This is a genomic window from Enterococcus sp. MSG3290, assembly GCF_050555565.1.
GTDB lineage: Bacteria > Bacillota > Bacilli > Lactobacillales > Enterococcaceae > Enterococcus_B > Enterococcus_B faecium.
In genome coordinates this window covers 2,527,501-2,642,843 of the sequence record NZ_CP187862.1, presented here as the reverse complement: position 1 = coordinate 2,642,843, position 115,343 = coordinate 2,527,501, and the positions used below count along the sequence as shown (strand labels likewise).

At 39.4% G+C, this 115,343-nt stretch carries 103 protein-coding genes, 1 tRNA gene, 2 rRNA genes, 1 pseudogene, 1 riboswitch and 1 other annotated feature (1 of these 109 running past the window's edge); of the genes and pseudogenes, 89 read left to right on the top strand and 18 right to left on the bottom strand.

Annotated features, from left to right (window positions below):
• The first annotated feature begins 303 nt into the window (after positions 1-303).
• The 11 genes from IGL31_RS12795 to IGL31_RS12745 all read left to right on the top strand — a co-directional run bounded on the left by IGL31_RS12795 (position 304) and on the right by IGL31_RS12745 (position 10,994).
• The gene (locus IGL31_RS12795) at positions 304-588 is read left to right on the top strand and encodes a hypothetical protein (RefSeq protein ID WP_086299969.1); all 285 of its coding nucleotides are present in this window, start codon (positions 304-306) and stop codon (positions 586-588) included.
• 2 nt (positions 589-590) lie between these two features.
• Positions 591-1,508 carry an ATP-binding cassette domain-containing protein gene (locus tag IGL31_RS12790; protein WP_002315832.1) on the top strand — a complete coding sequence of 306 codons (918 nt, stop codon included), beginning with the start codon at positions 591-593 and terminating at the stop codon, positions 1,506-1,508.
• Positions 1,501-2,283 carry an ABC transporter permease subunit gene (locus IGL31_RS12785; RefSeq protein ID WP_086299970.1) on the top strand — a complete coding sequence of 261 codons (783 nt, stop codon included), beginning with the start codon at positions 1,501-1,503 and terminating at the stop codon, positions 2,281-2,283. The genes IGL31_RS12790 and IGL31_RS12785 overlap by 8 nt, the downstream gene beginning before the upstream one ends.
• Complete coding sequence (locus tag IGL31_RS12780; RefSeq protein ID WP_002303698.1) at positions 2,284-2,964, top strand: response regulator transcription factor; 681 nt, start codon at positions 2,284-2,286, stop codon at positions 2,962-2,964.
• Entirely contained in the window at positions 2,957-3,853 is an 897-nt protein-coding gene (locus IGL31_RS12775) for a sensor histidine kinase (protein ID WP_002328795.1), read from the top strand. Before IGL31_RS12780 ends, IGL31_RS12775 begins: the two co-directional genes overlap by 8 nt.
• A 194-nt stretch (positions 3,854-4,047) precedes the next feature.
• Positions 4,048-5,697 carry a MutS-related protein gene (locus IGL31_RS12770; protein WP_086299971.1) on the top strand — a complete coding sequence of 550 codons (1,650 nt, stop codon included), beginning with the start codon at positions 4,048-4,050 and terminating at the stop codon, positions 5,695-5,697.
• Positions 5,690-5,845: a hypothetical protein gene (locus IGL31_RS12765; RefSeq protein WP_179189374.1), complete on the top strand. Its 156-nt coding sequence runs from the start codon at positions 5,690-5,692 to the stop codon at positions 5,843-5,845. The genes IGL31_RS12770 and IGL31_RS12765 overlap by 8 nt, the downstream gene beginning before the upstream one ends.
• Before the next feature lie 446 nt (positions 5,846-6,291).
• Entirely contained in the window at positions 6,292-7,227 is a 936-nt protein-coding gene (locus tag IGL31_RS12760; protein ID WP_002287494.1) for an ABC transporter ATP-binding protein, read from the top strand.
• Positions 7,220-7,990 carry an ABC transporter permease gene (locus IGL31_RS12755; RefSeq protein WP_002287492.1) on the top strand — a complete coding sequence of 257 codons (771 nt, stop codon included), beginning with the start codon at positions 7,220-7,222 and terminating at the stop codon, positions 7,988-7,990. The genes IGL31_RS12760 and IGL31_RS12755 overlap by 8 nt, the downstream gene beginning before the upstream one ends.
• Positions 7,991-8,402: 412 nt before the next feature.
• On the top strand, positions 8,403-9,386 hold the full coding sequence (locus IGL31_RS12750) for a tRNA dihydrouridine synthase (RefSeq protein WP_010829493.1): 984 nt from the start codon (positions 8,403-8,405) through the stop codon (positions 9,384-9,386).
• 570 nt (positions 9,387-9,956) lie between these two features.
• Positions 9,957-10,994, top strand: a complete 1,038-nt coding sequence (locus tag IGL31_RS12745; protein WP_010727393.1) for a zinc-binding alcohol dehydrogenase family protein — start codon at positions 9,957-9,959, stop codon at positions 10,992-10,994.
• 86 nt (positions 10,995-11,080) lie between these two features.
• On the opposite strand, the gene IGL31_RS12740 is transcribed toward IGL31_RS12745, so the two are convergent.
• The 3 genes from IGL31_RS12740 to IGL31_RS12730 all read right to left on the bottom strand — a co-directional run bounded on the left by IGL31_RS12740 (position 11,081) and on the right by IGL31_RS12730 (position 13,821).
• Complete coding sequence (locus IGL31_RS12740) at positions 11,081-11,404, bottom strand: AzlD domain-containing protein (protein ID WP_002287484.1); 324 nt, start codon at positions 11,402-11,404, stop codon at positions 11,081-11,083.
• Entirely contained in the window at positions 11,391-12,098 is a 708-nt protein-coding gene (locus IGL31_RS12735; RefSeq protein ID WP_002287482.1) for an AzlC family ABC transporter permease, read from the bottom strand. Before IGL31_RS12735 ends, IGL31_RS12740 begins: the two co-directional genes overlap by 14 nt.
• 298 nt (positions 12,099-12,396) lie before the next feature.
• A complete protein-coding gene (locus tag IGL31_RS12730; RefSeq protein ID WP_002302703.1) occupies positions 12,397-13,821 on the bottom strand; it encodes a glycoside hydrolase family 1 protein in 1,425 nt (474 codons plus the stop codon).
• 174 nt (positions 13,822-13,995) lie between these two features.
• Between IGL31_RS12730 and IGL31_RS12725 the strand changes: the two genes are divergently transcribed.
• From IGL31_RS12725 to IGL31_RS12715, 3 genes and pseudogenes are all read left to right on the top strand, one after another.
• Entirely contained in the window at positions 13,996-14,709 is a 714-nt protein-coding gene (locus IGL31_RS12725) for a GntR family transcriptional regulator (protein ID WP_002302701.1), read from the top strand.
• Between the two features lie 150 nt (positions 14,710-14,859).
• Positions 14,860-16,191: a PTS sugar transporter subunit IIC gene (locus IGL31_RS12720; protein WP_002302699.1), complete on the top strand. Its 1,332-nt coding sequence runs from the start codon at positions 14,860-14,862 to the stop codon at positions 16,189-16,191.
• A gap of 261 nt (positions 16,192-16,452) precedes the next feature.
• A pseudogene (locus tag IGL31_RS12715) lies at positions 16,453-16,611 on the top strand (FGGY-family carbohydrate kinase); the annotation flags it as partial.
• A gap of 170 nt (positions 16,612-16,781) precedes the next feature.
• Here the strand turns inward: IGL31_RS12715 and IGL31_RS12710 are convergent.
• Positions 16,782-17,630, bottom strand: a complete 849-nt coding sequence (locus IGL31_RS12710) for an SWIM zinc finger family protein (RefSeq protein ID WP_002331280.1) — start codon at positions 17,628-17,630, stop codon at positions 16,782-16,784.
• A 597-nt stretch (positions 17,631-18,227) separates the two neighbouring features.
• On the opposite strand from IGL31_RS12710, the gene IGL31_RS12705 reads away from it, so the two are divergent.
• A complete protein-coding gene (locus tag IGL31_RS12705; RefSeq protein ID WP_086299972.1) occupies positions 18,228-19,091 on the top strand; it encodes an AraC family transcriptional regulator in 864 nt (287 codons plus the stop codon).
• Positions 19,092-19,190: 99 nt separating this feature from the next.
• The gene (locus IGL31_RS12700; protein WP_086299973.1) at positions 19,191-19,673 is read left to right on the top strand and encodes a GyrI-like domain-containing protein; all 483 of its coding nucleotides are present in this window, start codon (positions 19,191-19,193) and stop codon (positions 19,671-19,673) included.
• 262 nt (positions 19,674-19,935) lie between these two features.
• Here the strand turns inward: IGL31_RS12700 and IGL31_RS12695 are convergent, their stop codons facing one another.
• Positions 19,936-20,403 carry an Rrf2 family transcriptional regulator gene (locus tag IGL31_RS12695; protein WP_002287477.1) on the bottom strand — a complete coding sequence of 156 codons (468 nt, stop codon included), beginning with the start codon at positions 20,401-20,403 and terminating at the stop codon, positions 19,936-19,938.
• Between the two features lie 122 nt (positions 20,404-20,525).
• Here IGL31_RS12695 and IGL31_RS12690 point away from each other — a divergent pair, with 122 nt between their 5' ends.
• Positions 20,526-21,377 (top strand): SDR family oxidoreductase, encoded by an 852-nt coding sequence (locus tag IGL31_RS12690; protein ID WP_086299974.1) that lies wholly within the window; start codon positions 20,526-20,528, stop codon positions 21,375-21,377.
• Between the two features lie 250 nt (positions 21,378-21,627).
• On the opposite strand, the gene nagE is transcribed toward IGL31_RS12690, so the two are convergent.
• The 3 genes from nagE to IGL31_RS12675 form a co-directional block, all read right to left on the bottom strand.
• The gene (gene nagE, locus IGL31_RS12685) at positions 21,628-23,586 is read right to left on the bottom strand and encodes an N-acetylglucosamine-specific PTS transporter subunit IIBC (protein ID WP_086299975.1); all 1,959 of its coding nucleotides are present in this window, start codon (positions 23,584-23,586) and stop codon (positions 21,628-21,630) included.
• A complete protein-coding gene (locus IGL31_RS12680; protein WP_002287471.1) occupies positions 23,583-24,455 on the bottom strand; it encodes a PRD domain-containing protein in 873 nt (290 codons plus the stop codon). Before IGL31_RS12680 ends, nagE begins: the two co-directional genes overlap by 4 nt.
• A 341-nt stretch (positions 24,456-24,796) precedes the next feature.
• Complete coding sequence (locus tag IGL31_RS12675) at positions 24,797-25,669, bottom strand: LysR family transcriptional regulator (RefSeq protein ID WP_086299976.1); 873 nt, start codon at positions 25,667-25,669, stop codon at positions 24,797-24,799.
• 126 nt (positions 25,670-25,795) lie between these two features.
• Here IGL31_RS12675 and IGL31_RS12670 point away from each other — a divergent pair, with 126 nt between their 5' ends.
• The 7 genes from IGL31_RS12670 to IGL31_RS12640 all read left to right on the top strand — a co-directional run bounded on the left by IGL31_RS12670 (position 25,796) and on the right by IGL31_RS12640 (position 32,740).
• Positions 25,796-26,365 (top strand): DapH/DapD/GlmU-related protein, encoded by a 570-nt coding sequence (locus tag IGL31_RS12670; RefSeq protein WP_002325512.1) that lies wholly within the window; start codon positions 25,796-25,798, stop codon positions 26,363-26,365.
• 66 nt (positions 26,366-26,431) lie between these two features.
• Positions 26,432-27,169, top strand: coding sequence for an SDR family oxidoreductase (locus tag IGL31_RS12665; protein ID WP_002287466.1), 738 nt, complete (start codon positions 26,432-26,434; stop codon positions 27,167-27,169).
• Between the two features lie 230 nt (positions 27,170-27,399).
• Complete coding sequence (locus IGL31_RS12660; RefSeq protein ID WP_002287463.1) at positions 27,400-28,668, top strand: glycoside hydrolase family 73 protein; 1,269 nt, start codon at positions 27,400-27,402, stop codon at positions 28,666-28,668.
• A gap of 669 nt (positions 28,669-29,337) precedes the next feature.
• Positions 29,338-29,802, top strand: coding sequence for a MarR family winged helix-turn-helix transcriptional regulator (locus IGL31_RS12655; RefSeq protein ID WP_002287461.1), 465 nt, complete (start codon positions 29,338-29,340; stop codon positions 29,800-29,802).
• On the top strand, positions 29,786-30,415 hold the full coding sequence (locus tag IGL31_RS12650; protein WP_086299977.1) for a nitroreductase family protein: 630 nt from the start codon (positions 29,786-29,788) through the stop codon (positions 30,413-30,415). The genes IGL31_RS12655 and IGL31_RS12650 overlap by 17 nt, the downstream gene beginning before the upstream one ends.
• Before the next feature lie 353 nt (positions 30,416-30,768).
• Complete coding sequence (gene msr(C), locus IGL31_RS12645) at positions 30,769-32,247, top strand: ABC-F type ribosomal protection protein Msr(C) (RefSeq protein ID WP_086299978.1); 1,479 nt, start codon at positions 30,769-30,771, stop codon at positions 32,245-32,247.
• A gap of 46 nt (positions 32,248-32,293) precedes the next feature.
• On the top strand, positions 32,294-32,740 hold the full coding sequence (locus tag IGL31_RS12640) for a DUF2798 domain-containing protein (protein WP_002287457.1): 447 nt from the start codon (positions 32,294-32,296) through the stop codon (positions 32,738-32,740).
• Between the two features lie 198 nt (positions 32,741-32,938).
• Here IGL31_RS12640 and IGL31_RS12635 read toward each other — a convergent pair whose 3' ends face one another.
• Positions 32,939-33,454 carry a PadR family transcriptional regulator gene (locus tag IGL31_RS12635; RefSeq protein WP_002287456.1) on the bottom strand — a complete coding sequence of 172 codons (516 nt, stop codon included), beginning with the start codon at positions 33,452-33,454 and terminating at the stop codon, positions 32,939-32,941.
• 116 nt (positions 33,455-33,570) lie between these two features.
• Here IGL31_RS12635 and IGL31_RS12630 point away from each other — a divergent pair, with 116 nt between their 5' ends.
• Together IGL31_RS12630 and IGL31_RS12625 are read left to right on the top strand one after the other, a co-directional pair.
• The gene (locus IGL31_RS12630; RefSeq protein WP_002296013.1) at positions 33,571-34,773 is read left to right on the top strand and encodes an MFS transporter; all 1,203 of its coding nucleotides are present in this window, start codon (positions 33,571-33,573) and stop codon (positions 34,771-34,773) included.
• Between the two features lie 493 nt (positions 34,774-35,266).
• Positions 35,267-35,593, top strand: a complete 327-nt coding sequence (locus IGL31_RS12625; protein ID WP_002287453.1) for a hypothetical protein — start codon at positions 35,267-35,269, stop codon at positions 35,591-35,593.
• A gap of 254 nt (positions 35,594-35,847) precedes the next feature.
• Here the strand turns inward: IGL31_RS12625 and IGL31_RS12620 are convergent, their stop codons facing one another.
• The 3 genes from IGL31_RS12620 to proB all read right to left on the bottom strand — a co-directional run bounded on the left by IGL31_RS12620 (position 35,848) and on the right by proB (position 38,318).
• Positions 35,848-36,192 carry a hypothetical protein gene (locus IGL31_RS12620; protein ID WP_002307733.1) on the bottom strand — a complete coding sequence of 115 codons (345 nt, stop codon included), beginning with the start codon at positions 36,190-36,192 and terminating at the stop codon, positions 35,848-35,850.
• A 75-nt stretch (positions 36,193-36,267) separates the two neighbouring features.
• On the bottom strand, positions 36,268-37,515 hold the full coding sequence (locus IGL31_RS12615) for a glutamate-5-semialdehyde dehydrogenase (protein WP_002298218.1): 1,248 nt from the start codon (positions 37,513-37,515) through the stop codon (positions 36,268-36,270).
• The gene (gene proB, locus IGL31_RS12610) at positions 37,512-38,318 is read right to left on the bottom strand and encodes a glutamate 5-kinase (protein ID WP_002287451.1); all 807 of its coding nucleotides are present in this window, start codon (positions 38,316-38,318) and stop codon (positions 37,512-37,514) included. The genes IGL31_RS12615 and proB overlap by 4 nt, the downstream gene beginning before the upstream one ends.
• Before the next feature lie 229 nt (positions 38,319-38,547).
• Between proB and IGL31_RS12605 the strand changes: the two genes are divergently transcribed.
• The 12 genes from IGL31_RS12605 to IGL31_RS12550 all read left to right on the top strand — a co-directional run bounded on the left by IGL31_RS12605 (position 38,548) and on the right by IGL31_RS12550 (position 48,929).
• On the top strand, positions 38,548-39,075 hold the full coding sequence (locus IGL31_RS12605) for a dUTP diphosphatase (protein WP_086299980.1): 528 nt from the start codon (positions 38,548-38,550) through the stop codon (positions 39,073-39,075).
• A gap of 62 nt (positions 39,076-39,137) precedes the next feature.
• Positions 39,138-40,508 carry a DNA repair protein RadA gene (radA, locus tag IGL31_RS12600; protein WP_002287449.1) on the top strand — a complete coding sequence of 457 codons (1,371 nt, stop codon included), beginning with the start codon at positions 39,138-39,140 and terminating at the stop codon, positions 40,506-40,508.
• Positions 40,509-40,541: 33 nt separating this feature from the next.
• Complete coding sequence (locus IGL31_RS12595) at positions 40,542-41,699, top strand: PIN/TRAM domain-containing protein (RefSeq protein WP_086299981.1); 1,158 nt, start codon at positions 40,542-40,544, stop codon at positions 41,697-41,699.
• Positions 41,700-41,868: 169 nt separating this feature from the next.
• On the top strand, positions 41,869-43,329 hold the full coding sequence (gene gltX, locus IGL31_RS12590; protein WP_002293095.1) for a glutamate--tRNA ligase: 1,461 nt from the start codon (positions 41,869-41,871) through the stop codon (positions 43,327-43,329).
• Positions 43,326-43,565 (top strand) — a binding site (T-box leader). Its footprint overlaps the gene before it by 4 nt.
• Positions 43,566-43,650: 85 nt before the next feature.
• Positions 43,651-44,187, top strand: coding sequence for a serine O-acetyltransferase EpsC (gene epsC / locus IGL31_RS12585; RefSeq protein ID WP_002287446.1), 537 nt, complete (start codon positions 43,651-43,653; stop codon positions 44,185-44,187).
• The gene (gene cysS / locus IGL31_RS12580) at positions 44,184-45,596 is read left to right on the top strand and encodes a cysteine--tRNA ligase (protein WP_002322772.1); all 1,413 of its coding nucleotides are present in this window, start codon (positions 44,184-44,186) and stop codon (positions 45,594-45,596) included. Before epsC ends, cysS begins: the two co-directional genes overlap by 4 nt.
• Positions 45,593-45,988, top strand: coding sequence for a Mini-ribonuclease 3 (locus IGL31_RS12575; RefSeq protein ID WP_002293091.1), 396 nt, complete (start codon positions 45,593-45,595; stop codon positions 45,986-45,988). The genes cysS and IGL31_RS12575 overlap by 4 nt, the downstream gene beginning before the upstream one ends.
• Positions 45,981-46,841, top strand: coding sequence for a 23S rRNA (guanosine(2251)-2'-O)-methyltransferase RlmB (gene rlmB, locus IGL31_RS12570; protein WP_002318842.1), 861 nt, complete (start codon positions 45,981-45,983; stop codon positions 46,839-46,841). The genes IGL31_RS12575 and rlmB overlap by 8 nt, the downstream gene beginning before the upstream one ends.
• A gap of 3 nt (positions 46,842-46,844) precedes the next feature.
• Positions 46,845-47,375, top strand: a complete 531-nt coding sequence (locus IGL31_RS12565) for an NYN domain-containing protein (RefSeq protein WP_002318843.1) — start codon at positions 46,845-46,847, stop codon at positions 47,373-47,375.
• Positions 47,376-47,451: 76 nt separating this feature from the next.
• Positions 47,452-48,030, top strand: a complete 579-nt coding sequence (locus IGL31_RS12560) for a sigma-70 family RNA polymerase sigma factor (protein WP_002287436.1) — start codon at positions 47,452-47,454, stop codon at positions 48,028-48,030.
• Between the two features lie 114 nt (positions 48,031-48,144).
• On the top strand, positions 48,145-48,390 hold the full coding sequence (locus IGL31_RS12555; RefSeq protein WP_002287434.1) for a Veg family protein: 246 nt from the start codon (positions 48,145-48,147) through the stop codon (positions 48,388-48,390).
• Between the two features lie 92 nt (positions 48,391-48,482).
• Complete coding sequence (locus tag IGL31_RS12550) at positions 48,483-48,929, top strand: GNAT family N-acetyltransferase (RefSeq protein ID WP_002297374.1); 447 nt, start codon at positions 48,483-48,485, stop codon at positions 48,927-48,929.
• A gap of 59 nt (positions 48,930-48,988) precedes the next feature.
• Here the strand turns inward: IGL31_RS12550 and mscL are convergent, their stop codons facing one another.
• The gene (mscL, locus tag IGL31_RS12545; RefSeq protein ID WP_002287431.1) at positions 48,989-49,450 is read right to left on the bottom strand and encodes a large conductance mechanosensitive channel protein MscL; all 462 of its coding nucleotides are present in this window, start codon (positions 49,448-49,450) and stop codon (positions 48,989-48,991) included.
• Positions 49,451-49,701: 251 nt separating this feature from the next.
• On the opposite strand from mscL, the gene yfmF reads away from it, so the two are divergent.
• The 7 genes from yfmF (at position 49,702) to rny (ending at position 59,304) form a co-directional block, all read left to right on the top strand.
• Positions 49,702-50,970 (top strand): EF-P 5-aminopentanol modification-associated protein YfmF, encoded by a 1,269-nt coding sequence (yfmF, locus tag IGL31_RS12540; protein ID WP_002287428.1) that lies wholly within the window; start codon positions 49,702-49,704, stop codon positions 50,968-50,970.
• Positions 50,963-52,249, top strand: coding sequence for an EF-P 5-aminopentanol modification-associated protein YfmH (yfmH, locus tag IGL31_RS12535; RefSeq protein ID WP_002287425.1), 1,287 nt, complete (start codon positions 50,963-50,965; stop codon positions 52,247-52,249). The genes yfmF and yfmH overlap by 8 nt, the downstream gene beginning before the upstream one ends.
• 738 nt (positions 52,250-52,987) lie before the next feature.
• Positions 52,988-53,911, top strand: a complete 924-nt coding sequence (locus tag IGL31_RS12530) for a RodZ domain-containing protein (protein ID WP_002287423.1) — start codon at positions 52,988-52,990, stop codon at positions 53,909-53,911.
• A gap of 208 nt (positions 53,912-54,119) precedes the next feature.
• Positions 54,120-54,698, top strand: coding sequence for a CDP-diacylglycerol--glycerol-3-phosphate 3-phosphatidyltransferase (gene pgsA, locus IGL31_RS12525; protein ID WP_002298210.1), 579 nt, complete (start codon positions 54,120-54,122; stop codon positions 54,696-54,698).
• Positions 54,699-54,937: 239 nt separating this feature from the next.
• Positions 54,938-56,179 carry a competence/damage-inducible protein A gene (locus IGL31_RS12520; protein ID WP_002337397.1) on the top strand — a complete coding sequence of 414 codons (1,242 nt, stop codon included), beginning with the start codon at positions 54,938-54,940 and terminating at the stop codon, positions 56,177-56,179.
• 108 nt (positions 56,180-56,287) lie between these two features.
• The gene (gene recA, locus IGL31_RS12515; RefSeq protein ID WP_002307721.1) at positions 56,288-57,337 is read left to right on the top strand and encodes a recombinase RecA; all 1,050 of its coding nucleotides are present in this window, start codon (positions 56,288-56,290) and stop codon (positions 57,335-57,337) included.
• A 410-nt stretch (positions 57,338-57,747) separates the two neighbouring features.
• Positions 57,748-59,304, top strand: coding sequence for a ribonuclease Y (gene rny, locus IGL31_RS12510; protein WP_002287336.1), 1,557 nt, complete (start codon positions 57,748-57,750; stop codon positions 59,302-59,304).
• A gap of 78 nt (positions 59,305-59,382) precedes the next feature.
• Here the strand turns inward: rny and proC are convergent, their stop codons facing one another.
• Positions 59,383-60,189: a pyrroline-5-carboxylate reductase gene (gene proC, locus IGL31_RS12505; protein WP_002296027.1), complete on the bottom strand. Its 807-nt coding sequence runs from the start codon at positions 60,187-60,189 to the stop codon at positions 59,383-59,385.
• Positions 60,190-60,329: 140 nt separating this feature from the next.
• Between proC and mprF the strand changes: the two genes are divergently transcribed.
• The 9 genes from mprF (at position 60,330) to thiT (ending at position 71,260) form a co-directional block, all read left to right on the top strand.
• Positions 60,330-62,903, top strand: coding sequence for a bifunctional lysylphosphatidylglycerol flippase/synthetase MprF (gene mprF, locus IGL31_RS12500; RefSeq protein WP_002287340.1), 2,574 nt, complete (start codon positions 60,330-60,332; stop codon positions 62,901-62,903).
• 153 nt (positions 62,904-63,056) lie between these two features.
• Positions 63,057-63,908 carry a 4-(cytidine 5'-diphospho)-2-C-methyl-D-erythritol kinase gene (ispE, locus tag IGL31_RS12495; protein ID WP_002296028.1) on the top strand — a complete coding sequence of 284 codons (852 nt, stop codon included), beginning with the start codon at positions 63,057-63,059 and terminating at the stop codon, positions 63,906-63,908.
• A 244-nt stretch (positions 63,909-64,152) separates the two neighbouring features.
• Positions 64,153-65,091, top strand: a complete 939-nt coding sequence (locus IGL31_RS12490) for a metal ABC transporter substrate-binding protein (protein WP_010727405.1) — start codon at positions 64,153-64,155, stop codon at positions 65,089-65,091.
• 22 nt (positions 65,092-65,113) lie between these two features.
• Positions 65,114-65,794 (top strand): metal ABC transporter ATP-binding protein, encoded by a 681-nt coding sequence (locus IGL31_RS12485; protein WP_002287343.1) that lies wholly within the window; start codon positions 65,114-65,116, stop codon positions 65,792-65,794.
• Positions 65,767-66,591, top strand: a complete 825-nt coding sequence (locus tag IGL31_RS12480) for a metal ABC transporter permease (RefSeq protein ID WP_002287344.1) — start codon at positions 65,767-65,769, stop codon at positions 66,589-66,591. The genes IGL31_RS12485 and IGL31_RS12480 overlap by 28 nt, the downstream gene beginning before the upstream one ends.
• A gap of 166 nt (positions 66,592-66,757) precedes the next feature.
• On the top strand, positions 66,758-67,576 hold the full coding sequence (gene purR, locus IGL31_RS12475) for a pur operon repressor (RefSeq protein WP_002287345.1): 819 nt from the start codon (positions 66,758-66,760) through the stop codon (positions 67,574-67,576).
• Between the two features lie 502 nt (positions 67,577-68,078).
• On the top strand, positions 68,079-69,452 hold the full coding sequence (gene glmU, locus IGL31_RS12470) for a bifunctional UDP-N-acetylglucosamine diphosphorylase/glucosamine-1-phosphate N-acetyltransferase GlmU (protein ID WP_086299982.1): 1,374 nt from the start codon (positions 68,079-68,081) through the stop codon (positions 69,450-69,452).
• A 93-nt stretch (positions 69,453-69,545) separates the two neighbouring features.
• Entirely contained in the window at positions 69,546-70,517 is a 972-nt protein-coding gene (locus tag IGL31_RS12465; protein ID WP_002287347.1) for a ribose-phosphate diphosphokinase, read from the top strand.
• A gap of 5 nt (positions 70,518-70,522) precedes the next feature.
• A riboswitch (TPP riboswitch) is annotated at positions 70,523-70,625 on the top strand.
• Between the two features lie 65 nt (positions 70,626-70,690).
• Positions 70,691-71,260 (top strand): energy-coupled thiamine transporter ThiT, encoded by a 570-nt coding sequence (thiT, locus tag IGL31_RS12460; protein ID WP_086299983.1) that lies wholly within the window; start codon positions 70,691-70,693, stop codon positions 71,258-71,260.
• Between the two features lie 80 nt (positions 71,261-71,340).
• Here thiT and IGL31_RS12455 read toward each other — a convergent pair whose 3' ends face one another.
• On the bottom strand, positions 71,341-72,114 hold the full coding sequence (locus IGL31_RS12455; protein ID WP_002298196.1) for a hypothetical protein: 774 nt from the start codon (positions 72,112-72,114) through the stop codon (positions 71,341-71,343).
• Positions 72,115-72,379: 265 nt separating this feature from the next.
• Between IGL31_RS12455 and IGL31_RS12450 the strand changes: the two genes are divergently transcribed.
• From IGL31_RS12450 to IGL31_RS12365, 18 genes are all read left to right on the top strand, one after another.
• Entirely contained in the window at positions 72,380-74,080 is a 1,701-nt protein-coding gene (locus tag IGL31_RS12450; protein WP_086299984.1) for a patatin-like phospholipase family protein, read from the top strand.
• Entirely contained in the window at positions 74,050-74,268 is a 219-nt protein-coding gene (locus IGL31_RS12445; protein WP_002287352.1) for a YdbC family protein, read from the top strand. Before IGL31_RS12450 ends, IGL31_RS12445 begins: the two co-directional genes overlap by 31 nt.
• A 19-nt stretch (positions 74,269-74,287) precedes the next feature.
• Positions 74,288-75,178 carry a YicC/YloC family endoribonuclease gene (locus IGL31_RS12440; RefSeq protein WP_002301205.1) on the top strand — a complete coding sequence of 297 codons (891 nt, stop codon included), beginning with the start codon at positions 74,288-74,290 and terminating at the stop codon, positions 75,176-75,178.
• 17 nt (positions 75,179-75,195) lie between these two features.
• Positions 75,196-75,480, top strand: coding sequence for a hypothetical protein (locus tag IGL31_RS12435; RefSeq protein WP_002287356.1), 285 nt, complete (start codon positions 75,196-75,198; stop codon positions 75,478-75,480).
• Between the two features lie 486 nt (positions 75,481-75,966).
• Positions 75,967-76,581, top strand: a complete 615-nt coding sequence (gene gmk, locus IGL31_RS12430) for a guanylate kinase (protein WP_002287358.1) — start codon at positions 75,967-75,969, stop codon at positions 76,579-76,581.
• 4 nt (positions 76,582-76,585) lie between these two features.
• On the top strand, positions 76,586-76,891 hold the full coding sequence (rpoZ, locus tag IGL31_RS12425; RefSeq protein ID WP_002287365.1) for a DNA-directed RNA polymerase subunit omega: 306 nt from the start codon (positions 76,586-76,588) through the stop codon (positions 76,889-76,891).
• 252 nt (positions 76,892-77,143) lie between these two features.
• Positions 77,144-79,552, top strand: a complete 2,409-nt coding sequence (gene priA, locus IGL31_RS12420; RefSeq protein ID WP_002287367.1) for a primosomal protein N' — start codon at positions 77,144-77,146, stop codon at positions 79,550-79,552.
• 14 nt (positions 79,553-79,566) lie between these two features.
• Positions 79,567-80,058 (top strand): peptide deformylase, encoded by a 492-nt coding sequence (def, locus tag IGL31_RS12415; RefSeq protein ID WP_002287369.1) that lies wholly within the window; start codon positions 79,567-79,569, stop codon positions 80,056-80,058.
• A complete protein-coding gene (gene fmt / locus IGL31_RS12410) occupies positions 80,051-80,989 on the top strand; it encodes a methionyl-tRNA formyltransferase (RefSeq protein WP_002301208.1) in 939 nt (312 codons plus the stop codon). The genes def and fmt overlap by 8 nt, the downstream gene beginning before the upstream one ends.
• Complete coding sequence (gene rsmB, locus IGL31_RS12405; RefSeq protein WP_002298188.1) at positions 80,989-82,347, top strand: 16S rRNA (cytosine(967)-C(5))-methyltransferase RsmB; 1,359 nt, start codon at positions 80,989-80,991, stop codon at positions 82,345-82,347. The genes fmt and rsmB overlap by 1 nt, the downstream gene beginning before the upstream one ends.
• A gap of 12 nt (positions 82,348-82,359) precedes the next feature.
• Positions 82,360-83,100, top strand: a complete 741-nt coding sequence (locus IGL31_RS12400) for a Stp1/IreP family PP2C-type Ser/Thr phosphatase (protein WP_002287376.1) — start codon at positions 82,360-82,362, stop codon at positions 83,098-83,100.
• Positions 83,097-85,166: a Stk1 family PASTA domain-containing Ser/Thr kinase gene (gene pknB, locus IGL31_RS12395; RefSeq protein ID WP_002287377.1), complete on the top strand. Its 2,070-nt coding sequence runs from the start codon at positions 83,097-83,099 to the stop codon at positions 85,164-85,166. The genes IGL31_RS12400 and pknB overlap by 4 nt, the downstream gene beginning before the upstream one ends.
• 164 nt (positions 85,167-85,330) lie before the next feature.
• Positions 85,331-86,230, top strand: coding sequence for a ribosome small subunit-dependent GTPase A (gene rsgA / locus IGL31_RS12390; protein WP_002287379.1), 900 nt, complete (start codon positions 85,331-85,333; stop codon positions 86,228-86,230).
• Positions 86,231-86,242: 12 nt separating this feature from the next.
• The gene (gene rpe / locus IGL31_RS12385; RefSeq protein ID WP_002287380.1) at positions 86,243-86,893 is read left to right on the top strand and encodes a ribulose-phosphate 3-epimerase; all 651 of its coding nucleotides are present in this window, start codon (positions 86,243-86,245) and stop codon (positions 86,891-86,893) included.
• On the top strand, positions 86,894-87,532 hold the full coding sequence (locus IGL31_RS12380) for a thiamine diphosphokinase (RefSeq protein WP_002287382.1): 639 nt from the start codon (positions 86,894-86,896) through the stop codon (positions 87,530-87,532).
• Between the two features lie 154 nt (positions 87,533-87,686).
• Positions 87,687-88,541 carry a rod shape-determining protein MreC gene (gene mreC / locus IGL31_RS12375; RefSeq protein WP_086299985.1) on the top strand — a complete coding sequence of 285 codons (855 nt, stop codon included), beginning with the start codon at positions 87,687-87,689 and terminating at the stop codon, positions 88,539-88,541.
• Between the two features lie 3 nt (positions 88,542-88,544).
• Positions 88,545-89,054 (top strand): rod shape-determining protein MreD, encoded by a 510-nt coding sequence (gene mreD, locus IGL31_RS12370; RefSeq protein ID WP_002287385.1) that lies wholly within the window; start codon positions 88,545-88,547, stop codon positions 89,052-89,054.
• Positions 89,055-89,308: 254 nt separating this feature from the next.
• Entirely contained in the window at positions 89,309-90,880 is a 1,572-nt protein-coding gene (locus tag IGL31_RS12365; RefSeq protein ID WP_086299986.1) for a PcsB-like coiled-coil domain-containing protein, read from the top strand.
• A gap of 67 nt (positions 90,881-90,947) precedes the next feature.
• Here IGL31_RS12365 and IGL31_RS12360 read toward each other — a convergent pair whose 3' ends face one another.
• Positions 90,948-92,747: a M3 family oligoendopeptidase gene (locus IGL31_RS12360; protein WP_002328221.1), complete on the bottom strand. Its 1,800-nt coding sequence runs from the start codon at positions 92,745-92,747 to the stop codon at positions 90,948-90,950.
• Between the two features lie 122 nt (positions 92,748-92,869).
• Between IGL31_RS12360 and IGL31_RS12355 the strand changes: the two genes are divergently transcribed.
• Both IGL31_RS12355 and IGL31_RS12350 read left to right on the top strand, forming a co-directional pair.
• Positions 92,870-93,376, top strand: coding sequence for a VanZ family protein (locus IGL31_RS12355; RefSeq protein ID WP_086299987.1), 507 nt, complete (start codon positions 92,870-92,872; stop codon positions 93,374-93,376).
• A gap of 78 nt (positions 93,377-93,454) precedes the next feature.
• On the top strand, positions 93,455-94,177 hold the full coding sequence (locus tag IGL31_RS12350; protein ID WP_002287391.1) for a YebC/PmpR family DNA-binding transcriptional regulator: 723 nt from the start codon (positions 93,455-93,457) through the stop codon (positions 94,175-94,177).
• A gap of 77 nt (positions 94,178-94,254) precedes the next feature.
• On the opposite strand, the gene IGL31_RS12345 is transcribed toward IGL31_RS12350, so the two are convergent.
• Together IGL31_RS12345 and IGL31_RS12340 are read right to left on the bottom strand one after the other, a co-directional pair.
• Positions 94,255-95,655, bottom strand: a complete 1,401-nt coding sequence (locus IGL31_RS12345) for a L,D-transpeptidase family protein (protein ID WP_002298179.1) — start codon at positions 95,653-95,655, stop codon at positions 94,255-94,257.
• Positions 95,656-95,824: 169 nt separating this feature from the next.
• Positions 95,825-96,799, bottom strand: a complete 975-nt coding sequence (locus IGL31_RS12340) for an L-lactate dehydrogenase (RefSeq protein WP_002287399.1) — start codon at positions 96,797-96,799, stop codon at positions 95,825-95,827.
• 352 nt (positions 96,800-97,151) lie between these two features.
• Between IGL31_RS12340 and pth the strand changes: the two genes are divergently transcribed.
• From pth to IGL31_RS12265, 15 genes are all read left to right on the top strand, one after another.
• A complete protein-coding gene (pth, locus tag IGL31_RS12335) occupies positions 97,152-97,712 on the top strand; it encodes an aminoacyl-tRNA hydrolase (RefSeq protein WP_002287401.1) in 561 nt (186 codons plus the stop codon).
• A gap of 16 nt (positions 97,713-97,728) precedes the next feature.
• The gene (gene mfd / locus IGL31_RS12330) at positions 97,729-101,250 is read left to right on the top strand and encodes a transcription-repair coupling factor (protein ID WP_002287403.1); all 3,522 of its coding nucleotides are present in this window, start codon (positions 97,729-97,731) and stop codon (positions 101,248-101,250) included.
• Between the two features lie 14 nt (positions 101,251-101,264).
• Positions 101,265-102,860 carry a putative polysaccharide biosynthesis protein gene (locus tag IGL31_RS12325; RefSeq protein WP_086299988.1) on the top strand — a complete coding sequence of 532 codons (1,596 nt, stop codon included), beginning with the start codon at positions 101,265-101,267 and terminating at the stop codon, positions 102,858-102,860.
• A 10-nt stretch (positions 102,861-102,870) separates the two neighbouring features.
• A complete protein-coding gene (locus IGL31_RS12320) occupies positions 102,871-103,140 on the top strand; it encodes an RNA-binding S4 domain-containing protein (RefSeq protein ID WP_002287407.1) in 270 nt (89 codons plus the stop codon).
• Between the two features lie 66 nt (positions 103,141-103,206).
• Positions 103,207-103,632, top strand: a complete 426-nt coding sequence (locus IGL31_RS12315; protein ID WP_002287409.1) for an FtsB family cell division protein — start codon at positions 103,207-103,209, stop codon at positions 103,630-103,632.
• A gap of 45 nt (positions 103,633-103,677) precedes the next feature.
• The gene (locus tag IGL31_RS12310; RefSeq protein WP_002287412.1) at positions 103,678-104,148 is read left to right on the top strand and encodes a S1 domain-containing RNA-binding protein; all 471 of its coding nucleotides are present in this window, start codon (positions 103,678-103,680) and stop codon (positions 104,146-104,148) included.
• A 119-nt stretch (positions 104,149-104,267) separates the two neighbouring features.
• Positions 104,268-105,713, top strand: a complete 1,446-nt coding sequence (gene tilS / locus IGL31_RS12305; RefSeq protein ID WP_086300004.1) for a tRNA lysidine(34) synthetase TilS — start codon at positions 104,268-104,270, stop codon at positions 105,711-105,713.
• On the top strand, positions 105,713-106,258 hold the full coding sequence (hpt, locus tag IGL31_RS12300) for a hypoxanthine phosphoribosyltransferase (protein WP_002287415.1): 546 nt from the start codon (positions 105,713-105,715) through the stop codon (positions 106,256-106,258). Before tilS ends, hpt begins: the two co-directional genes overlap by 1 nt.
• 89 nt (positions 106,259-106,347) lie before the next feature.
• Positions 106,348-108,459 carry an ATP-dependent zinc metalloprotease FtsH gene (ftsH, locus tag IGL31_RS12295; protein ID WP_002287418.1) on the top strand — a complete coding sequence of 704 codons (2,112 nt, stop codon included), beginning with the start codon at positions 106,348-106,350 and terminating at the stop codon, positions 108,457-108,459.
• A gap of 216 nt (positions 108,460-108,675) precedes the next feature.
• Positions 108,676-109,563 carry an Hsp33 family molecular chaperone HslO gene (hslO, locus tag IGL31_RS12290; RefSeq protein ID WP_002298174.1) on the top strand — a complete coding sequence of 296 codons (888 nt, stop codon included), beginning with the start codon at positions 108,676-108,678 and terminating at the stop codon, positions 109,561-109,563.
• The gene (dusB, locus tag IGL31_RS12285) at positions 109,564-110,568 is read left to right on the top strand and encodes a tRNA dihydrouridine synthase DusB (RefSeq protein ID WP_002307694.1); all 1,005 of its coding nucleotides are present in this window, start codon (positions 109,564-109,566) and stop codon (positions 110,566-110,568) included.
• A gap of 110 nt (positions 110,569-110,678) precedes the next feature.
• Positions 110,679-112,175 carry a lysine--tRNA ligase gene (gene lysS / locus IGL31_RS12280; protein WP_086299989.1) on the top strand — a complete coding sequence of 499 codons (1,497 nt, stop codon included), beginning with the start codon at positions 110,679-110,681 and terminating at the stop codon, positions 112,173-112,175.
• Between the two features lie 680 nt (positions 112,176-112,855).
• Positions 112,856-114,416: ribosomal RNA gene (locus IGL31_RS12275) — 16S ribosomal RNA — on the top strand.
• 76 nt (positions 114,417-114,492) lie between these two features.
• Positions 114,493-114,565, top strand: a tRNA-Ala gene (locus IGL31_RS12270).
• A gap of 292 nt (positions 114,566-114,857) precedes the next feature.
• Positions 114,858-115,343 (top strand): 23S ribosomal RNA (locus tag IGL31_RS12265) (it continues 2,429 nt past the right edge of the window).
• Together the 16S and 23S rRNA genes with 1 tRNA gene alongside form the textbook arrangement of a ribosomal RNA operon.

The following is a 115,343-nucleotide window of genomic DNA, read 5'->3' as shown; positions in this document are numbered from 1 at the left end:
CTATAATATCATTCGATCTATAAACAAACGGGAAAAAGATAAAGTATCATCAAACAATATTATTTATCCGCTTCTGAGGTTGTGACAGAAGTGGTCAGCTTCAAGAAATAAGAAGGAATTTACAAAAATTGCTTCTCATGTTTGATAAATATTGTGACTTGTGACCGAGGAGTTGGCAGGAGAACACCGTTTATTCGGAAGAAGGGATTGTGAAAAGTCTTTTGTCATAACCTCTTATTTGGTAGCTAATTGTAAATCCCAAACGGCATGTATTATTTTTCATAAGTCCGTTTTTAAGGATTAATGTTTTCTTTTGCTTTTTATATGGTCTGGCTTCAGCGAGAAGTTCCAACGCATATACAAGGACGTCTGATGTCAACGATAACAACGATTACCATGGTGGCCAGTCCACTTGGGTTAGCACTGTTTGGTGCGCTCTTTGTTTGGCAGACAACTCAACCACGTCTGCGAGACAGTCTGATTTTTCTTGAAATTCAATTGGAAAATTTACACTTTCTTTATACATTTCTGGCTGCTTTCTTTATACCCGTCAACTATACTTCACTTATCAATAAGAAAGAAGGATAAGTATGGATTTTGGAAATGAAACGGTCTTGAAAGCAACTGGTATAACCAAAAAATACGGTGCTGCCAAAGCATTAGATAAAGTATCGATCGAAATCAAACGTGGGATGATCTATGGTTTGATTGGGGAGAATGGAGCGGGTAAGTCTACCTTTATGAGAACTATTATGGGTTTGATCTCGATTGATGAAGGTTCGATCGAATTATTTGGAACGACGGATTTGCAGGCAGCAAGACGACGTATGGGTCAATCGATTGAAACCCCTGCTCTTTATCCAGAATTAACTGCAAGAGATAACCTACGTATCCAAGCAGCGAACGGTGGTGTATCGGATAGAGAAATCGAAGACCTGCTGAAAATGATGCGATTGGAAAATACAGGGAAAAAGAAAGCAAAGAATTTCTCTTTAGGTATGCGCCAGCGTTTAGCTATTGCAAATGCACTGATCACGAATCCAGAATTTTTGATTTTGGATGAACCGACGAATGGGATGGATCCAGCAGGGATGGCAGAAATGCGAGAAATCATCCAACGTTTGGTAAAAGAACGGGGAATCACCGTCTTGCTTTCTAGCCACTTGCTAGATGAATTGTCACAGATCGCCACCCACTATGGTATTTTGCATGAAGGACACTTGATCAAAGAATTATCGAAAGAAGAATTGGCACAAGAATCTCGTCAATTTATAAAAATTGACACTTCGGCGACGGAACAAGCAGTAACGGTTCTCGACTCTCTTGGTTATAGGGATTATTTTGTCCAATCTAGCCGTGTTATCCAGCTTTTTGAAGGAATTGACCAAGTAGCAGCCATCAATCAAGCATTGGTAGAGGCAAAAGTTCCTGTGGATGGCATCCACCTAGTTGGGCAAAAACTGGAAGATTATTTCTTACAATTAACTGGAGGCAAGACACATGTTTAATCTATTAACTGCTGAAAAAATAAAAGTATGGAAGAGCCGTAAAATGTGGATCTCACTAGGACTGATGGTCGTACTTCCGCTTTTTTATTCTTGGAACGAATGGTATATGCATACAAAATACGGCAATGAATTAAACCAAGCAACGGATACAGTCATCAACGGTGCAACAGGGATTTTAATGGTGGAAAAAATGGCTGCATGGATTCTTCTGGCTTTCGCAGCATTTGCGTGCTTTTATATTGGGGAAGAATTTCAAAACGGTACGATTCGCAATACGTTATCTTTAGGACGGAATCGAATGACTTATTATGTGTCGAAACTTCTCGTTACGCTTTTGATCACAACACTTGGCGTGGTTTTGATTACGGGGCTAGCCATGATTGCTTACACACTTGCTTTCGGATTTGGTGAAGTTGAGGGAATCAAAAACTATGGAAATTATGTTCTAAAAGTATTTCCTGTATTGCTTCTGCTGATATTAGCGACATTATCTGTTCCAGTGGCTTTGACATTCATCACTAGAAGTACCAGTGTCAGTTTGCTTCTTTCTTTTCTTTATATCATGGGAACGGCCTTCGTTCCCGGTGTTTTCGCAAAAATCAAAGGCTTGGAATTTCTAACGGAGTGGTTTACGGAAACGTGGCTCATGTATACGGACTTTGCGCAACAAGCAACTTATTCGCAAGCACCGAAAATGATTCTGGTCAGTCTAGTAACAATCGTGGTATCATCAGCTCTAGGAATGTTTATTTTCCAAAAATCTGACATTAAGTAGGTGGTCCTGCTGGAAACTATTTTGATTATCGAAGACGATGAAGCTGTTCATTCTTTACTGGAGGAGGTTCTTGAACAGAGATACAAACTTCTTGATGCTTATTCAGGTACGGAAGGAAAATTATTGTTAAGCACATATCCTGTCGATTTGATCCTTCTAGATCTCATGCTTCCAGGGCTTTCAGGTGAAGCATTGTTAGCAGAAATCCGACAGACATCGAATGTTCCGATCATCGTTCTTTCAGCAAAAAGCGATCAAAGAGATAAAGTTTCCTTGTTGGCAGCAGGAGCGGATGACTATGTGACGAAACCATTTGATATCGAAGAACTTTTGTTACGAATCGGCATCCAACTTCGTCATCAGACTTCTGTCCAAGTAAAAGATCTGTCGCAACGCATCTATTACAAGGAAATCTTACTGGACAAAGAGTCGAGGGATGTAAATGTGAATGGTGTGGCTGTCCATTTGACAGGAAGAGAATTCGATCTGCTGAAGCTTTTTTTAGAACATCCGAAAAAAGTATTTTCGCGAGCAAATCTTTATGAAACAGTTTGGCAAGAACCATATTTTGATAGTGAGAAAACAGTGAATATGCATATTTCCAATCTTCGAGGGAAACTAGCAAAGGCACATGCTGTGTATATTCATACGGTGTGGGGAGTGGGGTTTAGATTTGATTAAGTGGCTGTTGCTTCTCGTTGTTATCTTTATGGGAAGTTTTATTTTCTTCCTGCAAAGGGAAATCAAGCGATTAACTAAGAAAATCGCCACTCTTTCTGAACGACAAGAATATGGTGGTCGTCTTTCAGTCGAATTTCGAGAAAAGAATCTAATGGACCTAGTAGATGCACTGAATAGATGGGTGGATGAAAATGAACAAAAAGGACAAGTATTTCAAGAAATGGAAGAAAACATCAGACTATCGATCGTCGGCCTTTCTCATGATCTCAGAACTCCTTTGACTGCTATTAACGGTTATGTACAATTACTGGAACAGGTAGAGGATACGGAGAAACGGGAGAAGTATTTAACGATCATCAAACAATCTGTTGCAAGATTACTCAGTATGACGGATCAGTTTTATGATCTTGCTCGAATAGAGACGAAGCAAAAAGAAATGGATCTCCATACGCTTTCTTTTTCTAAAGAGGTGGAAGAAGTATTTTTCTCTTTTTATGAACAATTTTCTGAGAAAAATATCGAGGTAGCGTTCGCTGAACACTCGATAAATACAACTGTATTAGCAGATCCGCTCATGTTGCTGCGAGTGCTGCAAAATATCATACAGAATTTATTGCGTTATGCAGATGGACAAGCAAAGGTGACATTTTCAAAAGAGGATCCATTCATTCGATTAACAGTGGCCAATCCTATCAAACCAGGAGCGCAAACCTCTGTTGAAAAAGTCTTCCAGCGTTTTTATACCGAAAATACCAGCCGCACAAATACGGAATCTAGCGGAATCGGGCTTTACCTGTCAAAAAAATTGGTGGAAGGAATGGGAGGAGAGATGACCGCTAGATTAGACGGGGGCATCTTCTCCATCTCCGTCAAGTTACGGAGGGTTTAATTGGCTCTAATTTACCTGAAGTGAATGACAAAAAATTGTATCTCGTTTTAAAGACATCTTCTTTTTTGGAAGGTGTTTTTATTTTGGTGTGATTGATACGAATTAGGTAACGAAGATAGTTATTTTTGTACCCCCTTTTCAAATAGCGCAACAGTGCTATACTAAAACTAACAAATCAAGGAACGGAGAGGGATATGGGCCAAAGAGAATTTATCGTTTTAATTATTATTGCAGTTGTTATTTTATTAGTTGTTTTAGACATTTTTTCACGTTTGAAAGTAAAGGAAACAGTTCGTAGTAATTGGGGAAAAATTCCTTATCAACCGAGATTTGATAAAGAAGAAAGTTTGAAGGATGCGTGGCTCACGGAGAAAAAATTCCGTTCATGGGATAGTGAAATCGACGATCTTACTTGGTATGACTTGGATATGTTCGAAGTATTTGAAGGGATCAACAGTACCTATTCTAGTGTAGGTTCAGAAGCGTTGTATCAGCGTTTACGTAGCTTTGATTTTGGAGAAGATTATCAGTTAGAAAAACTAATTGCTTTTTATCAGGAAAATCCTCAACTGAGAGAAAGAATCCAATATCAATTCGCTCGTTTAGGAAAAAAAGATCATAATTTTGCAAAACAATATCTAGCGGATGGAAAAAGTAAAAAGATTGGACGCGTAGGTTTATTTATTTTTCTTGGCTTGCTTCCGCTGGTGGGTGTAGGTTTGCTTCTTTTAGGGCAAGTACTAGGAATCTATCTAGCAATCGGTGGGTTAGTATTCAATACGGTCTATTATCTAGTGAAGAAACAAACACTAGAAACAGAGCTGAATAGCATGAGTTATTTGGTTTCAACGATTTCAGCCGCCAATCAGTTAGCAAAAATGACGACACCACTTCAAGAAGAGCTGAAACAGCAGACTAAACCATTAAGAGACATCCCTAAATTAGGTTTTTCATTTCGCATGAAGAGCGGGAGTGAAGCAGAGTTGATTTTTGAATATGTCAACATCATGTTCATGCTGCCATTTATCTCCTATCATTTCGTTCTCACTAAATTAGAAAAGCATTCAACTGAAGCCATTAAGCTGTGGGAATTGCTGGGAGAATTAGAAGTAGCCGCTGCAATATTGAATTACCGTACTTATATGCCGATCACTTGCCGACCAGAGTTTACTGAGGGCGGTGTGACAGCGAAAGATATCTATCATCCATTGTTAAAAGAAGCGGTAGTGAATCCAGTCAACTGGCAGAAGAATACATTAGTCACGGGTTCCAATGCATCAGGAAAATCTACGTATGTCAAAAGTATAGCCATCAGCTGTATTCTAGCACAGACGATCCAAACAGCGATTGCAGAACAGTTTACCCTGCAACCTGGACATGTGTTGACTTCCATGGCAATCGAAGATGATTTATTTGAAGGCGACAGTTATTTTGTTTCAGAAATCAAATCGATCAAACGTTTGCTGGACCAAGTGGCTTCCAAAGAACGCTGCTACTGCTTCGTAGATGAGATTTTAAAAGGAACAAATACGATCGAACGGATTGCTTCTTCCGCTTCAGTCGTTCGGTGGCTTGCGGAGTATCCATCTTTAGCATTTGTCGCCACACATGATATCGAATTGACAGAGATTTTAAAGAATTATTGTGAGAATGTCCACTTTGAAGAACAAGTAACAGAAGGAAAAGGAATCAGTTTTGATTTCAAATTAAAAGAAGGACCTTCAAGGACCCGAAATGCGATTGCCTTGCTGAAAGTTTTGAATTATCCTGAATCCATAGTTGAACAGGCCCAAAAAGAAAGTTTGTTGTTCGATGAACAGCGGCAGTGGTATCCGTTTGATTAACTTTATCAAACGAAGCATGATGCGTGGGTCCAAAAAGACGATTATCAAAAGAAGTACATTGATGCCAAAAAAAGTGGCAGAATTCAATGGGAACGAGTCTGCTGTCCAGATGATCTTGGAAGATTTAGCAAAAGACGATACAAAATAAACCACGCTGTCTTCCTTCTAGCAGCTTTTATCGAAAAAACTTAGCATCAGCGACGAGACGCACGTTCCATGGCAAAGTTCTCCGTAAAACAAACAGCGAAAACAGAAATTGAAAATAACTATTTCCATTTTATTTATTTCGGTTAAAATAAAAGAAAAAAGCTTTCGATAAAAGGACGGAGGAAAGCTTAACATGAATAAAAAAGACAAGAACCTCAGTTATAAGGATCTTCTATATGTCATCGTAGTAGTTGCTGTCGGTACTTTTATGATTTTAAAAGTTCCAGAGTTGTTTAGATAGTTATTCTATCGAAGATGATCATGAACTAGAAAACACATCTCCTCTTTGTGAGCAGGTGTGTTTTTGTGTGGAAGCCAAGTTGTTTTTTCATCTGCTGTATTCCATGATACAATTAAGAATCATGTCTATAAGGAGATAGGAAATAAATGGCAAATGCGCTTGAAATAAATAATTTGAAAAAGATCTATGGAAGTGGGGTCGAAGCATTGCGGGGAATCGATCTTTCGGTGAAAGAAGGAGATTTCTATGCGCTATTAGGGCCAAATGGAGCTGGGAAGTCTACAACGATCGGGATCATTACTTCTTTAGTCAATAAAACATCTGGAAAAGTGAATGTCTTCGGTTATGATCTGGACAAGGATCTAGTTCGAGCAAAGCAACAGATTGGATTGGTTCCACAAGAGTTCAATTTTAACCCTTTTGAAACGGTCCAGCAAATCGTCGTGAATCAAGCCGGTTACTACGGTGTCTCTCGCAAAGAAGCGATGAAACGCAGTGAAAAATATTTGAAGCAGTCCAATCTTTGGGAAAAGAGAAATGTCCGTGCACGTATGCTTTCCGGGGGAATGAAGCGAAGACTGATGATTGCTAGAGCACTGATGCATGAACCACGTTTGCTGATCTTAGATGAACCAACAGCAGGAGTTGACATCGAGTTGAGACGCGAGATGTGGGAGTTTCTACGAGAATTGAACGAAAATGGTACAACGATCATTTTGACGACGCATTATCTAGAAGAAGCTGAAATGCTTTGTCGCAACATCGGAATCATCCAATCGGGTGAACTGATCGAGAATACAAGTATGAAAGAGCTTCTGTCAAAACTGCAATTTGAAACATTTATCTTTGATTTAGCGCCATATGATACCAAACCTGTGATTGAAGGATATGCTTGTACATTTGAAGATGAGCAGACAATCGCTGTCGAAGTTGAACGAAATCAAGGGGTGAACGGAATCTTCGATCAGCTTACAAGACAAGGAATCAAAGTTCTTTCTATGAGGAATAAGTCGAATCGTTTAGAAGAACTGTTCTTGAAAATCACAGAAGAAAATAATCATACGGAGGAGAAAAATGTTTAATCTTTATTTTACTGCATTAAAAAGTTTAGCTATCAAGGAAACGAACCGCTATTTGCGTATATGGGTCCAAACACTGGTTCCGCCAGTGATCACGACATCCTTGTATTTTGTTATTTTCGGAAAAATGATCGGTGGGCGGATCGGTGACATGGGTGGTTTTTCATATATGGAATTCATCGTTCCTGGTTTGATTATGATGTCTGCTATCACTAGTTCGTATGCCAATGTTTCTTCGTCCTTCTTCTCTCAAAAATTTCAGAAAAATATCGAAGAAATCTTGGTAGCACCTGTTCCTACGCATGTGATTATTTGGGGCTTTGTGATTGGTGGTGTGGGTCGCAGTATTCTCGTCGGCTCTCTCGTAACGATCATTTCCTTGTTCTTTGTACCACTTCATGTGTATTCATGGTTCATGGTCATCATTACATTATTGATGACGGCAATCTTGTTTTCGTTAGCAGGACTGCTCAACGGGATTTTTGCTCAGTCTTATGATGATGTATCGATCGTGCCTACATTTGTCTTGCAGCCGTTAACTTATCTAGGTGGCGTTTTCTATGCCATCTCTATGTTACCGCCCTTTTGGCAAGCTGTTTCGAAAGTCAATCCGATCGTTTATATGATCTCCGGTTTCCGTTACGGATTCCTTGGAACGATCGATGTGCCAGTAGCAACATCGATGATCGTACTTGTGTTATTCATCGTTGTTTTGTACGCCGTTACTTGGTATTTGATCAATAAAGGAAGAGGATTGAGAAGTTAGAAAAGAGGTTGTGAAATCAGCGTTTTGACCTGAGTATTAGAGAAACAAACGGAAAAATAGTTCCTCATATTTTGTTGTTTTTTGAGCGAATATCGAGGGTCAGCTGATTGAACACCGTTTAGTGGAGAGGTTGTGAAAAAGCTGTTCTGCATCAAGTAATAAGAACAGCCAAACAAAAATAGCTTCTCATGTTTGATGAATATTTTGACTTGTGACCGAGGAGTTGGCAGGAGAACACCATTTATTCCGGAAAAGGGACTGTGAAGATTTTTGTCACAGTCCTCTTTTTGTTCAATCAGACAAACCTTCTGAGCTGTTCACTTTGCTTCTTTTTTTGTTTCCTAGTATAATGACAATGTTTTTGAGAAAGATTGCGACTTCACTGCTTGATAGAATGGAGAGTAACAAATAAATGACTACTAATTTTTGGAAAGAGCTGCCAAAGCCTTTTTTTGTTTTAGCACCAATGGAAGATGTAACAGATGTTGTATTTCGCCATGTCGTAAAGCATGCAGCAGCACCGGATGTCTTCTTTACTGAGTTTACAAACTCAGACAGTTTCTGTCATCCAGATGGAAAAGACAGTGTACGAGGAAGATTAACATTTACAGAAGATGAACAGCCGATGGTTGCCCATATTTGGGGAGACAAGCCAGAATTTTTTAGAGAAATGAGCAGTGCTATGGCAGAAATGGGCTTCCAAGGAATCGATATCAACATGGGCTGCCCAGTCCCTAATGTAGCAGAACGTGGAAAAGGCAGTGGCTTGATCCTTCGTCCAGAAGTAGCGGCACAATTGATTGAAGCAGCTAAAGCTGGCGGTTTGCCTGTCAGCGTCAAGACGCGTATCGGCTATACGGAAATGTCTGAGATGGAAGAATGGATCAGTCACCTACTTCATCAAGATATAGCCAATCTTTCTGTCCATTTGCGTACGCGTAAAGAGATGAGTAAAGTAGATGCACATTGGGAAGTCATCCCTAAAATCATTGCTTTACGTGACCAAATCGCTCCACAAACACTAATCACGATCAATGGAGATATCCCCGATCGCCAGACAGGAGAAGAATTGGCCGAGAAATATGGCGTTGATGGCATCATGATTGGCCGAGGGATTTTCAAGAATCCTTATGCATTTGAAAAAGATCCGAGGGAACATACAGAAAAAGAACTGATCGGACTACTTCGTCTGCAACTAGATCTGCAAGATCATTATTCAGAAATCATCCCGCGTTCCATCACAGGACTACATCGTTTCTTTAAAATCTATATCAAAGGATTTCCAGGAGCAAATGACTTGCGAGTTCAGTTGATGAATACGAAATCTACTGATGAAGTACGAGAGATCTTAGAGACCTTTGAAAAAGAACATCCAACGCTTTTCAGTGAACAATGATTTCTTGCTTGAACACCGTGAATTAGAGGTCGTGAAAAAGCTGTCCTGCATCAAGTAATAAGAACAGCCAAACAAAAATAACTCCTAATGTTTTTGAATTGGTTGGACTTATTACCGCAGATGCAAGCTTTTGAACACCGTTTAAGGAAGAGGTTGTGAAATCAGCGTTTTGACTTGAGTATTAGAGAAACAAACGGGAAAATAGCTCTTCATATTTTGTCGTTTTTTGAGCTAATACCGAGGGTCAGTTGATTGAACACCGTTTATATCAGAGGTTGTGAGCTTGCCGTTTAACTCTGAGTCACAAGGAGCAATTTCAAAAAACAGCTTCTCATGTTTGATGAATATTTTGACTTGTGACCGAAGAGTTGGTAGGAGAACACCGTTTATAAGAGGTTGTGACAAAAGTCTTGTCGCAACCTCTTTTTTAACCAAAAAAGTGCAAATAGTTTACTTTAAGTAAGAGAATAATTATGATGAATAAAAAAGGTGGAACAAATAGCATACTATATATATTGAAATGAAAACTGTATGGATGCTCCAACTTGATGAAGCTAAGGAGGAATTCGTATGTCAGAAAAGGAATTAATGAAGGTAGTCGGTTTTTATGAAGGGTTGCCGATCGATGATCCAAAAAGCTTTATTGATGAAAAAGAACAGATACCTGTACCCAGTTCACGGGATCTTCTGGTAAAAGTCAACGCAGTATCTGTTAATCCTGTCGATACGAAACTTCGCCAAGATAACGGGATAAGAAATGCTTTACGTATCTTAGGTTTTGATGGAGTCGGGAAAGTTGTTGCTGTAGGTGACGAAGTGCAAAAATTTTCTGTCGGCGATCGCGTTTTTTACGCAGGTACAACAACAAGAGCAGGAAGCAATCAAGAATACCAACTAGTTGACGAACGTATTGTCGCTCTTGCACCAAAAAATCTTTCAGATGAAGAAGCTGCAGCCTTGCCGTTGACCTCATTGACCGCTTATGAATTGTTATTTGAAAAATTTGGTCTAACTCCAGAAGAAAATGCCAATCGCGGGAAAAAAATCTTAGTGATCAACGGAGCCGGGGGCGTCGGTTCGATTTTGAATCAACTAGCGCATTGGGCTGGCCTAGAAGTCTACGCGACTGCAAGTCCGAAGAATTTTGAATGGCTGAAAAAAACAGGTGTAGACTATCCAATCGATTATCATCAAGACTTAAGTAAAAGTTTTCGTGAATTAGGAATCGATCAAGTAGAGTATGTCGCTGTATTATTCGATATTACCCGCTACTTTGATCAAATCAAGCACCTTGTCCGACCCTTTGGACATGTGGGAACGATCGTAGGGATCAAAGAGCCGTTAGATATAGGTGTTTGGAAAAACCAATCTATCAGCTTCGACTGGGAGTATATGTTCGCTAAAACAGACTATAACTATGAAATCGAAACGCAAGGAGAAGCTTTAGCGCACATTGCTGCTTTAGCAAACGAAGGGATTATCCGCAGTACATTGAGCAAGGTCTATTCAGATGGGATCAATGCGAAGAACTTGAAACAAGCAACCAAAGACGTAGAAACAGGACATATGTTAGGAAAAGTCGTTGTTAGTGGTCCGTTCAACGGATAAGCAGGAATACGCCGATTTTCTTCTTACTTATAAATAAAAAACAAGAGCGCAGGACAGTAATTTGCCATAAGCTCTTGTTTTTTTATTTATAATAAGCGAATCAATGAAAGGGAAAGAATTCCTGCCAAGACGATCACCAATAAGCTTTTTGAAAGAATAGCAGCTAAAAGTGTAGGAACTGAAGCCAAAGCATTTTCGAGATTGATCTGCGGCAGATGTCCGATGTTTTGGGTAAATAGACTGCTGAACCATAAAGCAGACATAATGACGATTGGGACAAAACTTAAATACTCAAGCAACGGTTGCGGTAAATCGAATTTTTTCAGTAAGACAAACGGTAGGACCCTAGAAAGCCAAGTCGCTAGAGTACAACCTAAAATAGTCAGCAATGTAAACTCAAAAGAAGGCATGTTTGATCCACACCCCCAATCCGCATCCGATCAGTGTCACAACTACGATCACTAAGTTGCTTGGGATAAAAATCAGTCCGACATATACCAGAATCAAAGTGAGACCAATCAGGATCAACTGTAATCGTTTAGAGGTGTTTCTATCAGAAATGACTTGAAGATAAAGTAAACCGATAAACATAGCGACGATGGCGAAATCCAAACCAAACTTTTTCGGATCAGTAATAAAATTACCTAAAAGTGCGCCAACAAGAGAAGAACCCACCCACGTCAAATAAGAAATCCAATTAGCTGTATTCATCCAACGAAAGTTTAACTTTTGTCCAGTATAGTTCAATTTATTCATTCCCAGTGCGAAACTTTCATCTGTCAGCAATGTGCCAATCAGCAGATTTTGAAGCAGCCGATTTTTCTTGAAATAAGGGGCGATCGTCATACTCATCAAAATCATTCGGGAATTGACTAGAAAGGTCGAGAAAACGATGGAAAGCAATGGGCTGTGACTAGCAAGCATGCTGACTGTGATAAATTGGGCAGAACCAGCATAGACCAGCAGGGACATCAACGTGACGACTAGTGGATGAAATCCGGCAGCTTTTCCAACGATACCAAATGCAAGTCCAATACCGATATAACCGAAAACGGTAGGTAACGTGTCTTTGATCGCAGTTTTTATATCTAACTTTTCATCCAATAACAAAACTCCTTTAGCACGACATAAATTTTCATAATTGTCGTCAAACTTGTGAATATTCTAAATTTTTAATGAAGACTTGTCAACTTCAATTTTAAACAAATAAAAAAGACTGGACGTAGTTTAAAAAAATCTTCTCAAGTTAGATTTCCAGACCTAACTTCTGAGGATCACTACATTTGTCACAGTCTCTTATACTGACAAGTATAAATGAAGTATGAAGAAAAAGTATTTGTTATTGGTATTTCTCATTATTCTTGTTTTCTAATGTGTTCACTTCAAGTGGAATTTTAGAATATTATTCAACTAACAAGTCTACATCGTATCTAAATCCATTTGTATCACTTAATTGCTTGTAAAATTCGCCACTTTTTTTAATTGTTCTTTTTTGAGTAGTAAGGTCGAGTGAAACCAGCCCATATCGGTTTTTATAGGCGTTGATCCATGACCAGCAATCAATAAATGTCCAAAGATGATACCCCTTAATGTTACATCCTTCATTTATTGCCTTCCATAAGTAAGCAAGATGATCTTTGATATACTCAATCCGATAATCATCAATTATTTGCCCTGTATCATCCATGAAACGTTCTTCATCCGCAACGCCCATTCCGTTCTCGGAGATAAATGCTTCGATGTTTCCATAATGGTTCTTGATATCCATGCACAAATCATAAATTCCTTTTTCGTAAATTTCCCATCCCCGGTATTCGTTCATTCGTCGTCCAGGCATGATATGTGGTTCGAAAAACCACTCTGGTAAAAATGGACTAGATGTATCCACCATAGAAGAACGAGATTTGACGCGACGTGGCTCGTAATAGTTTAGTCCAAGAATTTGAGCGGTATTTTCGTAGATACATACAAGATCTTCTTTCGTATAATCTTCAGGAAGCTGATTATATTCTTGTAATAACAGGATAAGCTTTTTAGAAAAATTCCCTTTAACCATAGGATCTAAAAAGCTCCGCGTATAAAATAAATCAGCGATTTCTGCTGCTTTCACATCAGCAGGATTTTGACTACGAGGAAAAGTAGGACTCAAATTTAGAATAACGCCTATTTTACTAGGAAGAGCTAGTTCTTTAAATACTTGTATTGCTTTTGCGTGTGCAAGTATAGTGAAGAATGCTGCTTGCGCTCCGCGTTTAAAGTCAATGAGGTTTGGATAATGAAAATCTTCAAGATAAGTACCTAAAATAGGCCCAAGTGGTTCATTGAAGGTAAACCAATGACAAACTAAGTCACCAAATTCTTTAAAACAAGTTTCAGCGTAATGAACATAAGCATCAACTACTTCACGTGATTCCCATCCTCCTTTATCTTGAAGAGTAGCAGGCATGTCAAAATGATATAAGTTGGCAAATACTTTGATTCCGTTATTATTCATTTCGGAAAATAATTTTCGATAGAAAGAAATGGCTTTGGGATTTACTTTTCCGGTACCGCCATTTGGAAACATTCGTGCCCAAGAAATAGAAACGCGAAAGGAGTTATGCCCAGTTTTTTTCATTAGTTCTATATCTTCTTTATATTGATGGATGTGATCGGTTGTAATAGAGGAATCGATTCGTTGATAAAACCGGTAAGGTTGTTCTTTGAACCAGCGATCCCAGATAGTCTCTGCTTTTCCTGTTTCCCCTTTTCCTTCTGCTTGCTCAGCTGACCAAGCGGAACCCCACCAAAAATCATCTGGAAAAGTTAGCTTTTTCATAGTTGTCATAATTTTTTTACCTCCTGTTTTCACTTAATGATAACACCGCTTACAACTTAAAGTAAATAGTTTTGTTTAAATATATATATCTTTTTTATTGTGTGTATAATTTTGATGTGGATTTTATCGGTTTATTTATGTTAAAGTATAGATGAAGATATGTTTTTGATTGGAGGGTCACCATTGAAAAAAATTGCGAAGTATATGGAAATTTACTTAGATATAAAGAAAAAAATTGTAAATGGAGAGTATAAAATTGGTGAGAAACTTCCTACAGGAGATGAATTGGCAGTTATTTATCATACAAGCAAGTTAACAGTAAAGAAAGGCGTAGACTTACTTGTTTCCGAAGGAGTTTTGCGAAGTAGAAGTGGGTATGGGACTGAAGTCGTCAGAACACCAATTGATAACTCACGAGTTCTTGGTCCAAACGAAGGTTTGTTTAGCGTGGTTGGTGAAGAACACGTAGATTCAGAAATCCATACTTTCTCAATTGAACTTCCATCGAAAAAAGTAGCTGATAAATTAAGTATCAGTGTAAAAGACTATGTATATAATATTGTACGAAGCCGTTTTATTGATTGTCAACCATACTCGATTGAGCAAACATTCATGCCATTAGCAGTCATACCAGGCTTGGAACCAAAACATTTAAAGAAATCTGTATATGCTTATATCACAAATGAACTGGGTCTGGAAATAAAGACTTCGCACATACGTATCAAAGGAGATACTGCGAATGAATTTGACGCAAAAATATTAAAAATAGATCCAGGTGAATTTATGATTGAGATAGACAAAGTTGTTGCTCTATCGTCTGGTAAACCTTTCGAGTATTCGGTATCGAGACATTTATATCAAGACTTTGTTTTTGAAGCTGTTTTTGTTGAAAAATAAGCTCGGGAAAATTATTTTTTTCAGAGCTTATTTTTTTATACTAAAAAAAGATATATATATTTAATTAAAAGTATTTACTTTTTTTGATAAGTGATGTATTATTTGGGTGGAAAAAGTAATCGATTACAATAAGCATAAAGGAGAAAAAATATGGGCAAAAGTAGCAGGAAGGACATTGTATTTGAAAAATTTGGTATAGTTGCGACTAAGTTGGGGAATCAGATCCATTTAAGAACTTTGCGAGATGCGTTTGCTACATTTATGCCATTTATGATGTTAGCAGGATTTGTGACACTTATTAATTCAGTGATCTTAGAACCAACAGGATTCATGGGTGAAATTGTCGATACTAGTACATTGACCACGTTACAACAAATTGGTACTTCAATTGCCAATGGTACATTAAGCATAACTACATTATTAGTTGTAGCAGCAGTATCTTATCATATGTGTGCAAGCAGAAATTATACAAATCATATTGCAGCGGTATTAGTTGCTATTTCGACATTTGTTGTATTAACACCTATGCAGATGATGTTTACTCCTGAAAATGCGGATAAAGCTGTTGAAGTGACGGGTGTGATACCTATATCCTATACAGGAGCTTCAGGAATGTTTGTAGGTATATTTGTTGGATTAGCGGCTACAGAATTATTTATTAAACTTTCTAATAATAAGAAACTACAGATTCAGCTATCCGGAAATATTCCTCCCGCTGTTTTAAAGTCTTTTAATGTATTAATCCCAATCATTATTACGATTACCTCGTTTGCTTTATTGTCATTTATAATCATTCAATTGTTTAATATGGATATAAATAAGCTAATTACCACGATAGTTACAGAGCCATTAAGTAAAATTACAACTGGTTTACCAGGATTTTTGTTAATTACATCTATTGCTAATCTATTTTTTGGATTTGGTATCCATCAAGCAGTAATATCAGGTTCATTGTTAGATCCGTTTTTGATTCAGAATATGCAAGAAAATATGGCAGCTTATGCAAACAAAGAGCAAATTCCACATATTATCAATATGGCCTTTAAAGATACCTTTGCGGTAATGGGTGGATCGGGAAATACGATTGCTTTATTGATTGCAATATTTATCTTCAGTCGTAGAAAAGATTATAAGGACTTTGCTAAATTATCGGTAACTCCCGCTATATTCAATATAAGCGAACCTATTATTTTTGGATTGCCTATTGTATTTAATATCAGTCTGATTATTCCCTTTGTGCTTGCACCGATTTTTTCTTTGACAGTAGCATATTTTGCAACTGCTGTGGGATTAATTAATCATGTAGTAGTGCAAATTCCTTGGACTACGCCACCAGTTATATCGGGATTTTTAGCAACAGCCGGAGACTGGCGAGCAGCTGTTTTACAAATATTAATTATAGCCGCAAGTGTGTTTATATATTTACCGTTTTTACGAATTGACGAACACGTGACAACTAAATTAAGTGAAAATGAAACATAATTTACTATGAGATAACAAAAATTAACACAAGAAGTCGTTGGAATATAAATAGCCAGTAATTTCAATAAGGATCATATTTTTTGATAAATACGAACATGTAGAAAAACAAACATTTTTTGGTAAGGATAATCATTATTTTTCACAAGACAAACCTATCTGTGTATATACGTCTATTTAGTATATGCAAAGATAGGTTTTTGGTGGTGAAAAATAAAGACTGTTAATATTATTAATCGTTATTTTAATATTTATCTTTAAAGATTAGAGTGGTTCGACACACCTGAAAGCTGTTGTCAGTTTTTTATCCAATATACAGATGCAGTGGAACCTCTCTTACAAAATGTAGAAAAGTATCGTAAAATCTATCAACAATACCGGAAAATCTATCCAGCAACGAAGGAAATTTGTCATGACTTATAAAACAAAACGCGTACCTAATAGTCAAATGACTAATATTGGGTACGCGTTAAGTCTTCTTTACTTCATCCTTTGCATGATTCGTGTTTTTAAAGCAGGGTCTGCTGTATTTCTTGTGGATTTAGGATGGTTGTTATCGTTTACTTGCTATTTTTCATTGAAATCGTCTTTCTTTACCGTTTCTTTAGTTTTTTATCTATTTTTTTCTTTTGGTTAGAAAATTCTTTTTCCCGAAAGTCTTCTTTCAGGATTTTTATGGAGTAGCGTTTTGAATAAGAGGCGTCAGTATGATCGACTTGGCAGACGAACCAAGAGAACATTTGCCTTTTTTCTGCATGAGGTGCTTCTGCTAATAATTCTTTCCATAAATAATAACAGTCCTCTATCAGAAGAAGGGTTCGTTCATCCTCAGGCTCCCAATAGAATGTTTCGAGAGTAGCAATCACTTCATTGATCAATTCGAATGCGGGAAGATAGGCATTTTGCTGAATAAGCGATTCAACTGCTTCTTGGATGAACTTTCGCATCTCCATGATGAACTTCGCTGTTTTCCTGTTTTTGTTTTTCTTGATAATATGATCGTATTTATGGATGATAGTTGTTAATTTATCTGAATAATTTATTGCATGAAATGGCATCTTAACTTTGAAGCGTTCGATAAATTGCGGATGTTCTATAAGAATCTCTGTTAAAAGCTCCCGTACAAGAGAGGAACTAGCGGAGGAAACAAGGGACGAGAGTTCGGAAAGTGAGTAGTTGGATTTTTTTATTGGACGTTCTTCGTAAGCGAATAAGACAGCAGCCATGTGTTTGCATTTTTTTCCTTCTATGGCATATAGACAATCACAAGTCATGTTGGTCTTTTCATCCCAAGTGATCACTACCTTATAATCTTCCGTGCCAGAAACTGTTGCGGATAAGTACTTGCTTGTATAGTTCAAATGACGGACAAAACCGTGCAGATGATAGCTGTAACCGCGTTCCAAAACGTTTTCAGGAAAATACTCAAGCCAATTATTCATCTAGTTCTCCTTTCATGAAACACTTATTTATATTTAGTATAAAGAAACGTTTAAGAAAAAAGTAGCTGATTTTACATATTTGATAATCACTTTTGCTCGAATTGTCAAAAATTCATTCTCCTTTTCTTTTCTTAGAGAATGTGAGAAAAAGTAAAAGAATAGCGTGTTTTAAAGATGGAACTTTTTTTGTTTTTTATTTATCTGACAAAAATGAAGTGATTTTGTTAGAAATAAATAATTGTTCCAATTGATAAAAGAGGTATGATGTATCGCAAAGAAAAATCCAAGCAGCGTTCTGATCAGCAGTTTGAACAACAATTTGCTTTGAACAGTAGGTAGTAAGCGGATTAACTAAGGGAATAAAAGATATTTTTGCCGCTTTGTTTACTTAGAATGTGTCTTCCCCAAAATTTATTTTTCTAAAGGTAAAACATAGATAGGCAGATAATACCAATTATCCGTTACGAAACGCTGCTTGAGAATTTTCTTTAGATCCATACAACATTTTCTACATCTGACTAAATTGGTTCCTGATTCATCAAGTAATTGACTTTCTTTGATAATATGATAAAAAGGCAAGCAAGGAGGAAGATAAATATGCTTAAAGATCTGAACCAATTGATCGATTACATCGAAGAACATTTGACAGAAGGACTTTCCTATAAAATAATAGCCGAAAATACAGGAATCTCTGAATATCAATTAAAACGCATCTTTACGTTTATTGCAGGGATGTCGCTAATGGACTATATCAAAAACCGTAGATTGGCTTTGGCTAATCGCGATCTTCTAGATGGATCAAGAGTGACAGAAACGGCGTTTAGATATGGATATGAAACAGTCGAAGGTTTTTCAAGAGCTTTTCGTGATTGGTCAGGATATCTGCCTTCAGAAATCAGCAGATACGGCATACAAAAATCTTTTCCACGCTTGACATTTTTTATTGATGTCAGAGGAGGAAAATCGATGGAATTTCGTATCGAAAAGAAAGAACAGTTTTATGTGGCAGGTGTGGCGAAAAAAGTTCCTGTCAAATTTGAAGGAGTCAATCAAGAAATACAAAAGTTAGCGCAGACGATCACGGAGACTCAAAGGGAAGAGATGCATAAGTTAGGAGATTTATATCCAAATCAAGTAATCAACGTTTCTTATGGATTTGATGGAGACCGCTTGGAAGAAAAGGGCAGTTTGATGCACATGATTGGCTTTGCTACGACAAAAGAAAATTCGTACGCTGATTTAGAAATGCTTGCTATAGAAGAACACACTTGGGCCATTTTTCCTAATAAAGGGCCATTTCCCCAAACTTTACAAGATACTTGGGGGAAAATCTATGCAGAATGGCTTCCTTCTTCAGATTATGAGTTAGTCGAAGCTCCCGAGATCTCTTTTACAAAATGGGGAGAGGATTTCAGTAATGTTTACAGTGAGATTTGGATTGCAGTGAAAGCAAAAAAATAGTTAAAAAATAAAAATATCCCTAGAAAAAAGAGCGTAATCGTGTCATTTCCCTTTAATTTTATGTAAGATGAACTTAATATAATAGAAAGGGTGGGAGAAATGGCAAAGTATAGGATCGAAGAAAAACCAGATTTTACGGTGACGGGTATTGGTGTGGAATTGAAGAGCAGCAATACGGATTTTGTCGGTTTGGCTGCAGAGAAACAAGCATTTGAGCAAAAAGTTATCGGTAATGGAACAATAGATGCATTGAAACAAGCTGCTGAAAATCATTATTTCTTTACAGTCAACGAACCCTATAACGGGAAAATGATGTACTATGTCGGTGTTCAAACGAGTCAGGATGTTCCAAACACTACGCGAATCATCCCATTTCCAAAAGGAACGTATCTCGTCGTAAGCGCTTCATCGGAGTCGCCTGAAGAACTAAGGAACGATTTGACGAATACGGCCTTTGGACATGTTTTAAGAGAAGTAGAAGATTACGCCTATGTTGGGGGACCGAATGCTGTCGTCGAAATGGGTGTTATCGATGGGAAATACATTGGAGAAATCTGGATACCGGTAGTCAACAAACCATGATAATATAGAGGTCGTGAAAGTAGCGCTTTGACCTGAGCATTAGAGAGGAAAAAGGGGAAATAGCTTTCCATATTTTGCATTTTTCAGAACTAATGCCGAGGGTCAGCTACTTGAACACCGTTTATCAAGACGTCATGACTTCAGCGCTTTGACCTGAGCATTAGAGAGGAAAAAGGGGCATGACAAGGCTTTTGTCCCCCGGAGAATAAAAGAATTTATGTAGACGATTCCGATCAGAAAAATGCAGGCACAGTAGAGAGAATTATAAAAATCTCTCTACGAGGCCTGTGTTTTCTGGTCTTTTTTCTTTTTCCAAAACGGCTATTTTATGTATCAGACTATCAAGTGTGATCTTAGCCATTTCTTCTTCTGCCTTTTTCTGCAGCCGAGCGTAGCTTTCTTCTAAAGCTTCTTGGATATTCGCACCAACGACGCAATTTGGATTTGTTTTTGGATCGACTTGGATAAGCTGTGTATTACCTTCGATGCTGCGATAGACATCTAGTAAAGAAATCTGATCTGGACTTTTGGCAAGGGAAGGCTGCGGTTTTCCGGTTTTTGTAAAGATCAAACCGGATTTTTTGAGCTGACTCATGATTTTACGTACATTTGCTGCATTTGTTTCGATACTACTGGCAATCATCTCACTAGAAAGTGATCGGGTATCTTGAAACATTTCAATATAGGCAAGTACATGGATTGCATCACTAAATTGCAGAGAATACTTCATCAGTTGTCATCCTTTCATTTTTTTTGCTTGACTTATCTTACCACACTCTTTATGATAAAGGTGTAATTTATAAATGTACAGCTGTAAATCTTAACAAATAAAAAGAATAGGGAGTGGCAAATATGCATTATTTAGTAACAGGAGCAACTGGAGGTTTTGGTGGTTATGCGCTGGAATTCTTAAAAAAGATGGTTCCACAAAATGAAATCTATGTTCTAGTACGTAGTGAAGAAAAAGGAGAAGCACTGAAAGAAGCTGGATTTAATATACGTATTGGTGATTATGATGATTTAGACTCAATGAAAGAAGCGTTGAAAGGAATAGATCGATTGCTTTTTGTCTCTGGCGTTCCAGGAAATCGCCAAGCCGAACATGAGAATGTAGTGAAGGCAGCACAAGCAGCTGGGGTATCTTATATCGCTTATACAAGTTTTGCAGATGCCGATCACTCGATCAGTGTATTAGCGCCAGATCACCAATTCACTGAAAAAATGATTAAGGATTCAGGTATTTCCCATACATTTTTACGGAATAATTGGTATGTAGAGAATGAATTACCTATCATTGGGCAGGCTTTAAAAACTGGTCAATTCGTTTATGCTGCAGGAAATGGAAAAACAGGTTGGGCATTGAAACGTGAATATGCAGAAGCTGCAGCAAAAGTACTAGTAGAAAGTGACTCTCCAGAAATCTTAGAATTATCCGGCAATCTAACTGACTATGAAGAATTAGCCAAGGCATTAGAGCGTGCGACAGGTAAAAAGTTAGAAATTATTGAAGCAAGTGATGCAGCGTTTGTCGAAAATCTAAAAGAAGCCGGATTCCCTCAAGAAGCAGCTGACATGTTTTTAGCGATCCAACATGATATTAAAAAGGATCAGTTAGCTATTTCCTCTGATGATTTAGAAAAAGTATTGGGAAAACCATTAACTTCTCTTGAAGCAGCATTAAAAGAAATATTGGATCAGGAATAATGTATAAAGAGGTTGTGAAAAAGCCGATTAGTTTTGAGTATGAAGAAAAATTTTGTGAAAAAGCTGTTCTGCATCAAGTAATAAGAAGAGTCAAATAAAAAATAGCTCTTCATATGTTTCGTTTGGCTGGACTTATTACCGCGGAGTTGGCAGGAGAACGCCGTTTTTATTCGGAAACAGGAGCTGAGACAAGATTTTTGTCTCAGCTCCTGTTTGTTTATCGATAAAAAAGTCTGGGGAAGACGATGGCTCAGGCTTTGTTGGAAACAGAGCCGATTTTATCATTTGCTTTTACATCACGTGCGGGTTCGATTTCTAAGCTTTGGACTTTGTCGCCATTTGTGAATACAACGACCATATCCGTGTTTTTGCCTGCAGATTGAATAGCGGCAAGATCAACTAAAGCAATCAATTGACCTCTTGCGACTTTTTGACCTTCTTCTACATATAAAGTGAATGGTTCACCTTTTAAGTCAACAGTGTTGATGCCCATATGAAGCAAGACTTCGATACCAGCATCTGTTTGGATTCCGACAGCATGTTTCGTTGGGAAAATGTTTGTGATCGTACCAGCGATTGGAGAGAAGATTTCTCCATTTTCTGGTAATACAGCATAGCCGTCACCCATCATTTTTTCCGCGAATACATCATCTGAAACTTCAGTGATTGGAATCAGTTTCCCATTTGCGATAGCGTAAATATCTTGTTCGATCGTTCCACCGGCAAATGTTTCTGTTTTAACCACGGTGTTTGTTTGTGCAGGTCGTGCTGCAGAACCACCATGTAGTTTTGCCATCTCATCTGCAACGAATTGTACTTCTGTACCTACGATGACTTGCGCATTTTTTCCGTCGATGATCTTCATACCAGGTACGCCAGTGGCTTTGATTTTATTTTGATCGATCAGGCCTGTATCTTTGACTTGCAAACGAAGGCGTGTAGTACAGTTATCGATCGAAGTTACATTGTCGGCTCCGCCTAATGCAGCGTAGATTTTGTTTGCTTGTGCCGCATATTTATTGTCTGAATTAGTCGTTGCAGTATCGTCATCTGAAAGATCTGCTTCCTCGCGGCCAGGAGTCATCAGATGGAATTTTTTGATAGCAAAGTTAAAGCCAAAGTAGTAAATCACTGCTGTTACTAATCCTTGGACGATCAACATCAATGGCTGATTCGCAATCGGATTTTTCAAAGATAGGAAGTAATCGACAAATCCGGCACTAAAGGCAAATCCTGCTGTCCAATGGAAGAATGCACTCACTGCTAAAGAAATCCCAGTGAAAATTGCATGCAAGACATATAATGGCCAAGCAACGAACATAAATGAGAATTCAAGTGGTTCTGTTACACCAGTAAAGAATGAAGCAAAAGCTGCTGCTAACATCAAGGAAGCTGTTTTTGCTTTGTTTTCTGGACGTGCATTTCTGTAAATAGCATATGCTCCTGCTGGAAGCCCGAACATCATGATTGGGAAAAATCCAGCTTGATACATTCCTGTTACGCCTTTTGTTCCTTCAGAAGCCAAAAATTTACCAATATCATTGATTCCTGCTACGTCAAACCAGAACACGGAGTTCATTGCTTGATGCAATCCTGTAGGGATCAGTAAACGGTTGAAGAAGCCATAAAGACCTGCACCACCCCAGCCTAAACTCAAAATGAATTTAGCAAAAGAAACTAAAGCAGAGTAAACCGGAGGCCATACGAGCAGTAGCACTGCACTGATCAGCAGCATGACAAAGGCAGCCAAGATTGGCACTAGACGCTTGCCGCTAAAGAAAGATAAAGCCATCGGTAATTTTGCTTCGTGGAAACGATTATAAAGAGCTGCCGCAATCAATCCGGCAATAATACCAATAAATACGTTACTGATCTGAGCAAAAGATGGATCAACTGATTCTGGTTTGATATTCAATAAAGTAGCTACTGAATCAGTTTTTAAAACATTTACTGGAACTTCAAATGCGACCAAACCTGCCAAGGCAGCAGCACCTGATTTGTCCACTGACATCCCTAGTGCTAACCCAACGGCAAACAGCAAAGGTAATTGACCTAAAACTGCGTTACCGCCAGCTTGTAAAAAATGAGCGACAATGTCGTTACTATAAGATGCCCACCAGTTTCCGATCCCTACTAGTAGAGCAGCAGCAGGTAAGACCGCAACTGGAAGTTGAAGGGAACGTCCCATTCGTTGTAGATATGCTTTCAATTTTTTTCCTCCTCATGATTGTTAACATTTGTTTGTACGATTGCGCTTCTTAAACGCTCGATATGGATGGCCAAGTAACCCAGTTCTTCTTTCGTGATCGCGAGCTGGTATTCTTTGGTCAGCAACACACGGATTTTTTTAGAAATCTTATAGCTTTCTGGGTATTTTCGTTTGACCATTTCTACGATTTCCGTGTCTAAAACAGCATATTGTTGCGCATGGGTTCGTTGTAGAAGCAGTCGTAAATGATTCACCAGTCTTGAATAATTCAGTGAAAATGGTTCTGAATGGATATCTGTTTCCAATTCTGATTCCACTAAATGGATGATGTCAGATACAATCGTCACTTCACGGATACTGCGATGGTTATTGTTCCGACCGCTTCGTCCGCTGTGAATATGGATTGCGATATATCCTGCTTCGTCATAAGTATATGGAATCCCAAGCTCTTTTGTCAGATACTCTACTGCCCATTGAGCAATACTGAATTCATCACTGTAAAGCACTTCGATTTCTCTTAAAAGTTTGTTGCGGATGACGATACCGTTATTGATGTTCTCCGCAGAAAAAGCAATGTGGTCGGTCAAAGCGATCAATACATGTTCATTCAACTTTTCCATCAAAACAGTTTCCGCATGATCAATGATCGTTTCTGCTGCAAATAAAAAGCGTTCATCGATCTGATTAAGTAAATTTTGCAACTTGATTTGACCTTCTGGTTCCATGACAAATATCCGTTCGACATCACGATCAAAAATCAAATCATTTCTTTTTCTGTCAAATCCAATCCCTTTTCCAATAGCTACTTTTTCCTGTCCACCGTCATCTACCAATACTGCATTTTGATTAAAGATCTTTTTGATTTTCATGCGCGCACCCTTTTTGAAGATTTGGTTTTCACGTTTGCTAGACCAGTTGATTGCGGCCAAACAAAAATAGACACGAAAAACCTCCTAGGGAAACCATGTTCCTCAGAGATTTTTCATGCCTAGTATGATCTAGTCACATGAAACGAATTACTGTTAACGTAATCAATTTTATATAGACAGTTATGTTTTGTCAATTCTTTTTTTATAATTATAGTAATTTACTGGAATTATCAGAAATAAAAGGAAGGAACAAATTAAGAAACTTATGTTATTTAATCGTTGGATCTTTTGCTTATCTTATTCGTTGTTAAAAAGCTGAAAGCGAAGGAAAAAAACTCTACTTAACTGTATTTCTCCGTTAGGACATCTAAAAATTTACGAGCAGCAGGAGAAAGAGGCTGGTCTTTTTTCCAAATGAGATTCAGTGAAGCTTGTAATGGCGGATCGAGTGGGATAAATATTTTTTCCGTCCCATAAGTATTGATGATCCCATCTAGAGCTAATGCACCAAAAGTCCCGTTATCGGCCATCAAAGAAGCATTGTACAATAAGTTATATGTTCCGACGATCGATAACTGATCTATGCTGAAACCTAGCCATTCAGCTAGTTGACTGTCCACTGACGTTTGCCGGGAAATGATCAAAGGAACAGTTTTCAATTCCTGCGGATGGATGACGGTTTGCTTTGCTAAAGGATGATTCCGATGTATCAAAAGTCCCCAACGATCTTGGGCTGGCAGTCGAAATGACTGGTATTTTTGTTTGTTTGTCGGTTCGATTACGAGTCCAAAATCAAGTAATCCGCTATCCAGTTTGTCTATGATATCATCTGCATTCCCGCTATATAAATGAAACTGGATATCAGGATGCGCCTTGATCAACGAATGAAGGCTATCAGAAATGAAAGAGATTGCTTTAGTTTCGCCTCCGCCAATGTAGATTTCTCCAGAGATGATTGCGTCATTTGTTAAATTGTTCGCCGTTTTTTCTACCAACGACAAGATTTCTTTTCCTTTTGAATAAAGATATCGACCAGAATCCGTCAACTGTATCTCTCGGGAGCCTCGAGTGAAAAGTGTCACACCAAGTTCTTCTTCTAAATCTTTCAGTTGTTTTGAGAGAGTAGGTTGCGTGATATGCAGAGATTTTGCTGCTCGGCTGATATTTTTTTCTCTAGCTACTGCTAAAAAATACGTCAGTATACGAATATCCATTTTTTCCCTCCTGTTTTTAAAAAGCATACCACTAAGTATAGTTAAAAGGAATAGTTAAGTATGTTTTATAAGTATTAGACATCATAAGTCGTCCGTTATAAAGTAAGGATAAAAGGAGGGAGCAAAATGACAAGCCTCATCGAAAAACAAATCGTCAATAAAGAGATTCGAGTAACGGATCCGCTCTTTGAAGTGATCCATCAGATCCAAGCTGAAAACGAAGAGCCTTTAGCAGCGCTGAATACTGGGTACCATGAACCAGCAGATATCCGCAAACGGCTAGAAAATATCATTAGTGACAAAGTAGATGATACGGTGACTGTTCTGCTGCCTTTTTATACAGATTTCGGCAAACATATTAGTATAGGGAAAAATGTCTTTATCAATCGTCAAGCGATGTTCGTTGACTTAGGTGGCATCTGTTTAGAAGATTCAGTATTGATTGGTCCTCGTGTCAACCTCATCACGGTGAACCATCTAACCGATCCAAAAGAACGAAGAGGCTTGTCAGTAAAGCCAATCCACATCAAGAAAAATGCTTGGATCGGAGCAGGAGCAACTATTCTGCCAGGCGTAACGATTGGCGAGAATGCCATTGTTGCAGCGAATGCAACTGTTACGAAAGATGTCCCAGACAATACCATCGTTGCAGGAATCCCTGCCAAAATCGTCAAACCTGTCGAACGGATTATTTGAACAGTAAGATGAAATAAGAGATAGTGAGTATAAGCAAGAGATTTTTCAAAACAGGAGGAGAATAGAATGAATGATTTATCAGAAAAAGTGATTGTCATCATGGGCGCTTCAAGCGGAATCGGTGAAGCAACAACGAAGCTATTAGCAGAAAAAGGGGCTAAACTAGTTATAGCTGCACGCCGAGAAGATCGCCTAAAAGCAATAAAAGAATCTTTACCAGAAGCTGAGCTATATATTCAAACAGCAGATGTAAGAGATTTTGCACAAGTCCAAGCAGTTATCGATTTAGCGATGGAAAAGTTCGGTCGAATCGATGTATTGTACAATAATGCAGGAATCATGCCAACCGCTCCATTAGTTGAAGGTCACCGTGATGAATGGCAAAATATGCTTGATATCAACATCATGGGTGTGTTAAATGGAATTTCCGCCGTACTTCCAATCATGGAAAAACAAAAATCTGGGCATATCATTTCAACTGATTCTGTGGCGGGACATGTTGTTTATCCTGATTCCGCCGTTTATTGCGGAACAAAATTTGCTGTCCGTGCAATTATGGAAGGATTACGTCAAGAGCAACGGCAAAATAACATCAAATCTACGATCATCTCTCCAGGAGCTGTTCAAACTGAATTATATCAAACCATCAGCGACAAAAAGGCTGCTCTTGAACTTCATGAAGCGCAAAAAGAATGGGGATTAACATCTGAAGATATAGCTTCTGCTGTAGCATTTGCGATAGAAACGCCAGACCGGATGTCTGTCAGCAACATGATTATCCGTCCGACGACACAGGAAGTATAATCCATAACGGATAATATCCAGAGAGAATTACTTGTTAAATAGTTATTCAAACGACCATCAATTTAAGGCGTGAATGGAGAAGAATATTCTTCATTTACGTCTTTTTATGCAGAAAAAGCAAATTTATCAAAAAGAAACAAATGTTATTTAAATATGGACATTGACTTGCTTTTACTTTTTTAGTTACACTGTTATTTAGGAAAAGTTTCATAATTCAAAGGAGAAAAAAGATGAAAGCAAAGAATTTATTATTTAGCGTTATTCTTTTAGGAAATCTAGCAGTTGCCAACACAACAGTGCTAGCTGAAGAATCGACAGAAACTGTCGCAACTCAGACATCGAGTTCTTCAGAAACAGGAATTGAAAACGATACAGAGAGTACTTTGCAGTCAGCTACTGTCTCAGAAAATACAATTTCAACCGAAGAACCAACAACTGAAACAACAGAACAAACACAAACCGAAGACAGTACATCAGCAGAAGCTCAGAACAATCCAGAGAATGCAGAAGAAATCACGAACCAATTGACAGATGGGCAAACATTGACACATACCCATCAAGCAGATTTGTCTGAATTCGAAAACTATACTGGCTATGCTTTTTATGCTCGCTCATCTGCTAATTCTCAACAAGCGTTCATTGATAGTATTGCCTCAACTGCACAAAGTTTGGCAAGTGCCAATGACTTATATGCATCAGTCATGATTGCTCAAGCCATCGTTGAAAGTGGCTGGGGGAACAGTACTTTGGCTTCTGCCCCTAATTACAATCTATTTGGGATTAAAGGAAGCTATAATGGCCAATCTGTTACGATGCCTACTTCGGAATATGTGAATGGGCAATGGATTACGGTGAATGCCGCTTTTAGAAAATATCCTTCGTACAAAGAATCATTGCAAGATAACGTAACGGTATTGAAGACGACTTCTTTTCAGCCAGGCGTTTACTACTATTCCGGTGCATGGAAAAGCAATACGAACTCTTACAAAGATGCTACGGCTTGGCTAACAGGTCGTTATGCCACTGCGCCTAATTATGGTTCTACATTGAACAATGTAATCGAAACCTATAATCTGACACAGTATGATACAGCACCAACTTCAACTTCTCCGATGTATCGTCTGTATAACCGTCATACAGGAGAACATTTATATACATTGAATGCCGGAGAAAAAAATTATCTGCCAACTGTAGGCTGGGAATATGAAGGGATTGCTTGGCAAGCACCAAACAGCGGACAACCTGTCTACCGTTTATACAATCCTTACAGTGGAGACCATCATTACACAATGGCACAATCTGAGATCAACTCTTTAACAAAAATCGGTTGGCGTTATGAAGGTCTAAGTTTTTATTCTGGTGGTTCCAAGCCAATTTATCGACTATTTAATCCAAATGAAAAAACTGGTACCCATCACTATACCTTGAGTGCTAAGGAAAGAGATTGGCTAACACCGATGGGCTGGAGATATGAAGGAATAGGATTTTATGGTTATTAAAAAGAGGTTGTGACAGAAGTGGTCAGCTTCAAGAAATAAGAAGGAATTTACGAAATTGCTTTTCAAATTTTTGTGAAATCAGCGTCCTGACCTGAGTATTAGAGAAACAAACGAAAAAATAGTTCTTCATATTTTGCCGTTTTTTGAGCTAATACCGAGGGACAGCTGATTGAACACCGTGTATCAGAGGTTGTGAAAAAGCTGCCCTGCATCAAGTAGTAAGAACAGCCAAACAAAAACAGATTTTCATGTTTTTTGTTTGGTTGAACTTATTACCGCAGATGCAAGTTTTTGAACACCGTTTACTCAAAAAAGGTTGTGACAACATCTTGTCATAACTTTTTTATTACCGTTTAAGCATACTGATCTAATTTCTAATATTCGACGGGATTCTTGCAAAAGGCGATTTCGGAAATTTTTGGCGGTGTAAAATTTTCTACTGCAGAAGAGCTATCTTCTATAGTTTGATAGGAATCAATAATCTTGGTTTTAGCGTTGTGCTTTCTTTATCATTTTTTCCGTTCATTCTACAAAAAATTTCTTTTCTCTATACTTTTCTATTGAGAGCGTTTTTTTTATTACACAGCTGATTCTTTGACTTTTTTCTTTTTTTATTCTATTATTGACAAGTCAATCGTTGACGAGTCAATTATTAGAGAGGAGGAAATTATGTCTTTAGAAGAGATTAGTCACCTTTTATATCAAATCAAATTAGCCGATCAAAAAATCGTCCAGATCTTTGAAGAAAATATCGGTATAAGTCTTACTAGATACGAGATCATGATGAGACTGAAAGAAGAAAATCCATTGCTACAAAGCAGTTTGCAAGAAAAGTTGCAGATTGATCAAGGAGCAGTTACTCGTCATCTGAAGGTATTGGAAGCAAATGGCTATGTTTCGCGTCAGAGAAATCCTCAGAACAACCGGGAAGTGTATGTAGCGCTAACAGAAAAAGCCCAGAAGAAAATCGAGCATTGTGAAATGGACCATAAAGATACAGGTTCTGTGCTATCCCCGGCTTTCAGCGATGTAGAAATGAAACAATTTCTAACACTTTTAGATAAATTGAATACCCAACTTTGCAATATAACAACAGAAACGAAAGAGGTTAATAATAATGGAACAAAAAAATGATTTTTCAACAATTATGACTGGTAGAAGATCCGTTCGCGTATATGATGAAACATACAAAATCTCACACGAAGAAATGCTGGAAATGATCAAAGAAGCGACGACTGCACCTTCTTCTGTCAATATGCAACCATGGCGCTTTGTGGTCGCTGAAAGCGAGGAAGCAAAAGAAATCTTGCGTCCTTTGATCCGTTTCAATACGAGACAAAATGATACTTCTTCTGCAATGGTCATGATTTTTGGCGATATGCAATGTTACGAATATGGCGAAGAAATCTATAACCAAGCTTACGAATCAGGGAAGATGCCAAAAGAAGTCAGAGATCAACAATTAGCTGCGATCATTCCTTATTACAAGAGTTTTTCAAGAGAAGAAATGAACGATGTAGTCAAAGTCGATTCTAGCTTAGCGGCTATGCAATTCATGTTAGTTGCGCGTGATCATGGCTATGAAACAAATCCAATTGGTGGATTCGAAGCAGATCAGTTGGCAGAGGCATTTGGTTTGGATAAAGACCGTTATGTTCCAGTTATTATTTTATCAATAGGAAAAGCGGTAGAAGAAGGTTACGAGTCTGTTCGTTTAGCACCAGAAAAGATCACTACGTTCGAATAAAAGGTTTTCAGTTACTATTCAGTAGCTATTGCTTTTTTTGAATCGTGTGTGGTAACCTAATAAAAAAGGAGGTCGGAAAAATGACTGCATCGATGAAATTACGTTTCGAACTTTTGAATAACAACTAAATAAATTCAAAAGACATGTATAAACAACAATTTCATGGATGGAGTATGTCCATTTTTTCGAACGACAGTAGAATAGGTGAAAGCTATGACAGATTTGGTGATTTAGTCATAGTTATTTCGTTCAGAGTAGGAAAAGATGTGATGCAGTTTTTTTGCAAACAGATTTTTCTGCTCTTTTTTAGTATCGATAATTGTTGTTTTACATGAAATAGGAGTGTAAAACATATGGAAAATTTAGCAGTAAATATAACAAATCTACAAGTCAGCTTTGGCAACCAGCTAGAACTATCTATTGATTCTCTTCGTGTCTATCAGCAAGATCGTATAGGGATCATAGGAGAAAATGGTGTCGGTAAATCGACTTTGCTCAAACTAATAGCCGGTGAACTTTTTCCCGATCATGGGAAAATCCAAACAGAGATCACCTTCAACTACCTGCCTCAATTAACCTATCTCGCTGAAGCAAAGGACCTAAATTTGGAATTAGCCAGTCATTTCCAGTTAAGACTGGAAGAAACTTCAGAGCGGAAATGGAGCGGAGGGGAAGAACGAAAGATCGAGTTGATACGTCTTCTTTCTTCTTATGAACAAGGGATGCTTCTAGACGAGCCAACAACCCATCTAGATAGAAAAAGTATTGAACGACTGATTGAAGAGCTTCGTTATTATTATGGTACGCTGATTTTTGTTAGTCATGATCGCTATTTTCTAGATGAGCTGGCAACGAAAATCTGGGAAGTAAAAGACGGAGAAATCCGAGAGTTTTCGGGGAATTATAGTGCCTATCTCACTCAAAAGGAATTGGAGAAAAAGACTCAGCTACGAGAAGCAGAGTCGATCATGAAAGAGAAAAAACGATTGGAAAAATCGATCCAAGAAAAGAAAAGACAAGCGGAAAAGTTGGAAAAAGTGTCCAGTAAAAAGAAAAAGCAACAAATCAGACCGGATCGGTTGTCTTCCTCTAAACAAAAAGACAGTGTACAAAAAGCCATCCAAAAGAATGCGAAAACGTTAGAGAGAAAACTCCAAAAAATAGGAGAAACAACCAAGCCGCAGCAGATGAAACAAATCCGTTTTCCAGTACCAAAATCTCTTGAACTCCACAGCCGCTATCCCATCATGGGACAAAATGTCCAACTGGAAAGAAGTGGGAGAACATTACTGGTAAATGGTGATTTTCAGTTTTCTTTAGGTAAAAAAATCGCGATTGTCGGTGAAAATGGTTCAGGTAAGACAACCTTATTAGAACATATCCGCAAACAAGGAGAAGGAATCCTTCTCTCTCCGAAAGTAAGCTTTCAAGTATATCAGCAAAAGGGTTATCAAATGACATCTGAAGAATCCATCATTCGTTTTGTCATGAGACAAACAGAGTTTTCAGAATCGCTTGTCCGTAGTTTGCTGAATCACTTAGGGTTTGCTCAGGAAACTCTGACGAAACCGTTATGTACATTAAGTGGGGGAGAAGCGACCCGTCTGACGATTGCTTTGCTTTTTACTAAGCCAAGTAATGTGTTGCTGTTAGATGAACCGACTAATTTTATTGATATGGCAACGATCGAAGCTTTAGAGAAGCTGATACAAATATATCCGGGAACGATTTTGTTTACTTCTCATGATTCTTACTTTGTCGAGCGTACGGCTGATGAAGTTTATGAAATAAAAGGGCAGAAAATAAAAAAAGTACTTACGAGAAATTTTTAAATGTGCTACGATGATTTTCGTGACAAATTTAAAGGAGTGGTACAGATTGCCTACAAATAAAAAAGAAGGAATAATTTTTACAACAATGATGTGTTTTTTGATGGTCTTGGGGATGAGCGCGTATAATTTATGGCTGCATCAAGATCTTCATTTATCAAGTTTGTTGATTGGTCTAGTGCCTGGATTCGTGGTGGCTTTCATTTTGGATGTCTTCATCATCGGTGTGCTGGCGAAAAAAATTGCCTTTAAACTACCAGTAAATCCAGAAAGCAAGGTCCAAATGATCTTAACTATTTCATGCTTGATGGTTTTAGGAATGGTGACATGTATGTCTTTATTCGGTGTGATCATGGAACAAGGAATACCTGATCAATTATTCTCTGCTTATATGAATGCTTGGAAAATGAATGTGATTGCTGCTTTACCGTTGCAGTTGATCATCGTTGGCCCGCTTTCAAGAAGTGTGCTAAAAGCAATTCAAAGTAATGAATGATGGAACACTGTTATTTGAAAAAAGGCCTTGGCATGCTTTTTGTCATAGTCTCTTGAATGCAGTTCTAGAAAAATAGTGATCCGAACGATAGGTTTTGGCCTGTCGTTCGGATCGCTTTTTCTTTTCCAACTGTATTGCTCTTTTATTGAAGATAATTTGCTCTTCAATAGATATTTCTAGAAAGGTTCTGTTTATCCCTTACTCAAAAAACTGCTGCATTTGTTCTCTTACTTGCTGACACCATTGGAGTTCCTGCTGACAAAGCATGATTCGGCGCTGGATTACAACGTAACGTCCAAATTCTTGTTTCTTGTCTAGCGAGAGGTCATTCAATTTTTTTTGATTTTTTTGCATGATTTTGTTCAGCTGTTGTTCTCTAGTGAATAGCAGTCCAGTAGCTGTTGTTTTATCGAGCGTCGAAAAAGCATAGATTTTTGCTAGAAATTCATCTTTTTGCGTAGGAGCGGGAGTTTCCTCTTTGATCCATTCCTCTACAAGAGCACGTCCTTCATCAGTCAAGTGGTAGATCTTTTTTTGAGAGTGCTCGTCTTTGTCCAAAACGGTCACATAACCCTGCTGGTCTAACTTGGCAAGCGTTGTATAGATCTGACTGTGATGGGCTTCCCAAAAAATTGTGATCAGCTGCTTCAATTCATACCCAGAACGTGGTTTGGATAAAAGCACGCATAATAATATATAGGCTAAAGTATTCATAAAAATCCTACCTCTCGTCTTATTTTCTTTATTATATCACAGTAAAGTTTCCACGTTTTACATGTGCATATTGACATGTAAAATAAATCATGTATGATGCTAATAGAGAGAAAGGGATGGAAATATTGGAGAATCAAATAGATATACAAGAACAAACAAATGAAGAAACAAAGGGGAAAAGTTCAGCGCTAGTTGTAGCAGCTACCTGTATGATCGCTTTTATGGGAGTGGGTCTAGTAGACCCAATCTTAAAAACGATTGCTGCACAGTTAAACGCTACGCCAGCTGAAACGACCCTGTTATTTACTAGTTATATGTTAGTCACTGGTGTGGTGATGCTATTTACAGGTTTCTTATCTAGTCGGATCGGTTTGAAAAAAACATTGATGACAGGATTGTTTATCATCGTTGTATTCGCTGGTCTTGGCGGATTATCTGGGAATATCGGAATGCTGATTGGGTTACGTGCCGGCTGGGGTGTCGGGAATGCTTTATTTGTCTCTACTGCTTTAGCAACGATCGTCAGTATTTTAGTTGGTAACACAGAAAAAGCAATCATGATGTATGAAGCAGCACTTGGCTGCGGAATGGCTGTTGGCCCTCTAGTCGGTGGGGTCTTGGGCAGTGGTTCATGGCGTTATCCATTTTTTGGGGTAGCATTTTTGATGTTTTGCGGTTTTATAGCCCTAGCGGTACTTTTACCTGAAACTGAGAAACCAAAGAGAAAAGTAGGCCTTTGGGAAGGTGTCAAAGCGTTAAGCAATCATAAACTTCGTTCAGTTGGACTAATCGCATTGTTATATAATTTCGGATTCTTTACTTTACTTGCGTATGCGCCATTTTTATTGATTGGCTATTCTGAATTAGAAGTCGGTTTTGTATTTTTTGGCTGGGGTGTGCTTCTGGCTATTGCTTCGATTTTCGTTGCACCGGCTCTTGAGCGGAAGTTTACGACTTATCGGACGATTTTAGCTGCATTTGTCTTATTCATTATTTGTTTGCTGTTATTAGGAGCTGGAACTTCTATGCCAGTCCTTGTACCGATCAGCATTGTGTTAGCAGGATTTTTCCAAGGAATTATCAATACACTGTTGACGACGATTGCTATGGAAATACCAGGTCTGCAACGAAATGTTGCTTCTTCCAGCTATAGTTTTGTCCGCTTTTTCGGTGGAGCTTTAGCACCATTTATTGCAGGTGTGATTGGTGAACATATTGGTGAAAGCTATGCGTTTTATTTTGCAGGTGCCATTGTTCTTATCAGTGTATGTTGTATCATTTATCACCGTAATTATTTTGCTACAAATGAAGAAGAATAAGAAATCAGAGGTTGTGAAAAAGCTGTCCTGCATCAAGTCATAAGAACAGCCAAACAAAAATAGCTTCTCATATTTTTCGTTTGGTTGGGCTTATTACCGCAGATGCAAGCTTTTGAACACCGTTTATCAGGAGGTTGTGAAAAAGTCGCTTAGTTTCGAGTATTAAGAAAAATTTTGTGAAAGTGGCTTTCCACATTTTTGCATAAATTTGGCTTAATACCGAGAAACTGGCTTTTGAACACCGTTTATCAGGAGGTTGTAAAATCAGCGTTTTGTCCTGAGTATTAGAGAAACAAACGGAAAAATAGTTCCTCATATTTTGCCGTTTTTTGAGCTAATACCGAAGGACAGCTGATTGAACACCATTTATTCGGAAAAAGGGGATGTGACACGATTTTTGTCACATTCCCTTTTTTTCTCAAAATAATGAAACTGGAAAATTTTCAGTAGGTAAGCTAAAATTCATTTAAGAAAAAGAATGGGGGGATAATAGATGCTGGAAGAATATTTTCAGGAAGTCGGGTTGACACTCGTTGAATTACCCATTGAATTTTCAGATGATCGGTTGATTTATCGTGGCTATATCAAAGAATTGCCAATAATCAATGCGGAAGGCGAAACTAGAAAAGCGATGCAGCAAAAAATAGCTGGTATGTATCAGGTGTATCGGGAACAGCTACTGGCTGAATCAGCGGAAGAAGAAAAAGAAAAAACGATGAACTTGTCCATGGATGAGCTGCTTCGTTATTATGATGGCGAAACATTTGACGGATTTTCGCTTCTTAACGAAGAGGAAACAGATTTACCAGGCAGCTGGTAGGCGAACGCCGTTTATATGGGAAGAGGCTGGGACAGAAGCGTTTAACTCCAAGAAATAAGAAGAAATTCACGAAAATTGCTTTTCAAATTTTTGTGAATTTCAGCTTATTTCCGAAGGAGTTGCTTCTGCTCCCGCCGTTTATACATGTTTAGAGCGTGGGACAAAAGTTTTTCTTTACTTTTGTCCCACGCTCTAAAAAGTCCGGCAGTTTTTTGCCGATCTTCAAGGCACTCTACTTATCGTACGGATATTTTTTAGCGGAAAGTCCGATTCAAGTGGTTTTTATTCAGCTGATATTTATAAGATAAGTGAAAAATCCCAGCAATCAGTAGCGTAATCGTATAAGCGATTGAATGATCGAAAAAAGAATAGTAATTGATTGTCGCTAATAAGCATAATGCAACCATGTAACTAATGTGCAAGCGTGTAACCAGCCCTTTTGGCCCGATTTTGTCAAAATACTGCGACCATTTTTCCCGTTGACTCCCTATGCTTCGTTTTTTGAATTGAAAGAAAAGGGATAAAATACCGACTCCCAGAAAAGCAGCGATATTCAGAGAAATAAGGTAAATAAAAAAAATCATTAAAATTTCAAACATATTGACACCTTTCTAGTTGGATAGAACCTTTACAGAAAAAAGGCAAAAGGCGGGAATAATGTTTCACACGAAACATTATTCGCGGATTTGTCCATCGCCATAAATGATATATTTTGTGGAAGTTAATTCATTTAACCCCATTGGACCACGGGCATGCAATTTTTGAGTAGAGATACCGATCTCTGCACCAAAACCAAATACCGATCCGTCTGTAAAACGAGTGGAGGCATTGACATAGACAGCCGCCGCGTCCACTTCATTTAAGAAACGTTGACTAGCCGCATAACTATCTGTCACGATCGTTTCTGAATGTTTAGTATTATGCCGATTGATATGTGCAATTGCTTCATCCAAAGAATCGACCACTTTGACAGCAAGGATATAATCTAGATATTCAGTATCCCAATCTGTGTCTTCTGCTAAAGCAGCCGTCTCTAGATATTCTAACGCACGAGCATCCGCACGTAAAGAGACCCCGTGTTCTACCAGTTCTTTTTCAATAGCTGGCAAGAAAAAAGGTGCGATCTCAGAATGGATCAGCAATGTTTCTGCCGCGTTACAGACAGATGGACGGGAAGCTTTTGCATTGACGATGATGTTCACTGCCATAGATAACTGTGCTTCTTTATCGATATATACGTGATTATTTCCTGTACCTGTTTCAATGATAGGTACCGTTGCCTGTTCTTTGACTCGTTGGATTAATTTTGCTCCGCCTCGAGGAATCAGCACATCTAAGTATTCTGTCAATCGCATCAACTGTCCTGCAGTTTCATGAGAAGTATCATCGACAAACTGGATGGCATAAGGAGATTCGCCAGCACTGACCAGTACTTGCTGCAATAATTGGACTAATAATTGATTCGAGAAGAATGCTTCTTTGCCACCGCGAAGGATAACGGCATTCCCTGATTTGAATGCTAGACTAGCTGCATCTGTCGTGACATTTGGACGAGATTCGTAAATGATGCCGATCACGCCTAGTGGCACGCGCTTTTTGCCGATTCTCAATCCGTCGGTGTTCGTCCACATCTCATCTACTTTTCCAATAGGATCGTCTAACGAAGCAATTTTTTCGATCTCTGTAGCCATGGCATTGATTCGCTCAGGTGTCAGCTGCAAGCGGTCTTGCATCGTTTCACTGATATTGTTTTCGACTGCTTTTTCTAAGTCTTTATGATTTGCTTCAATGATCGCTTGTTGATTCTTTTTGATGGTTTGTGCCATTTGAACAAGTAGCTCATTTTTGCGGTTTGTAGGCATAAGTGCTAGTTGTTGCGCGCTATCTTTTGCCTGTTGTCCTAATTGCATCAAGTCAGTCATTTCAAGTCCTCCTTAAATAAAGTACCTACTTCTTTTCCGGCAAGAATATCAAAAATAATTGCCGGATTTTTTCCATTTGCTAAAATCATTGCGCTGTTTGCTTCAAATATCCTAGAAGCGGCTTTTAATTTACTCTGCATACCGCCTGTTCCAAATGTGCTACCAGCACCACCTGCTTGTGCCAGAATCTTTTCATCGATTTTATCGATATAGCGATACATCTGAGCCTCGGGATTTGTAGTCGGATTATCTGAATAAAACCCGTCGATATCAGAAAGGACGATCAAAAGGTCTGCCGCGACAAGTTTTGCCATGATGGCTGACAGCTGATCATTATCGCCAAATTTTGTCAGATGATCTAATTCATCCACTGCTACAGTATCGTTTTCGTTCACGATAGGGATCGTGTCCATAATCAAAAGCTGTTCCAATGTATTCCTCACATTTTTACGACTTTCAGGATAATCTACCACGTCTCTTGTCACGAGGATCTGTGCCGTCTGTTGATTATATACACTGAATCTTTGATTATAGATATTCATCAGTTCGGCTTGACCAACAGCCGCCGCAGCTTGCTGTTCAGGAATCAAAGTCGGACGTTCTGACAAATGTAATTTATGCATACCGACGCCTACAGCTCCTGATGAGACTAAGATCACTTCCTTTCCCCGATTTCTAAGATCAGAAAGGACAAAAGCTAACTGATCGATTGCCGCAAGATTGATATTTCCATTGGGATAAATCAATGTACTTGTTCCTACTTTGACAATAATTCGTTTTGCATTTTTAATTTCTTTACGCATGTGACACCTCAATCAAATATCCACTCATTAATTTCGTTCTATTCTACTTGTTTTGACGAGTAAAGTCATGTAAAAAATAGTTTTTTTGTACAACTTGCAGTCGTTTGGAAAAAGAACGAATTAATGGTTTACTTTAAGATAGCAGAATTTCTTGAAGAATTTGTAAAGAAAGTCTTTTACAGCCTCGGATATGTTAGAATAGGAGTAGTTTATTTAGGGAGGAAAACCGGTGAGAAAAAGAGGATTTGAAGTTATTTCTAAATATAAAGGTCAAAATATCAATCTACCGCAGCGCGCTACACATCATGCTGCTGGCTATGATTTTGAAGCAGCAGAAGAGGTCGTGATTCCAAGTATCTGGAAAGCAGGCTGGAAAAAGGGGTTGGAAACAGTCGCAGATGGATTGAAAAAAGATGTATCAGAAAATGAAAAACAATTGAAACCAACCCTCGTGCCTACTGGAATCAAAGCTTACATGGGAGAAGATGAATTTTTGCAGCTTGCTAACCGTTCAAGCAATCCGTTGAAGCGGTTTTTAGTGTTGACAAACGGAGTAGGTGTGATTGACAGTGATTATTACAATAATGAGGCAAATGAAGGCCATATTATGTTCCAATTCACCAACTTTGGTTTCAAGGATGTAGTGATCAAAAAAGGCGAGCGTATCGGCCAAGGGATCTTTTTGCCGTTTTTAAAAGCAGATCAAGATCAAACGACTGCTCAACGTCAAGGCGGATTTGGTTCTTCCAGTAAATAAAACGTTAAAGATACTTAAGCTTGATTTAATGTCTCATGATTAGGATAAAAGGAGGCGGTACAATGGCAAAAAAATCAAAAGTACAATTTGTTTGCCAAAATTGCGGGTATGTGTCGCCTAAGTTCTTGGGACGCTGCCCAAATTGCGGAAAATGGAATACGATGGTCGAAGAAATCGAACAAGATACAACGGACCGCAGAACTCGGACAAGTTTGACAGGAGAAAAAGCAAAACCAACAAAAATCGCAGACGTCGTCCCTAAAAAAGAACCTCGGATCAAAACAAAATTAGAAGAACTGAACCGTGTGTTAGGCGGAGGTGTGGTGCCAGGGTCTATGGTCTTGATTGGTGGCGATCCAGGTATCGGGAAATCCACTTTGCTGTTACAAGTTTCTCAGCAATTAGCAGCCATAGGCGGAAAAGTTTTATATGTATCCGGCGAAGAAAGCGCAGAGCAGATAAAATTACGCGCGGAACGCCTCGGAAGTATCAACACAGAATTTTATCTATACGCTGAAACAGATATGAACGAAATCAGTCGTGCCATCGAACATATCTCCCCTGATTATGTTATCATTGATTCCATCCAAACGATGACGCAGCCAGACATCACAAGTGTGGCAGGAAGTGTCAGCCAAGTAAGAGAAACCACTGCAGAACTACTCAAAATCGCTAAAACAAATGGGATAGCCATTTTTATCGTCGGTCATGTTACCAAAGAAGGCTCGATCGCCGGCCCAAGAATGTTAGAACATATGGTGGATACGGTGTTATATTTTGAAGGTGAACAACATCATAGTTTTCGGATTTTGCGAGCAGTAAAAAACCGATTTGGCTCAACGAATGAGATTGGGATTTTTGAAATGCATGAGCATGGATTGGAAGAAGTCGCTAATCCTTCACAGATTTTCTTAGAAGAACGCCTAGACGGTGCAACTGGCTCTGCTATCGTTGTGGCAATGGAAGGGACACGTCCAATTTTGGTAGAGATCCAAGCATTAGTCACACCTACTATGTTCGGAAATGCCAAACGAACAACAACAGGTCTTGATTTCAATCGGGTATCTCTGATCATGGCAGTGCTGGAAAAAAGAGCTGGGTTGCTTCTTCAGAATCAAGATGCTTACTTAAAAGCTGCAGGTGGGGTAAAATTAAATGAACCAGCGATTGATTTAGCTATCGCTGTCAGTATTGCTTCAAGCTATAAAGAAAAAGGAACACAGCCAACGGAATGTTTCATCGGTGAAATTGGACTGACTGGAGAAATCAGACGTGTCAGTCATATTGAACAACGAGTCAAAGAAGTCCAAAAACTCGGCTTCACAAAAGTATACCTACCTAAAAACAACTTAGGTAACTGGGAAGCGCCAAAAGGAATCGAGATAGTTGGAGTAGCAACTTTGGCTGAAACGTTGAAGCGTGTGTTCCGCTAACTAATAAATGATTGTCGAAACGGAGGAGAAACGATGCAAAAACGTGTCATTACTTTGCTGATGATCATTGTCGGCGCAAGCTTGGGTATTTCATTTTTACCCTCAGCTTGGCAGGCAATCGGTCAACAGTCAAACGGATGGCTGAATAATACATTTACCAACAGCCTGTTAGGCGCACTTATTTTCTTTTTATTATCTTTGCTGTTGGCCAAACATATCTCAGCTATTATCAAACAAGTAGAACAAAAACTAAGTGAGGTCAGCTTGACTTATCTTCTCTTCGGTGCGATCGGTGCGATCATCGGATTGACTTTAGGTGTTGTGATCTCGACCCCTCTTTACAATATGGAAATTCCATTCGTCAATAGTGTATTGCCGATTTTACTGATGATCATCTTAGGCTATCTGGGATTGAGAATGGGAACGACACGAATCGAAGAATGGAAGAAAGTTTTTGGTTCACGAAGCAAAAAAATCGAGCAAGAAACAGCTAGTCAAGTTGAGAGTCAACTGTTAGAACGAAAATCAGGAGAAAATTTCCATAAATATAAAATCTTGGATACAAGCGTGATCATTGACGGTCGGATTTATGATATTACAAAGACTGGATTCTTAGAAGGAACCTTGATGATCCCTAATTTTGTTCTTTACGAACTACAATACATCGCGGACTCAGGGGATAGTTTGAAACGTGTGCGTGGTCGTCGCGGATTAGATATCCTAAATGCCTTGCAAAAAGAAGAGGGTATATCTGTCGAAATGTACGATGGAGACTTTGAAGATATCAGTGAAGTAGACAGCAAATTGATCAAATTGGCTAAGCTTTTAGATGGTGTCATTGTAACCAATGACTATAACTTGAATAAAGTTTCTGAATTCCAAAATGTACCTGTTCTTAATATCAATGCGTTGGCAAATGCCGTAAAACCAGTCGTCATCCCTGGTGAAACGATGAATGTTCTAGTAGTAAAAGCCGGGACAGAACGCCAACAAGGAGTAGCCTACCTAGATGACGGCACGATGGTTGTCGTAGAAGATGGACAGCATTACATGAATGAACGTATCGAAGTCGTTGTAACAAGTGCCCTTCAAACAGCTGCTGGACGCATGATCTTTGCTAAACCTGCACATGCAGGACGAGGAATCGACAATAAAAAAGAGACAGAGAAAAAGGCTAAACAATCAAAATAAAAAAGAAATTCAGCCAACTGGTAAGGAAATTCAACCAGTTGGCTTTACTATTTGCCTTAGAAAAGGTAAAATTTGTGCTGAGTGGCTTTAAATAAATGATATTTGAGAAGCCGTAACTGACGGAATTTTTGCTGTTAGTCAAAGTCTAGTTTGAAAGAAGAGGAAGAAAATGACGAAAGTACGCGTACGCTATGCACCAAGTCCAACTGGGCACCTGCATATTGGAAATGCAAGAACTGCATTATTCAATTATTTGTTTGCCCGCCACAATGATGGAGACTTTATTATTCGTATTGAGGATACTGACCAAAAACGTAATATCGAAGATGGCGAAAAAAGCCAGTTGGAAAACCTTGCTTGGTTGGGAATGGATTGGGATGAATCTCCTGAAAATCCTGGAGAATACGGCCCTTACCGTCAATCTGAACGTAAAGAAATCTATCAACCGCTGATTGATCAGCTGCTTGCTAGCAATCGAGCATACAAATGCTATTGCACAGAAGAAGAATTAGAAGCAGAACGGGAAGCACAACGCGCAAGAGGAGAAATGCCTCATTACGCAGGAACATGTGCGAACTTGACACCTGAAGAACAAGCAGAAAAAGAAGCACAAGGTCTAGAATCTGTTGTACGTTTCCGTGTGCCTCGCAATACAGAATACGCATTTACAGATATGGTGAAAGGCGCTATTTCGTTCGAATCCGATAATATCGGTGGCGACTTTGTCATCCAAAAACGCGATGGTATGCCAACTTATAATTTTGCTGTTGCGGTCGATGATCATTTGATGAAAATCACTCACGTTTTACGTGGAGATGACCATATTGCCAATACACCAAAACAACTGATGATCTATGAAGCATTTGGCTGGACACCACCAACCTTCGGACATATGACATTGATCATCAACAGTGAAACAGGTAAAAAACTAAGCAAACGTGACGAATCAATCTTGCAATTTATCGAACAATATCGCGAATTAGGCTATCTACCAGATGCAATGTTCAACTTTATTGCATTATTGGGCTGGTCACCTGTGGGCGAAGACGAAATCTTCGAACACCAAGAATTGATCAAAATGTTCGATCCAAAACGCCTAAGTAAATCACCCGCAGCTTTCGATGCGAAAAAACTGCAATGGGTAAACAACCATTACATCAAAGCAATGGATCTAGATGCATTTACTGACATGTGTCTGCCTTATCTAATCGCTGATGGACGTGTAGCAGAAAACCCAGATGAAAAGACAATCGAATGGGTGAAGAAGATCGTTAGCCTGTATCAACCTCAAATGAGCTATGCTGCAGAAATCGTTGATCTGTCTACGCTATTTTTCAATGAACATCCTGTATTGAATGAAGCAGCAAAAGAAGTACTTGCTGGTGAAACAGTTCCTACTGTTCTCCACGCATTCAAAGCACAGCTAGAACAAATGGAAGTAGTAGATGCTCCAACTGTCAAAGCTGCCATCAAAGCTGTTCAAAAAGAAACTGGCGTAAAAGGAAAAAATCTTTTCATGCCAATCCGTGTAGCTGTATCAGGACAAATGCATGGTCCAGAATTGCCTGAAACGATCGAATTGCTTGGTCGTGAAAAATCATTAGCACATTTAAATCAAGTACTGAACTAAACACGATGAACAGAAAAAAGTAAGCAGCTGATCATTACAAGAGAGATACCGGGTGGTGCAAGGTATCAATGAATGGTTGCCGAAATGCCTCTGGGAGTGGTCTTGGCGAAACACAGAAAACAGGAAAAACTGTTTTATAGGAAACAAAGTAGCCAAGAACGTATAACAGGCGTTAGCTGTCAGAGATAATCATTGATTATGAAGAAAAGTGGAACCACGCGGAAAGCGTCTTTTGATAAGGAAACTTATTTAAAAGGCGCTTCTTTTCTTTATAAGAAGATGATTTCCTACATAAAATTCTTACGAAAGGAGTGGAAAGTCATGAGTTGGTTTACCCGAGCGATTGATGCAGCAAAGAGAAACGATCCGGCTGCACGTTCGACAGCTGAGATCGTTTTGACATACCCTGGTTTTCATGCCTTGTTTTGGCATCGTTTCTCTCATTTTTTATATCAGCACCGGCTCTTTTTATTGGCGAAGATCAATGCTCAATTCTGGCGTTTCCTAACTGGTGTTGAGATCCATCCAGGAGCAACGATTGGCACTGGCGTGTTCATCGACCATGGAATGGGAATCGTCATTGGCGAAACCGCAGAAATCGAGGACGATGTGATTTTATTCCATGGCGTAACATTAGGCGGTACAGGAAAAGAAACGGGTAAAAGACATCCAACTGTTAAACAAGGAGCCATGCTCTCTGCGAATGCGCAGATATTAGGACCGGTAACGATCGGAAAAAACGCCAAAATCGGTGCAGGTGCCGTTGTGTTGAAAGATGTTCCAGACGACGCTACAGCGGTAGGAGTACCAGCAAAAGTCGTTCGAATCAAAGGAGAAAAAGTGAGGAGATCAGAATGATAAAAATCTACAATACATTGACCAGAAAAAAAGAAGAATTCATCCCTATACAAAAGGGACATGTCGGTATGTATGTCTGCGGACCGACTGTGTATAATTATATCCATATCGGAAATGCTCGTAGCACCATTGCTTTCGATACAATTCGACGCTATTTTGAATATCGAGGCTATAAAGTCGATTTCGTATCGAATTTCACGGATGTAGACGATAAAATCATCCGTACAGCAAACGAATTAGGTATTACAGCACCAGAAGTTGCTGATCGTTTCATCCGAGCATTTGAAGAAGATACGAAAGCGTTGAATGTCGAGCCTGCTACACTGCATCCAAGAGTCATGGATCATATGCCAGATATTTTAGCATTTATTCAAGTGTTGGTTGAAAAAGGCTATGCTTATGAATCTTCAGGTGATGTGTATTACCGTACCCGTAAATTTGAAAATTATGGGAAATTAAGTGACCAATCCATCGATGAACTGGAAGTCGGAGCAAGTCAGCGTACAGGGGAAGAACAGCAGCAAAAAGAAGACCCATTAGATTTCGCTTTATGGAAACAAGCAAAACCTGGCGAGATTTCTTGGGATTCACCATGGGGCAAAGGACGTCCCGGTTGGCATATTGAATGTTCCGTTATGGCAACAAAACATTTAGGAGAAACGATCGATATCCATGGTGGCGGGCAAGATTTAGAATTTCCTCATCATGAAAATGAAATCGCACAAAGTGAAGCGAAAACAGGGAAAAAATTCGCTAATTACTGGATGCACAATGGCTATGTAACGATTGGCGAAGACGATGAAAAAATGAGTAAATCTCTAGGGAATTTCATCACTGTACATGAAATGATCAAAAACGTTGATCCACAAGTCTTGCGTTTCTTCATGGCGACCACACAATACCGTCGTCCGATCCGCTACAGTGAAACGACGATGAAAGAAGCAGCCACCAATTTACAACGACTGAAGAATACGTTTGACAATTTGAAATTCCGCCAAGAAACTGCCTCAGAGAATTTGGCAGATGATGCGGATAAAATCGCTTTGTTAGAAAATTTAGAACAGCGATTCATCGAAGAAATGGACGATGATTTTAATGCAGCAAATGGGATCACAGTGGTCTATGAGCTTGCTAAGTGGCTGAACACTTATCTAGACCAGCCGAAAGTTTCTGCCGCTGTCTTGGCACAAGGAGAAGCTTTATTCTCGCAATGGCTTTCGATCTTCGGTATTTTATTTACAGCAGAAGAGTTATTAGATGAAGAGATTGAACAATTGATCGAAGAACGAAATCAAGCAAGAAGCAATCGTGATTTTGCCCGAAGCGACGAAATTCGTGATTTGTTGAAAGAAAAAGGGATCTTATTAGAAGATACACCGCAAGGAACCCGATGGAGAAGAGAAGCATGAGAGATTACACACAATTGAACGGTTTAGCCTTGGCTTATGTTGGAGATGCGATTTACGAAATCTATGTTCGTGACCACCTGATTGATCAAGGAGAAACAAAACCCAATAAGCTGCATCGTGCGGCAACGAATTATGTTTCTGCGAATGCACAAGCCTTTTTGATTCAGCAAATGCTGGAAGAACATCTTTTGACAGAAGAAGAAGAACTTTATTATCGCAGAGGAAGAAATGCTAAAAGCCATACGAGCGCAAAAAATGCTGATGTTACGACGTATCGGGTCGCAACAGGGTTCGAAGCGCTCATGGGCTATCTGCATTTGACAAAACAAACCGAGCGGATGGAAGAATTGATCCGCTGGTGTATTCAGAAAGTTGGTGAAAAAAATGGGTAAAGAAAGAACAAACAAACATCAATCGAAACGTGGATTTGAAGACAAAAAACAAAATAGATATCCAAATAAAAAGCAAACTGGACGAAATCAGTCAGTTTCTGATCAAAATGAAGAAGCATTAGAAGATAATTTCGTCTTTGGACACCATGCCGCAGTAGAAGCGCTACAACAAGGGCGAGGGAATAAACTCTTTCTTCAAGAAGATTCACGAGGAGAAAAAGTAGAAGAACTGAAAGAAATCGCACGTGAACAAGCTGTGCCAGTCAAATGGGTTCCTAAACAAAAATTAGAAACTTTGAGCGATCACGGCGTGCATCAAGGAGTCGTTCTTGCGATTACACCTTATGAATATTTATCCCTTGACCAACTGATTGAACGAACAAAAGAGAAAAAAGAAGACCCCTTCTTTTTGATTTTGGATAGCATCGAAGATCCACACAATTTTGGGTCGATTTTACGGACAGCAGACGCAAGTGGCGTCGATGGTGTGATCATACCAAAACACCGAGCAGTTGGAATCACACCTATCGTAACAAAGACTTCCACTGGGGCAGTCGAACATGTCCCCGTTGCACGCGTGACGAATTTGGTACAAGCTGTGCAACAGCTCAAAGAAACAGGATTTTGGGTATTTGGCACAGATATGACCGGCACAAACTTCCAAAAATGGAATGCCAAAGGATCAATTGCTTTAGTCATTGGTAATGAAGGCAAAGGAATGAGTCCAGGATTGAAAAAAGAAATGGATGAATTGCTGACGATCCCGATGACCGGGCACGTCCAGAGCTTAAATGCCAGTGTTGCTGCTGGTTTGCTTATGTATCAGGCTTTTTCCCAACGTCAGGGGGAGTAGACCATGAAAAAACAGCTGTTGATTGTAGACGGCTACAACATGATTGGTTCGTGGCCGGAACTTGTCCAGCTTAAAAAGCAGGACAAAATGGCGGATGCAAGAGAAGCTCTTTTACATCGTTTATCAAATTATGCGAAATATGAAGGACTGGAAGTCATCGTTGTCTTCGATGCCCAACTAGTTCCGGGCATCCAACAAAATTATAAGAAATACCAGTTGGATGTTGTTTTTACGAAAGAAGACGAAACGGCTGACAGTTATATCGAGAGAATCGCTGGTCAGCTGAATGACCGTTTGACACAAGTGACAGTGGCGACAAGCGATTTAGCAGAACAGTGGATGATCTTTTCCCAAGGAGCATTACGAACTTCTGCTTATGAATTATATAAGACGATAAAAAAAACGGAAAAAACAATAGCCCAAGAAAATAAAGATATGCATTTTATTGATTTCCGACGTAATTCTCCATGGAATGAAGAGCAGTTAAAAAAATTGTCCCAAAAATTGGACGATTTAATGAGAAAAAATAAATAACATATCGTTCTAATCAGTTCGATGAATCATTGATGATAAGATTCCTCCATAAACGAATTTATGGAGGAATTATTTTATGTCTGAGGAGTTATTGCGCGCTGCACGTAATGGTGACGAAGAAGCATTTGCTGCCCTGTATCAAAAATATTTTCCACTTTTACTACGTTTGAAAAACACCTATTATTTAAGAAATTATGTTTCTGAGGATTGGGAACAAGAAGCAAGGATCGCTTTATATCAGGCATTGAGAACTTACGAAAAAAGCAAAGGTGTTAGCTTTGGAAGTTATTATAAAAGCATTATAAGCAATCAAATCTATTCTCTGTTGAGGAAGCAGAACGCGCTGAAGCGTCGTGATCAAAAAGATGAAGTCTCAATCGACCAAAAAATAGAGACAGAAGGACCAGACTTTTTAGCAGAGATCACATTGCAAGAACCTTTAGCGATTCAGCATCTTTTATTAAAAGAAGCAATCGAAAATTGCGAAATCCAGTTTTCAAAAATAGAAGCTAAAATTTTTCATTATTATATGCAAGGCGTTGATTTTGTAGACATGGCTGAATGTTTAGCAATGGATCACAAGCAAGTAATGAGCGCTTACGGGAGAGTAAAACTCAAAATAAAAAAACACTTGAAATTTTATAATGAGGAATAATTTAGAAAAATCTTAATGAGCTTCTTATTTATTTTTATTGCATTTCTTTTTTTTTTATGGTAAACTTGAAAATTTTAAAAATATGTGGTATAGTTGATAGTAGAGGTGAACTGTATGCCAACAACTTTAGCTTCAATCAAGAAAGATTTAGAAGGTCGTATCGGCAGCCCAATCATGTTGGTTGCTCAGACAGGAAGAAAGCGTCAAACAGAACGCCGCGGCGTTTTAACAGAAACCTATCCTTCAGTATTCGTTGTTGATTTGGATCCTGAAGAAAATTCTTTTGAACGAGTATCTTACAGCTATTCAGATGTACTTACTCGGACAGTTGAGATCGAATTTTTAACTGAAGCAGTTTAAAAAGCAAACGAGCCTGAGATTCGTAAGGTTCGTTTGCTTTTTTGTGTGCGAATCGGTATGCTAAGAATAAAAAAGCAGGGGGCGTTTGCTTAGTGGAATATCAGGTAAAGAAATTTGAAGAATTGTCAACAGCAGAGTTTTACGCGATCGTCAAAGAACGAATCGCAGTTTTTGTTGTGGAACAACAGTGTCCTTATCAAGAAGTTGATGACATTGATGGACAAGCTTGGCATACGTTTTTTCAAGATACTGATGGGAAGATCCTTGCCTACACGCGAGTATATGAAGAAGCGGAGAGTATCCATTTTGGACGTGTCCTTGTTCATCAGGACAACCGTAAAGATGGTTTAGGAAGAAAGATTGTTCAAGAAACGATTAACATGATCCAGAAAAATTTTCCAGAAAAACCAATCGTGATCGGCGCACAAGAATACCTACAAGCTTTTTATGAGTCGTTTGGATTCAAGGCAATCTCAGATGTGTATTTGGAAGATGATATTCCACATATCGACATGAAAAAGGAACAAGTAGCAAGTTAAGAATCTAAAAAAAGAAAGCCGACACTGAAAATCGGCTTTCTTTTTTTTTAGATTCTTTATTATTTAGAAGTATCGGAAAGATTTGTTTGCTCTACTGGATGTGTATTGTCTTCTGCCACTTGTTTGGCAAGAAGATCGCGTATGTCACTAAGATAATCTTCTGCAGTAGGAGTTTCTTCCACTTCCACTTGCTCTTCTTTGGAGCGTAAATTCTTCGCACGGTTTGCCGCTTTGACAACTAAGAATAAGACAAAACCAGTGATCAGAAATGTAATGATAGCACTAATAACGTTACCAAACGCAAATGTGACGCCTTTTGTCGGCGACCAGTCAAGAATTGAAAGTGCTCCTTCTAAATCAGAAGTACCTGTGATCATTGCGACAAACCAACCTATTAGTGGTGTGATCAAGCCTTGCACCACTTGGTTTACGATGCTTGTAAACGCACTACCAATAACAACGCCGACAGCAAGATCCAAGACATCTCCACGCATGATGAACTCTTTGAATTCTTTGATCATGAATGACCCTCCCTTCTTTTATTTGTCTTTAGTATATCGAAAAATAAAAAATAAAAAAACAATATACGCTTTTAGCCGTCTGTTTCTTTTGATAAAAAACATCTATGCTATACTATAAAGTGTAACATCATTTAGAAAAAACGGCGAATTGCCTGAACTTATAAATTTCAAGCAGAGGAATAAGTAAAAAAGGCAGGTTGACCCATTAAAAGAGTAAGCGGGCAATCAGCTGTGAAAAGGAGCATATAAATATGGTGTATCAATTGGCAGAAGGCGTGAATCTTCATGTCTTACCAACAAAACAATACAAAACGATCCGGATTTTTATCCGTTTTACTGCGCGTCTGCAACAAGAAGTCATCACGAAACGTTCACTTCTCAGCAGCATGTTGGAAACAAATAGTTTGAATTATCCGGATCAGACAAAGTTAAGTGCGCAACTTGCAGAGCTTTATGGCGCAAGCTTTGGATTATCAGTTAGAAAAAAAGGAAATTTACATTGGCTAAACGCAGGGATCAGTTTTGTGAATGGTGAATATGTCAATGATCCAAACCTTTTTTCTCAAGCGGTAGATTTTTTAAAAGAGGTTTTATTTTATCCAAATATTAAAAATCATCAGTTTGATCAGTTGACGTTTGACTTGGAAAAGAACAATCTGCGTCTATATTTGGAAAGTTTGAAGGAAGATAAACAAACTTTTGCTTCCTATGCCTTGCAAGAACTTTATTTTGAAAACAGCCCGGAACAAAAGATCCCAGGGTTGGGCGTAGTCGAAGATCTGGACAAGATCACTGCTAGTTCGCTAGCGTCCTACTATCAAGAAATGATGGCAAATGATCAAATCGACATTTTTGTTGTCGGCGATGTTGATCCGGACAAAGCAGCTGAAGCAGTTGGGCAATTACCATTTGAGTCGCGGGAAACAGTTTATCCAGATCTGTTTTATACCCAGCCTCAAGTGAATATCGTGAAGGAACGACAAGTACGTGAACCAATCGTTCAAGCAAAGCTGAACCTAGCTTATCAGACAAATGTGTATTACGATGAACCAGAACGTTTTGCGCTAATGGTCTTTAACGGTTTATTTGGCGGTTTTCCTCACTCTAAACTTTTCATGAATGTCAGAGAGAAAGAAAGTCTAGCTTATTATGCCTCTAGTAGCGTGGATACGTTCCGAGGATTCATGAGTGTCCAAACCGGTATCGATGAAAAGAACCGAAATCAAGTACTTCATCTGATTCACGAGCAATTAGAAAGTTTGCGAAATGGTGAAATAACAGAGTTGGAACTGTCTCAGACAAAAGCAATGCTGAGAAACCAATATCTGCTTTCTCTAGACTCTCCGCAAGCGGCAATCGAAGCTTCTTTTTTGGACAGCTGGCTGCCAGAAACAAAATTATCTGATGAAGAATGGTTGAAACGCATGGAAAGCGTGACAATCAAAGAGATACAACAAGTGGCTGAGCAAATCGAATTGCAGGCAATCTTCTTTTTAGCAGGAGGAAATGCAAATGAATAAAACAGAATATGAGCAAATCAATGAAACACTTTATCATGAAGTACTGCCAAACGGTTTGACCGTGTATTTGTTGCCTAAAAATGACTATCACAAGACATATGGTTTGTTCAGTACGAATTATGGTTCGATCGATAACGAATTTATTCCCTATGGTGAAAAAGAAAAGGTGAAAGTTCCAGATGGAATTGCCCATTTTTTAGAACATAAGTTGTTTGAAAAAGAAGATGGTGATGTCTTTCAATTATTTGGGAAACAAGGAGCTTCCGCCAATGCTTTCACAAGTTTTACGAAAACCAGCTATCTGTTTTCTACGACGGATCAGGTAGAAAAGAATCTGACGACTCTGATCGATTTTGTACAAGCACCTTACTTCACAGAAGAAACTGTAAACAAGGAAAAAGGAATCATCGGTCAGGAAATCCAAATGTATGAAGACGACCCTAACTGGCGGATGTTTTTTGGCATACTAAATAACTTGTATCCTACACACCCATTGCATATCGATATTGCGGGCACGGTTGAAAGTATCGACAAAATCACAGCTCAAGACTTGTATACGTGCTATCGGACGTTTTATCAGCCAAGCAATATGGTTTTATTTGTAGTTGGTAAGATGGAGCCTGAGAAATTGATGAAACTTATTCGGGAAAACCAAGAAGCAAAAAATTTCCCTCCAAAGCAAGAAATTGTACGTTATTTCCCTGAAAACACAAAAGAAATCATCAAACAAAGTGCATTGGAAGCAGCCATTACACGAGATAAATTTGTACTTGGTATTAAAGGATTAGACACATTGCCGCAAGAAGGAACAGAACTGTTACGCTATAAAACAGCAATCAATCTGTTGTTCCAAATGATTTTAGGCAATACTTCTCGAAACTATCTAGCGATGTACAATCAAGGAATTATCGATGACAGCTTTGGTTTTGAATTCAGCTTGGATCGTGAATTTCACTTTGCGGACTTCAGCGGAGATACGGACGAACCAGAGAAAGCAGCAGAAAAAGTCAAAGAAATCATTCTTGGATTCGCTGATGATCCGGAAGTGTCAGAAACAAATCTCGATTTGCTGAAGAAGAAAATGCTTGGACAATATTTCCAATCATTAAATTCGATCGAATATATTGCCAATCAATTTACGCAAAGTTTATTTGGCGATCGAACTTTATTTGATCTTCCTGAAATCATCGATTCGATCCAAATGAAAGACGTACTGGCAGCTGGGGAAGCATTTATAAGTGAAGAGGCCTTCAGCGAGTTTTACATGAGACCAAAATAAACCAGTATTTTATGAGGAAAAGTCTTAAATTTCGTTTTAGACTTGTAGTAGGAACCTCCTCCAAAATCAGCTTTTATGGTATTCTTAGTTGTGTTGGAAAAATTAGTGAGAAAATAAAACAAATCATGCTCTCTTTTAATCAACTTATATTAAAATAAAATCAAACGAAGTAATCAAAGAGGTTGTGACAGAAGTGGTCAGCTTCAAGAAATAAGAAGGAATTTACGAAAATTGCTTCTCAAATTTTTGTGATATTTCGGCTTATTGCCGAAGAAGCTACTTCTGGAACACCGTGTACCAAGAGGTTGTGAAAAAGCTGCCCTGCATCAAGTAATAAGAACAGCCAAGTAAAAACAGCTTCTTAATGTTTTTAACTTGGTTGGACTTATTACCGCAGATGCAAGCTTTTGAACACCGTTTAAGGAAGAGGTTGTGAAATCAGCGTTTTGACCTGAGTATTAGAGAAACATACGGAAAAATATCTCCTTATATTTTGTCGGTTTTTGAGCTAATACCGAGGAACAGCTGATTGAACACCGTTTAAGAAAGAGGTCGTGAACCTGCCGTTTAACTCCGAGTCACAAGGAACAAGTTCAAAAAACAGCTTCTTATATTTATTGGATATTGTGACTTGTGACCGAGGAGTTGGCAGGAGAACAATGTTTATTCGGAAAAAAGGAGCTGTGACATGACTTTTGTCACAGCACCCAAACATAACGTCTTTCGTTGCAACAGCAGATGCTTCGGAGAATCAAACAGACTGGAGAAGATGAACGAGTGGCTTTTGAAACCATCGGAGAAAAATTACGGCAAGCACGCCTGAATAAAAAAATATCTTTAGATGAATTACAGCAGATTACAAAAATTCAAAAACGTTATTTGGAAGCAATCGACAATGATGATTTTGACCAATTGCCTGGTAAATTTTACGTGCGGGCGTTTATTCGGCAATACGCTGAAGCTGTAGGAGAAGATGGAGACCATTTAGTCGATGTTTTTGATGGGAAAAGCAAATTGACAGGATCGGTCCCTGAACGTCCGCAGCCTGAAACAGTAAGTACTTCTAGAAAAGCAATGCATCAGGAAGAATCGCATCCAAGTCGCTTTTGGACAAGTCTTCCTGTCATTTTATTAGGATTGGTTGCTTTGGCGATTGTCGTTGTCGTGGGCTATATGACTTGGCAAGATCGTCAAGCTGATCCAATAATCGGAGACACAGCTTCTTCGCTTAAAGTAGAAGGATCAGTCGAGGAGTCCTCTTCCTCAGAGCAAAGCACGCAGACCAAAGAGTCTTCTACAGTAGAATCAACAACAAAATCAAGTGAAGAAAAGAAAATGGCAATAGCTACAGGAGAAGATTCTGGCAGTGCCATCGCAGTAAATATCACAGACGCTACCAAGCCTGTAACCCTTGAATTTACTGCTGTCAATCGTGTATGGTTAGGTGTGCTAGTAGACAATGCCTATGTTTATCAAGGGACACTGGCAGCAAATGAAACACAGAGTACCGTGTTACCGGAAACAGCAACAAATGCGACCATCACGATTGGTGCAGCAAGCAATGCAACGATCAAAGCGAATGGAGAATCCGTACCAGTTAATCCAGGGGAAAACAATCAGAGTCCAAAAAATGTGAACCTTACTCTTCAATACGCAGAATGATCGTATAAATTAGTTTACGCATCTGTTTACTTGTAGGTATAAAAAAGAAGGATCGTGACAAATCTGTGTCGCGGTCCTTCTTCGTTAATTCAAAAAGATCAATTTCAATAAAAATACTCCTTTGAATAAATTCATTTGGAAAAGTAAATAATATCGGTGGAAACTTCGCTGATAGTCACGTAGAATAGGGAAGAAAGGAGTCGATAGTGTGAATTTACCAAATAAATTAACTGTACTTAGAATTTGTATGATCCCGATTTTCATTTTGGTTGTAGGTTTACCTTTAGATTGGGGACAACTTAACGTAGGAGACACCACACTGGCTGTCACACAGCTAGTAGGTGCAGTTATTTTTGCTTTAGCTAGTATCACAGACTGGTTAGATGGAAAAATTGCCCGTGCGCGAGGCCTTGTCACTAATTTTGGCAAGTTTGCGGACCCGTTGGCAGATAAAATGCTAGTTATGACTGCTTTTATCATGTTGGTTGACCAAGGAAAGGCCCCTGGTTGGGTAGTAGCGATCATTGTCTGTCGTGAATTAGCCGTCACAGGCTTGCGTTTACTACTTGTCGAACATGGAGAAGTCATGGCTGCAGCTTGGCCGGGAAAAGTCAAGACGGCTACACAAATGGTTGCTATTATCTTGCTGTTTATCAATAATATCCCATTCAGCCTGATCGGTATTCCAGTAGATCAAATCATGCTTTATGCTTGTCTGATCTTTACTATCTATTCAGGTGTGGATTACTTCATCAAAAACAGCGGTGTGTTCAAAGGATCAATGTAAGTATCGTTTAGTGGAGAGGTTGTGAGCCTGCCGTCTAACTCTGAGTCACAAGGGATAATTTCAAAAAACAGCTTTTCATGTTTTATGTATATTGTGACTTATGACCGAGGTTTTGGCAGGAGAACACTGTTTATTTGGAACAAGGAGCTGTGACAAGATTTTTGTCACAGCTCCTTGCCCTCTTTTTAAATAAAAAAATATAAAAATACAGCGTATACTATATAAGGGAGCGGGAAGTAATGAAAGCAGAAATAATAGCTGTCGGAACAGAACTTTTACTAGGACAAGTCGTGAATACGAATGCCACTTTCTTGTCAGAACAGCTAGCTGATCTAGGTATCGAAGTTTATTATCAAACAGTTGTAGGAGATAATCAGCAGCGTTTAGAAGAGTTGATTGCTCTAGCTGAAACAAGAAGTGAACTCATACTCTTATGTGGCGGATTAGGACCGACAGAAGATGACCTGACAAAAGAAGCAACTGCGGCTCACCTCGGTAAGTCTCTCATACAAAATACGGAAGGATACAAAAAATTATTGGCATATTTTGAAACAACCCATCGAAAAATGACCAAAAACAATCTGCAACAGTCCCAGATCATCGAAGGCGGGATTCCTCTACCAAATCGTACAGGGCTTGCTTTAGGGACTTTTTATCAAACAGATACACATGCGTATATCCTTCTTCCCGGTCCGCCTAATGAGTTGAAACCAATGTTTGTGGAACAAGTACGTCCTTTACTAGAGGAACGTTTTCCTTCTGAAGAAAAACTAATTTCTAAAGTTTTGCGCTTTTATGGGATTGGTGAATCGCGACTGGTCACTGAGCTAAAAGATCTGATTGAAACACAGATCAATCCAACGATCGCACCATATGCCAAACCAAATGAAGTGACATTACGACTGACAGTGAAAACAAATGATGTTCAGGCAGGGAATCAAGCTCTTTTAGCATTAGAAGAAAAAATCCAAGAACGAGTAGGGGAATATTTTTATGGATACGGCGATGATAATTCGCTAGCAAAAGTCGTAGTGGAACTACTGAAAGAAAACAAGCAGACTGTAACAGCAGCGGAAAGTTTGACAGCCGGCGCCTTCCAAGCCGCATTAGGCGACATTGCTGGTGTATCTGAAGTATTTCCAGGCGGATTCGTTACCTACTCGCTCCAAACAAAAGCTGGTTTTCTGGAGATTGATCCGGAGCTATTAGCAGAATATGGAACAGTCAGCAAAGAATGTGTGGAGCAGATGGCCATTCAAGCACGTGAGATAGCAAGAACAGATTACAGTGTAGCTTTCACCGGAGTGGCTGGACCGGACACGTTAGAAGGTCAATCTGCAGGAACAGTATGGATCGCTATTTCATCTAAAGACGGCGTGGTTTCAGAAAAATATCATTTTGCCAGAGACCGTGCGGCTATCAGATATAATGCGGTTATGCAAGGATTTGATCTTTTGAGAAAACAGCTTTTAAGAAAATGATAAATGCGAATATTTGTTCGGTTTTTTCTTGCTTTTTATTACTAAAAACGATATGATAAGGATAATGAAATGTTGCTCTGATTTGTAAATATAAGGAGGATTATCGTATTGGCAGATGATCGTAAAGCAGCCTTAGATGCTGCACTGAAAAAAATTGAAAAGAGCTATGGGAAAGGCTCTATTATGAAATTGGGCGAAAAAATCGACCAACAAATCTCTACAATTCCAAGTGGCTCTCTTGCGTTAGATGTCGCTTTAGGTGTCGGTGGTTATCCCCGTGGACGTATTATCGAAGTATACGGACCTGAAAGTTCAGGTAAAACAACAGTGGCGCTACATGCTATTGCAGAAGTACAAAAAAATGGCGGAACTGCCGCTTTCATCGATGCTGAGCATGCGTTAGATCCGCAATATGCACAAAAATTAGGTGTGAATATCGATGAACTACTTCTTTCACAGCCTGACACAGGAGAACAAGGTCTAGAGATCGCTGATGCTTTAGTATCAAGTGGGGCTGTAGACATCGTAGTAGTCGATTCAGTTGCCGCTTTAGTTCCACGAGCAGAAATCGACGGCGAAATGGGCGACTCACATGTCGGGTTACAAGCACGTTTGATGTCTCAAGCATTGCGTAAACTCTCTGGTTCGATTAACAAAACAAAAACAATCGCTATTTTCATCAACCAAATCCGTGAAAAAGTAGGCGTGATGTTTGGGAATCCAGAAATCACTCCTGGAGGACGCGCATTGAAATTTTACGCAACGATCCGTTTAGAAGTACGCCGTGCAGAACAATTGAAACAAGGAACAGATATTGTTGGTAATCGTACAAAGATCAAAGTCGTGAAAAACAAAGTAGCTCCTCCTTTCAAAATCGCTGAAGTAGATGTCATGTATGGCTTAGGTATCTCACAAGAAGGAGAACTTCTAGACATGGCAGTAGAAAAAGACATCGTTGATAAAAGTGGTGCTTGGTATTCTTATAAAGAAGATCGGATTGGCCAAGGACGGGAAAACGCTAAAATCTATATGGCTAATCATCCTGAAATGATGGCAGAAGTTTCTGCTCTAGTTAGAGCAGCTTATGGTATTGGCGAAGAAGTCGCTGTCCCAGAAGATGAAAAAGGACAAGAAGAATTGCCTTTAGAAGAAGAATAAAAATCATGATAAACAAAAACGGCTGGTCTGAAGAGTAGGTACTCTCCTTGACCTGCCGTTTTTTTATTGAATAAAGAAATCGTGAGTTATTTAATTATACGAGTGGGTACATAAAATAAAAATATCTGTTCATCTACAAAGAATAATTTAATAGAAAAGTTTCTCAATTTAAAGGTTTACCTATATGAAACTAGTGTCATTTATTTTAAAAACCATCGTTTAATGAATAAGTAGAAAGCCGTTTCTTTGTTTATTTAAAGTTGACACTACGGGGTACAAACATTAGAATAAAGTTGTGCATGTTTTTTGTACACATATATGCGAAGATGCATATTGACAAGTTTAGAATAATTTATCATAGAAGCTGTATAGATGATAAAAATGAAAAAGATAGTATGGAGGTGGATTTTATGGTATTCAACATTCTCCTCGCTATCATCGGTTTAATTGTCGGTCTTGGTTTAGGGTTTATGGTCGCAAAGTCACGTCACGAGAAAGAAATAGCTGGTGCACAATCATCAGCTGCTGGAATCATCGATAGTGCAAAAAAAGAAGCAGAAACTCTAAAAAAAGAAGCATTGTTAGAAGCTAAGGAAGAAAATCAGAAATACCGTTCTGAAGTTGAAAGTGAGCTGAGAGAAAGTAAGTTAGAATTAAAATCTCAAGAGAATCGTTTGATTCAACGCGAACAAACGCTGAATCGTAAAGATGACTCGTTAGAAAAACGCGAGAACTCACTTGAAAGTAAAGAAGAAGCACTTAGTTCAAAACAGCAATTAATTGAAGAGCGAGAAAAAGACGTTGAAAAAATGATTGAAGATCAACAAAAAGAACTAGAAAAAATTGCTGGTTTATCAAAAGAGGACGCACGAGATGTCATCATGAAATCGACTGAAGAAGAGCTGAATCATGAGTTAACTCTAATGGTAAAAGAATCTGAACAGCGTGCCAAAGAAGAAGCAGATCGCAAAGCGAAAAACTTATTATCATTAGCGATTCAACGCTGCGCAGCAGATCAAGTTTCAGAAACGACTGTTTCAGTCGTTACCCTTCCGAATGATGAAATGAAAGGTCGTATCATTGGACGAGAAGGTCGTAATATTCGAACGCTTGAGACGCTGACTGGTATCGATTTAATCATCGATGATACACCGGAAGCAGTTGTTCTTTCCGGATTCGATCCAATCCGAAGAGAAATCGCACGGATGACCTTGGAAAAACTGATACAAGATGGACGAATCCATCCAGCGCGTATCGAAGAAATGGTCGAGAAATCTCGTAAAGAAATGGATGAACGTATTCGCGAATACGGGGAAGAGGCAGCGTTTGAAGTCGGTGCTCATACACTTCATCCAGATCTAATCAAGATCATCGGACGTCTGCGATTCAGAACTAGTTATGGACAAAACGTCTTGAAGCATTCGGTCGAGGTTGCAAAATTAGCTGGTATCTTAGCAGCAGAGCTTGGCGAAGATATCCAATTAGCAAAACGTGCCGGGTTGCTCCATGATATTGGGAAAGCACTTGACCATGAGATTGAAGGATCTCACGTTGAGATCGGTGCGGAATTAGCTGCCAAGTACAAAGAAAACCCAGTAGTAATCAACGCGATCGCTTCTCATCATGGAGATGTGGAAGCTACTTCTGTTATCTCTGTCCTTGTAGCTGCAGCAGATGCGCTCTCAGCAGCAAGACCTGGTGCGCGAAGTGAATCATTAGAAAACTACATCCGTCGTTTAAGAAGTCTGGAAAATATTTCGAACAGCTTCGCCGGTGTAGAATCAAGTTACGCAGTTCAAGCTGGACGCGAAGTTCGGGTAATGGTCAAGCCAGAAGAAATCTCGGATTTAGACGCTGTTCGTTTAGTACGTGATATTCGTAAACGAATCGAAGAAGAACTGGATTATCCTGGACACATCAAAGTAATCGTTATTCGGGAAACTCGTGCAACTGATTATGCTAAATAATAAAAAATACAAAAGAAGAGCCGCGGCAAAAGCCACAGCTCTTCTTTTTTTGTAAGGCACGAAAAAACATTGCTATCATTATTTTTTATTCAACATCTCAAGATCTTTCTCGATCGTCGTATTGATTCCTTTGATGATTGCTGGGATGAATCCTGCTTCTTCTAAGGCAACTACACCTGCAACAGTTGTACCGCCAGGAGAAGAAACTTGGTCTACAAGTTCCCATGGATTTTTATCACTTGAAAGGAATTTTTGACAAGAACCCATAATTGCTTTTGCAGCAATCTCAGTGGCTGTCTGTTTGGACAAACCATTCAGTACACCAGTCCGTCCCATCGCATCGATCAGCATGTAAACGAATGCGGGTGAGCTGCCAGCAAGGCCAATGAATGTACTGAAATCTGATTCTGCTAAAGGATAGACGCTGCCGATTGCTTCAAAAATCATCGTAGCTTGCTGAAGCTGTTCCTCCGTGGCAGCTTCATTTTTGCAAATCGCAGAAACGCCTGCTCCTACGCTGACATTGACATTCGGCATCACACGTACGATGGAGGCCTGAGGATCTTCAAGCGCTGTTTCTAAATCTGTTAATGATTTTCCTGAAGCAATAGAAATGAATAAGACTTTCTGGCTATATTCTCTTAGTTCTTCCAATACTTTTTCAATGATTTTTGGTTTCACGGCTAAAAGAACGATATCTGATTGTGATGCAACTTCCTGATTACTTTTGCATGCATGGACGCCAGTTTCAGCAGCAAATTTTTGTGCATTTTCAAAATGTCCACTGGAAACGAACACCTCTTCTTTCGAGACTGTTCCTTTTTTTAATAAACCATCAATAATAGCTTGTGCCATATTCCCTGTGCCGATAAATCCTACTTTCATGTTATCCTCTCCTTTAGCATTAGGATATCTTTCTTTTTCTATCATCGCAAGCAAAGAACAGGTCTAAAGTGGAAAAATTAAAATAAATAAGATAACATTGGGGTATGACACAAAAGTATACAAGTTAGGAATGGGAAAATGTGAAAAATAAACGATACTTGATGCTGCAATGGATAAAGGAACATAGTCTGATTTTAAAACTGATTTTTTTCGGCTCCGTGTTAGTCTTTGTGGCAAATCAAGTCGCAAATATTGCTAATGGCATGAGTTGGCAAGATATTTGGCAAAGGATGGGACAACAAAGCCGCATGACGATCCTGCTCATGATTCTGGCTGGACTGCTGGGTGTCACTCCGATGTTGTTGTATGATTGGGTGACGATCAGAGTCTTAGAAAAACAAGGAAAACCAAAAATGGAAAGAAAAGAGTTTCTTCTTGCTGCGTGGGTAACAAACACGATCAACAATCTCGCCGGTTTTGGTGGTGTGGTAGGAGCAAGTCTGCGGGCTAGTTTTTATGGAAAGCAGACAAATAGAAAAATGGTTTTAGCCACTGTATCAAAAGTCGCACTATTTATGCTGACTGGTTTGTCTGTATGGTCGTTTCTTACATTTATTGATGTCTTTTTTATTCAGTCAGAAAGTATTTTTCGAAGCTATTGGATCTGGCTTTTCGGCGGTAGTTTTTTAGCACCAGTCATTTTCTTTTTTGCTTATCTAAAGAGAAAGACATTGTTCTTCGAGTTTTATCCAAAAGGCTTGCTTGGTCTGCTACTGGCATCCTTTGGACAATGGACGGGAGCCCTTGCGGTATTTTTGATCATCGGCAAGTTGATGAGAATAGATATTTCGATGCTTTCGATCTATCCTATGTTCATGATTGCTACATTGATAGGAATGCTGACGATGGTCCCAGGTGGAATGGGGACTTTTGACGTTTTGATGATCTTAGGAATGAGTCAATTGTCTGTTCGGCAAGATGTAGCAGTAGTTTGGCTATTATATTATCGGTTGTTTTATTATGTTCTACCTTTTATGACGGGACTTCTATTGTTCATCACACATACAGGAGTCAAAATCAATCGATTTTTAGATAACATTCCGCGACTGTTTTTCCAAAAGGTTGCGCATATCGTGCTCGTAAGTGCTGTCTATTTTGCGGGGATCATGATGGTACTTCTATCAACAATCACTAATCTGTCTGCAATCAGTCGGCTATTTCAAGTATTATTGCCGTTCTCATTCAATTTTTTAGATCAGACAGTGAATCTATTGGTTGGCTTTTTATTACTCGGCCTTGCTAGAGCACTTTCAGTAAAAGTCAAAAAGGCATTTCTGCCTACGATTGCTTTACTATCTTTTGGTATTTTAAATACAATCACACGTACGTTATCTTGGCAGTTGATATTGGTATATGTCTTGATTCTGTTAGCTGTGTGGTTATCCAGAAAAGAATTTTATCGAACAAAATTCGTTTATTCTTGGGGAGCTATAATCTTTGATGCTAGCTTGTTCGGCTTTTTGTTTATCGTTTACGCAATTGCAGGCTATCACAGCGGACGCTTTTTAGTCGGTCGAATAACAGGAAATCATTTTATTTTGTTTCCTTCAGATGATGTGTGGTTCTCAGGGCTTATTGGTTTGGGCATCTCATTGCTAGCTTTAGTGGCGCTTTATCAATATTTAGCTGAAGATACTACGAAGCTTGGCAGTGAGTACGAAAAAGACCGTTTTGACCGTTTATTGGAAACATACGGAGGCACAGCTACAAGCCATCAGCTTCGCTTGTCAGGTTACAGTTATTTTTATTACCAAGAAGACGACCAAGATCAAGTCGTTTTTGGTTATCAGATCAAAGGAAACAAATGCTTTGTTTTAGGAGATCCAGTTGGCAATCCTAAAATGATGCGGGCAGCAACGAATCAGTTTATGAAACAAGCAGATTGTTTAGGCTATCAGCTTGCGTTTTATAAGATATCAGAAAGCTACGTAGTGATGCTTCATGAATTGGGTTTTCACTTCACGAAAGTAGGTGAAGCAGGGATTGTTGATCTAGCAACAGAAGACTTGTCTCGGCTGAGTCAGCAACTTGAATATCAACGATTGATGAAAGAAGGATACCATTTTACTTGGTACGATCAACTGCCGGAAGAATTACATCAAGCTGTAAATGAAGTTTCACAAAAATGGCTTCAAGGTGCACGAGAAAAATACTTCTCTGTGGGACGATTTGATAAATCATATGTATTATCTAGCGGTGTCGGTATTGTCCGTAAAGATCAAAAAGTCGTTGGCTTCATCACCGCTCAGCCGATGACGAAGAAGCAGGCGGGATATGATTTGTTGCGGGTCTTACCTAAAGAATCTGAGGAATTAGCTGACTATCTGTTAGCCAATCTGTTTATTGTATACGAGAAAATGGGCTACTCGGAAGCCAATCTAGGCTTAGCTCCATTAGCTAATGTTGGAGAAACAGATTTTTCTTTCTTTCAAGAAAAAGTCATGCATATCGTATATAATTATGGTAATTTTTTCTATTCCTTCCAGTCTGCTTATGAAAAGAAATTAAAATATGTCGATCATTGGGAAGGACGTTACTTTGCTTATAGGAAAGGAAGTAATTTCGGATTTGCTACCATGCAGCTACTCAGTCTGATAGGAAAAGAAAAAGGAAATGTTCCGAGTTTGGCAGAAGAAGTACTCACAGAATTATAAGAATCACTAGAACTTGTTTGGATTATGAAGAGAAAATTCTGTGAAAGCTGTTGAAACGATGACAAAATCAACCACTAGGCAGACATAAGCTATACTTTTATTTTTCCCTATGATAGAATACTTGCGACTTAGACTTTTCGAATGGGTGAGAGGATGGAATTGATTGAAAAAGCGCCAGCCAAGATAAATTTAGGACTGGATGTATTATATAGACGGCAAGATGGGTATCATGAGTTGGAAATGGTGATGTCGAGCGTAGACTTGGCAGATCATCTATTTTTTGAAGAAATAACAGAAGACAAAATCATTGTAGAAACAAATAAAGCATTTTTACCGGTAGATGAACGGAACAATGTTTATCAAGCTGCTTTATTGCTAAAAAATAAATACAATATCAAAACCGGTGTCAAGATCTTTGTTAAGAAGAATATTCCAGTAGCAGCTGGATTAGGCGGAGGAAGTACAGACTGTGCAGCTGCTCTAAGAGGGATCAACCAATTATGGAATCTGGGCTGTTCGTTAGAAGAACTGGCAGAAATCGGTTTGGAAGTCGGTACAGATGTTCCTTACTGTGTCTACGGAAGTACGGCATTTGTCGGTGGCAAAGGGGAAGAAATCCAAGTATTACCTTCTATGCCACAGTGCTGGGTTGTGTTGGTCAAACCAAGAATGAGTGTCTCTACACGTACAGTGTTTAGAGAAGTAGATACGCAAGCCATCCAACATCAAGACATCCACGGACTTGCTGAAGCCATCCGAGAGCAAGATTATCAGCAGATGATCAAAAAAATGGGAAACAGTTTAGAAGATATAACGGGAAAGCGGCATCCAGTCATCCATCAAATCAAAGAGCGTATGATCAAGTACGGAGCAGATGCTGCATTGATGAGTGGAAGCGGACCAACCGTTTTTGCCTTGTGTCAACATTATTCAAGAGCGCAGAGAGTATATAATGGGTTAAAAGGTTTTTGTGAGGAAGTTTATTTAGTACGAACCCTGCAATAAAATATAAGAAGTAAAATAGGTGATGAAAAACTGAGGAATCCTAAAATGGTATTCTTCAGTTTTTTATTGTAGTGAAATGGCTAGATATGAGCAGCAACTCATCCATTTTACGATTTAATCAAGAATATACATGCTTAAATCAGAAATTGATGGATTTCTATTGACTGTGTTTTTTTATTTTGATACATTAGTTCACGTTAATAAATCGTAAAATTCCGATTTGTTCATTGAAAGGAGCATATAAATGAAAAAATATCTTTTGACAGCTACGGTAATGATAGGTGCTTTACTGTTTGCAGCATGTGGAAATACGAACAAGGAAGCAGACAAAAAAGAGGATTTGACGATCGTTACGACTTTTTATCCGATGTATGATTTTACAAAAGAGATCGTAGGGGATGAAGGAAACGTGAAACTTTTGATCCCTGCTGGAACGGAGCCGCATGATTTCGAACCAAGTGCAAAAGAAAGAGCAGAAATTTCCGATGCAGATGTTTTCGTGTATAATAGTTCAGACATGGAATTTTTTGTGGATTCGTTAAAGGATTCAGTGGATAGCAAACAGACCTTGATGATCGAAGCAGCTAAAGGAATCGACCGTTTAGAATCGCAAGAAGCAGACGAACATGAAGAATCAGAAGAAGGGCATGATCATTCACATGAATACGATCCACATGTTTGGCTCGATCCGGTATTAGCTATAAAAGAAGTCAGAACGATTGCTGAAGAATTAGGCGAAAAATATCCAGATAAAAAGGAAACTTTTACGAAGAATGCCGATGCTTATATCAAAAAGCTTGAAGCATTGGATCAAAAATACTCCGATGAGCTAAAAGATGCAACAAACCGCACATTTGTCACTCAGCATGCTGCTTTTGCTTATTTAGCGAATCAATACGACTTAAAACAAGTAGCGATTTCGGGCGTTTCACCAGATCAGGAACCCACACCAAGCCGCTTAGCTGAACTAAAAGAATTTGTGAAGAAAAACAACATCAAAGTGATTTATTTTGAAGAAAATGCCTCTTCGAAGGTAGCTGAGACATTGTCGAATGAAACAGGAGTGAAGCTAGAAGTGTTGAATCCTTTAGAAAGCTTGACTAATGAACAAATCAAAGCAGGCGAAAATTATATTTCTGTCATGGAAAAAAATCTGGAAGCTTTAAAAGAAAGTATCAATTAAGTTTTAGAATGGAGGTTGTAAGGTGCGTTATATCGAAATATCTGATTTGACCTTTTACTATGATGATGAACCTGTACTAGAAGATGTCTCTTATCATGTAGATGCGGGTGAATTTGTCATTTTAACTGGAGAAAATGGAGCAGCCAAGTCAACCTTGGTGAAAGCATCGTTAGGATTACTGAAACCTTCAAAAGGAATGATAAAGATTGCTGAGAAAAATCAAGAAGGAAAAAAATTAAGTATCGGTTATATTCCTCAACAAGTTGCATCTTTCAATGCAGGTTTTCCTAGTACGGTGATCGAATTAGTCCGTTCAGGAAGATATCCAAGAGGCCGCTGGTTCAAGCGTCTCTCTGAAAAAGATCATCAACATGTACAGCGTGCTTTAGAAGCTGTAGGGATGTGGGATATGCGAAATCGGCGAATAGGTGAATTGTCTGGCGGACAAAAGCAGCGAATCAGTTTAGCGCGTATTTTTGCTACTGACCCTGACTTATTTGTTCTTGATGAACCAACAACAGGTATGGATGAAGAATCCAGAAATGAATTTTATCGTCTTCTCCGGCATAGTGCGCATGTCCATGGGAAATCAGTTCTAATGATCACCCATGATCATGAAGATATCAAACAGTATGCGGACAGACAGATCCGACTGGTGAGAAAGGAGGATTCTCAATGGCGTTGCTTTCATATGAATTCATGAGAAGAGCGTTTCTTGCCGCTATCTTCATTGCCGGAATCGCCCCGATGCTAGGTGTGTTTTTAGTGATCAGAAGACAATCGCTGATGGCTGATACGCTTTCTCATGTCTCTTTAGCAGGGGTAGCGTTAGGATTCTTTTTGAACCTTAATCCTACACTTACGACCATGCTAGTCGTTGTATTAGCAGCTGTGATATTGGAGTATCTGCGAACGATCTACCGAACCTATTCAGAAATCTCCATTGCCATTTTAATGGCTGGTGGTTTGGCGTTAGCGTTAGTATTGATGAATTTGAGCGGAGGGAATTCAGCAACAAGTATCCAATCCTATCTGTTTGGTTCGATCGTGACCATTACATGGGAGCAAGTCATCTTTTTAGGAATCTTATTCGTTGCCATCGGTATATTGTTCTTTTTATTCAAACGGCCGATGTATGTTCTGACTTTTGATGAAGATACCGCCCACGTGGATGGGCTACCCGTTCATTTGATGTCGATGATGTTCAATGTGATTACTGGTGTGGCTATTGCTGTGATGATCCCGATTGCCGGTGCACTTTTGATATCCGCAATCATGGTTCTTCCCGCAGCAATCGGTATGCGATTAGGCAAAAGCTTCAATGTCGTGATTGCTATCAGTGTTTGTGTAGGATTTCTAGGGATGCTGTCAGGACTAACTAGCTCGTTTTATCTAGATACACCTCCAGGAGCAACAATCACATTAGTCTTTATTGCTTTGTTCCTGATTGTAAATATCATCAAACGAATATTGGTTGCCTTCAGAAGAAAAAATAACTAAATTATAAAGAAAAGAAGCCTTATAAAAACGAAAAATTTTTTATAGGCTTCTTTTTATTTTAATAAATACCGAACTATTTTCTTATTTTTTCATAAAATGCTCGAATTTTTGAAGAAAAACTTATATAATGTAAAACGATAAAATTTCTTAAAAGGAGTTGGAATAGGTGAAAGTACGTCGCAGTGAACGTCTAGTTGACATGACACAGTATTTATTGAATCACCCGCATGAATTGATTTCCTTAACAAGCTTTGCCGAACGCTATGAATCTGCTAAATCTTCTATCAGTGAAGATTTGGGAATCATCAAGAAAACATTTAAAGAACGAGGGTATGGAACCTTGGAAACAATCCCAGGTGCTGCAGGTGGTGTATTGTTCATCCCTGAAATTTCATATGAAGAGGCGAAAAAATATATTGAATCTCTAGCAGAACGTCTATCAGAACAAGACCGTCTGCTTCCAGGAGGATATGTTTATCTCTCTGATTTGTTAGGAGAACCTGAACTGCTGCGTCAAGTTGGAAGAATCATTGCTTCTAAATACCTTGGTGAAAAAATCGATGCTGTAATGACTGTAGCCACAAAAGGCGTACCTATTGCCCAAGCTGTGTCCTATTATCTGAATGCGCCATTCGTTATTGTACGCCGGGACTCAAAAATAACAGAAGGATCAACAGTAAGTGTCAACTATGTGTCTGGATCTTCTGAAAGAATTGAAAAGATGGAACTGTCTAAGAGAAGTTTGAAACGTGGTTCACGTGTCCTTGTAGTGGATGATTTCATGAAAGGCGGCGGAACAGTCAACGGAATGAAGAGCTTGATTGAAGAATTCGAATCAGAACTTGTTGGCATCACTGTATTTGCCGAATCAAAATTCAACGGTCATCGCGCCATCGATGATTATACGTCACTGCTTTATGTCAAAGATGTAGATACTCAAACGAAAAATATTACGGTTGTGCCGGGAAATTATTTTTCAGAATAAGAGGTTGTGAAAAAGCCGCTTAGTTTCGAGTAGTAAGAAAAATTTTGTGAAAATGGCTTTCCACATTTTTTCATAAATTTGGCTTAATACCGAGAAACTGGCTTTTGAACACCGTTTATCTAGAGGTTGTGAAATCAGCGTCCTGTCCTGAGTATTAGCTCAATAAACGGAAAAATTGCTCCTCATATTTTGCCGTTTATTGAGCTAATACCGAAGGTCAGCTGATTGAAAACCGTTTAATGAAGAGGTTGTAAGCCTACCGTTTAACTCTAAGTCACAAGAAACGATTTCAAAAAACAGCTTTTCATGTTTTATGAGTAGTGTGACTTGTGACCGAGGAGTTGGCAGGAGAGCACCGGTTACCAAATCGATAGGCCCGTTATGGTCTATCTATTTTTTTATCCAGAAAACGCTGGGATAAAAGAAAATCACTTGTTTTGTTGAAAAAATGGGTATACTGGGATAAACTGAAATCAGCAAACTATATTTAGGAGTGACGCAGTTGGACGCACGTTATGCAATTATTTTGGCGGCAGGGAAAGGTACCCGCATGAAGTCAAAATTATATAAAGTTTTACATCCCGTTTCTGGTAAACCTATGGTAGAACATATCATTAATCGGGTCAGTGAAACGAAACCAGATGAAGTGATTACGATCGTTGGACACGGAGCAGAACAAGTTAAAGCACAACTAGGAGAACGCAGTAAATATGCGTTACAAGCAGAACAATTGGGAACAGGACATGCTGTTTTGCAAGCTGCTTCTTTCTTGGAAGGAAAAAAAGGAACAACGTTAGTTATCAGTGGCGATACACCATTATTGACTACTGAAACGCTGAACAATCTTTTTGAATATCACCAAGGAAAAAATGCAAGTGCAACGATCTTGACGGCACAAGCAGAAAACCCAACAGGATATGGACGAATCATCCGTGACCATATTGGGATCGTAGAAAAAATCGTGGAACAAAAAGATGCAACACCAGAAGAAGCTCTTGTACAAGAAATCAATACAGGAACTTACTGTTTTGACAACGAAGCTTTGTTCGATGCGTTAAGCAAAGTTGGAACAAACAATGCTCAAGGTGAATACTATCTAACAGATATCATCGAAATCTTAAAAGAAGAAGGCCATACAGTTGCTGCTTATCAAACGGATGATTTTGAAGAATCAATGGGAGTCAATGATCGGATCGCGTTAGCTAAAGCAAATGAGATCATGAGAAAGCGAATTAACCAGATGCATATGGTCAATGGCGTAAGCTTTGTCGATTCAGCAACGACATACATCGATGCAGGCGTAGAAATCGGTCCAGACACATTGATCGAAGCAGGTGTACAAATCCAAGGAAATACAGTCATCGGTTCTGATTGTGTCATCGGGGCACATTCAAAAATCGTAGACAGTAGGATTGAGGATCACGTCGTCATTGAAAACTCAGTCATTGAAAGCAGCCATGTCAAGAAACATGCAGATGTGGGACCTTATGCACATTTACGACCAAAAGCTGAAATTGGCGAAAACGTCCATATCGGAAACTTTGTGGAAGTGAAAAATGCTCAAATCGGCAAAGGAACTAAAGTCGGTCACTTGACTTATGTTGGTGATGCTACGCTGGGAGAAGAAATCAATGTCGGATGTGGTGTTGTCTTCGTCAACTATGATGGAAAGAACAAACATCATACGACTGTCGGCGACCACAGCTTTATTGGTTCTAGCACGAATATCATCGGACCTGTCGAGGTAGCTAAAAACAGTTCGATTGCTGCCGGGTCAACAATTACAGACAATATTCCAGAATATGCGCTGGCAATTGCGAGAGCAAGACAAGTCAATAAAGAAGGATATGCAAAAAAACTCCCTTATCTAAACTAAGACTTTTGCAAAATCACTTGATTTATTTAAAAAATATGACTACTATTTATTAGGTAGAATTCTAGAGTTGTGAAAAAGAAAGTGGAGGTCCCCATGTCAAAACATTACTTTGACCCAAGATTAAAAATTTTTGCGTTAAATTCCAATCGCCCATTAGCAGAGAAAATTGCAGCAGCAGTCGGCGTCGAGTTAGGAAAATCATCTGTTACTCAATTTAGTGATGGAGAAATTCAAGTAAATATTGAAGAAAGTATTCGTGGATCGCATGTCTATGTTATTCAATCAACGAGCAGCCCAGTCAATGATAACTTGATGGAGTTGCTGATCATGATTGACGCACTGAAACGAGCAAGTGCAAAAACAATCAACGTAGTCATGCCTTATTATGGCTATGCGCGTCAAGACCGTAAAGCACGTGCACGGGAACCAATCACAGCGAAATTAGTAGCAAACATGATTCAAAAAGCTGGTGCAACAAGAATGCTGACTTTGGACCTTCATGCAGTCCAAATCCAAGGTTTCTTTGATATTCCAGTTGATCATTTGATGGGTGCGCCACTTATTGCCAATTATTTCTTAGAAAAAGGAATCAAAGGCGATGATGTTGTCGTTGTTTCACCAGACCATGGTGGTGTCACACGGGCACGTAAATTAGCGGAATTTTTGAAATCTCCGATTGCGATCATAGACAAACGCCGTCCAAAAGCAAATGTTGCAGAAGTAATGAATATCATTGGACAAGTCAAAGGCAAAACTTGTGTACTGATCGATGATATGATCGATACAGCAGGTACGATCACATTGGCTGCCAATGCTTTGAAAGAAGCTGGTGCAACTAGTGTGTATGCTTCATGTACACATCCAGTATTATCCGGCCCTGCTTTACAAAGAATAGAAGATTCAGCTATCGAGCGTCTAGTTGTTACAGACTCGATCTATCTTCCAGAAGATCGTAAAATCGACAAAATCGATGAAGTAAGTGTTGGCGGACTAATGGGAGATGCAATCAAACGTATCCATGAAAACAAACCAGTTAGTCCATTGTTTGAAACAAAAAATAAATAATAAATAAACTCACAAAGGGGAGTCCAATTGGGCTGAGATTGAATCTATTTCTAAACCCTTCGTACCTGTATCGGTTATGCGAGCGTAGGAATTGTGAATAAACAGCTGTTTGACTATTTTCGAAAGCTGCTTCCTCCTTTGTGACTTTTTTATTCAAAGGAGGAAGTTTTTTTATGGGAAAAAATAGAGTTTGGGTAGAAGGAACGATTGTTGCAGCGTTAGCGATGGTGTTGTCGTTGATTCCGATCCAGATCGGCAGCAGTTTTTCTATTTCATTAGGGCAGATTCCATTGACTCTTTTTGCGTTAAGAAGAGGGACAAAGGCAGGGATGCTGGCAGGTTTCATTTGGGGCATCCTACATTTTCCGTTGGGACAAGTTTATTATTTAAGTGTCGTTCAAGTGTTGATTGAGTACCCGATTGCCTATACTTTTGCAGGCGCAGCAGGGCTCATGGCTTCAAATGTCCAAAAAGGCTATGTAGACGATAATACGAAACAAATTAGAAAAAGAATCGTGTTTGGTGCATTGATTGGCGCACTTTCCAGATATTTTTGGCATTTTATTGCAGGAGTGGTTTTCTGGGGAGCGTATGCACTATGGGGGATGAATCCTTGGCTCTTTTCTTTCGTAATGAATGGTGCCAGCGGGTTGAGTACAGCTATTGTAACGATCATCGTTTTATTAGGGATCCAACAAACGATTCCTTCGATTTTTGTGCCAGATAAACGACAGGAGCTGTAAATAAAAAAGAAGCAAGAAACTTGAGATAGAATCATGTCCTAGTTTCTTGTTTCCTTTTTATTTTTTGATAAGAAATAGATCTACTTCAATGGCAGATAAGAAAGATCGGCATCTTCCACCAATTGCCAGTGTCGATCGGTGACAGAGTAGATTAAAGTAGCGATGATTTCCTCTTCTCGATACCGGGTGCCTTTTAATTTCCAAATATAATCTTCAATCACATAGATTGGGATACGATATTCACCATCGATCAAACCAACTTGATCAAAAGAAAAAATGATCCCTTCCTGCATCAAATTACGCATTTCTTTCAATAATTCCACACTGATTTTTTCAACAGGTGTTTCTTTTTTGAAAAAAGATTTTTTTACATTGATCTTATCTGACAAGATCGAACTTAATTTACTAGCAAAAATCCTATAAAATTCATCTAAATAGCGATAATAAATCCGATTCAGCTGATCATTAAGATCGAAGTATACAAAATTATTCTGTAGTTTATAAAAAAACGGCGAATGAAGATGTGTTTTCATATGACCAAAATATAATAATTCTGAAATTTCTAAAGGTGTCAATTCTTTCAGCATCGTTAAATCAGTAAAGTCGATCCACTTCAATTCATCGAATCCACGCCTGTTACGAGAAGAGGAAAAGAAACGCTGAATATTTTCTGTACCACGGATTACTTTCAGCCCTGTATGGGATTCATATTCTCCAGCAGAAGCAGATGGATCAAGCAAGAGCAAGTTTTGAGGAAAATGCACGATACTGTTTGCAAAGTCAGTAGCAGTCAGCCCTTTTGTTAAAACAGCATTACTTGTGGTATCAATATGTACATAAACTGACTCAGTCATCATGTTCCTCCTCTTATTTCCTCTTAATCTCTTTTATTTTACAACATTTGCATTAAAAAAGCTTGTTTCTTTTATTTTAAAATTCCATTACAAAATCACGTTTTCATTGAAAACACTCTCATTTTCAATTAATTTTTGTGATTTTTGTATTTTTTATTTAAAGGAGGTTTTATGAATTGTTCTCTTATGGAATCTACAAAGTCGAATACGAGACTCATGACCTTTTTATGACGTACTGGTATACTTGAAGAAAAAGGAGAGAGCGATGGAGATAAAAAAAGTTTACTTTTCACAGAAAATGTCGCTGTATTCGCCTATCCAGCAAGCAAAACAACCCCTTCCATTTTTTCAAAGTCATCAAGAAAGTAGAGACGCTTTTTGGCGTTCTGCAAAAAAGCAATGTGCTTTTAAAGCAGTATCGAAAAAATATACCGTCTATTTTACTATTGCTAAAAGTAGAGGAAATGTTATTTTTAATAATCTGTTGATTGAAGGTGAAACTTTTGAATGGAAAAATTTTTTTCGGTATATGGAAGCTTGCGCTCGTTTTTTTATTAAAGAAAACTGTTGTTTTTTATTTCAATTTCCTCTATCAGAAGAATGGTTGCGTATTTTTCATAAAAACGGCTATCAAGGAACCACACAATTAAATAAAAAGCTGGTCTATCATACAGCACTTGTTTTAGGTGGAGGAGGAGCGCACGGTGCTTATCAGATTGGTGTGTGGCAGGCGCTGAAGGAACATGATATCAACTTTGAGATTATCACAGGTACATCGGTAGGTGCGTTGAACGGCGCATTGATTTTACAAGGAGATATGAAAAAAGCTGTGAATTTATGGAAAAAGCTGTCGACAAGACAAGTGCTTGCGTTACCAGAAATGGCTGCGGTTGAAGACCTTCGTGAACGCTTCTATCGAGAAAGACGCCAAATGACGAAAACAGCACTAATTGAAGGCGGGGTTTCTTCTGCTCCATTGGAAAAGATGGTCAAAGACAATTTAGATTTGTCCTTACTCAAACATAATCCCAAAATACGTTTATATACGGTGTCTACTAAACTGCCAGAACTAGCGGAAGTAGTGACTGATATCCAACAGACAAAAACAGAAGAAATACCAGATTGGATACTCGCCTCTGCTTCATTTTATCCCGCTATGGCTTATCGAAAGATCGGAAAAAATAAATATGCAGACGGTGGGTATCGCAACAAAATACCTATTGATATTGCGATTAACAAAGGAGCAACAGAGGCATTTGTCGTAGATGTGCAAGGGCCAGGCCCAGCGAAAAAAATTCGTATGCCAGACATTTTTATCCATTGGAAATGTCAAACATTGTGGACACTAGGCAGCTTTCTGCTTTTTGATGGCCAAAGGAACCAATTAAATTTACAATTAGGCTATCTGGAAATGAAAAAACGATTAGGCTGTTACTATGGGAACTGGTATACATTTCATTCTGTTAAACCTGCAAGAACATACTGGCGAGGATTTTTGTCTTACTTAACAAAAGAAATTCAGTTAGAATTATCTTTTTTCAAAAGCATAAAATTTTGGCAAAAACTGCGTAATTTATATAAGAACAGGGTCGTACCAGAGACATGCGGATTGGCGATGCTAGAACTTTTAGCAAAAAAACATTTTTTATTGCCCAATGAAATCTATCAAGTAGACATGATGATTCAAATGATCTGCCAACAAGATATAAAAAGTATGCCGAATGATTTATTGGCACAAATTGGTCAATTAAGTACTGAAGAATGGCGAAGGTATCGAAAATACCAGCAAAAAATACAAAATGAGCGCACGAAAACTGTTTATTTTGATTTTCTGCTACAAGGAAAACGCAAGGATCGTTTGCAGCATGAATTGCTTAAGCAACCAGTTGACACATTACTGATCCTATATTTATATTATCTCAAGGAGGAACAACCATGGCACAAGAATTTTCATATGAAATCGTAGAAGAAATCGCTATATTGTCAGAAAACAACAAGGGGTGGCGTAAAGAACTGAACCTAGTCAGCTGGAATGGTCGCCCGCCAAAATTCGATCTTCGAGATTGGGCGCCAGACCATGAAAAAATGGGGAAAGGCCTGACATTGACGAACGAAGAGTTTGAACAACTGCAAAAAGCAATAGAAAATATGTAATGAGGAAGGACCCTGTCGAATGAAAAGTATGACTGGTTTTGGCAAAGCCATCCGCGAAACAAAAGCGTATCAGTTAGATATTGAAATAAAAAGTGTCAACCAGCGTTTTCTAGATGTTCAAATACGAAGTCCTAAAATCCTGAACTTTATTGAAAACGATTTTCGTCAGCTTATTAAACAGCAGTTAAGCCGCGGTCGAATCGAAGTATTTGTGAATCTAGCTTATATTGGCAAAAACGAAAAACAGATCGTCATCAACTGGGAATTGATTGATTCACTTATCACTCAATTGACAGACGGAATTCAACAACGATACGGTAGTCAAAATCAAGTGTCAATTAGTCGGATGGCGGAACGCTTCGCGCTGGACGAAAACTTCGTAACGGTAGAAGAAAAACCGGAAGAGAGCATGGAAGAATTGGCACAGTTAGCTCTAGATACATTGAAAAGCGCACTTGACTCTATTGAGGTGAGTCGAGAAAAAGAAGGTCAAGCTTTAGCTTTAGTGTTGAAAAAGAATACTGAAGAATTCAAAGAAGTACTAAAAAAACTCGATAGTTTTGTAGAAATCTATGAAAAGGAATTTCAAATAAGGTATCAAAAAAAGCTGGAGGAATTTCTTGGAGCGAAAGTCGATGAGCAACGGTTGTTGACGGAGCTAGCCATCTTGTTGGAACGCGGAGATATTCACGAGGAACTGGATCGTCTGGCGATCCATGTACAAAAACTAGATGAACTTATCGAAGCACAATGTCCTGTAGGTCGGGAATTAGATTTCCTGATCCAAGAAATGAATCGGGAAATCAACACGATCGGTTCCAAATCAAATGCAATCGAAATTAAAAATCAAGTCGTCCAGTCTAAGACGATCTTAGAAAAAATCAGAGAACAAGTACAAAATATTGAATGACGAAAGAGGTAGAGATAATGAAATACTATGACGTAACGTTCCACGAATTAAGTGGAAAAACTGTGGTTAAACGGGATATCCCTTCTGAAAAAAACGGCTTTGACGTATGGAAAGATGCCTGTGCAGACTATAATGAGAACGAACTGTTTATTTTGATCAACGACGGTGCTTACGTGACGATGAATCGGAAATTTATTGTTCGAATCGACACAGAAGAGGTAGAAGATCCGACAGAAAAAGCACGTTCTCGAAAAGATGAGATCATGGGTGTAGTGAATACTTTGTCCAATATGGGCTTTTAGCAAGGATGCTGAACAAAGAAATACAATAAATAATCAGAATTGGATTTCTTCGCTTAGCTTCTTTGCTCTAGGAATACATTTAAAGGTTGTGACAAAATTCGTGTCACAATCTTTTTTTATTTTGAATAAGTGATGTTCAAAAACCATTTTCTCGGTATTAAGCCAAATTTATGCAAAAATGTGAGAAACTATTTTCACAAAATTTTTCTTCATACTCGAAACTAATCGGCTTCTTCACGACCTCTTATACACGGCGTTCAAAAGCTTGCATCTGCGATAATAACCCCAACCAAACGAAAAACATGAGAAGCTGTTTATGTTCGGCTATTCTTATTACTTGATGCAGAACAGCTTTTTTACGACCTCTTGGTACAGGGTAGCTTTTTTACCAATTTCTAGCTATAATTAAAGATAACCTTGAAAGTTGCAGAAAAAAAGTGCAAAATAAACGATAAGTACAAAAAGACTAGTTGAAAGGACGTCGTCATGTCAGAGCGTGGATTATTAATCGTGTTGTCTGGTCCATCCGGTGTAGGAAAAGGCACAGTACGAAAAGCAATTTTTGAGAGTGAGGATAATGATTTTCAGTATTCGATCTCAATGACTACCCGTAAAATGCGTGAAGGGGAGGTCGAAGGCGTTGATTATTTCTTCCGAAGCAAAGAAGAGTTTGAATCAATGATCGAAGCTGGAGAGATGCTGGAATACGCAGAATATGTCGGGAATTATTATGGAACTCCTTTGTCATATGTCAACAAGACATTGGATGAAGGAAAAGATGTTTTCTTGGAGATTGAAGTCCAAGGAGCAAAACAAGTCAAAGAAAAAGTGCCCGATGGTGTATTCATCTTTTTGACTCCGCCAGATTTAGCGGAATTAAAATCACGGATCGTAGGCCGAGGAACAGATGCAGATGAAGTAATCGAAGAACGAATGAAAGTTGCAAAAGAAGAAATCGAAATGATGGCTCTTTACGACTATGCTGTTGTAAATGATGAAGTGCCGCTAGCAGTTGAACGAATCAAAAACATTATTGCCAGTGAACATTTTCGAGTAGATCGCGTAATCGGTAAATATATTAAAATGTTAAAGGAGATGTAGTCTTATGATGTTAAAACCTTCAATTGACTCACTATTAGATCGTGTAAATTCAAAATATTCTCTAGTGATTTTAGCAAGTAAACGCGCGCATGAATTGGATGCAAGTGCACAGCCTACTCTAGATTCTTTTGATTCAGTAAAAAGCGTCGGTCAAGCTTTAGAAGAAATCGATGCAGGAAATGTAGTCAATGATCCACATCCTGAATTAAAACGTGAACGTTTGAAGATGGAAGAAGAGGAACGTCAAGCACAAAAAGAGCGTGAACAACACGAATTGGAATCACGTATCCGTGAAGAGCAAAAAATGTAATAAAGAAAAATAGAGCGAACATCTAAAAAGAAAAGCAAACCCAGCTGTTTCCTTTTCAAACATTCGCCACTTATTGTCTGGTAGAAAAGGCTGTGTCTGAACTTTTTGACACAGTTCTTTTTTTTCTTATCTGCTGTTAATTTTTTGTTAGGATTTGGCAGAAAATAAGACAAATCCATCGATCTCTAGTAAAATAGGCAAGGAACTTTTTGTCGCTTGATAAGAAAAGACAAAAAAAGGAGGAAACGAACCATGACATTAACAGCTGAAGTCATTGTGGACGTACCTACTATGCAGACCGATCAGCCATTCACTTATTTGGTTCCCTCTGAAATGGAAACAGCTTTGCAAGTCGGGATGCGAGTAGAAGTCCCTTTTGGTAATGGCAATCGTCATGTCCAAGGATTTGTTATGGCTATCCAAAAATCAGAAGAATCAGCTAATCCATCTTTGAAGGCAGTTATTCGTTTGCTAGACCTTGCTCCGGTGGTCAATGAAGAATTGCTTTCATTAGCTGATTATATGAAAAAAATTACTTACGCATTCAAAATCACTTGTCTACAAACGATGCTTCCGAGTGTGATGAAAGCAGAATATGATAAATTGATCTATCCTTTGGCAGACACACCAGAAGTTCAGGTATTGTTTGATCAGCGGGAAGTGATTTCCTGGAAGGAAGCAGAAGAAGAAGGCAGCCTTTCTCAATTGATTCGCTGGCGCCAAGAGCAATTAGTAGATATCAAATATGAAGTCCATACACGAAATAAAGTAAAAACGATTCGTTTGGTCCGTTCTTTGTTAACTGAAAAGCAAATCGAAGAAGAATGGGCAAAATTACGGCAAAATGCCAAGAAACAAAAAGAACTTCTTTTGTGTTTATCTGAACTAAGCCAAGAAGAACCAATTGCTTATTTCAAAAATAAAGGAATCAGTACTGCTGTCTTGAATCAAGGAAAAGAAAAGGGCTGGCTGGAGTTTATAGAATCAGAACGTTATCGCGACCCTTATAAAGACCGAGTATTTGACCAAACGACGGCATTGGAACTGAATGCAGAACAAAAAAATGCTGTCGAACAAATCATCACAGCAGGTCAGCAGCAAAAAGATCAGGTCTTTTTGCTGGAGGGAATCACTGGTAGCGGGAAAACAGAAGTATATCTTCAGGCAATCGCTGATGTTTTGTCAGAAAATAAAACGGCGATCATGTTAGTGCCTGAAATCGCATTGACTCCGCAAATGGTCGAGCGATTCAAAGGACGCTTCGGAGAATCAGTTGCGGTCTTACATAGCGGACTTTCCCAAGGTGAAAAATATGATGAATGGCGCAAGATTGAGCGGGAAGAAGCGCAAGTAGTAGTAGGCGCACGATCTGCTATTTTTGCCCCGCTGAAAAATATCGGGCTGATCATTATCGATGAAGAACATGAATCAAGTTACAAACAAGATGAGACACCGCGTTATCATGCGAGAGATCTAGCAATTTGGCGCAGTAAATATCATCATTGCCCAATAGTTCTAGGAAGCGCGACGCCCTCTTTAGAATCAAGAGCACGAGCTCAAAAAGGCGTTTATCAGTTATTGCAGTTAAACCACCGAGCCAAAGCAGCTGCACAGCTTCCAGCTATTGAGATCGTAGATATGCGTGAAGAGTTTCAGAATCATCGGACCTCTACTTTTTCTGCTAATTTGCAGGAAAAAATACAAAATCGATTAGACAAAAAAGAACAAACTGTCCTACTGCTCAATCGTCGAGGATATTCGTCTTTTGTGATGTGTAGGGACTGTGGATTTGTTCTTCCATGTCCTAATTGCGATATCTCTCTTACACTGCATATGGATACACGTTCAATGCGCTGCCATTATTGCGGACATGAAGAACCTATTCCCAATCGCTGTCCTAATTGTGGCGGCAATAAAATCCGCTACTATGGAACAGGTACTCAAAAAGTAGAAGAGGAACTCCGAGAACTTTATCCGCAAGCTAGGATTTTGCGTATGGATGTAGATACCACTCGAAGAAAAGGGGCACACGAACAGATTTTACAAAAATTCGGTGCAAAAGAAGCAGATATATTATTAGGGACACAAATGATTGCTAAAGGTTTGGACTTTCCAGAAGTGACATTAGTTGGGGTGTTGAATGCTGATACCTCCCTGAATTTACCGGATTTTCGTTCTAGTGAGCATACATTCCAATTGCTTACCCAAGTTTCAGGACGAGCAGGGCGAGCGGAAAAAGCAGGCGAAGTCGTGATCCAAACATTCAATCCTCAACATTACGCCATAGAATTGGCTAAAAAACAAAATTATGAGCAGTTTTATCAGCAGGAAATGCATGTACGGCATCGTGGAGGCTATCCTCCTTATTACTTTACTGTGAAAATAACCGCCAGCCATCCTGAAGAACAAGTAGCGGCAAAGAAAATCTTTCAGATTGCCAATCAGCTAAAAGAAGTGTTAAGCCCTCAAAGCTTGCTATTAGGGCCAACGCCCAGCATGATTTTGAGAGTGAAAAACCGATATTATTATCAACTAATCATCAAATATAAACATGAACCGAATCTTCCTCATGTTTTGGATGAAATTTTGAATGGAAGCCAGAAAGAACAGCGACAAGGTCTTTTTGTGGCAATTGACAACGAACCATTAAACTTTATTTAAGAAAGGGCCAAATTATGCGCTATCCTATATTGATCCACCCTAATGATAAATTAAAAAGAACTGCTCAGCCAATCGATGTAATCACGGACGAGACAATCGCTTTATTAGACAATTTATATGAGACAATGATTGCGAATGACGGAATAGGGATCGCTGCTCCTCAAGTAGGACAAAACAAGAGAATTGCTGTGATCGAAGTAGATGAAGGCGAGAAATTTGAACTGATTAACCCAGAAATTATCGAAGCAAAAGGTGAAAGCCTTGACGTAGAAGGTTGTCTCAGTATTCCGCATGTCTATGGAACGGTCAAGCGAGCAGATGAAGTGACCGTGCGTTATTATGATCGAGACGGAGAAGAGATAGAAGTGACGGCTTTTGGCTATTTAGCCCGTGCCTTCCAGCATGAAATCGATCACTTAGACGGTATCTTGTTCATTGAGAAAATGATACAGCAGATCCCGGAAGAAGAACTTGAAGAATATATGGAGGAACATCTTGATGACTAAGCTAGTATTTATGGGCACACCTGCTTTTTCTGTGCCGATTCTTGAAGGGCTGATAGAATCAGGTTACGAGATCCAGGCAGTGGTAACACAGCCCGACCGTCCAGTTGGGCGGAAACGAGTAATTACGCCGACACCGGTAAAAGAAGCGGCTCTGAAGCACGGTATCCGTGTGCTGCAGCCAGAGAAAATCTCCGGTTCGCCAGAAATGGAAGAAATCATTGAATTGGCGCCTGATGTGATCGTCACTGCGGCATTTGGCCAATTCTTGCCTGAAAAGTTATTGCAAGTACCAAAATTAGGGGCAATCAATGTCCATGCTTCTTTACTTCCTAAATATCGGGGAGGTGCGCCTGTTCATTATGCCATCATGAATGGGGAGAAAGAAACTGGTGTAACGATCATGGAAATGATCAAAAAAATGGATGCAGGCGGAATCTATGCGCAAGAAAGCATACCAATCACTAAACAAGATGATGTAGGGACGATGTTTGAAAAGCTTAGCCTTTTAGGAAGAAAGCTATTGCTAGAAACATTGCCCAATATTTTGGATGGACAAAAACCAGTACCTCAAGACGAGTCAGAAGCAACTTTTTCGCCAAACATCACACGGGAACAAGAAGCAATCGATTGGCATAAAACTGCAGAAGAAATTGACAACCAAGTACGCGGAATGCGTCCTTGGCCAATTGCATTCACGACCTATGAGGGCATACGCTGGAAATTATTATCGGTTGAAGTATTGGCAGAAACTACAGACAAAGCACCTGGTACGATCATCCGGAAAGACAAAAAAAATCTATGGATTGCTTGCGGTAAACAGACCGTCTTAGCCATCAATGAATTACAGCCAGCTGGTAAAGGAAAACAGGCCGTACATGATTTCCTTAACGGAAGCGGTCAGCAAGTTCAGATTGGTCAGCAGGTGAAATAATGAAAAAAATCCCTAAAAAAATGAAAAAATCAGTACGATATATGGCATTACTGACATTAGAGCGAGTGAACAAGGGTGGCGCCTACTCGAATCTTTTGTTGAATGAGATGATCAAACAAAGCGAGCTAAATCAAAAAGATGTGGGTTTATTTACAGAATTGATCTACGGTACGATTAGCCATCAGCGACTATTGGAATTTTACGTTGCACCATTGATCGCTAAAGCAAAAAAAGTGGATGACTGGGTCAAGACGCTTCTTTATCTTTCTGTATACCAATTAGAATTTTTAGATAAAGTCCCTGCACATGCTATTTTAAACGAGGCGGTCGAAATCGCAAAAGTAAAAGGAAATCCTGGGACAGGGAAATTTGTAAATGGTGTCTTGAGGAATTATCAGCGTCAAGGAGCACCAGATCTGCAAGGCATTGCTGATCCTATCGAAAGACTTTCTGTCAAAATCAGCCTGCCTCTATGGATGACGAAACGACTGGTGGATCAAATCGGATACGAAGAAACTGAAAAGCTCGGTTTATCGCTATATCAGCCTAGCCATGCTAGTGCCCGAGTAGATACACGCCGACTTTCCAGAGATCAGGCCATCACTGTTTTGCAAGAAGAAGAGATCACAGCTGAAAAAAGCCAAGTCAGTCCATACGGTATAGTAGCGAAAAAAGGGCATTTAGCTTCTAGCTCATTGTTCCACGATGGCGTCATGACGATCCAAGATGAAAGTTCGATGCTTGTAGCGCCGTCTATGCAAATCGAGCCTGAACATCATGTCTTAGATGCCTGTGCAGCACCCGGAGGTAAGACGACGCATATTGCTTCTTTTTTAGATCCGTCATGCGGTGGAGAAGTGGTCGCTTTAGATGTACACGAACACAAAGTCAAACTCATTGAAGATAATGCAGCACGTCTAGGTGTCTCTTCTGCTGTCTACGCTCAAAAGATGGATGCTAGAGAAGTCAGTAAACAGTTCGAAGCAGAGCAGTTTGATCGGATTTTAGTAGACGCGCCTTGTTCAGGTCTTGGGCTGCTTCGGCGAAAACCAGATATTCGTTATAAAAAACAGCCGGATGAATTAGCGAATTTACCAAAAATCCAATTGGAAATTTTAGAAAGCTGCGCACCAGCTTTAAAGTCTTCCGGTATTCTGACTTATAGTACTTGTACGATCTTAAAAGAAGAAAACCAAGACGTTGTTTCTGCTTTCTTGGAAAGACACCCTGATTTTGAGAGGATTGATGTTTTGACCAATCCTATGCTACAATCATCAATCGAAGAGAAAATGTTGACTTTGTATCCGCATCAGTTTTACACAGATGGATTTTTCATTTGTTGTTTGCGCAAAAAGTAATGAGGTGAAAAAATGCAGATTGAATATCAATCAGATGTAGGAAGACGACGTAATACAAATCAAGACTATGCCAGTGTATTTACCAGCCGTTCAGGTCTCAAGCTTGCTGTATTAGCAGACGGGATGGGTGGTCATCGTGCCGGAGACATTGCCAGTCAGATGGCGGTAACGAATCTAGGCGAAGCTTGGGAAAAACAAGAAGCTGTTGACGATGAAAAAATCGCCCAATGGTTCATTCAATCGATTCAAGAAGAAAATATGCTGATTTATCAACGTGGACAAGAACAGCCGGAATATAACGGTATGGGAACAACAATCGTAGCGGCCGCTCTGTCAGATGACTGGTTCACGATTGCCAATGTTGGGGATAGCAGAGCTTATTTGATTCGTGAAGATAAAATCATGCAATTGACGGAGGATCATTCTTTAGTCAATGAACTAGTCAAATCAGGAGAAATCAGCGAAGAAATGGCAGTGAACCATCCAAGGAAAAATATTTTAACACGTTCTGTCGGCATGCCTGGAACAGTCGAAGTAGATGTTTCTACTCATCTTTGGCAACTAAAAGATCGACTGCTGTTATGTTCAGATGGCTTGACGAACATGCTGTCTGAAGAAGAAATAGGAACGATCATCAATCAAGAAGGCCCATTGTCTCATAAAGTAACTGAGCTGATTGATCGTGCCAATGAAGCAGGCGGAGCGGATAATATCACCGTTCTTCTTATCGAATATAAGGAGGACAGTGTATGATCGAGTTGGGAAAAAAATTAAATGGCCGTTATCAAATCACTGGAAATATCGGTAGCGGTGGTATGGCAAATGTATTTTTGGCGCACGATTTAATCTTGGATCGTGATGTAGCAGTTAAAGTCTTACGATTTGACTTTCAAAATGACCAGACTGCGATTCGACGATTTCAGAGAGAAGCTTTAGCAGCAACAGAACTCGTTCATCCAAACATTGTTAGTGTTTACGATGTTGGTGAAGAAGACAACATGCAGTATCTGGTGATGGAATACGTCAAAGGAATGGACTTGAAACGATATATCCAAACACATTATCCTGTTCCTTATGAAACAGCAGTAAATATTATGCAGCAGATCCTTTCTGCTATTTCTTTAGCTCATAACCATCAAATCATCCACCGAGATTTGAAACCCCAAAACGTACTGATCGATAATGAAGGTGTTGTAAAAATCACGGATTTCGGGATTGCTATCGCTTTATCTGAAACATCGATCACGCAGACGAATACGATGCTAGGATCTGTTCATTATCTGTCCCCTGAGCAGGCCAGAGGAAGTATGGCAACGAAGCAGTCAGATATTTATGCTTTAGGGATCATCCTTTACGAGATGTTGACGGGTAGCGTACCGTTTGATGGTGAATCTGCTGTAACAATTGCTTTAAAACATTTTCAAGATGATCTTCCATCTATAAAAGCACTTGATCCAAATGTGCCACAAGCACTGGAAAACGTGATTTTACGGGCAACGGCTAAAGAACCTGCAGACCGTTATAAGTCAGCCGAGGAAATGTCTGATGATCTTTCTACAGTATTATCACCAGCTCGTGCAAACGAAGAAAAATGGCAGCCTCATGTGATGGATAATGAAACAAAAGTTATCACACCCCTTACGGAAGATGCACCAATGCCTGATTCATTCAAATCTATGCCTCTGCCAAAAGACAAGCCAGAAAACGAAACCTTACCAGAGGAGGAAGAAGTTCTGCCTGATCCTAAAAAGAAAGGACAGAAAAAATGGTGGCTGATCCTATTAGCTATTCTTGCTGTTTTAGGAATCGGAACAGCTGTATTCTTTGCTTCTGGAGGGCGAGGAGAAGTTGTTGTTCCTGATGTTTCTGATCTTTCTGAAGCTTCTGCTAGAGAAACACTCGCAAAAGCGAAATTAGAAGTAGCAACAAAAACAGAAGAAATTGCAGATGACAAAATCGAAGAAGGTAATGTAGTGAAGACAGACCCGGCAGCGGGAACGACAGTCAAGCAAAAACGCGAAGTCACTCTGTATATTAGTAGCGGCACGAAAAAAATCAAATTAGATGATTACAGTGGTAAAAGTTATGAAGATGCCGAAGCAAGTTTGAAAGAATTAGGGTTTTCTGCTGACTTGATTCAAAAAGAAGAGGAATTCAGTTCAGAGGTAGAAAGCGGAATGATCATTTCGCAATCTCCATCAGAAGATACAGAAGTCGATCCTAAAACAGACACGATTACTTTCACAGTCAGCAAAGGACCAGAAACAGTGACTTTGAGTAGTCATGTAGGAGAAAACTACGAAACTGTTCGTAATTGGCTTGTTACACAAGGATTCAATATCAATAATATTAGTGCTACTTATGACTATAGCGACACTGTACCATCAGGTTCGATCATCAGTCAGGATCCAGCCTCGGGTGAAGTTGTAGCAGAAGAAACTTACATCAATTTTGTCGTAAGCCAAGGAACAGAGCCTAAATTGAATGATATCTCCGGCTATACAAAAAGCGAAGCACAAAGTTATTTAGCTAGTGTCGGTGCAGAATATATCGGGCATGAGACTTCCGAATATTCAAACACGGTGGATAAAGATAAAGTGATTCGTACAGTACCAGGGGCAGGAACGACAATTACCAAAGGAATGGTTGTGAACGTAATTTACTCTAAAGGACCAGATCCAGCGTCTTCTAGTTCTGAAAAAGACTCTTCAGACAGTTCTAGCAGCTCAAGTAGCTCCAGTAGCACAAGCAACTCTTCAAAAGAAGAATCTTCCAGCTCCACAAGTTCATCAGCTAGCACCTCAGAAAGTTCAAAATAAGTGCTGAATAAAATATATCAGAAGGGAATGCGACATTGATTTGTTGCATTCTCTTTTTTGTGTTTCTATCTCTTTTGATCAATTTTCAAGCCTTATACTTTGAGAAGTTTGCATGGAATAACACCTACTTTCCTCTTCGTATGGTAAAATAAACAAAAACGGAGGTGGCACTTATCAAAGGACAAATCAGAAAAGCAATCAGCGGTTTTTACTATGTATACGCAAACGGAGAGACCTATCAAACAAGAGGAAGAGGAAATTTCCGGAATCGGAAAATCACGCCGCTTGTCGGAGATCAGGTGATCTTTGAGAGTGAAAATCAAACAGACGGCTATCTTCTGGAAATCTTGCCGAGAAAAAATCAATTAGTTCGCCCACCAGTCACAAATGTTGATCTTGGAATCATTGTCACAAGTATCGTAGAGCCTGCATTTTCTTATAATCTACTTGACCGCTTTCTAGTTACCTTGGAATACGAGTCGATCGAACCGATTATTTTTTTGACAAAGACCGACTTGTCAGACGACCCAGAAAAAATCGAAGAGATCAAGCAAACCTATACTAAAATAGGCTATCCGGTGATTGTACCCAATCATACGGGTGATACGACAGAACTGATCCGTTACTTCCCAGAACGGCTATCGGTCTTTATGGGTCAGTCTGGAGCAGGAAAATCGACGCTACTGAATCAAATATCACCGGAACTGAATTTAGCAACAGGAGAGATTTCTGATGCACTTGGAAGAGGACGGCATACAACACGTCATGTGGAACTGATTCCTATCTATGGCGGGTTAGTAGCAGATACACCAGGATTTAGCTCGATTGACTTTTTGACAATTGAAGCAGGAGAACTGCCGAGACAATTTCCTGAATTTGTAGAAGCTTCTGTCCATTGCAAATTTAGAGAGTGCATGCATGCTAAAGAACCTGGCTGCGAAGTAAAACATAGAGTAGAAACAGGTGGTATCGCACAGACACGTTACGACAATTATTTGCAATTCTTACAAGAAATCGAAAAAAGAAAACCAATGTATGCAAAAAAAGAAGGTAAACGAAAATAGGAGGAAACAAGAATGAAGATAGCACCATCCATTTTGAGTGCAGATTTTGCCAATTTACAAAGAGACATTGAGTTAGTGGAAAAAGGAGGCGCAGATTACATCCACGTAGATGTAATGGATGGCCAATTTGTCCCAAATATCACATTAGGGCCAAATATTGTTCAGGCAATCCGTCCTGTTACTAAATTACCGTTAGACGTCCATCTGATGATCGTTGATCCAGAAAACTACATTCCAGCATTTGCAAAAGCTGGAGCAGATATCATTACTGTCCACGTCGAAGCAACTCCTCATATTCATCGGGCACTTCAAATGACAAAAAGCTTAGGAGTTAAAGCTGGAGTAGTTATCAATCCAGGAACACCAGTCTCCATGATCAAACATGTTTTGCCTTTGGCTGATCAAGTACTAGTCATGACTGTCAATCCTGGGTTCGGCGGACAAAGCTTTATTGAAGAAACAGTAGAAAAAATTACGGAACTCGCTGATCTACGTAGAGAGAACAATTGGACTTATGCAATCGAAGTAGATGGCGGAATCGTTCCAGAAACAGCAAAAATCTGTAAAGATGCAGGGGCGGATGTCTTCGTTGCAGGATCATATATCTATGGAGCCGAAAATCCAGTCGGACAAATCGAACGATTAAAAGAGGCATTAGACTAAATGAAAATTTTATTAGCTGCTGGAGGTAATCCGCAAAACTGGCCGCAGTCTCTGCTGTCCAAATACGATGCCTATGTCGGGATAGACCGTGGTGCGCTGTACCTGCTTCAAGCAGGCTACCCAGTAGATCTGGCAGTGGGTGATTTTGATTCATTGTCGAACGAAGAGCAGAAGGAAGTATTTGCAAAAGCCAAAGAGTATACCCGTTCCCCTGCAGAAAAAGACGATACAGATACACAGTTAGGTATCTTAAAAACATTTGAACGTTACCCGCAAGCGGAAGTCACTTTGATTGGAGCTACGGGCGGAAGATTGGATCATCTTTTAGCCAATCTCTGGTTAGGTATGGAACCTCGCTTCAAACCCTTTGCCCATCAGCTTATTATCAGAGATTGTCAAAATTATTTGTCTTATTATTTGCCTGGAGAGCATATAGTAAGACAGATACCAGATATGAAGTATTTAGCTTATTGCTGCTTGACTCCCGTCTCGAATCTTACATTAAAAGGCAGCAAGTATGTATTGGAAAATAAAGAAGTAGAATATCCGACATCTTATGCAAGTAACGAATTTCTTTCAGATACCGCAGAATTTTCTTTTTCAGATGGTATGATTGCAGTTATTCAAAGCAAAGATTGATCCATAAACAAATAAAAAAATTTGTCTTTCAGGCTAAAAATGACAGAATCTATTATTTGCTAAAAAAAAGCTTAAGAGGAGCAACTTACCTTTTGTTTCACGGCATTTAGTGATAAAATTGAACACAAGAGTCTAATTAATTCGAGGTGTCTTTGTGAAGAAGTTCAATCCTAATAAAAATATTATTATTACCTTGGTTATTGTTATCATCGTGGTGACGATACTAAGTGTGACCGCTGCGCAGCGAGCGAATGAAGGAAAGCCCAATTTCTTCCAATCCATCGTTAATGACAGTGTTGCAATGGTTGATAAAACAATCTCTGCCCCAGTACGGTGGGTACGAAATGGAGTAGATTCTGTCCATAATCTTTTTTCAACTTATGCCGAAAATGAGCGGCTAAAAGAAAAAATCGATAGCTATGATGACGTTTCACAGCAAAACAAGAATTACGAGAGAGAAATCGAAGCGTTGAAAAAAGAACTTGAGTTGAATCAGACGCTGACTAGTTACGAAAAAGTAACGGCAAATGTCATTACTCGTTCGCCTGACAGTTGGCAGGACATGCTGATCGTAGACAAGGGTTCTAAAGACGGTATCGAAGCAAATATGGCAGTCATGTCGCAAAAAGGATTGATTGGCCGAGTGATCGAGGTCAATACGGCTTCGTCTAAAATCGAATTACTGTCATCCTCTAATGAAAGCTCCAATCATTTTCCAGTACGGGTATCTTCGGCTAATGGCGAAGCGTTTGGTTTGCTTAAAAACTATGATGAAAAGCTCCATGCCTTAGTGGTGACCCAATTAACTGGTGATACGGATATCAAAGAAGGGGATGTTGTCCAGACATCCGGTCTTGGAGGGAATTCTCCAGCTAACTTGCCGATCGGTACGGTTATTAAAACGAAACCAGATAGTTATGGGCTGGATCGGGAAGTTTATGTGAAACCTTATGCAGAAATGTATGACGTGTCAGTTGTGACGATTGTCCAACGGCTAACGGAGGATTAGTCCATGTTGAAGAAAGAAACAATGAAGTACTATCTGCCAATCGTTTTGTTCTTTTTGATGTTGATAGATGGTCATTTAACAAGAATGCTAGGGGAGTGGTCGAAAGGCACCTATATGTCAAATGCCCACTTTCTGATATTGGCATTATTATGTTGCAGTATGGCGTTTGAAAAACGTTATTTACTGATTACCACGATTGTTCTCGGGGCTATCTATGACGCTTACTATATTGGCGTTATCGGTATCTATGCAGTAGCTCTCCCTTTAATTGTATGGTTGATGTATGTAATGAAAGACGTTATCCATGTCAACATCTTTACTGAATTTTTCAGTATGATCATCTTTGTCACGGGTTATGAATTGTTTACGATGGTGGTCCAGTTGATTTTTAAATTAGCAGTAGTAAATAACACGTATTTTATTACAAGGTTTTTAGGACCTACACTGCTGTTGAACATGATTATATTTGTATTATTCATTTTTCCATTTAAGAAATTATTCAGTGATGAATAATTTCTTTTTTTATTTTTAGGTCGAAAGCGAAAAAGAATCGTTGTTATCTTAAGAAATGCTAGACTTAACGCGGCTTTTTCATGATCATTTTCTGAAACGAACAGTTTTGTCATTTTTAAAAGTTGTTTTGAAACATTTTTGTAACATAACTATTATATCGTTGACATACTGCTATGGTACAATTTTTGTATCGTTAAGAAAGACTTAAATATATTTAGATATTTATTAAATTAAGCCAGTCGGAGGAATGAAGAGTGAAAAAGAGTTTAATATCAGCAGTAATGGTATGTTCAATGACCTTGACTGCCGTAGCATCACCGATCGCTGCCGCGGCGGACGATTTTGATTCTCAGATACAACAGCAAGATCAAAAGATTGCAGACTTGAAAAATCAACAAGCAGATGCACAATCACAAATCGATGCCTTAGAAAGCCAAGTTTCTGAAATCAACACACAAGCACAAGACCTATTAGCAAAACAAGATACATTGCGTCAAGAATCTGCACAATTAGTAAAAGACATTGCAGATTTACAAGAACGTATTGAAAAACGTGAAGATACAATCCAAAAACAAGCACGCGAAGCACAAGTAAGCAACACAAGCTCAAACTACATCGATGCTGTATTGAATGCTGATTCATTAGCAGATGCTATTGGACGCGTTCAAGCAATGACAACGATGGTAAAAGCAAACAACGACTTGATGGAACAACAAAAACAAGATAAAAAAGCTGTAGAAGACAAAAAAGCTGAAAACGATGCTAAACTAAAAGAATTAGCTGAAAACCAAGCTGCTTTGGAATCTCAAAAAGGCGATCTTTTATCTAAACAAGCTGATTTGAACGTACTGAAAACTTCATTAGCTGCTGAACAAGCAACTGCTGAAGACAAGAAAGCTGACTTGAACCGTCAAAAAGCTGAAGCAGAAGCAGAGCAAGCTCGTATTCGTGAACAACAACGTCTAGCAGAACAAGCTCGTCAACAAGCTGCACAAGAAAAAGCTGAAAAAGAAGCACGCGAACAAGCAGAAGCTGAAGCACAAGCTACTCAAGCTTCATCTACTGCACAAAGCTCAGCAACAGAAGAATCATCAGCTACACAATCTTCAATGACTGAAGAATCATCATCAGCTACACAATCTTCAGCAACAGAAGAATCAACAACACCTGAATCTTCAACAGAAGAATCAACAGCGCCTGAATCTTCAGCAACAGAAGAATCAACAACAGCGCCTGAATCTTCAGCAACAGAAGAATCAACAACAGTGCCTGAATCTTCAACAACAGAAGAATCAACAACTGTACCTGAATCTTCAACAGAAGAATCAACAACACCTGCGCCTACAACACCATCAACAGATCAAAGTGTTGATACAGGAAACGGCACAGGAAGTAGTACTCCGGCTCCAACGCCAACACCAACACCTGAACAACCAAAACCTGTAACACCTGCTCCAGCTCCTTCTGGAAGTGTGAATGGTGCAGCAATCGTAGCAGAAGCTTACAAATATATTGGTACTCCATATGTTTGGGGCGGTAAAGATCCAAGTGGCTTTGACTGCTCAGGGTTCACACGCTATGTTTACATGCAAGTAACTGGTCGTGACATCGGTGGTTGGACAGTTCCTCAAGAATCAGCTGGAACAAAAATTTCAGTTTCTCAAGCAAAAGCTGGAGACTTGTTATTCTGGGGATCACAAGGCGGAACTTACCACGTAGCGATTGCTTTAGGCGGAGGACAATATATCCATGCTCCTCAACCAGGCGAAAGCGTAAAAGTTGGTTCAGTTCAATGGTTTGCCCCTGACTTTGCTGTCAGCATGTAAGAATGATTAATCAAAAAGAGTTAGCCCATTCTGGACTAACTCTTTTTTTATTGTGATAAAATAGAAATCAGATAAATTCTTCTGTCAATTCCATGAACGTTTGGATATCTTCAGTCACCATGTCGATACCTGCTTGCCAAAAATCTGGTTGGGTAAGATCGACATTCAAATGTTTCTTCGCAAGATCTTCCGTCGTCATTGAGGCAGTATCGCGTAGTAAATGGATATATTCTTCTTCAAAATTTGCTCCCTTTTGGTTGGCGTAAGCATAGATGCCCAAACTAAAGAGGTAGCCAAATGTGTATGGGAAGTTATAAAACGGTACGTCATCAATAAAGAAATGCAATTTTGCAGCCCAGAAATATGGATGGTAAGTAGCTAAAGCTCCTTGATAGCCTTCTTTTTGCGCCTCAACCATCATCTCTGTGATCTTATCTTCTGAGACTAATCCTTCTTGCCGTGCTTCATAGAATCGATTTTCAAAAATGAATCGGGAATGGATATTCATGAACATAGCTAAAGCATTTTGCAGTTTTGTATCTAGCAAATTGATTTTTTCTTCTTTTGTTTTTGCGACTTTTAATGTAGCATCGGCTACGATCAGTTCTGCGAATGTACTTGCTGTTTCTGCGACATTCATGGCATATTCGCGATTTAAAGAAGGTAAATCCCACATCGTGCTGCTATGGAAAGCATGTCCTAGTTCATGAGCAAGTGTCGCAACCTCATTAACAGAATTACTGTAGGTCATAAAGATCCTTGATTCTTTTGTTTCTGGTAACTCAGTACAATAACCACCAGGACGTTTCCCAGGACGATCTTCTGCTTCGATCCAGCTCTTTTCAAAAGCAGATTGGGCAAATTTAGCCATTTTTGGACTGAATTTGTTAAAGTTTTCGATAATAAATGCTGCTGCTTCGTCAAAACTAAAGGTTTTTTCTTTCAAATCGCCTAAAATAATAGGTGCATCTTGATCTTGCCATTCCATTTTTTCTTTACCGAAAAGATTAGCTTTTCTAGTCAAGTAATCAACAAGGGGTTGTTTGTTTTTCTGGATTGTATCCCACATGACAGACAATGTTTCTTTCTTCAACCGATTGTACTCTAATGGTTTTTGTAGAAAATCTGTGACACCATGAAGTTCATAGTCAGAAAGTCTAAAACCATCTAAATGATTCAAAGTATCCGTGAAGAGGGGTGCCTTTTCTTTCCAGGCTTCTTCCCATGCTGCGAAAAGTGTTTCTCTGACTTTTGGATCTGGATCGCCCATCATCTTATTGAAGGCTTGTCCAGCAGATAATTCGACTACTTGTCCATCTTGTTCGAAGGGAATCGAAATGCTGGCTACAATCGTATCATAATGACTGCTCCAAGCATTTAGACCATCTAAAGAAAGCGTATTTATAATGTTTTCTTCAGCTTCTGATAATAATTGTGAGCCATCACGACGAATCTCGTTTAAACGAAAAGCAATTGTTTCAAACGAAGATTGAGAAAGCATCTGATTCCAATCATTGTCAGATATTTCTGCAAATTTCTTTGACAATACAGTTTCGGCTGATTGCAGACGAGGCAGCATTGCGTAAAGCTTGCCTGATAAGACCTTTGCATCTGAATCATTGACATTGGCAGAAAGCAATGCAGTAATATAGCTGCTGCATTGGGTAAAGCCATTCGTAATCGTTTCTTGCAATTGAAGAATAGCGTTTAACTGCTCTGCATTGTCAGAACTAGGTGACCATTTTGTTACGCGGTGATAATACTCGTTCATTTGGTCTTCCAATTGCTTCATCCGTTGGTTCAAAGCATCAGAATGACTGCCTCCGGAAAAAATAGAATCTAGATTCCAATTTAATGAATAACTCATGAAAAAACTCCCTTCATATTGTAATACAAAATTAAGTATAGCACTTTTTTATGGAAGAAGTCTCTATGAAAATGATTGTTGTTTCTTCAAAAAAAGTCTAAGATAAAATACAGAGGTGACTTATGAATTCTTCAAAAAAACAAATGAAAAACGGAAATATTTATTTAGTAATCGCACTGATAGTCGTTATAATCTTATTTTACAGTTCTTCTCAAACTTACGGACAGCAATCACAAGTTTCGCGATTAGAAAGCTGGCTGCCTAATCAGCCATTTAAAGACACATTAGCGGGTATACGTTTTAATTATGGTGGAAGTATCGTGAGTATCGACCATCTTGGCTACGCCAAATTTGTAGAGTTTTTTTTAAGAAAGGGCGCACATTTTGGTACTTATTTTGTTTTGGGTGGCAGCTTGTTTTTAGGTGTTTTCCCTAAACTAAAAATTTGGTGGCTGACAGCGATCCTTGCTTGGCTTTCAGCAACAGGGTACGCGGGTTTGGACGAATTCCATCAGATGATGACCGGTGGACGAACACCTATGTTCCAAGATGTCATGTTGGATTCGATCGGTGCTCTGACTGCTGTGGTATTATGTGTGCTTTTTGCGGCATTCAAGAAGCGTTTATAGATTGGCTGTGGCTTTGTTTTTTTGTGAAATAGTACTAGAATAGAAGTGTATTCTCAAAAGAATAAGGGAGGAAAAATCATGTCAGGACATAGTAAATGGCATAATATCCAAGGAAGAAAAAATGCCCAAGATGCAAAACGAGGGAAAGTCTTTCAGAAACTTTCTCGTGAAATTTATATGGCAGCTAAAGCAGGCGGTCCTGATCCATCTATGAATCCAGCTTTGCGGCTTGTTGTGGACAAAGCAAAAGCTGCAAATATGCCTAACGACAATGTGGAACGGGCGATTAAAAAGGCTACGAGTGCCGTAGATGAAACGAATTACGATGAAATCACGTATGAAGGATATGGTCCGGGTGGAGTAGGAATCTTAGTCCATGCATTGACAGATAACCGTAATCGGACAGCGACAAATGTCCGAGTAGCTTTTACTCGAAACGGTGGATCACTGGGAGAAACGGGTTCAGTCAGTTACTTGTTTGACCGCAAAGGATATATCGCTATTGAACGCGATGGGTTGACTGTTGATGAAGAGACGATGTTTGAGGATGTATTAGAGGCGGGGGCAGAAGATCTGCAAACTTCTCCTGAAGTATTCGAGATTTATACTGCACCAGAAGATTTTGCTGCTGTACGAGATGAGTTGGAAAAAGAGTTCACTTTGGCGCAAGCAGAATTGACGATGATTCCACAAACGACGATTGATTTAAATGAGGAACAAAAAGAGCAATTGGAACGTCTAGTAGATAAGCTAGAAGACGATGATGATGTTTCAGAAGTCTTTACTGCTGCTGAAATGTAAGTAGCACATGGTTAGATAATAAAAAGAAAGCACCTGTACCAATCGTACGGGTGCTTTCTTTTTATATATTATTTTTGTTAGAAGACCAATACAGGCGTTCCTTTTTCGACCATCCCGAATAATTCCTTCATTACACTTGGTGGGGTGTTGATGCAGCCGTGTGAACCGCGGGTTTTCCATAAGTCTCCACCGTATTCAGGTTGCCAGTCTGAATCGTGGATACCAACACCTGTCCAGTCAATCGGCATCCAGTAGTTTACCGGACTCTCGTAAGGTGTTCCATCGTCATTTGTTCCTTTTAAAGTTGCATCTTCTTCTTTATTCCAAACATAGAAGACTCCAGCAGGTGTAGGTGTAGTTGGCTTTCCGGAAACGATATCTGTTTCAAGGGCCACTTTTCCGTCTTTGTAATACCACATATGCTGGTTCTCCAGATCAACTTCGATATACGTATCTTCGATCAATGGATGATCAGCGGTTGTGCCACCTTGCACAATGGGTGAACGAGTAAAATCTTGGCCTGCCAGAATCGCTTTTTTCAATGCTTCTGTCTCGCTGTCTGTTTGGATCGTCCAACTGTAAGTGCCAACTGGGACCGTAACTTCTCCTCTTTTTGTACTTTTAAATTTTGTGTCATTCGTACTTGTGTTATACTTTGTGCCTAAATCTGTTACATATTGACGTACTTGTTCTGTATCTAAATCGACTTTTCCATCATTGTAGGTCAGCCAACTCATAATATCACTTGATGGGATCTGGAAAGTCTCACCGTTTATACTGTAAGTAGCTTTTACATTTGCGATAGCATTCATGGATGCGAGTTGTTCTTTCAGTGAGCTGTCTTCAGATGTTACTTTTGGTTTTTCTTTGAATTCAGTCAATTCAATTGTATCTTTACCAGAGTTTACCGCACTTTTTAATTGTTTGACCGCAGCATCGACGTCGATCGTATTTCCATTGACTTCAGGCTTGATAACGAAAGAGTCACCTGCTTTTTCGATCGTTGCATCAGTAGTAGGTGTCCGGTCTTTGTTCAAATCAGTCAGCTTAGTTGTCAATGTCTGAACGGTAGTGTCTAGTTTTTGGTGGTTTTGACTGACAGGATCTATTTCTTGTTTTTCTGCCGCTGAGACATAAGTCATTCCCCAAGTCCATCCGTTTTGTTCATTTAGGATCGGAGAAAGCTCCGAAGTGAAATCATCTTTGTAGCCGAGCTCGGATTTTGGTACTTCCTGCCAGACTTTTCCATCTTCTTTAATAGCCAGTTTTTTATCAGAATAAGCTTCTTTTAATTTTTCATTTGCTTTTTCGACTGTTAGATTGCTGACATTTATTCCATTTATTTCTGTATTCGGCAAAAAATGCTTTGTGTAGTATGTACTGCGATAGGTATAAAAGCTGATCAGCACTAAGAGAACACCAAGAGCTGAAAGCAAAGCAACATGTTTCGATTTTTTTCGATGCGAAGATCTTGTCATATCGACAACTCCTTAAGTAAAAGTTTAGGGTGGAACGGTCTCATGATAGCATAATTTAGAGGAAAAGACGAAGGTTATCTCTACTTTATGAAAAAATTTAGAAACCATAAGGGTGATAAAATAAAAAAACGGAAAACACCGAATAGATGTTTTCCGTCATGTTCAAAGATTATTCAGCGTCTAGTTTAGCAAAAGCTTCATCTAGAATTTCTTTTAATTGCTTAGCAGAAGCAGCCATACGGTCTTGCTCGCTGTCACTTAAAGGAATTTCGATTACTTTTTGGATACCTTGACGGTTGATAACAGCAGGTGCACCAATGTAGATGTCGTTCAATCCATATTCGCCATTCATGAATACTGATAAAGGAAGAACAGCATTTTCATCATCTAAGATGGCACGAGTGATACGTGCTAATGCTACTGCGATACCATAGAAAGTAGCGCCTTTTTTCTCGATAATTGTGTAAGCAGCGTCACGTACGCCAAAGAATAGGTTAACCATAGCTTCTTCATCGATTTCTGGGTTGTTTTTTACCCATTCATAGATTTGCAAGCCGGCAACATTTGCATGTGACCAAACTGGGAATTCTGAATCTCCGTGTTCACCTAAGATGTAAGCATGGACGTTACGTGCATCAACGTCAACTAATTCCGCAAGTGCTTGACGGAAACGAGCTGAGTCAAGAGAGGTACCTGAACCGATTACGCGTTCTTTAGGGAAACCTGAGAATTTCCAAGTTGAGTAAGTCAAAATATCTACTGGGTTAGCGGCAACTAAAAAGATACCGTTAAATCCTGATTCAACGATTTGTGTGACAACATCGCGGTTGATTTTTAGGTTTTTGTTTACTAAGTCTAAACGAGTTTCACCTGGTTTTTGTGGTGCACCAGCTGTAATAACAACTAAGTCAGCATCATGTGCGTCTGCGTAAGTAGCAGAATAGATTTTTTTAGGTGAAGTAAATGCCAAAGCGTGAGACAAGTCAATTGCGTCTCCTTCAGTTTTAGCAGTATTGATATCCACGATACCTACTTCTTGAGCGATATTTTGAGTAACTAGAGCAAAGGCATAGCTAGAACCTACGGCGCCGTCTCCAACAAGAATAACTTTTTGATGATCTTTTTTTTCTGCAGCTGCAGTCATTTAGTATCAATCCTTCCATTGATTTGTTTTTTCCCATGCTTATGCTAACATTTCTCAAGCCCCATGTCACGCTATTTGGCTATAAAATATAACAGATAACAAGGTTGTATTATATGTAAAAGCTTACATGTGCGTTATTTCACTATTTTTATATATCAATTATTTCATTAAACTTTGAAGAAATTTTTAATTTCTTTATCATTTATTAACGATTCTCTTTTAGCCGAAACGCCTTGTTTTGTGTTATACTATGCATTGACAAGTACAAAAAAGAAAAAAGCTCGATGGACTGGACCGCTAATTAGCAGTCCAGCCTTTTGTGCTGCTTTTTAGAATTAGGTGGAAAACAAAAATGAAAATGATCGTCGGGTTAGGAAACCCAGGTACCAAATACCAATATACAAAACACAATATCGGCTTTATGGTCGTGGATAAAATTGCACGCGAGCATCAAGCTACTTTCAAAAAAAATCCGTTCGAAGCAGAAGTTGCCGAATTTTTTCATAATGGAGAAAAGATCCTTTTAGTCAAACCACAAACATTCATGAATGAATCTGGTCGTGCAGTCGGCCCACTAATGACTTATTTTGGGATTTATCCAGAGGAATTAGTCGTAATCTACGATGATTTGGATCTGGCAGTGGGAAAAATCCGGCTCCGTCAAAAGGGAAGTGCCGGCGGGCATAACGGTATCAAAAGTATTATTTCCCATTTGAATACGAATGTCTTTGATCGAATCAAGGTGGGAATCGGCAGGCCAGAAGGGAAAAAAACAGTAGTCCAGCATGTGCTTAGTCCTTTCAGCAAAGAAAATCAGCCTTTGATAGAAGAAAGCATGTGTCAATCTGTTAAAGCAGTCGAATATCTCATAGAAGGGCATTCGTTCGTGGATGCGATGAATCGATTCAATTGAGGAAGGAGGAAAAGGAATGGATATTATTCAATTAGTCGGAAAAGATCCGCAAGTAAAAGAATGGGTCAGCAATTTAGAAGAAAAAATGCCTAGACAACTAATCACAGGATTAGCGGGCTCAGCGAAAACACTTCTATTTGCTCGAGCGTTTAAGAAAACAAATAAAAACATGATTATTCTGATGCCAAATTTGTATTATGCGAATCAGTTAGCAGAAGATCTGCAACATGTGATTCCGCAAGATCAGATCCATTTATTTCCAGTGGATGAAGTGCTTTCTGCTGAAATGGCCTTTTCTTCTCCAGAAGCGCGAGGCGAGAGAGTCGCAACGCTTAACGCACTTCAAGAAAAAAAAGCAGGTATCTATTTGTTGCCAGTCGCATCTTTGCACAAGCGACTGCCGAATAAGAAAACTTGGCTACAGGCGCAATTGAATTGGCATATTGGTGATGAGATAGACGTGGAAAATCTTCCTCGCCAATTGACTTTGATGGGCTATGTACGAGAAGAGATGGTCGCAAAACCGGGAGAATTCAGTATTCGAGGAAGCATTATCGATATTTACCCGTTAACGACAACCTATCCTGTTCGTGTAGAACTATTTGATGTAGAGATAGATTCTATGCGGTATTTTGAAGCAGAAACACAACGCTCAATCGAAAAAACGGAAGAAATCTGGGTTTCCCCAACGAGTGAACAAGTCTACGGACCAGAGGATCTAGAACATGGAATAGAGCAAATGCAAAAAATGCTAGAAAAACGGCTTGCTGCGACCACAGAAGAAGCAGACCGCGAGTTTTTGCAAGATTACTTCGGTCAGCTGACTTCAAGCTGGCAAGCAGGTGTCCCGACAGAAGAAGCAAAATTCTACTCAGATCTTCTTTACCAAGAATCTGTGACGATCTTGGATTATTTCCCTTCAAATAGTTTACTAGTCGTTGATGATTATCAGCGAATCATGGAAACAAATCGGGAAATCGAAAGGGAAGCGGCAGAATGGCAGACTCAAAAAATCAGCGAATTGCGGGTGTTTTCTGAGCAGACATTTTCAGCAGATATACAAAAAATCGTGCAGAAGGAAAAGTTCACCACAACCTTTTTCTCGCTCTTTCAAAAAGGAATGGGAAATCTTCGCTTCCAAGCAATCCATAATTTTCAATATCGGACGATGCAACAGTTCTTCGGACAAATGCCATTGCTGAAAACAGAAATGGACCGTTGGCGCAAGCAAAAGCAAACTGTTGTGATTTTTATTCCGACAAAGGACAGGATACGCAAAGCAGAACAAATGCTTCGAGATGAAGACATATTAGTAGTAGAAACAGAAAAAAATGCATTGATCAGAGGACAAGTACAATTAGTTGAAGGAGCTTTGCAAGCTGGTTTTGAACTTCCTCAAGAAAAAATAGTAGCTATCACAGAAAAAGAAATTTTTCAAAAAACAACAAAAAAACAAACGAGACGTCAAACAGTAACAAACGCAGAGCGATTGAAAAGCTATAATGAATTAAAAGCAGGAGATTACGTTGTCCATGCCAATCATGGTATCGGGAAATACATCGGGATGGAAACGCTAGAAGTAGATGGCGTTCACCAAGACTATATGACTATTTTGTACCAAAACGACGATAAACTGTTTATTCCTGTTACTCAACTGAACCTGATCCAAAAATATGTCGCCTCTGAAGCCAAAGCGCCTCGCATCAATAAGCTAGGCGGAAGTGAATGGACGAAAACCAAGCGAAAAGTCTCTTCAAAAATCGAGGATATCGCTGACGATCTAATCAAATTATATGCCGCAAGAGAGTCAGAAAAAGGATATGCTTTTGGACCTGATGACGCCTACCAAAAAGAATTCGAAAATGCCTTCCCCTACTCTGAAACTGATGACCAGTTGAGAAGTGCAGCGGAGATCAAACGGGATATGGAAAAAGAAAAACCAATGGATCGGCTACTCGTAGGAGATGTTGGTTATGGGAAAACAGAAGTAGCGCTTCGAGCGGCCTTTAAAGCGATAAAGGAAAGCAAACAAGTAGCCTTTTTAGTTCCAACAACGATCTTGGCACAGCAGCACTATGAAACGATGCTGGAAAGATTTGAAGGTTTCCCCGTAAATATCGGGCTATTAAGTCGTTTCAGAACAAGAAAGCAACAAAAAGAAACCATCGAACAACTGCGTACAGGTCAAGTTGATATTGTTGTAGGGACCCACCGAATTTTGTCAAAAGATATTGAATTTAGCGATTTGGGTCTACTGATCATTGACGAAGAACAACGTTTTGGTGTAAAACATAAGGAACGATTGAAACAGTTACGTGCACAAGTGGATGTTTTGACTCTGACTGCAACACCGATTCCGAGAACTTTGCATATGTCGATGTTAGGCGTGCGGGATCTTTCAGTAATCGAAACACCACCTGCGAATCGTTATCCGATCCAAACATATGTTATGGAAAAAAATCCTGGGGCTATTCGCGAAGCAATCCATCGAGAAATGGGACGAGGTGGACAAGTATTCTATTTATATAATCGGGTAGAAACGATCGAACAAAAAGTAGAAGAAATCCAAGAACTCGTTCCGGAAGCACGGATCGGTTATGCTCATGGGCAAATGACAGAGGCGCAATTAGAAAATACGCTTTTTGAATTTATTGAAGGTCAGTATGATGTTCTTGTCACTACAACCATCATTGAAACAGGAGTAGATATCCCGAACGCAAATACGTTGTTCGTTGAGAACGCTGATTATATGGGATTATCCACGTTATACCAATTGCGAGGGCGGGTAGGAAGAAGCAGCCGTGTCGCATATGCTTACTTTATGTATGAGCAGCAGAAGATCCTTAACGAAGTCAGTGAAAAACGTCTTCAGGCAATCAAAGATTTTACAGAACTGGGATCTGGATTCAAGATTGCGATGCGGGATCTTTCCATTCGCGGTGCAGGTAATCTCTTAGGTGCTCAGCAGCATGGATTTATTGATGCAGTCGGTTTCGATATGTATTCTCAAATGCTAAGCGAAGCTGTTTCTCGTAAACAAGGAAAGAATAGTCAAGTGGAGAAGACCACTGTTGAGATCGACCTCGGTGTCGATGCGTATCTACCTGAAACATACGTGGCAGATCAACGGCAGAAAATCGAGATCTATAAACGAATTCGTGAACTTGATTCGCAAGAAATGCTAGATGAACTAGAAGATGATCTGCTCGACCGTTTTGGAGAATATCCAGAAGAAGTAGCACATCTCTTGACAATTGGGCAGATCAAAATGGATGGCGATCGAGCGCTCCTAGAAACGATAAGGAAACAGGAGGCGCATATAGTCTTTACTCTAAGTAAAGTTGGAACAAAACGCTATAGTGTGGAACAGTTATTCGAAGCACTGACAGCGACAAAACTAAAAGCCAGTCTAGGCGTTGAAAAAGAACAGATGGTGATACGCTTGACGATCCCCAACCAAATGGAAGAAGCAGTATGGCTTCAGGAAATCCAAAAGTTTGTCAAAGCGTTGCGTGAGCAAAAATATCTGTCAGCGTAGGAAGGAGCAATGATTTGGATCATAAAGAAATGCGGCGCGTCATGCAAGGAGCATTTGTATTGACGATTGCTTCTTTCATAGCAAAAGTATTAAGTGCCCTTTACCGAATTCCCCTCCAAAACTTAGTCGGCGACGAAGGTTTTTATGTTTATCAGCAAGTTTATCCAATTTATGGGATAGCAATGACTTTAGCTTTATCCGGTCTTCCGCAGTTCATATCAAAGTACGTTGCAGAAAGAAAGAATCCTTTCGAGCGAAAGCAAGCTTTGCAAAATCTTTATCCCTTAGTATTTTGGACAGGTGTCTTTTTGTGGTTGTTTGTCTTTGCATTTAGCAGCTGGATTGCTTGGATGATGGGAGACATACAATTGAAACCGCTGATCCAAGTAGTTTCCTTTACCTTTTTGCTGATGCCTGGTCTATCTTTTTATCGAGGGAATTTCCAAGGAAGATTCTTGATGGAACCAACTGCTGTTTCTCAAGTAGTTGAGCAGTTCGTTCGTGTTTTTGTGATTGTCTGTAGTGCGTTTGCTTTTAGAAAGCTTGGATGGACGGTGTACCAAACAGGGACGGCAGCAATGAGTGGAGCTGTTTTTGGCGGTTTATGCGCATATGGGATCCTTCACTACTATGAACAAAAGATTCATGGAGGAGCGTTAAGCTTCCGACGGTTTCCATTGTTCAAACAGCCGTCAAAGCCCTTGATCCGGCGTTTTCTGATAGAAGGCGGACTGGTTTCGATTTATAGTGGATTGCTTATCTTTTTCCAGCTGATCGACTCTTTCTTTGTAAAAAATGCTTTGGAAGTTTACGGACTGTCAGAATACGGTGCGAAGATAGCAAAAGGGGTCTATGATCGAGGTCAGCCTTTAGTACAATTAGGTTTAGTGATTGCCACTGCATTAAGTGCGACATTCCTGCCTGCGTTGACTCGTCATTTGACCAACCGGATCTATCGTCAGTTTTTACAGACAGCCAAAATCTATCTTAGATTGACGACCGCTTTAGCATTAGCTGCGTCTTTGGGATTAGCCTTGCTGCTCCCTTATATCAATTATGCGTTGTTTAAAGATTATGCGGGAAATGCAGCGCTTGTATTGTTTGTTTTTTCCATTGCTTTCACTGCAGTCATCCAAGCTTATCAAAGTATTGCTCAAAGCAAGAACTCGTTTCGCCCTTCTTTAAAAGGCGCAGGATGGGGACTATTGGTAAAAGGATTGACTACTTCTTTTCTGACCGGTTTATTAGGAACAGCAGGTGCAAGCCTGTCTACTCTTTTAGGATTAGGTGTGACGCTTTGGTATTTTGTTCGAATCGAAACAAAAGAGCTAAATGCTTTTTGGAAAGAACGGCATTTTGGACGGAAGTTGATGATCAGCCTTCTTTGTATGGCAGTAGTACTGCTGCTGTATTATGGTGTATTGAATATAGTGTTTGGTCCTGTAACTCATCGTTCCACTGCTTTTTTTGTCAGCGTGATAGGAGTTGGGATCGGGGCTTCTGTGTTCATTTATACAGTGATCCGTCTTCGTCTGTTTACAGTACGAGAATGGCTAATGTTGCCTTTTGGTAAGAAAATCCTGCGATTAAATAAAAAAATTAAAAAGTGAGGAATAAGATATGCGATTAGATAAATTTTTAAAAATTTCCCGAATCATCAAAAGACGATCAGTAGCAAAAGAAGTAGCTGATAAAGGAAGAATTCAAATCAACGGTAAATTGGCGAAATCTTCCAGTGATGTCAAAGTAGGCGATATTTTGAAAGTCCAGTTCGGCAACAAAACGTTGGAAGTGAAAATCACGGAATTACATGAATCAACCAAAAAAGAAGATGCACAAAAAATGTACGAAATTATTTCTGAAAATCGCACAGAAACACTAGAGAAATAGATTAGACAAGCTTTCACGATATTGGTATAATGAAAAAGACAATCAAAAAGATTGGAGCGAATCCAAGTGACGAAAAAAAGCAATAAAATCGCTGCGCTAGATACGGAATATGCAAAGAAAAAGTATGCTGAATTTCAGCAACAACAACGTCAACTGATTTTTCGAAGACGCAGACTGGCTGCAATTTTTGTTGGTGCTTTGGTCATTTTCGCGATAATAGGTGTGCAGATTTTCCATGACATGCAAAGGATGCATCAATTGAACGAATTGAGAGTCGAAGCAAATACTGAAATGAAAGAAGTCAACGCAGACGTTGATCAGCTGCACCAAGATGTTTCATTGCTGAAAGATGATGAGTATGTAGCTAAACTTGCCAGAAGCAAATTCTTTTACTCAAAAGACGGTGAAAAAGTTTATCCTATATTAGAATCAAATACAGACAGCTCGACAAATGAAACAGATCAATCAACTAGTTCTACAACTGCAAAATAAGCAGGAATATAAAAAAGGGAAATAATTAGGAGGAACATTTTTTTTATGTCAATCGAGGTAGGAGCAAAACTGCAAGGAAAAGTATCAGGAATCACAAATTTTGGTGCGTTTATTGATCTAGGTGCTGGAAAAACGGGTCTAGTTCATATTAGCGAAGTGTCAAATGGCTATGTAAAAGACATCCATGATGTTTTAAGTGTAGGAGATGAAGTAACAGTCAAAGTTATTTCAGTAAATGATGATGGAAAAATCGGACTATCTATCCGGAAAGCGCAGGAACAACCTGCTGAATCTGGAGAAGAAAGCCGTCCTAAAAAATATCAACAAAAAGATCCCCGTGACAACCGAAATCGTCCAGCACAGAAAAAATCTTTTTCTCGCAGTCAACCTTCAGCTCAAAAAGAAGACTTCGATTCATTGATGAGTTCATTTTTGAAAGATAGCGATGACCGCTTATCTTCATTGAAGCGAAACACAGAAGGAAAGCGCGGTGGCCGTGGCGGACGTCGCAGCTAAAAAGCCGCAAATAATGATAGTGCGACTATTTGGGTCATAGTATCAACAGAGGGCAGGTTAATTGTCGTTTTAGACGTTTTCCCGCTCTCTTTTTTTTAGGAAGAAAGGGTGTGGAAAGGATGAACGTTGAAAAAGGCGGGAAAAAAGCACCGCTATTACAGCAGTCATTTATTCGGCACGGGAATGAACAAGGATTCTGGCAACAAGGATCGAGAATTTTAGCAGCGGTATCAGGTGGTGTTGATTCGATGGTTTTGCTCCATTTACTTTTACAAGTGCAACGCCAAATCGGTTTTTCTTTAGGTATCGTCCACATCAATCACCAATTAAGAGAAGAATCAGCAGAAGAAGCTGCCTATCTTCGCTCATATTGTGAAGAGAAGAATCTCCCTTTCTATGTAAGTATTTGGGAAGATCCAGCCAAATCCGCCATAGAAACAGAAGCTCGTAACTTTCGTTATCAAGAATTCACTCGCGTGATGGAAGAAGGACAATATGACACATTGATGACTGCTCATCACGGAGATGATCAAATCGAGACGGTGTTAATGAAAATCGTTCGTGGGGGACAGTTAAATACTTTTTCTGGAATCAAAGAAGTACAACCATTTGCTGCTGGCAGACTGGTTCGTCCGTTGCTGAGTTTTAGCAAAGAAGACCTATATACTTATGCAGCGGAATCGCAGCTTGTTTACTTTGAGGATCAGACAAACCAATTGTTAGATGTCCAGAGAAATCGGCTTCGTCATTTGGTAGTTCCTCAATTGAAACAAGAAAATACACAGGCGTTGAGACATTTCCAGCAATTTTCGCAACAGATCCAATGGGCAGACCAAGTCATTCAAAAATATATGGGACAGTTGATCGAAAAGGAAGTCGAACAGTGGGAGGAACAATTTCGATTTTCTGCAGAAATGATTGAAGAAATGACAGATGCTGAACGATACTATTTTTTTTACTCCTTTTTCGACAAAGCATTCTCAAAAACAGGGATTATTTTGAAAGAACAACAAATGGAGTCGATTTTAGACCAGTGGCAACAGAAAAAAAGCCAATGGCAACTCAGTATTGGCAATAATTGGATACTGAAAAGAGAGTATCATTTTGTTGTACTCGCTAAAAAAGAAAAACAAGCAACTAGCCAGACAGAAGACCAGCGCTTGTTGCTGATTCCAGAACAAGGAATATATTTGAATGAAACAGAATGGATTGGTCTGGTCAAACCTGAAAATGCAGGGGACATCAAAGCAACAGATTCATGGTCTCTATTTTCTCATGACATTTGGATTCCTGCTGATGTGCAACTGTATGTCGAAAAAAGAAAAGCAGGAGACCGCATTAAATTAACAGAGAATCTCACAAAAAAAGTATCTAGATATTTTATCGATCAGAAAGTACCTAATTCACAAAGGCAGCATGCTTGGATCATTACAGATGCCAAAAGAAATATATATAGCTTGATACCTTTTGCCTTTTCATATTTGAGTATTCGTGAAGAAACTGATAAAATACACTACATACTTCTTTACAAATATCAAAAAGAAGCAATTGGAAGGAGAACCTGATGTTGGAAAAGGATATTGAGAGAATTTTGATCTCACAAGAAGAGATACAAGTTCGTTGCAAAGAACTAGGCAAAGAGTTAACAGAAATTTACCAAAACACCAATCCCCTAGTAGTAGGTGTCTTAAAAGGAGCGGTACCATTCATGGCAGATATCGTTCGTTCTATCGATACGTATTTGGAATTGGATTTCATGGATGTTTCAAGCTACGGGAATGCAACAGTCTCGTCAGGGGAAGTAAAAATCGTCAAAGACTTAGATACGAATGTAGAAGGTCGCGATCTGTTGATCGTTGAAGATATCATTGACAGCGGAAGAACACTTGCTTATTTAGTGGATCTTTTCAAATACCGCAAAGCAAAATCAGTCAAAATTGTTACACTACTTGACAAACCTGAAGGAAGAGTAGTAAATATCGAAGCAGATTATGTTGGCTTCAACGTACCAAATGAATTTGTGGTCGGTTATGGCTTGGATTATGCAGAAGCATATCGTAACCTTCCGTACATCGGTGTATTGAAACCTAGTGTTTATCAATCAAATTAATGCTGTATCTCAATTAAATTATGGTACAATAGAATGGTCAGGATTGATAAAAAACTGTTAAATTAAATTGACGCTTAGGGAGGGCAACTATGAACAAAAAGAACAACGGCATGATGAAAAATGCCTTGTATTATGTCCTCGTAATCTTAGCGATGGTAATGGTCGTTTATTTTATTTTTGGTAATAACGGCCAGCGATCGTCAGATATCGAGTACTCAAAATTCACAGAACAACTACAAGCAGGCAAGATCAAAGAATTTGAAGTGCAGCCTGCAAATGGTGTATATAAGATCACTGGTGAATACAAAGAACAGCAGACCGTCGCTAACAGCGGTGGGTTAGCTATCTTAGGTTCAACAGATACGACTACTACCCATTTCACAACAATCATTTTGCCAAATGATACAACATTGAGCCAAGTAACAGAACTGGCAAAAGAAAACAAAGTTGCTACAACAGTAAAAGAAGAATCAAGCAGCGGTATATGGGTTTCCCTATTGCTTAGCTTCTTGCCAATCGTAATCATCATCTTTTTCTTTTACATGATGATGGGACAACAAGGCGGCGGCGGTGGCGGTGGCGGCCGTGTCATGAACTTTGGTAAATCAAAAGCCAAAGAAGCAGACAAAAAAGCTAATCGCGTACGTTTTTCTGATGTAGCGGGTGCGGAAGAAGAAAAACAAGAACTAGTTGAAGTTGTTGAATTTCTGAAAGATCCTCGCCGATTTGTTGAATTAGGTGCCCGTATCCCGGCAGGTGTACTTTTAGAAGGACCTCCAGGAACAGGTAAAACCTTATTAGCAAAAGCTGTTGCCGGAGAAGCTGGAGTACCGTTTTACTCGATCTCGGGTTCTGATTTCGTAGAAATGTTTGTCGGTGTTGGAGCAAGTCGTGTTCGTGATTTGTTTGAAACAGCGAAGAAAAACGCACCAGCTATCATTTTCATTGATGAAATTGATGCGGTAGGTCGTCAACGTGGTGCCGGTATGGGCGGCGGACATGATGAACGCGAACAAACATTGAACCAATTGCTTGTAGAAATGGATGGCTTCGACGGAAATGAAGGAGTAATCGTCATTGCTGCAACCAACCGTTCTGATGTACTAGACCCAGCGTTACTACGTCCGGGTCGTTTTGACCGCCAGATTTTAGTTGGACGTCCAGATGTAAAAGGTCGTGAAGCAATCTTGCGAGTCCATGCACGGAATAAACCGATGGCAGATGACGTTGACTTGAAAGTTGTGGCTCAACAGACACCAGGTTTTGCCGGAGCAGATTTAGAAAATGTCTTGAATGAAGCAGCGTTAGTAGCTGCTAGAAGAAATAAAAAGAAAATCGATGCTTCTGATATCGATGAAGCGGAAGATCGCGTGATTGCAGGTCCAGCTAAAAAAGATCGCGTAATCAGCAAAAAAGAACGCGAAATGGTTGCTTATCACGAAGCTGGTCATACGATTGTCGGATTAGTATTGAGTCGCGCTCGGGTCGTCCACAAAGTAACGATCATCCCTCGCGGACGCGCCGGCGGATATATGATCGCTTTACCAAAAGAAGATCAGTTCTTGATGACGAAAGAAGATATGTTTGAACAAATCGTAGGCTTACTTGGTGGACGTACAGCTGAAGAAATCATCTTCAATGTCCAATCAACTGGTGCTTCCAATGACTTTGAGCAAGCGACAGCTCTAGCACGAAGCATGGTAACAGAATATGGAATGAGTGATCGTTTAGGTCCTGTTCAATATGAAGGAAACCATCAAGTGTTTGTTGGCCGCGACTATGGTCAAACAAAAGCTTACTCTGAACAAGTCGCTTTCGAGATTGATCAAGAAGTACGAAAAATCTTGATGGAAGCTCATGATAAAGCTCGAGAAATCATCGAAGCTCATCGTGCACAGCATAAACTGATTGCTGAAAAACTTTTGGAATTCGAAACATTGGATGCCAAAGCAATCAAGTCATTGTTTGAACACGGTGTGATGCCTGAAGGTACTGAGTCAAATGATTATCCAAGCGAAAAAGAAGCGAAAACTTTTGAAGAAGCAAAACGTGCTTTGGAAGAAAAAGACGCTGAAAAACAAGCGGAAGAAAAACGTGATTTTGAAGAAGCAAAACATGAACTGAATGAGGAAAATAAAGCAGAACATGATTCAGATTCTCAACAATCAGAAGATAATCATTCAGACGATCAATACAAATAAAAAAATATAGGTCAATTGATCTGATATGACTCCCGAAAACCGGAACAAAAACCGGTTTTCGGGAGATTTCTTTATTTAAGTTGTAAATAGGATGATGTCCTGTTTTCTAGATGATTCTGAATTATTTTTAAAAGAAGCATTCCAAAGTTGAAAAAAGCAGTAGTTGCTAGTATGATTCACTATGAGTTTAAAAACGGAAAAAGGAGTACATAACAAATGAAAGATTATTTGGTTAAGGCACTTGCTCACGACGGATTCGTCCGAGCATACGCCGTTCAAGCAACAAATACCGTAGCGGAGGCACAAAGACGTCATGATACTTGGCACACCTCCTCAGCTGCTTTGGGACGGACATTGGTCGGTAGTCTGCTACTTGGTGCGACGCTCAAAGGAGAAGACAAACTAACTGTTCGAATCCAAGGCGATGGTCCAGCAACAGGAATTGTAGTAGATGCAAATGGAAAGGGAGATGTGAAAGGTTACATCAAAAATCCGCATCTCAGTCTTCCTCTAAATAGTGAAGGTAAAATCGATGTGCGGGGAGCAGTTGGAACACAAGGAATGTTTACTGTCACAAAAGACTTAGGATTAAAAGAACCTTTTTCTGGGCAAACGCCGATTGTTTCTGGAGAAATCGCTGAAGATTTTACTTACTATCTTGCTATCTCAGAACAAATCCCTTCAGCTGTTGGACTGAGTGTATTGGTCAATACTGACGACAGCATCAAGACGGCGGGAGGATTCATGATCCAAATCATGCCAGGTGCCGATGAAGAAACAATCAGCAAGATCGAAGAACAATTAAAAACGACACCAAGAATCTCTACCCTCTTAGATGAAGGACAGACACCAGAAGAAATATTGAAAGGATTGCTTGGTACAGAAGAATTGAACATTTTGGAAAAAATGCCTGTTCAATTCAAATGTGACTGTTCAAAAGAAAAATTTGCAGAAGCAATTATCGCGTTAGGTGCAGAAGAAATCCAAGCAATGATAGACGAAGATCACGGTGCAGAAGCGGTTTGTTCTTTCTGTAATAACAAATACAAGTATAGTGAAGAAGAATTAGCTGGATTGAAGAAAGAAGCCTTAGGAGGGATTTAAGTGGAACACACATGGAAAATCGGCAATGTGGAAATCCCTAATCGTGTCGTTGTTGCACCGATGGCTGGAATAACAAATTCAGCATTTCGAGTCACTGTCAAAGAATTTGGTGCAGGCTTAGTCGTATGTGAAATGATCAGTGACCAAGGTATTCATTTCAGAAACAAAAAAACTTTAGAGATGCTCCACATTGAAGAAACAGAACATCCATTAAGTTTACAGATATTTGGCGGAAATAAAGATAGTCTAGTTGAAGCTGCTCAATTTGTCGAAGAAAACACAGCTGCCGATATAATAGATATCAATATGGGCTGTCCAGTAAATAAAGTGATCAAAGCAGAAGCAGGAGCAAAATGGCTTTTAGATCCTGAGAAAGTATACGAAATGGTCCAAGCTGTTTCTTCAGCAGTAGATATCCCAGTAACAGTCAAGATGCGTATTGGTTGGGATGAAGAGCACGTCTTTGCTGTAGAAAATGCATTAGCAGCACAATCAGCTGGAGCAAGTGCCATCGCTATGCATGGACGTACACGGGTTCAGATGTATGAAGGAAAAGCGGACTGGGAAGTATTGAAAGAAGTGAAAAAACATTTGACGATCCCATTTATGGGGAACGGGGATGTCAAAACGCCAGAAGATGCAAAACGGATGCTTGACTATGTCGGTGCAGACGGTGTGATGATTGGTCGTGCAGCGCTGGGCAATCCATGGATGATTCACCGCACACAGCATTATCTCGAAACAGGAGAACTGATTCCTGAACCAACACCAGCCGAAAAAATTGCTACAGCTAAACTTCATTTACAACGCTTAGCAGATCTCAAAGGAGAAAAAGTAGCTTGTAGAGAATTCAGAACACATGCGGCTTATTATTTAAAAGGGATTCCTCGAGCAGCGAAAGTGAAAGTAGCAATCAATCAGACAGAAAAACAGCAAGAAATCAATGACCTGCTGGATCAATTTGTAGAAAAAGCGGAAAAAGTACTATTGAAACAAACGTTGTGATTTCTAAGTTTTTCGTGAATTTTCAAGCCGAAATTCCAAGTTCGGCTTGCTTTTTTTGTGTTTCATTGGCATTATAGGAAAGAGATTAACATGAGAATGGAGGAACTTTTGTGACACAGGAACAACAACATCAAGTAGAAGATTTAAATGATCAAATGCTTGTACGTCGTCAAAAAATGGAACAATTGCGTGAAGATGGAATCGATCCATTTGGAAAACGATTTGAACGCACGCACAACTCAGAAGAATTGCATGAACTATTTGATCCAAGAACAAAAGAAGAACTAGCAGAAATGGGATTGACCGCTAGTGTAGCTGGTCGTATGATGACTCGCCGAGGAAAAGGGAAAGCTGGATTTGCGCATCTACAAGATCGTGAAGGCCAAATTCAAATTTATGTAAGAAAAGACCAAGTAGGTGATGAGGCCTATGAAGTATTCAAACATGCAGACCTTGGAGATTTCTTTGGTGTAACTGGACAAATCATGAAAACAGACACAGGCGAAGTTTCTATCAAAGCTTCAGAAATCACGATTTTGTCAAAAGCACTTCGTCCACTGCCAGATAAATACCATGGCTTAACGAATATTGAACAACGCTACAGACAACGCTACTTGGATTTAATCAGTAATCGCGAAAGCTTTGACCGATTTATGAAACGAAGCCAAATTATCAGCGAAATCCGTCGCTATTTAGATGGCAATGGCTATATTGAAGTAGAAACACCAGTATTGCACAATGAGGCAGGTGGAGCTGCCGCACGCCCATTTATCACGCATCATAATGCACTGGACATTGATTTATATTTGCGTATTGCGCTAGAACTTCATTTAAAACGACTAATTGTTGGCGGAATGGAAAAAGTTTATGAAATCGGCCGCGTTTTCCGTAATGAAGGAATTGATACTACACATAATCCAGAATTTACGATGTTAGAAGCATACACAGCATATACTGATTTCAATGATGTAATGAATCTGACAGAAGGTATTATCCGTAACGCAGCTGAAAAAGTACTAGGAACAGCAAAAATCACATATGATGGACAAGCTGTCGACTTAGAAAGTGACTTTAAACGCATCCATATGGTAGATGCAATCAAAGAACAAACTGGTGTAGACTTCTGGCAAGAAATGACATTGGAAGAAGCATTAGCTTTAGCCGAAAAACACGATGTAGAAGTAACCGAAGCTATGGGTGTCGGACATGTTATCAATGAATTCTTTGAAACATTTGTTGAAGAAACATTGACACAACCGACGTTTGTATACGGACATCCAGTCGAAGTTTCGCCTTTAGCGAAGAAAAATCCAGAAGATCCTCGATTCACAGATCGATTCGAACTATTCATAGTGGGGCGCGAATTTGCTAATGCCTTTACAGAACTGAACGATCCAATTGATCAAAGAGAAAGATTCGAAGCGCAAGAAAAAGAACGTGAACTAGGAAATGACGAAGCTCACGGTGTAGACGAAGACTTCTTGGAAGCCTTAGAATACGGTATGCCGCCAACTGGTGGTCTAGGTATCGGGATCGACAGATTAGTAATGTTGCTAACTGATGCACAATCAATTCGGGATGTTTTGCTATTCCCAACAATGAGATAATCGAATAAAAGCTGTCTAAGGAATTCCTTAGGCAGCTTTTGCTGTGTAGAAAGGAATAAATAATAACGAAAGTTCAAAAGCTAATGCCGACTATTCTAGACATTAAAGAAGACGAAAACGAACGATAAAGAAAGAAAAGTTATGAATAATCGTTTATTGAAAAAAACTTGAAAAAATACAAAAAATTCGTTGACCAAGCTAAATTTAGTTGGTATATTATTACTTGTCCAAAAGACAGAAGAAAATATTTATTCAAAAACATAACAAAAAAGTTATTGACATGTTACTAACGACATGATAAGATAACTGAGTCGTTAAAAAAGAACCACTTGCGAAGCTTGGTTCTATCGAAAAAAACTTCAAAAAAGTTCTTGACAAATAACAAACGATAAGTTATGATAAATGAGTTGCTGAAAGATTTCGAAAAACGAAATCGAAAAAAACTTTTAAAAAAGAGTTGACAATCGCTTGTCTCTCTGATATGATATAAAAGTTGCTACGGCAGCCAAAAACGAATCGGGAAACACTCCCGATGAAGTAGACCTTTGAAAACTGAACAAAGTAAGACAAACCAAATGTGTAGGGCGTCTTGATTCAATTCAAGACAACAAACATTTTTAACAAGCAAGCAATATGCTAGCAAACAAATTGAGCTTAACAATCGCAAGATTGTTCGAACTTTTTATGAGAGTTTGATCCTGGCTCAGGACGAACGCTGGCGGCGTGCCTAATACATGCAAGTCGAACGCTTCTTTTTCCACCGGAGCTTGCTCCACCGGAAAAAGAAGAGTGGCGAACGGGTGAGTAACACGTGGGTAACCTGCCCATCAGAAGGGGATAACACTTGGAAACAGGTGCTAATACCGTATAACAATCGAAACCGCATGGTTTTGATTTGAAAGACGCTTTCGGGTGTCGCTGATGGATGGACCCGCGGTGCATTAGCTAGTTGGTGAGGTAACGGCTCACCAAGGCCACGATGCATAGCCGACCTGAGAGGGTGATCGGCCACATTGGGACTGAGACACGGCCCAAACTCCTACGGGAGGCAGCAGTAGGGAATCTTCGGCAATGGACGAAAGTCTGACCGAGCAACGCCGCGTGAGTGAAGAAGGTTTTCGGATCGTAAAACTCTGTTGTTAGAGAAGAACAAGGATGAGAGTAACTGTTCATCCCTTGACGGTATCTAACCAGAAAGCCACGGCTAACTACGTGCCAGCAGCCGCGGTAATACGTAGGTGGCAAGCGTTGTCCGGATTTATTGGGCGTAAAGCGAGCGCAGGCGGTTTCTTAAGTCTGATGTGAAAGCCCCCGGCTCAACCGGGGAGGGTCATTGGAAACTGGGAGACTTGAGTGCAGAAGAGGAGAGTGGAATTCCATGTGTAGCGGTGAAATGCGTAGATATATGGAGGAACACCAGTGGCGAAGGCGGCTCTCTGGTCTGTAACTGACGCTGAGGCTCGAAAGCGTGGGGAGCAAACAGGATTAGATACCCTGGTAGTCCACGCCGTAAACGATGAGTGCTAAGTGTTGGAGGGTTTCCGCCCTTCAGTGCTGCAGCTAACGCATTAAGCACTCCGCCTGGGGAGTACGACCGCAAGGTTGAAACTCAAAGGAATTGACGGGGGCCCGCACAAGCGGTGGAGCATGTGGTTTAATTCGAAGCAACGCGAAGAACCTTACCAGGTCTTGACATCCTTTGACCACTCTAGAGATAGAGCTTCCCCTTCGGGGGCAAAGTGACAGGTGGTGCATGGTTGTCGTCAGCTCGTGTCGTGAGATGTTGGGTTAAGTCCCGCAACGAGCGCAACCCTTATTGTTAGTTGCCATCATTCAGTTGGGCACTCTAGCAAGACTGCCGGTGACAAACCGGAGGAAGGTGGGGATGACGTCAAATCATCATGCCCCTTATGACCTGGGCTACACACGTGCTACAATGGGAAGTACAACGAGTTGCGAAGTCGCGAGGCTAAGCTAATCTCTTAAAGCTTCTCTCAGTTCGGATTGCAGGCTGCAACTCGCCTGCATGAAGCCGGAATCGCTAGTAATCGCGGATCAGCACGCCGCGGTGAATACGTTCCCGGGCCTTGTACACACCGCCCGTCACACCACGAGAGTTTGTAACACCCGAAGTCGGTGAGGTAACCTTTTTGGAGCCAGCCGCCTAAGGTGGGATAGATGATTGGGGTGAAGTCGTAACAAGGTAGCCGTATCGGAAGGTGCGGCTGGATCACCTCCTTTCTAAGGAATATTACGGAGACTACACAATTTGTTTTTACTTTGTTCAGTTTTGAGAGGTTTACTCTCAATTTAAAACGGGGCCTTAGCTCAGCTGGGAGAGCGCCTGCTTTGCACGCAGGAGGTCAGCGGTTCGATCCCGCTAGGCTCCATTAACAACATTAGTTGTTAAATTTGTTCATTGAAAACTGGATATTTGAAGTAAATGTAAGTAATACAAACCGAGAACACCGCGTTGAATTTGAAAGCTGAACAAATTGTTTAGCCTGAAGCAAAATAGGCGGACGGCCATAAAATCTTTGATTTTATGAGACGATCGATCTTTTTACCGCACAGGCTGATTTGTGAGCTGGATAGAGTTTTTTAATAAGTTCAATTGCTTATTTTCTTGATCTAACTTCTATCGCTAGAAGAAGGATCAAAACCCAACCGCAAGGTTGATAAGGTTAAGTGAATAAGGGCGCACGGTGGATGCCTTGGCACTAGGAGCCGATGAAGGACGGGACTAACACCGATATGCTTTGGGGAGCTGTACGTAAGCTATGATCCAGAGATTTCCGAATGGGGGAACCCAACATCTTTAATAGGATGTTACGATTGTGTGAATACATAGCACATTCGAGGTAGACGCAGAGAACTGAAACATCTAAGTACCTGCAGGAAGAGAAAGAAAATTCGATTCCCTGAGTAGCGGCGAGCGAAACGGGAAAAGCCCAAACCAGCAAGCTTGCTTGTTGGGGTTGTAGGACTCCAATATGGTAGTTCTTTCAGATAGTCGAATGACTTGGAAAAGTCAGTCAAAGAGGGTAAAAACCCCGTAGACGAAATGTGGAAGACACCTAGGAGGATCCTGAGTACGGCGGAACACGAGAAATTCCGTCGGAATCCGGGAGGACCATCTCCCAAGGCTAAATACTCCCTAGTGACCGA

Coding starts and splice junctions, on each gene's coding strand:
- IGL31_RS12795 (WP_086299969.1), top strand. CDS start 304: ATGTTTTCTTTTGCTTTTTATATGGTCTGGCTTCAGCGAGAAGTTCCA.
- IGL31_RS12790 (WP_002315832.1), top strand. CDS start 591: ATGGATTTTGGAAATGAAACGGTCTTGAAAGCAACTGGTATAACCAAA.
- IGL31_RS12785 (WP_086299970.1), top strand. CDS start 1,501: ATGTTTAATCTATTAACTGCTGAAAAAATAAAAGTATGGAAGAGCCGT.
- IGL31_RS12770 (WP_086299971.1), top strand. CDS start 4,048: ATGGGCCAAAGAGAATTTATCGTTTTAATTATTATTGCAGTTGTTATT.
- IGL31_RS12760 (WP_002287494.1), top strand. CDS start 6,292: ATGGCAAATGCGCTTGAAATAAATAATTTGAAAAAGATCTATGGAAGT.
- IGL31_RS12755 (WP_002287492.1), top strand. CDS start 7,220: ATGTTTAATCTTTATTTTACTGCATTAAAAAGTTTAGCTATCAAGGAA.
- IGL31_RS12750 (WP_010829493.1), top strand. CDS start 8,403: ATGACTACTAATTTTTGGAAAGAGCTGCCAAAGCCTTTTTTTGTTTTA.
- IGL31_RS12745 (WP_010727393.1), top strand. CDS start 9,957: ATGTCAGAAAAGGAATTAATGAAGGTAGTCGGTTTTTATGAAGGGTTG.
- IGL31_RS12740 (WP_002287484.1), bottom strand. CDS start 11,404: ATGCCTTCTTTTGAGTTTACATTGCTGACTATTTTAGGTTGTACTCTA.
- IGL31_RS12730 (WP_002302703.1), bottom strand. CDS start 13,821: ATGACAACTATGAAAAAGCTAACTTTTCCAGATGATTTTTGGTGGGGT.
- IGL31_RS12720 (WP_002302699.1), top strand. CDS start 14,860: ATGGGCAAAAGTAGCAGGAAGGACATTGTATTTGAAAAATTTGGTATA.
- IGL31_RS12710 (WP_002331280.1), bottom strand. CDS start 17,630: ATGAATAATTGGCTTGAGTATTTTCCTGAAAACGTTTTGGAACGCGGT.
- IGL31_RS12705 (WP_086299972.1), top strand. CDS start 18,228: ATGCTTAAAGATCTGAACCAATTGATCGATTACATCGAAGAACATTTG.
- IGL31_RS12700 (WP_086299973.1), top strand. CDS start 19,191: ATGGCAAAGTATAGGATCGAAGAAAAACCAGATTTTACGGTGACGGGT.
- IGL31_RS12695 (WP_002287477.1), bottom strand. CDS start 20,403: ATGAAGTATTCTCTGCAATTTAGTGATGCAATCCATGTACTTGCCTAT.
- IGL31_RS12690 (WP_086299974.1), top strand. CDS start 20,526: ATGCATTATTTAGTAACAGGAGCAACTGGAGGTTTTGGTGGTTATGCG.
- IGL31_RS12680 (WP_002287471.1), bottom strand. CDS start 24,455: ATGAAAATCAAAAAGATCTTTAATCAAAATGCAGTATTGGTAGATGAC.
- IGL31_RS12675 (WP_086299976.1), bottom strand. CDS start 25,669: ATGGATATTCGTATACTGACGTATTTTTTAGCAGTAGCTAGAGAAAAA.
- IGL31_RS12670 (WP_002325512.1), top strand. CDS start 25,796: ATGACAAGCCTCATCGAAAAACAAATCGTCAATAAAGAGATTCGAGTA.
- IGL31_RS12665 (WP_002287466.1), top strand. CDS start 26,432: ATGAATGATTTATCAGAAAAAGTGATTGTCATCATGGGCGCTTCAAGC.
- IGL31_RS12660 (WP_002287463.1), top strand. CDS start 27,400: ATGAAAGCAAAGAATTTATTATTTAGCGTTATTCTTTTAGGAAATCTA.
- IGL31_RS12655 (WP_002287461.1), top strand. CDS start 29,338: ATGTCTTTAGAAGAGATTAGTCACCTTTTATATCAAATCAAATTAGCC.
- IGL31_RS12650 (WP_086299977.1), top strand. CDS start 29,786: ATGGAACAAAAAAATGATTTTTCAACAATTATGACTGGTAGAAGATCC.
- IGL31_RS12635 (WP_002287456.1), bottom strand. CDS start 33,454: ATGAATACTTTAGCCTATATATTATTATGCGTGCTTTTATCCAAACCA.
- IGL31_RS12630 (WP_002296013.1), top strand. CDS start 33,571: ATGGAAATATTGGAGAATCAAATAGATATACAAGAACAAACAAATGAA.
- IGL31_RS12625 (WP_002287453.1), top strand. CDS start 35,267: ATGCTGGAAGAATATTTTCAGGAAGTCGGGTTGACACTCGTTGAATTA.
- IGL31_RS12620 (WP_002307733.1), bottom strand. CDS start 36,192: ATGTTTGAAATTTTAATGATTTTTTTTATTTACCTTATTTCTCTGAAT.
- IGL31_RS12615 (WP_002298218.1), bottom strand. CDS start 37,515: ATGACTGACTTGATGCAATTAGGACAACAGGCAAAAGATAGCGCGCAA.
- proB (WP_002287451.1), bottom strand. CDS start 38,318: ATGCGTAAAGAAATTAAAAATGCAAAACGAATTATTGTCAAAGTAGGA.
- radA (WP_002287449.1), top strand. CDS start 39,138: ATGGCAAAAAAATCAAAAGTACAATTTGTTTGCCAAAATTGCGGGTAT.
- IGL31_RS12595 (WP_086299981.1), top strand. CDS start 40,542: ATGCAAAAACGTGTCATTACTTTGCTGATGATCATTGTCGGCGCAAGC.
- gltX (WP_002293095.1), top strand. CDS start 41,869: ATGACGAAAGTACGCGTACGCTATGCACCAAGTCCAACTGGGCACCTG.
- epsC (WP_002287446.1), top strand. CDS start 43,651: ATGAGTTGGTTTACCCGAGCGATTGATGCAGCAAAGAGAAACGATCCG.
- cysS (WP_002322772.1), top strand. CDS start 44,184: ATGATAAAAATCTACAATACATTGACCAGAAAAAAAGAAGAATTCATC.
- IGL31_RS12575 (WP_002293091.1), top strand. CDS start 45,593: ATGAGAGATTACACACAATTGAACGGTTTAGCCTTGGCTTATGTTGGA.
- rlmB (WP_002318842.1), top strand. CDS start 45,981: ATGGGTAAAGAAAGAACAAACAAACATCAATCGAAACGTGGATTTGAA.
- IGL31_RS12565 (WP_002318843.1), top strand. CDS start 46,845: ATGAAAAAACAGCTGTTGATTGTAGACGGCTACAACATGATTGGTTCG.
- IGL31_RS12560 (WP_002287436.1), top strand. CDS start 47,452: ATGTCTGAGGAGTTATTGCGCGCTGCACGTAATGGTGACGAAGAAGCA.
- IGL31_RS12555 (WP_002287434.1), top strand. CDS start 48,145: ATGCCAACAACTTTAGCTTCAATCAAGAAAGATTTAGAAGGTCGTATC.
- mscL (WP_002287431.1), bottom strand. CDS start 49,450: ATGATCAAAGAATTCAAAGAGTTCATCATGCGTGGAGATGTCTTGGAT.
- yfmF (WP_002287428.1), top strand. CDS start 49,702: ATGGTGTATCAATTGGCAGAAGGCGTGAATCTTCATGTCTTACCAACA.
- yfmH (WP_002287425.1), top strand. CDS start 50,963: ATGAATAAAACAGAATATGAGCAAATCAATGAAACACTTTATCATGAA.
- IGL31_RS12530 (WP_002287423.1), top strand. CDS start 52,988: ATGCTTCGGAGAATCAAACAGACTGGAGAAGATGAACGAGTGGCTTTT.
- IGL31_RS12520 (WP_002337397.1), top strand. CDS start 54,938: ATGAAAGCAGAAATAATAGCTGTCGGAACAGAACTTTTACTAGGACAA.
- rny (WP_002287336.1), top strand. CDS start 57,748: ATGGTATTCAACATTCTCCTCGCTATCATCGGTTTAATTGTCGGTCTT.
- proC (WP_002296027.1), bottom strand. CDS start 60,189: ATGAAAGTAGGATTTATCGGCACAGGGAATATGGCACAAGCTATTATT.
- ispE (WP_002296028.1), top strand. CDS start 63,057: ATGGAATTGATTGAAAAAGCGCCAGCCAAGATAAATTTAGGACTGGAT.
- IGL31_RS12490 (WP_010727405.1), top strand. CDS start 64,153: ATGAAAAAATATCTTTTGACAGCTACGGTAATGATAGGTGCTTTACTG.
- IGL31_RS12480 (WP_002287344.1), top strand. CDS start 65,767: ATGGCGTTGCTTTCATATGAATTCATGAGAAGAGCGTTTCTTGCCGCT.
- IGL31_RS12465 (WP_002287347.1), top strand. CDS start 69,546: ATGTCAAAACATTACTTTGACCCAAGATTAAAAATTTTTGCGTTAAAT.
- thiT (WP_086299983.1), top strand. CDS start 70,691: ATGGGAAAAAATAGAGTTTGGGTAGAAGGAACGATTGTTGCAGCGTTA.
- IGL31_RS12455 (WP_002298196.1), bottom strand. CDS start 72,114: ATGACTGAGTCAGTTTATGTACATATTGATACCACAAGTAATGCTGTT.
- IGL31_RS12450 (WP_086299984.1), top strand. CDS start 72,380: ATGGAGATAAAAAAAGTTTACTTTTCACAGAAAATGTCGCTGTATTCG.
- IGL31_RS12445 (WP_002287352.1), top strand. CDS start 74,050: ATGGCACAAGAATTTTCATATGAAATCGTAGAAGAAATCGCTATATTG.
- IGL31_RS12440 (WP_002301205.1), top strand. CDS start 74,288: ATGAAAAGTATGACTGGTTTTGGCAAAGCCATCCGCGAAACAAAAGCG.
- IGL31_RS12435 (WP_002287356.1), top strand. CDS start 75,196: ATGAAATACTATGACGTAACGTTCCACGAATTAAGTGGAAAAACTGTG.
- gmk (WP_002287358.1), top strand. CDS start 75,967: ATGTCAGAGCGTGGATTATTAATCGTGTTGTCTGGTCCATCCGGTGTA.
- rpoZ (WP_002287365.1), top strand. CDS start 76,586: ATGATGTTAAAACCTTCAATTGACTCACTATTAGATCGTGTAAATTCA.
- priA (WP_002287367.1), top strand. CDS start 77,144: ATGACATTAACAGCTGAAGTCATTGTGGACGTACCTACTATGCAGACC.
- def (WP_002287369.1), top strand. CDS start 79,567: ATGCGCTATCCTATATTGATCCACCCTAATGATAAATTAAAAAGAACT.
- fmt (WP_002301208.1), top strand. CDS start 80,051: ATGACTAAGCTAGTATTTATGGGCACACCTGCTTTTTCTGTGCCGATT.
- rsmB (WP_002298188.1), top strand. CDS start 80,989: ATGAAAAAAATCCCTAAAAAAATGAAAAAATCAGTACGATATATGGCA.
- IGL31_RS12400 (WP_002287376.1), top strand. CDS start 82,360: ATGCAGATTGAATATCAATCAGATGTAGGAAGACGACGTAATACAAAT.
- pknB (WP_002287377.1), top strand. CDS start 83,097: ATGATCGAGTTGGGAAAAAAATTAAATGGCCGTTATCAAATCACTGGA.
- rpe (WP_002287380.1), top strand. CDS start 86,243: ATGAAGATAGCACCATCCATTTTGAGTGCAGATTTTGCCAATTTACAA.
- IGL31_RS12380 (WP_002287382.1), top strand. CDS start 86,894: ATGAAAATTTTATTAGCTGCTGGAGGTAATCCGCAAAACTGGCCGCAG.
- mreD (WP_002287385.1), top strand. CDS start 88,545: ATGTTGAAGAAAGAAACAATGAAGTACTATCTGCCAATCGTTTTGTTC.
- IGL31_RS12360 (WP_002328221.1), bottom strand. CDS start 92,747: ATGAGTTATTCATTAAATTGGAATCTAGATTCTATTTTTTCCGGAGGC.
- IGL31_RS12355 (WP_086299987.1), top strand. CDS start 92,870: ATGAATTCTTCAAAAAAACAAATGAAAAACGGAAATATTTATTTAGTA.
- IGL31_RS12350 (WP_002287391.1), top strand. CDS start 93,455: ATGTCAGGACATAGTAAATGGCATAATATCCAAGGAAGAAAAAATGCC.
- IGL31_RS12345 (WP_002298179.1), bottom strand. CDS start 95,655: ATGACAAGATCTTCGCATCGAAAAAAATCGAAACATGTTGCTTTGCTT.
- IGL31_RS12340 (WP_002287399.1), bottom strand. CDS start 96,799: ATGACTGCAGCTGCAGAAAAAAAAGATCATCAAAAAGTTATTCTTGTT.
- pth (WP_002287401.1), top strand. CDS start 97,152: ATGAAAATGATCGTCGGGTTAGGAAACCCAGGTACCAAATACCAATAT.
- mfd (WP_002287403.1), top strand. CDS start 97,729: ATGGATATTATTCAATTAGTCGGAAAAGATCCGCAAGTAAAAGAATGG.
- IGL31_RS12320 (WP_002287407.1), top strand. CDS start 102,871: ATGCGATTAGATAAATTTTTAAAAATTTCCCGAATCATCAAAAGACGA.
- IGL31_RS12310 (WP_002287412.1), top strand. CDS start 103,678: ATGTCAATCGAGGTAGGAGCAAAACTGCAAGGAAAAGTATCAGGAATC.
- tilS (WP_086300004.1), top strand. CDS start 104,268: ATGAACGTTGAAAAAGGCGGGAAAAAAGCACCGCTATTACAGCAGTCA.
- hpt (WP_002287415.1), top strand. CDS start 105,713: ATGTTGGAAAAGGATATTGAGAGAATTTTGATCTCACAAGAAGAGATA.
- ftsH (WP_002287418.1), top strand. CDS start 106,348: ATGAACAAAAAGAACAACGGCATGATGAAAAATGCCTTGTATTATGTC.
- hslO (WP_002298174.1), top strand. CDS start 108,676: ATGAAAGATTATTTGGTTAAGGCACTTGCTCACGACGGATTCGTCCGA.